This window comes from Halorubrum sp. AS12, assembly GCF_051122765.1.
Lineage (GTDB): Archaea > Halobacteriota > Halobacteria > Halobacteriales > Haloferacaceae > Halorubrum > Halorubrum trapanicum.
This window is the reverse complement of sequence record NZ_CP185385.1, coordinates 2,763,998-2,877,582: the sequence shown is the minus strand read 5'-3', so window position 1 is coordinate 2,877,582 and position 113,585 is coordinate 2,763,998. Positions and strand designations below refer to the sequence as shown.

91 protein-coding genes, 4 tRNA genes and 21 pseudogenes (2 of these 116 running past the window's edge) are annotated in these 113,585 nt (G+C 69.1%); 59 read left to right on the top strand and 57 right to left on the bottom strand.

The genetic code is table 11. The features are described from left to right. From ACODNG_RS14700 to ACODNG_RS14685, 4 genes are all read right to left on the bottom strand, one after another. On the bottom strand, positions 1-916 hold the 5' portion of the coding sequence (locus ACODNG_RS14700; protein ID WP_434521901.1) for a D-2-hydroxyacid dehydrogenase. The gene continues 32 nt to the left of window position 1, outside the view; only the first 916 of its 948 coding nucleotides appear in the window; it begins with the start codon at positions 914-916; its stop codon lies off the left edge, out of view. Between the two features lie 69 nt (positions 917-985). Continuing rightward, positions 986-2,179, bottom strand: coding sequence for a cystathionine gamma-synthase (locus ACODNG_RS14695; RefSeq protein ID WP_434521900.1), 1,194 nt, complete (start codon positions 2,177-2,179; stop codon positions 986-988). Positions 2,180-2,284: 105 nt separating this feature from the next. Beyond that, positions 2,285-2,394: transfer RNA gene (locus ACODNG_RS14690), tRNA-Glu, on the bottom strand. Positions 2,395-2,499: 105 nt separating this feature from the next. Beyond that, positions 2,500-3,066, bottom strand: coding sequence for a peptidylprolyl isomerase (locus ACODNG_RS14685; RefSeq protein ID WP_434521899.1), 567 nt, complete (start codon positions 3,064-3,066; stop codon positions 2,500-2,502). Positions 3,067-3,169: 103 nt separating this feature from the next. On the opposite strand from ACODNG_RS14685, the gene ACODNG_RS14680 reads away from it, so the two are divergent. The 3 genes and pseudogenes from ACODNG_RS14680 (at position 3,170) to truA (ending at position 4,899) form a co-directional block, all read left to right on the top strand. Continuing rightward, a complete protein-coding gene (locus ACODNG_RS14680) occupies positions 3,170-3,370 on the top strand; it encodes a XapX domain-containing protein (protein ID WP_424015123.1) in 201 nt (66 codons plus the stop codon). A 139-nt stretch (positions 3,371-3,509) separates the two neighbouring features. Continuing rightward, positions 3,510-3,986, top strand: coding sequence for a universal stress protein (locus tag ACODNG_RS14675; RefSeq protein WP_434521898.1), 477 nt, complete (start codon positions 3,510-3,512; stop codon positions 3,984-3,986). Continuing rightward, positions 3,983-4,899: pseudogene (truA, locus tag ACODNG_RS14670) on the top strand (tRNA pseudouridine(38-40) synthase TruA). The gene ACODNG_RS14675 and the pseudogene truA overlap by 4 nt, the downstream one beginning before the upstream one ends. A 27-nt stretch (positions 4,900-4,926) precedes the next feature. On the opposite strand, the gene ACODNG_RS14665 reads toward truA, so the two are convergent. Further along, positions 4,927-5,460 carry an Rrf2 family transcriptional regulator gene (locus tag ACODNG_RS14665; RefSeq protein ID WP_434521897.1) on the bottom strand — a complete coding sequence of 178 codons (534 nt, stop codon included), beginning with the start codon at positions 5,458-5,460 and terminating at the stop codon, positions 4,927-4,929. 505 nt (positions 5,461-5,965) lie between these two features. Between ACODNG_RS14665 and nadE the strand changes: the two genes are divergently transcribed. Beyond that, complete coding sequence (nadE, locus tag ACODNG_RS14660; protein WP_434521896.1) at positions 5,966-6,964, top strand: NAD(+) synthase; 999 nt, start codon at positions 5,966-5,968, stop codon at positions 6,962-6,964. 49 nt (positions 6,965-7,013) lie between these two features. Here the strand turns inward: nadE and ACODNG_RS14655 are convergent, their stop codons facing one another. Continuing rightward, complete coding sequence (locus ACODNG_RS14655; RefSeq protein WP_434521895.1) at positions 7,014-8,447, bottom strand: M28 family peptidase; 1,434 nt, start codon at positions 8,445-8,447, stop codon at positions 7,014-7,016. A 119-nt stretch (positions 8,448-8,566) separates the two neighbouring features. Here ACODNG_RS14655 and ACODNG_RS14650 point away from each other — a divergent pair. The 7 genes and pseudogenes from ACODNG_RS14650 (at position 8,567) to ACODNG_RS14620 (ending at position 13,943) form a co-directional block, all read left to right on the top strand. Continuing rightward, a tRNA-Gly gene (locus tag ACODNG_RS14650) sits at positions 8,567-8,637 on the top strand. A gap of 239 nt (positions 8,638-8,876) precedes the next feature. Next, positions 8,877-10,165: pseudogene (locus tag ACODNG_RS14645) on the top strand (TIGR00300 family protein). After that, positions 10,162-10,695, top strand: coding sequence for a GNAT family N-acetyltransferase (locus ACODNG_RS14640; RefSeq protein WP_434521894.1), 534 nt, complete (start codon positions 10,162-10,164; stop codon positions 10,693-10,695). Before ACODNG_RS14645 ends, ACODNG_RS14640 begins: the two are co-directional and overlap by 4 nt. Before the next feature lie 71 nt (positions 10,696-10,766). Next, a complete protein-coding gene (locus tag ACODNG_RS14635) occupies positions 10,767-11,756 on the top strand; it encodes a Gfo/Idh/MocA family protein (RefSeq protein WP_434521893.1) in 990 nt (329 codons plus the stop codon). Positions 11,757-11,852: 96 nt separating this feature from the next. Further along, entirely contained in the window at positions 11,853-12,278 is a 426-nt protein-coding gene (locus ACODNG_RS14630) for a universal stress protein (protein WP_434521892.1), read from the top strand. A 171-nt stretch (positions 12,279-12,449) separates the two neighbouring features. Beyond that, the gene (locus tag ACODNG_RS14625; protein WP_434521891.1) at positions 12,450-13,322 is read left to right on the top strand and encodes a sulfurtransferase; all 873 of its coding nucleotides are present in this window, start codon (positions 12,450-12,452) and stop codon (positions 13,320-13,322) included. A 210-nt stretch (positions 13,323-13,532) separates the two neighbouring features. After that, entirely contained in the window at positions 13,533-13,943 is a 411-nt protein-coding gene (locus ACODNG_RS14620; RefSeq protein ID WP_434521890.1) for a MaoC family dehydratase, read from the top strand. A 364-nt stretch (positions 13,944-14,307) separates the two neighbouring features. Here ACODNG_RS14620 and ACODNG_RS14615 read toward each other — a convergent pair whose 3' ends face one another. The 9 genes and pseudogenes from ACODNG_RS14615 to ACODNG_RS14575 form a co-directional block, all read right to left on the bottom strand. Continuing rightward, entirely contained in the window at positions 14,308-15,369 is a 1,062-nt protein-coding gene (locus ACODNG_RS14615) for a 3-oxoacyl-ACP synthase (RefSeq protein ID WP_434521889.1), read from the bottom strand. Between the two features lie 131 nt (positions 15,370-15,500). Further along, positions 15,501-16,683 (bottom strand): annotated as a pseudogene (locus tag ACODNG_RS14610) (branched-chain amino acid ABC transporter permease). Between the two features lie 175 nt (positions 16,684-16,858). Next, positions 16,859-17,944, bottom strand: a complete 1,086-nt coding sequence (locus ACODNG_RS14605; protein ID WP_434521888.1) for a branched-chain amino acid ABC transporter permease — start codon at positions 17,942-17,944, stop codon at positions 16,859-16,861. Next, positions 17,941-18,639, bottom strand: a complete 699-nt coding sequence (locus tag ACODNG_RS14600; protein ID WP_434521887.1) for an ABC transporter ATP-binding protein — start codon at positions 18,637-18,639, stop codon at positions 17,941-17,943. Before ACODNG_RS14600 ends, ACODNG_RS14605 begins: the two co-directional genes overlap by 4 nt. Further along, a pseudogene (locus ACODNG_RS14595) lies at positions 18,636-19,548 on the bottom strand (ABC transporter ATP-binding protein). The gene ACODNG_RS14600 and the pseudogene ACODNG_RS14595 overlap by 4 nt, the downstream one beginning before the upstream one ends. Then, entirely contained in the window at positions 19,548-20,969 is a 1,422-nt protein-coding gene (locus ACODNG_RS14590; protein WP_434521886.1) for an ABC transporter substrate-binding protein, read from the bottom strand. Before ACODNG_RS14590 ends, ACODNG_RS14595 begins: the two are co-directional and overlap by 1 nt. A 169-nt stretch (positions 20,970-21,138) precedes the next feature. Continuing rightward, positions 21,139-21,841, bottom strand: a pseudogene (locus tag ACODNG_RS14585) (helix-turn-helix domain-containing protein). Between the two features lie 55 nt (positions 21,842-21,896). Then, positions 21,897-23,507, bottom strand: coding sequence for a class I adenylate-forming enzyme family protein (locus tag ACODNG_RS14580; protein WP_434521885.1), 1,611 nt, complete (start codon positions 23,505-23,507; stop codon positions 21,897-21,899). 1 nt (position 23,508) lies between these two features. Then, a complete protein-coding gene (locus tag ACODNG_RS14575; protein ID WP_434521884.1) occupies positions 23,509-24,315 on the bottom strand; it encodes an alpha/beta fold hydrolase in 807 nt (268 codons plus the stop codon). 118 nt (positions 24,316-24,433) lie between these two features. Here ACODNG_RS14575 and ACODNG_RS14570 point away from each other — a divergent pair. From ACODNG_RS14570 to ACODNG_RS14560, 3 genes and pseudogenes are all read left to right on the top strand, one after another. Next, positions 24,434-25,796 (top strand): annotated as a pseudogene (locus ACODNG_RS14570) (phosphoribosylamine--glycine ligase). A 157-nt stretch (positions 25,797-25,953) separates the two neighbouring features. After that, positions 25,954-26,520 (top strand): helix-turn-helix domain-containing protein, encoded by a 567-nt coding sequence (locus ACODNG_RS14565; RefSeq protein WP_434521883.1) that lies wholly within the window; start codon positions 25,954-25,956, stop codon positions 26,518-26,520. Between the two features lie 64 nt (positions 26,521-26,584). Then, a pseudogene (locus tag ACODNG_RS14560) lies at positions 26,585-27,786 on the top strand (HD domain-containing protein). A gap of 46 nt (positions 27,787-27,832) precedes the next feature. Here the strand turns inward: ACODNG_RS14560 and ACODNG_RS14555 are convergent. Further along, positions 27,833-28,237 (bottom strand): universal stress protein, encoded by a 405-nt coding sequence (locus ACODNG_RS14555; RefSeq protein WP_434521882.1) that lies wholly within the window; start codon positions 28,235-28,237, stop codon positions 27,833-27,835. A 150-nt stretch (positions 28,238-28,387) separates the two neighbouring features. Here ACODNG_RS14555 and ACODNG_RS14550 point away from each other — a divergent pair, with 150 nt between their 5' ends. The 3 genes from ACODNG_RS14550 (at position 28,388) to ACODNG_RS14540 (ending at position 31,515) form a co-directional block, all read left to right on the top strand. Further along, the gene (locus ACODNG_RS14550; protein WP_434521881.1) at positions 28,388-29,650 is read left to right on the top strand and encodes an HD domain-containing protein; all 1,263 of its coding nucleotides are present in this window, start codon (positions 28,388-28,390) and stop codon (positions 29,648-29,650) included. Positions 29,651-29,714: 64 nt separating this feature from the next. Beyond that, the gene (locus ACODNG_RS14545) at positions 29,715-30,782 is read left to right on the top strand and encodes an amidohydrolase family protein (RefSeq protein ID WP_434523111.1); all 1,068 of its coding nucleotides are present in this window, start codon (positions 29,715-29,717) and stop codon (positions 30,780-30,782) included. A gap of 100 nt (positions 30,783-30,882) precedes the next feature. After that, positions 30,883-31,515: a thymidine kinase gene (locus tag ACODNG_RS14540; RefSeq protein WP_434523110.1), complete on the top strand. Its 633-nt coding sequence runs from the start codon at positions 30,883-30,885 to the stop codon at positions 31,513-31,515. Positions 31,516-31,560: 45 nt separating this feature from the next. Here the strand turns inward: ACODNG_RS14540 and ACODNG_RS14535 are convergent, their stop codons facing one another. From ACODNG_RS14535 to ACODNG_RS14520, 4 genes are all read right to left on the bottom strand, one after another. Beyond that, positions 31,561-32,655 carry a PAS domain S-box protein gene (locus ACODNG_RS14535; RefSeq protein WP_434523109.1) on the bottom strand — a complete coding sequence of 365 codons (1,095 nt, stop codon included), beginning with the start codon at positions 32,653-32,655 and terminating at the stop codon, positions 31,561-31,563. A gap of 193 nt (positions 32,656-32,848) precedes the next feature. Continuing rightward, on the bottom strand, positions 32,849-33,094 hold the full coding sequence (locus ACODNG_RS14530) for a hypothetical protein (protein ID WP_434521880.1): 246 nt from the start codon (positions 33,092-33,094) through the stop codon (positions 32,849-32,851). Positions 33,095-33,159: 65 nt separating this feature from the next. Next, the gene (locus ACODNG_RS14525; RefSeq protein WP_434521879.1) at positions 33,160-33,789 is read right to left on the bottom strand and encodes a hypothetical protein; all 630 of its coding nucleotides are present in this window, start codon (positions 33,787-33,789) and stop codon (positions 33,160-33,162) included. Then, on the bottom strand, positions 33,786-34,457 hold the full coding sequence (locus ACODNG_RS14520; RefSeq protein WP_434521878.1) for a class I SAM-dependent methyltransferase: 672 nt from the start codon (positions 34,455-34,457) through the stop codon (positions 33,786-33,788). Before ACODNG_RS14520 ends, ACODNG_RS14525 begins: the two co-directional genes overlap by 4 nt. Before the next feature lie 60 nt (positions 34,458-34,517). Between ACODNG_RS14520 and ACODNG_RS14515 the strand changes: the two genes are divergently transcribed. Further along, positions 34,518-35,057, top strand: a complete 540-nt coding sequence (locus ACODNG_RS14515; protein WP_434521877.1) for a CinA family protein — start codon at positions 34,518-34,520, stop codon at positions 35,055-35,057. Between the two features lie 85 nt (positions 35,058-35,142). Beyond that, the gene (locus ACODNG_RS14510; RefSeq protein WP_434521876.1) at positions 35,143-35,562 is read left to right on the top strand and encodes a universal stress protein; all 420 of its coding nucleotides are present in this window, start codon (positions 35,143-35,145) and stop codon (positions 35,560-35,562) included. A gap of 37 nt (positions 35,563-35,599) precedes the next feature. Here ACODNG_RS14510 and ACODNG_RS14505 read toward each other — a convergent pair whose 3' ends face one another. The 4 genes and pseudogenes from ACODNG_RS14505 to ACODNG_RS14490 form a co-directional block, all read right to left on the bottom strand. Continuing rightward, on the bottom strand, positions 35,600-35,803 hold the full coding sequence (locus ACODNG_RS14505) for a hypothetical protein (protein WP_434521875.1): 204 nt from the start codon (positions 35,801-35,803) through the stop codon (positions 35,600-35,602). A 63-nt stretch (positions 35,804-35,866) separates the two neighbouring features. Further along, positions 35,867-35,941 (bottom strand) — tRNA-Thr (locus tag ACODNG_RS14500). Positions 35,942-36,002: 61 nt separating this feature from the next. Beyond that, positions 36,003-36,581: a GNAT family N-acetyltransferase gene (locus tag ACODNG_RS14495; protein ID WP_434521874.1), complete on the bottom strand. Its 579-nt coding sequence runs from the start codon at positions 36,579-36,581 to the stop codon at positions 36,003-36,005. Positions 36,582-36,635: 54 nt separating this feature from the next. After that, positions 36,636-37,410: pseudogene (locus tag ACODNG_RS14490) on the bottom strand (CBS domain-containing protein). A gap of 157 nt (positions 37,411-37,567) precedes the next feature. Between ACODNG_RS14490 and udk the strand changes: the two are divergent. Further along, positions 37,568-38,265, top strand: a pseudogene (udk, locus tag ACODNG_RS14485) (uridine kinase). Positions 38,266-39,053: 788 nt separating this feature from the next. Then, positions 39,054-40,052, top strand: a complete 999-nt coding sequence (locus ACODNG_RS14480; RefSeq protein ID WP_434521873.1) for a zinc-binding dehydrogenase — start codon at positions 39,054-39,056, stop codon at positions 40,050-40,052. Positions 40,053-40,092: 40 nt separating this feature from the next. Here ACODNG_RS14480 and ACODNG_RS14475 read toward each other — a convergent pair. Both ACODNG_RS14475 and ACODNG_RS14470 read right to left on the bottom strand, forming a co-directional pair. Then, positions 40,093-40,492, bottom strand: a pseudogene (locus ACODNG_RS14475) (transposase); the annotation flags it as partial. Positions 40,493-40,686: 194 nt separating this feature from the next. Continuing rightward, entirely contained in the window at positions 40,687-42,069 is a 1,383-nt protein-coding gene (locus tag ACODNG_RS14470; RefSeq protein ID WP_434521872.1) for a DEAD/DEAH box helicase family protein, read from the bottom strand. A gap of 49 nt (positions 42,070-42,118) precedes the next feature. Between ACODNG_RS14470 and ACODNG_RS14465 the strand changes: the two genes are divergently transcribed. Then, the gene (locus ACODNG_RS14465) at positions 42,119-43,075 is read left to right on the top strand and encodes an alpha/beta hydrolase (RefSeq protein WP_434521871.1); all 957 of its coding nucleotides are present in this window, start codon (positions 42,119-42,121) and stop codon (positions 43,073-43,075) included. Positions 43,076-43,089: 14 nt separating this feature from the next. On the opposite strand, the gene ACODNG_RS14460 is transcribed toward ACODNG_RS14465, so the two are convergent. Beyond that, on the bottom strand, positions 43,090-43,539 hold the full coding sequence (locus ACODNG_RS14460; protein ID WP_434521870.1) for a universal stress protein: 450 nt from the start codon (positions 43,537-43,539) through the stop codon (positions 43,090-43,092). 81 nt (positions 43,540-43,620) lie between these two features. Between ACODNG_RS14460 and ACODNG_RS14455 the strand changes: the two are divergent. Next, positions 43,621-45,230, top strand: a pseudogene (locus ACODNG_RS14455) (amidohydrolase). A gap of 98 nt (positions 45,231-45,328) precedes the next feature. Next, the gene (locus tag ACODNG_RS14450; RefSeq protein WP_209544147.1) at positions 45,329-45,580 is read left to right on the top strand and encodes a hypothetical protein; all 252 of its coding nucleotides are present in this window, start codon (positions 45,329-45,331) and stop codon (positions 45,578-45,580) included. Between the two features lie 42 nt (positions 45,581-45,622). On the opposite strand, the gene ACODNG_RS14445 is transcribed toward ACODNG_RS14450, so the two are convergent. Further along, positions 45,623-46,504 (bottom strand): agmatinase family protein, encoded by an 882-nt coding sequence (locus tag ACODNG_RS14445; protein WP_434521869.1) that lies wholly within the window; start codon positions 46,502-46,504, stop codon positions 45,623-45,625. A 5-nt stretch (positions 46,505-46,509) separates the two neighbouring features. Further along, on the bottom strand, positions 46,510-46,887 hold the full coding sequence (locus tag ACODNG_RS14440; protein WP_434521868.1) for a translation initiation factor IF-5A: 378 nt from the start codon (positions 46,885-46,887) through the stop codon (positions 46,510-46,512). 168 nt (positions 46,888-47,055) lie between these two features. Between ACODNG_RS14440 and ACODNG_RS14435 the strand changes: the two genes are divergently transcribed. Then, positions 47,056-47,697, top strand: a complete 642-nt coding sequence (locus tag ACODNG_RS14435; protein ID WP_434521867.1) for a hypothetical protein — start codon at positions 47,056-47,058, stop codon at positions 47,695-47,697. Between the two features lie 92 nt (positions 47,698-47,789). Here the strand turns inward: ACODNG_RS14435 and ACODNG_RS14430 are convergent, their stop codons facing one another. Both ACODNG_RS14430 and ACODNG_RS14425 read right to left on the bottom strand, forming a co-directional pair. Beyond that, on the bottom strand, positions 47,790-48,074 hold the full coding sequence (locus tag ACODNG_RS14430; RefSeq protein WP_434521866.1) for a hypothetical protein: 285 nt from the start codon (positions 48,072-48,074) through the stop codon (positions 47,790-47,792). Further along, positions 48,074-49,228: an aminotransferase class I/II-fold pyridoxal phosphate-dependent enzyme gene (locus ACODNG_RS14425; RefSeq protein WP_434521865.1), complete on the bottom strand. Its 1,155-nt coding sequence runs from the start codon at positions 49,226-49,228 to the stop codon at positions 48,074-48,076. The genes ACODNG_RS14430 and ACODNG_RS14425 overlap by 1 nt, the downstream gene beginning before the upstream one ends. A gap of 582 nt (positions 49,229-49,810) precedes the next feature. On the opposite strand from ACODNG_RS14425, the gene ACODNG_RS14420 reads away from it, so the two are divergent. Continuing rightward, positions 49,811-50,827, top strand: coding sequence for an AI-2E family transporter (locus tag ACODNG_RS14420; RefSeq protein ID WP_434521864.1), 1,017 nt, complete (start codon positions 49,811-49,813; stop codon positions 50,825-50,827). 293 nt (positions 50,828-51,120) lie between these two features. Here ACODNG_RS14420 and ACODNG_RS14415 read toward each other — a convergent pair. Then, positions 51,121-51,712, bottom strand: a pseudogene (locus ACODNG_RS14415) (FAD-dependent oxidoreductase). Between the two features lie 192 nt (positions 51,713-51,904). On the opposite strand from ACODNG_RS14415, the gene ACODNG_RS14410 reads away from it, so the two are divergent. Then, positions 51,905-53,680: a S8 family serine peptidase gene (locus ACODNG_RS14410; RefSeq protein ID WP_434521863.1), complete on the top strand. Its 1,776-nt coding sequence runs from the start codon at positions 51,905-51,907 to the stop codon at positions 53,678-53,680. Between the two features lie 43 nt (positions 53,681-53,723). Here the strand turns inward: ACODNG_RS14410 and ACODNG_RS14405 are convergent, their stop codons facing one another. Next, the gene (locus ACODNG_RS14405; RefSeq protein ID WP_434521862.1) at positions 53,724-54,623 is read right to left on the bottom strand and encodes a hypothetical protein; all 900 of its coding nucleotides are present in this window, start codon (positions 54,621-54,623) and stop codon (positions 53,724-53,726) included. A gap of 163 nt (positions 54,624-54,786) precedes the next feature. Here ACODNG_RS14405 and ACODNG_RS14400 point away from each other — a divergent pair. Continuing rightward, positions 54,787-54,860: transfer RNA gene (locus ACODNG_RS14400), tRNA-Tyr, on the top strand. A gap of 241 nt (positions 54,861-55,101) precedes the next feature. Here ACODNG_RS14400 and ACODNG_RS14395 read toward each other — a convergent pair. The 3 genes from ACODNG_RS14395 to ACODNG_RS14385 are packed head-to-tail and all read right to left on the bottom strand — an operon-like array spanning position 55,102 to position 57,840. After that, the gene (locus tag ACODNG_RS14395) at positions 55,102-56,247 is read right to left on the bottom strand and encodes a hypothetical protein (protein WP_434521861.1); all 1,146 of its coding nucleotides are present in this window, start codon (positions 56,245-56,247) and stop codon (positions 55,102-55,104) included. Between the two features lie 2 nt (positions 56,248-56,249). Beyond that, on the bottom strand, positions 56,250-57,140 hold the full coding sequence (locus ACODNG_RS14390; RefSeq protein WP_434521860.1) for a hypothetical protein: 891 nt from the start codon (positions 57,138-57,140) through the stop codon (positions 56,250-56,252). Beyond that, on the bottom strand, positions 57,133-57,840 hold the full coding sequence (locus ACODNG_RS14385) for a hypothetical protein (RefSeq protein ID WP_434521859.1): 708 nt from the start codon (positions 57,838-57,840) through the stop codon (positions 57,133-57,135). The genes ACODNG_RS14390 and ACODNG_RS14385 overlap by 8 nt, the downstream gene beginning before the upstream one ends. 171 nt (positions 57,841-58,011) lie before the next feature. On the opposite strand from ACODNG_RS14385, the gene ACODNG_RS14380 reads away from it, so the two are divergent. The 3 genes from ACODNG_RS14380 to ACODNG_RS14370 all read left to right on the top strand — a co-directional run bounded on the left by ACODNG_RS14380 (position 58,012) and on the right by ACODNG_RS14370 (position 63,285). Beyond that, complete coding sequence (locus tag ACODNG_RS14380) at positions 58,012-58,818, top strand: thermonuclease family protein (RefSeq protein ID WP_434521858.1); 807 nt, start codon at positions 58,012-58,014, stop codon at positions 58,816-58,818. Between the two features lie 33 nt (positions 58,819-58,851). Beyond that, complete coding sequence (locus ACODNG_RS14375; protein ID WP_434521857.1) at positions 58,852-59,601, top strand: hypothetical protein; 750 nt, start codon at positions 58,852-58,854, stop codon at positions 59,599-59,601. A 330-nt stretch (positions 59,602-59,931) separates the two neighbouring features. Further along, positions 59,932-63,285, top strand: coding sequence for an LAGLIDADG family homing endonuclease (locus ACODNG_RS14370; protein WP_434521856.1), 3,354 nt, complete (start codon positions 59,932-59,934; stop codon positions 63,283-63,285). Positions 63,286-63,325: 40 nt separating this feature from the next. Here ACODNG_RS14370 and ACODNG_RS14365 read toward each other — a convergent pair whose 3' ends face one another. Next, entirely contained in the window at positions 63,326-64,066 is a 741-nt protein-coding gene (locus ACODNG_RS14365) for a sugar phosphate isomerase/epimerase family protein (protein WP_434521855.1), read from the bottom strand. A 76-nt stretch (positions 64,067-64,142) separates the two neighbouring features. On the opposite strand from ACODNG_RS14365, the gene ACODNG_RS14360 reads away from it, so the two are divergent. From ACODNG_RS14360 to ACODNG_RS14340, 5 genes are all read left to right on the top strand, one after another. Next, the gene (locus ACODNG_RS14360) at positions 64,143-65,957 is read left to right on the top strand and encodes a thiamine pyrophosphate-binding protein (RefSeq protein WP_434521854.1); all 1,815 of its coding nucleotides are present in this window, start codon (positions 64,143-64,145) and stop codon (positions 65,955-65,957) included. Between the two features lie 73 nt (positions 65,958-66,030). After that, entirely contained in the window at positions 66,031-66,537 is a 507-nt protein-coding gene (locus ACODNG_RS14355; RefSeq protein WP_434521853.1) for a hypothetical protein, read from the top strand. An 83-nt stretch (positions 66,538-66,620) separates the two neighbouring features. Beyond that, on the top strand, positions 66,621-67,685 hold the full coding sequence (locus ACODNG_RS14350; RefSeq protein ID WP_434521852.1) for a Gfo/Idh/MocA family protein: 1,065 nt from the start codon (positions 66,621-66,623) through the stop codon (positions 67,683-67,685). Between the two features lie 87 nt (positions 67,686-67,772). Next, positions 67,773-68,975: a DUF418 domain-containing protein gene (locus ACODNG_RS14345; protein ID WP_434521851.1), complete on the top strand. Its 1,203-nt coding sequence runs from the start codon at positions 67,773-67,775 to the stop codon at positions 68,973-68,975. A 65-nt stretch (positions 68,976-69,040) separates the two neighbouring features. After that, positions 69,041-69,268, top strand: a complete 228-nt coding sequence (locus ACODNG_RS14340; protein WP_434521850.1) for a DUF7385 family protein — start codon at positions 69,041-69,043, stop codon at positions 69,266-69,268. 29 nt (positions 69,269-69,297) lie between these two features. Here ACODNG_RS14340 and ACODNG_RS14335 read toward each other — a convergent pair whose 3' ends face one another. Further along, the gene (locus ACODNG_RS14335; protein WP_434521849.1) at positions 69,298-70,929 is read right to left on the bottom strand and encodes an MATE family efflux transporter; all 1,632 of its coding nucleotides are present in this window, start codon (positions 70,927-70,929) and stop codon (positions 69,298-69,300) included. A 44-nt stretch (positions 70,930-70,973) separates the two neighbouring features. Then, entirely contained in the window at positions 70,974-72,038 is a 1,065-nt protein-coding gene (locus ACODNG_RS14330; RefSeq protein WP_434521848.1) for a mechanosensitive ion channel family protein, read from the bottom strand. 121 nt (positions 72,039-72,159) lie between these two features. Here ACODNG_RS14330 and ACODNG_RS14325 point away from each other — a divergent pair, with 121 nt between their 5' ends. The 3 genes and pseudogenes from ACODNG_RS14325 to ACODNG_RS14315 all read left to right on the top strand — a co-directional run bounded on the left by ACODNG_RS14325 (position 72,160) and on the right by ACODNG_RS14315 (position 74,614). Continuing rightward, the gene (locus ACODNG_RS14325; RefSeq protein ID WP_434521847.1) at positions 72,160-72,909 is read left to right on the top strand and encodes a proteasome assembly chaperone family protein; all 750 of its coding nucleotides are present in this window, start codon (positions 72,160-72,162) and stop codon (positions 72,907-72,909) included. 97 nt (positions 72,910-73,006) lie between these two features. Next, entirely contained in the window at positions 73,007-74,059 is a 1,053-nt protein-coding gene (gene trmB / locus ACODNG_RS14320) for an HTH-type sugar sensing transcriptional regulator TrmB (RefSeq protein WP_434521846.1), read from the top strand. Between the two features lie 82 nt (positions 74,060-74,141). Continuing rightward, positions 74,142-74,614: pseudogene (locus ACODNG_RS14315) on the top strand (universal stress protein). 44 nt (positions 74,615-74,658) lie between these two features. Here the strand turns inward: ACODNG_RS14315 and ACODNG_RS14310 are convergent. Continuing rightward, a complete protein-coding gene (locus ACODNG_RS14310) occupies positions 74,659-75,309 on the bottom strand; it encodes a DJ-1/PfpI family protein (RefSeq protein WP_434521845.1) in 651 nt (216 codons plus the stop codon). Between the two features lie 67 nt (positions 75,310-75,376). Then, positions 75,377-78,605: pseudogene (gene carB / locus ACODNG_RS14305) on the bottom strand (carbamoyl-phosphate synthase large subunit). A gap of 243 nt (positions 78,606-78,848) precedes the next feature. On the opposite strand from carB, the gene ACODNG_RS14300 reads away from it, so the two are divergent. After that, entirely contained in the window at positions 78,849-79,859 is a 1,011-nt protein-coding gene (locus ACODNG_RS14300) for a hypothetical protein (protein WP_434521844.1), read from the top strand. Positions 79,860-79,933: 74 nt separating this feature from the next. Here ACODNG_RS14300 and ACODNG_RS14295 read toward each other — a convergent pair whose 3' ends face one another. From ACODNG_RS14295 to ACODNG_RS14280, 4 genes are all read right to left on the bottom strand, one after another. Continuing rightward, a complete protein-coding gene (locus ACODNG_RS14295; protein WP_209544246.1) occupies positions 79,934-80,158 on the bottom strand; it encodes a hypothetical protein in 225 nt (74 codons plus the stop codon). 139 nt (positions 80,159-80,297) lie between these two features. Further along, the gene (locus ACODNG_RS14290; protein WP_434521843.1) at positions 80,298-80,831 is read right to left on the bottom strand and encodes a DUF5815 family protein; all 534 of its coding nucleotides are present in this window, start codon (positions 80,829-80,831) and stop codon (positions 80,298-80,300) included. A gap of 150 nt (positions 80,832-80,981) precedes the next feature. Beyond that, entirely contained in the window at positions 80,982-83,204 is a 2,223-nt protein-coding gene (locus tag ACODNG_RS14285; RefSeq protein ID WP_209544252.1) for a CDC48 family AAA ATPase, read from the bottom strand. Between the two features lie 247 nt (positions 83,205-83,451). Then, complete coding sequence (locus ACODNG_RS14280) at positions 83,452-84,135, bottom strand: histidine kinase N-terminal 7TM domain-containing protein (protein WP_434521842.1); 684 nt, start codon at positions 84,133-84,135, stop codon at positions 83,452-83,454. A gap of 139 nt (positions 84,136-84,274) precedes the next feature. Here ACODNG_RS14280 and larC point away from each other — a divergent pair. Further along, positions 84,275-85,700 (top strand): annotated as a pseudogene (larC, locus tag ACODNG_RS14275) (nickel pincer cofactor biosynthesis protein LarC). Positions 85,701-85,722: 22 nt separating this feature from the next. Here the strand turns inward: larC and ACODNG_RS14270 are convergent. Then, complete coding sequence (locus ACODNG_RS14270; RefSeq protein ID WP_434521841.1) at positions 85,723-86,055, bottom strand: hypothetical protein; 333 nt, start codon at positions 86,053-86,055, stop codon at positions 85,723-85,725. Between the two features lie 584 nt (positions 86,056-86,639). Between ACODNG_RS14270 and aspS the strand changes: the two genes are divergently transcribed. From aspS to ACODNG_RS14255, 3 genes are all read left to right on the top strand, one after another. Beyond that, positions 86,640-87,944, top strand: coding sequence for an aspartate--tRNA(Asn) ligase (aspS, locus tag ACODNG_RS14265; RefSeq protein ID WP_434521840.1), 1,305 nt, complete (start codon positions 86,640-86,642; stop codon positions 87,942-87,944). 227 nt (positions 87,945-88,171) lie between these two features. Continuing rightward, a complete protein-coding gene (locus tag ACODNG_RS14260) occupies positions 88,172-88,480 on the top strand; it encodes a hypothetical protein (protein ID WP_434521839.1) in 309 nt (102 codons plus the stop codon). 1 nt (position 88,481) lies between these two features. After that, positions 88,482-89,228 (top strand): DUF4382 domain-containing protein, encoded by a 747-nt coding sequence (locus ACODNG_RS14255; RefSeq protein ID WP_434521838.1) that lies wholly within the window; start codon positions 88,482-88,484, stop codon positions 89,226-89,228. Between the two features lie 284 nt (positions 89,229-89,512). Here the strand turns inward: ACODNG_RS14255 and ACODNG_RS14250 are convergent, their stop codons facing one another. The 3 genes from ACODNG_RS14250 to ACODNG_RS14240 all read right to left on the bottom strand — a co-directional run bounded on the left by ACODNG_RS14250 (position 89,513) and on the right by ACODNG_RS14240 (position 91,660). Then, complete coding sequence (locus tag ACODNG_RS14250; RefSeq protein WP_434521837.1) at positions 89,513-90,208, bottom strand: VTT domain-containing protein; 696 nt, start codon at positions 90,206-90,208, stop codon at positions 89,513-89,515. Positions 90,209-90,257: 49 nt separating this feature from the next. Further along, positions 90,258-90,533 carry a hypothetical protein gene (locus tag ACODNG_RS14245; RefSeq protein ID WP_434521836.1) on the bottom strand — a complete coding sequence of 92 codons (276 nt, stop codon included), beginning with the start codon at positions 90,531-90,533 and terminating at the stop codon, positions 90,258-90,260. Between the two features lie 299 nt (positions 90,534-90,832). Next, positions 90,833-91,660, bottom strand: a complete 828-nt coding sequence (locus ACODNG_RS14240) for an NAD(+)/NADH kinase (protein ID WP_434521835.1) — start codon at positions 91,658-91,660, stop codon at positions 90,833-90,835. 173 nt (positions 91,661-91,833) lie between these two features. On the opposite strand from ACODNG_RS14240, the gene ACODNG_RS14235 reads away from it, so the two are divergent. Continuing rightward, positions 91,834-93,222, top strand: coding sequence for a KaiC domain-containing protein (locus ACODNG_RS14235; protein WP_434521834.1), 1,389 nt, complete (start codon positions 91,834-91,836; stop codon positions 93,220-93,222). Positions 93,223-93,287: 65 nt separating this feature from the next. Further along, complete coding sequence (locus ACODNG_RS14230) at positions 93,288-93,410, top strand: hypothetical protein (protein ID WP_434521833.1); 123 nt, start codon at positions 93,288-93,290, stop codon at positions 93,408-93,410. On the opposite strand, the gene ACODNG_RS14225 is transcribed toward ACODNG_RS14230, so the two are convergent. Further along, on the bottom strand, positions 93,388-95,289 hold the full coding sequence (locus ACODNG_RS14225; protein ID WP_434521832.1) for a site-2 protease family protein: 1,902 nt from the start codon (positions 95,287-95,289) through the stop codon (positions 93,388-93,390). The genes ACODNG_RS14230 and ACODNG_RS14225 overlap by 23 nt on opposite strands. 111 nt (positions 95,290-95,400) lie before the next feature. On the opposite strand from ACODNG_RS14225, the gene ACODNG_RS14220 reads away from it, so the two are divergent. Both ACODNG_RS14220 and ACODNG_RS14215 read left to right on the top strand, forming a co-directional pair. After that, entirely contained in the window at positions 95,401-95,889 is a 489-nt protein-coding gene (locus tag ACODNG_RS14220; protein ID WP_434521831.1) for a DoxX family protein, read from the top strand. An 87-nt stretch (positions 95,890-95,976) separates the two neighbouring features. Continuing rightward, positions 95,977-96,216: a hypothetical protein gene (locus ACODNG_RS14215; RefSeq protein ID WP_434521830.1), complete on the top strand. Its 240-nt coding sequence runs from the start codon at positions 95,977-95,979 to the stop codon at positions 96,214-96,216. A gap of 34 nt (positions 96,217-96,250) precedes the next feature. Here the strand turns inward: ACODNG_RS14215 and ACODNG_RS14210 are convergent, their stop codons facing one another. From ACODNG_RS14210 to ACODNG_RS14200, 3 genes and pseudogenes are all read right to left on the bottom strand, one after another. After that, on the bottom strand, positions 96,251-97,948 hold the full coding sequence (locus tag ACODNG_RS14210) for a methyl-accepting chemotaxis protein (RefSeq protein ID WP_434523108.1): 1,698 nt from the start codon (positions 97,946-97,948) through the stop codon (positions 96,251-96,253). A 192-nt stretch (positions 97,949-98,140) separates the two neighbouring features. Next, entirely contained in the window at positions 98,141-99,124 is a 984-nt protein-coding gene (locus tag ACODNG_RS14205; protein WP_434521829.1) for a 5,10-methylenetetrahydromethanopterin reductase, read from the bottom strand. A gap of 2 nt (positions 99,125-99,126) precedes the next feature. Continuing rightward, positions 99,127-99,881: pseudogene (locus tag ACODNG_RS14200) on the bottom strand (coenzyme F420-0:L-glutamate ligase). A 468-nt stretch (positions 99,882-100,349) separates the two neighbouring features. Here ACODNG_RS14200 and ACODNG_RS14195 point away from each other — a divergent pair. From ACODNG_RS14195 to ACODNG_RS14185, 3 genes and pseudogenes are all read left to right on the top strand, one after another. Next, positions 100,350-100,715 carry a hypothetical protein gene (locus tag ACODNG_RS14195; RefSeq protein ID WP_434521828.1) on the top strand — a complete coding sequence of 122 codons (366 nt, stop codon included), beginning with the start codon at positions 100,350-100,352 and terminating at the stop codon, positions 100,713-100,715. A 264-nt stretch (positions 100,716-100,979) separates the two neighbouring features. After that, positions 100,980-101,484: pseudogene (locus ACODNG_RS14190) on the top strand (DUF367 family protein). 104 nt (positions 101,485-101,588) lie between these two features. After that, the gene (locus ACODNG_RS14185) at positions 101,589-102,062 is read left to right on the top strand and encodes a redoxin domain-containing protein (RefSeq protein ID WP_434521827.1); all 474 of its coding nucleotides are present in this window, start codon (positions 101,589-101,591) and stop codon (positions 102,060-102,062) included. Between the two features lie 450 nt (positions 102,063-102,512). On the opposite strand, the gene ACODNG_RS14180 is transcribed toward ACODNG_RS14185, so the two are convergent. Further along, positions 102,513-102,875: a DUF5518 domain-containing protein gene (locus ACODNG_RS14180; RefSeq protein ID WP_434521826.1), complete on the bottom strand. Its 363-nt coding sequence runs from the start codon at positions 102,873-102,875 to the stop codon at positions 102,513-102,515. A gap of 137 nt (positions 102,876-103,012) precedes the next feature. Between ACODNG_RS14180 and ACODNG_RS14175 the strand changes: the two are divergent. From ACODNG_RS14175 to ACODNG_RS14160, 4 genes and pseudogenes are all read left to right on the top strand, one after another. Next, positions 103,013-105,453: pseudogene (locus ACODNG_RS14175) on the top strand (heavy metal translocating P-type ATPase). A gap of 84 nt (positions 105,454-105,537) precedes the next feature. Then, entirely contained in the window at positions 105,538-106,497 is a 960-nt protein-coding gene (locus ACODNG_RS14170; protein ID WP_434521825.1) for a hypothetical protein, read from the top strand. A 94-nt stretch (positions 106,498-106,591) separates the two neighbouring features. Further along, a complete protein-coding gene (locus ACODNG_RS14165; RefSeq protein ID WP_434521824.1) occupies positions 106,592-106,891 on the top strand; it encodes a hypothetical protein in 300 nt (99 codons plus the stop codon). 126 nt (positions 106,892-107,017) lie between these two features. After that, positions 107,018-107,194: a hypothetical protein gene (locus tag ACODNG_RS14160; protein ID WP_209544329.1), complete on the top strand. Its 177-nt coding sequence runs from the start codon at positions 107,018-107,020 to the stop codon at positions 107,192-107,194. A gap of 46 nt (positions 107,195-107,240) precedes the next feature. On the opposite strand, the pseudogene ACODNG_RS14155 reads toward ACODNG_RS14160, so the two are convergent. Then, a pseudogene (locus tag ACODNG_RS14155) lies at positions 107,241-108,309 on the bottom strand (type II glyceraldehyde-3-phosphate dehydrogenase). A 184-nt stretch (positions 108,310-108,493) separates the two neighbouring features. On the opposite strand from ACODNG_RS14155, the gene ACODNG_RS14150 reads away from it, so the two are divergent. Beyond that, complete coding sequence (locus ACODNG_RS14150) at positions 108,494-109,444, top strand: aminopeptidase (RefSeq protein ID WP_434521823.1); 951 nt, start codon at positions 108,494-108,496, stop codon at positions 109,442-109,444. Positions 109,445-109,878: 434 nt separating this feature from the next. Here the strand turns inward: ACODNG_RS14150 and ACODNG_RS14145 are convergent. Next, positions 109,879-110,767, bottom strand: a pseudogene (locus ACODNG_RS14145) (HVO_0234 family beta-propeller protein). A gap of 118 nt (positions 110,768-110,885) precedes the next feature. On the opposite strand from ACODNG_RS14145, the gene ACODNG_RS14140 reads away from it, so the two are divergent. Beyond that, complete coding sequence (locus tag ACODNG_RS14140) at positions 110,886-111,869, top strand: nucleoside recognition protein (protein WP_434521822.1); 984 nt, start codon at positions 110,886-110,888, stop codon at positions 111,867-111,869. A gap of 58 nt (positions 111,870-111,927) precedes the next feature. After that, positions 111,928-112,092, top strand: a complete 165-nt coding sequence (locus ACODNG_RS14135; RefSeq protein WP_434521821.1) for a hypothetical protein — start codon at positions 111,928-111,930, stop codon at positions 112,090-112,092. A 54-nt stretch (positions 112,093-112,146) separates the two neighbouring features. On the opposite strand, the gene ACODNG_RS14130 is transcribed toward ACODNG_RS14135, so the two are convergent. Further along, positions 112,147-113,070, bottom strand: a complete 924-nt coding sequence (locus tag ACODNG_RS14130; RefSeq protein ID WP_434521820.1) for an AEC family transporter — start codon at positions 113,068-113,070, stop codon at positions 112,147-112,149. A 319-nt stretch (positions 113,071-113,389) separates the two neighbouring features. On the opposite strand from ACODNG_RS14130, the pseudogene ACODNG_RS14125 reads away from it, so the two are divergent. After that, positions 113,390-113,585, top strand: a pseudogene (locus ACODNG_RS14125) (CaiB/BaiF CoA transferase family protein); it runs 1,065 nt beyond the window's last position.

Here is a 113,585-nt window from a genome sequence, read left to right as displayed (position 1 = left end):
CGTCCAGCCGCGCGACGTTGTCCGCGAGGATGTCCGCGACGCGCTCGTAGTACTCGGGCGTGTGGCCGGCGTTGTGCGGCGTGATCGTCGCGTTCGACAGTCCCCACAGCGGGTGGTCCTCCGGAAGCGGCTCGGGGTCGGTGACGTCGAGCGCCGCGCCGCGGATGCGGTTGTTTCGGAGCTCCGTCACCAAGGCGTCGGTGTCGACGACCGGGCCGCGCGCGATGTTGACCAGAACCGCGTCGGGCCGCATCGTCCGGAGCGCGTCCGCGTCGACCAGCCCCCGCGTCGCGTCCGTGAGCGGGCACGCCAACACGACGTACTCCGCGTCGGAGACGGCCTCGTGGAACTCGTCGAACCCGTACACCTCGTCGGTCGGCCCGCCCTTCCCGGGGGAGTAGCGGACGCCGACCGTCTCGACGTCGAACGACTCCAGCCGGTCGACGACCGCCCGCCCGATGGCCCCGAGTCCGACCACGGCGACCGTCGAGCCGTACACCTCCGTCGTCTCGTAGGTGCGCCACTCGCGGCGGGACTGCTGGCGGTACGCCCGGTGGAACTGTCGCGCGTGCGCGATCATCGACCCGACGACGTGCTCGGCGATGTTCGGCCCGTGGACGCCCGACGCGTTCGTCACGGCAACCTCGTGGTCGGCGAGCAGTTCCCGCGGCAGGTGTCCCGTTCCCGCGAACACGCAGGCGAACAGTTCCAGCTCCTCGGCGACGGCGAGTAGCTCCTCGTCGATGTTGAGACCGACGGCGACCCGGGCGCCCCGGATCAGGTCGCGCTCTTCCGCCGGCGTCCGCGCCCGCACCACCTCGGCCCCGGGGAGTCGCTCGCGGATCGCGTTCGCCAGTTCGTCGGGACCGAGTCCGTGGATCGTCTGTCGAAGCACCAAGACGTCTGGATCGCTCATACGGGCAGTCTCGCCGGAATCGGTAAAAATGGTGTCAGTCGGGCGCCCGCGCGACCGGTGATTCCTCGCTTACGACAGAGCCGCGTCGAACGCCGCCCGGAGGTCGGCCTTCATGTCGTCGACGTGTTCGATCCCCACGGAGACCCGAATGAGACCGTCGGTGAGTCCGGCCGCGAGCCGCTCCTCGCGCGGGATGGCAGCGTGGGTCATCGCCGCGGGCTGCTCGATCAGGCTCTCGACGCCGCCGAGCGACTCCGCGAGGGTGAACACCTCGGTCTCGCTCACGACCGTCGACGCCTCTTCGAGGGTGCCGTCCAGCTCGAACGAGAGCATGCCGCCGAAGTCGTCCATCTGCTCGGCCGCCAGCTCGTGGTCCGGGTGCGACTCCAGCCCGGGGTAGTAGACGCGCTCGACCGCGTCGTGCCCCTCTAGCCACTCCGCGAGTTCCATGGCGTTCTCGCAGTGGCGGTCCATCCGGACGGGGAGCGTCTTCGTCCCGCGGAGCACGAGGAACGCGTCGAACGGGCCGGGCGTCGCGCCGACCGAATTCTGGTAGAAGCCGAGCCGCTCGTCCAGCTCCTCGTCGTCGACAATGAGGGCGCCGCCGATGGTGTCCGAGTGGCCGCCGAGGTACTTCGTCAGCGACTGAGAGACGATGTCCGCGCCGTGTTCGAGCGGGCGCTGGAGGTACGGCGTCGCGAAGGTGTTGTCGACCGCACAGAGCGCGTCGCCCTCGTGGGCGATATCGGCGAGCGCGCCGATGTCGTTGACGTTCATGAGGGGGTTCGTCGGCGTCTCGACCCACACCAGTTCCGTCTCCTCGCGCATCGCCGCCCGGACCGCGTCGTGGTCGGTGGTGTCGACGAAGCTGGTCTCGATGTCGTACTCGTCGTACACCTGCGTCAAGATCCGGTGGGTGCCGCCGTACACGTCGTCGCCGGCGACGACGTGGTCGCCCGCGGACAGCAGGTTGAGGACGGTGTTGATCGCGCCCATGCCCGAGGAGAAACAGCGGGCGTGGCTGCCCGACTCCAGCGAGGCGAGGTTCGCTTCGAGGTCGGTTCGCGTCGGGTTTCCGGTCCGGCTGTACTCGTAGCCGCGGTGGTCGCCCGGCGCGTCCTGCTCGTACGTGGAGTTCGCGTGGATCGGCGTCATCAGCGCGCCCGTCTCCGGGTCCGGCTCCTGTCCGGCGTGGATCGCGCGGGTCTCGAAGCGGCGGTCGTCAGCGCTCTCGCCGTCGCTGGCGTCAGATCGGTCGCTCATAAGTGGGTCTCGTCGCCGAGGCTGGTGATTCTTCCCCTTTGGACCGCTTACAGGAAGGCTGCGCGCCCGCGAGACGAGAACCGTCGCTCGCGGAGTGAGAGTGGATGCTCGGTCAGGGATTTGAACCCTGGTCGTCGGCTGACTTCCGAACCGGCGCCGAGGGCGCCGCGTCCGCCGAAAGGCCAACATGATTGGCCGGACTACACCAACCGAGCGTAAACGACGCTTACGCCGGGGACAATTTAACTCTTCTCAACTCCCCGCAGCGTGGGAGGGTAGCGCACGCAAATGATTCCGCACTCCGTCGCGGAATCCCAGAGTTACTCGTCGATGTCGACCTTCTCGATCTCGACGGCCTCGCGGGGGTCGTCGTTGCGCCCGGTCGGCACGCCGCCGATCTCCTCGACGACATCCATCCCGTCGATGACCTGACCGAAGACGGCGTGTTTGCCGTCGAGGTGCGGCGTGGCGTCGAGCGTGATGAAGAACTGCGAGCCGTTCGTGTTCGGGCCGGAGTTCGCCATCGAGAGGATTCCGGGGCCGTCGTGGGTGAGGTCGTCGTGGAACTCGTCGTCGAACTGGTAGCCGGGTCCGCCGCGGCCGTTCTCCATCGGGTCGCCGCCCTGGATCATGAAGTCGTCGATGACGCGGTGGAAGACGATGCCCTCGTACAGCGAGTCGCCGCGGACCTCGCCGGTCTTGGGGTCCTCCCACGTGTTCGTGTCGCGCGCCGGCTCCGCGTCGGCGGCGGGGTCGTGACGGGCCAGGCCGAGGAAGTTCTCGACCGTCTTCGGGGCGCGGTCGGCGAACAGCTCGACGACGATGTCGCCGTGGTTGGTCTGGAGCGTCACCTGCGGGTTGTCGGGGTCGGAAACCTCTCGTGCCATGTTCCCGGAGTGGGACGCGCGTCGGAAAACCCTGCCCATCCGCGAGAGCGGGTCGCCGGGGGCGAACACCGCGTTTATAAACGAACGCCGCGGACGCGTCGACATGAGTTCGACTCCCGTTTTGACCGTCGCCGCGCTCCTCGTCGGGGTGACGGTCGGCGCGCTGTTCGCGTTCCTCCGCGTCCCGATCCCCGCGCCCCCGGAGCTTCCGGGCGTGGTGGCAATCGTCGGGATCTACCTCGGGTTCAAGCTCGTCGGCTACGCCGGCGTCGGCTTCGACCTGCTCGACGCGCTCGGGCTGTAACGCTCGCCGGCCCGACGCTTCCAGACCCAGCCCGACGCTCCCAGATCCAGCCCGACGCTCCCAGACCCGGCCCGACGCTCCCAGACCCGTCCGCTCCCCGGTCGGTATCGTTTTCCACCAGGCGCGAGCAGTGTCGCGTATGTACAACGACATCCTCCTGCCCGTCGCGCCCGGCGGCGAGGCGAACGACGCGATCCCGCACGCGATCAGCCTCGCCGAGCGGTACGACGCCACCGTCCACGTCGTCTCGGCCGCCGACACCGCGGCCGACACGCTCGCGGGACCGCAGACCGGGGCGTTCTCCGACCGACTCGCGGACGCGGCCGAAGAGCGCGTGGAGGAGGTGACCGCGGAGCTGGAGGCCGCCGGCGTGGAGGCGGTCGGAAACGTCGTCCGCGGCGAGCCGCTGGACGTCATCGAGAACGCGGTCGACGACGGCGCCGACATCGTCGTCATGCCAAGCCACACCCGCCGGGGGATCCGTCGACTCCTCCTCGGTAGCGTGACGGAGAAAGTCATTCGCGTCGCGTCCGTGCCCGTGGTGACGGTTCCGATGGCCGACTCCGAAGAGACGACGGAGGAAAGCGACGCGGACGGCGCGTCCGAGGTCCGGTGACGAGCGACTCAACCGCGCGGGAGACGGTCACCCGCGCGTTCCGGGTCGCGTACGACGGCCGGGAGTACGCCGGATTTCAGCGCCAGCCGCACGCCCGCACAGTCGCGGACGCGCTCCTCGACGCGCTCGCCGAACACGGCGTCGTCGAGCCGGGAGACGGCCCGACCCACGCCACGCCCCCGGGCTACGCCGCCGCGGGTCGGACCGACGCGGGGGTCTCGGCGGTGGCCCAGACCGTCGCGTTCGAGGCGCCGACGTGGCTCACGCCGCGCGCGTTCAACGGCCACCTGCCGGGATCGGTCCGCGTGTGGGCCGCGGCCGACGTCGAGGACGGGTTCCACGCGACCCACGACGCGGTCCGACGGACGTACCGATACCACCTCTACGCGCCCGAATCCGACGAAGGCAATCCCTCTGGCGCCGCGCACCGCGACCCGGAACACGCGGTCGACGACGACCGGTTCCGCGCCGCACTCGCGCGGTTCGACGGCGAACGCGACTTCCACAACCTGACGACCGACGACGCGGGGACGGTCCGCGACCTCGACGCGCGGGCGACCCGAGAGGGGGACACGCTCGTCGTCGAACTCGCCGCGGACGGCTTCCCGCGGGCGCTCGTGCGTCGGGTCGTCGCCGCGGCCCGCGCCGTCGGTCGGGGGACCGCCGACCTCGCGTGGATCGAGCGACTGCTCTCGGCCGAGCCGGTCTCGGGGGAACGCGGCGTCGGTCCGGCGCCCCGGAGCCGCTCGTGCTGTGGGACGTGACCTACCCCGACGCGGCGTTCGCGGTCGACCCCGAGGCCGCGGAGAGCGCCCGCGTCGCCTTCGGCGAGCGACACCGGGACGCCCGCCACGCCGCGGCCGCCACCGGCGTGGTGCGCGACAGGCTGTCCTCGGCTATCGACGGGGAATGACTCGATCCCGACGGAGAGCCGCGGAGCTTACGCCGCCGATCCGCCCGCGGGCGTCTCCATCCCGTCGACGCGGACCAGCAGGCTGTTGCCGTCGACGTTCGTCGCGTCGACCACGCCCGAGAGCCGCAGGCCGGTGGCGGGCGTCGGGCCGACGGTCACGTGGTCGCCGGTGTCGAACGGAGCGACCGGCCCGCGGATCACGAGCTCGGCGCGACACAGCTCGGGATTCGCGACGCTCGACAGGTCGATCTCCGCGACGGTGACGTCCTCGACGGGGGCGCCCTCGCGCTCGACCGGAGTCGTCGCTGCGTCCTCGAGCCGCTCGATGCCGAGAGTGTCGTACGCGCCGTCGGTGGGGACGTAGCCGCCGTCCGGGCCGGCGACTCCCTCGACGAGACCGAGCGTTCGGAGGCTCCCCATCCGGTTCCGAACCGTCCCCGGGTTGCGGTCGATGGCGTCGGCTATCTCGCGTCCCTGTACCGGAGCGTCTCGGCCCTCGGAAAGGTTCACGAGCGCGGTGAGCACCCGGCCCTGACTCGAACTCAACTGAATGTCGGACATAGACAAACGGACACGAATCTGTTTGATAAATGTTCGTGTATAACGACATTATATGCTTAGAACTCTTCTCTTACGGAGTTCTACTTTAGATTCACAACTAAAATGGAGTAGGTCTGTCCAACATACTGAATCAGCGTTTTCTAATCAACAATTTACCTGACTATGTAGTGTTCTTGCTAGTATATCAAAATGAATATCGAGTTCTGTCGTCGTTTATGGATAAGACAGGCAGTACTGTACCAATTCCTTATACGATCTACACCGCAAGTATTTACCAACACGACCGGAAGCGGCGAGCGACAGATGACGATCCAACGTGACGATCGGGACCGTCCGCCGAGACGTACCGGCGCTCCGCGGCGAATCGACGGCGACCCGCCGAGACGGCGAGTGCGACGAACGGGCCGGACTAAGGGGACGAAATGCCAGACGGAGGGGACGAAATACCGGACTAAGGGGATGGAATGCCGGACTGAGAGGGTAGATCGTCGGACTGGGGGAGCGGATGGCTGACCGCGACTCGGCGTTCGATCTCGGCGGGGACGCGGCAGCCGGGCGTTCGACGGGAGATCCCGCGTCGAACGAGAGCCGCTCAACCGCCGCCGACCGGAATCGACCCCGTCTCGGCTCGCTCCTCCCGGATCGGGACCCCGCGATCGAGCGGGATCGGGCCGGCTCGTTCATCGCCGAGCGAGTGGGCGCCGCGGGCGCCGACGGCGTGGTGGTGAACATGAGCGGCGGACTCGACTCGACGGTGACGGCCGCGCTCGCGGTCGAAGCGCTCGGCGCCGATCGCGTCTACGGGCTGATACTCCCGTGTAACAAGATCGGCGCGCCGCACGCCCGCGACGCCGAGGCGCTCGCGGAGGCGCTCGACATCGAACACGACACGGTCCACCTCCAGCCGCTGTTCGCGCAGTTCGGCGCGGTCGTTCCCGACCGGTTCGACCTCCACGACGAGCCGGTTCGGTCCGGCAACGCGGTCGCGCGCCTCCGGATGGCCGTCGCGTACCTCGCCGCCAACGCGACGAACCGCCTGGTCTGTGGCACAGCGAACCGCAGCGAACTCCTCTTGGGGTACCTGACGAAACACGGCGACGGCGCGGCCGACCTGTTCCCGCTGGGTCACCTCTACAAGACCGACGTCCGGGCGCTCGCCGCCGACCTCGACGTACCGGAGTTCGTCGTCGAGAAGGCGCCCACGGCCGGGTTCCTCCCGGGACAGCGCGACGCCGACGACCTGGGCGCTCCCTACGAGGTCGTCGACCCCGTCCTCCACCTCGGCGTCGACCGCGGACTCGACCCCGAGTCGGTCGTCGAGCGGATCGCGGCGGCCGTCGCCGAAACCGACGCGGACGCGGGCGACGACAGCGGTGGCGACGGGACGCCCGCCGGCGAACTCGCCGCCGTCGACCGCGAACTCGTCGCGGACCTCCTCGGCCGCCACCGCGCGACGGCGCACAAGCGGCTGCCGCCGCCGACGCCGGACGCGGACCTAAACTGACGGGCGGGCGGCGACGCGTCGGCGCCGGTCCCGCCGCGACGACGGCGCGTCAGTCCCAGTCGGCGGGCCAGAGGTCGGCGGCGCGCATCCCCGTCTCGAAGTCGGCCTCGCGGAACGCGGCCGCGAGTTCGTCCCGGTCGAGCCGCGGCAGGTCGCGCTCCGCGGAAGCGAACTCGGCGACGAGTAGGGCGATCAGCATCGCGTGTTCGCGAACGTTCCGGTCGTCGACCTTGTCGCGGGTGTCCGCGTGGGTGTGGCCCCACCCCCGGCCGCGGTCGCCCGAGTCGCTGTGGAGCTGGAGCGCCGGCACGCCGCGGCGCACGAACGGCCACTGGTCGGAGAACGGGTGCGGCTGCGCGTCGATCTCGATCGGCTGCCGAGTCGCGGTCGACACCGCCTCCGCGACCGACGCGGCCGCCGTGGAGGCGTGCGCGAGCGCGATCAGGTTACGAAATCGCCCCGCGCCGTCGACGTTGACCACGCCCTTCACCCGGTCGAGGTCCAGGCGTTCCGCGAGGTGCTCCGCGCCGAGCAGTCCCACCTCCTCGGCGCCGACCGCGACGACGTCGACCCCGACCGGAAGGTCGGCGTCCGCGAGGATCCCGGCCGCGGTCGCGACCGTCGCGATGCCGCAGCCGTTGTCGAGCGCGCCCTCGGCGATGTCGTGGGCGTCGTAGTGGGCAAGCAGGAGGACGCGCTCGTCGGTGTCGGGTCCGGCGCTCCCGATCACGTTGCGGCTCTCGCCCGGCGTCGTCGACGCCTCGACGGAGAGTTCAGCCTGCGCGACGGAGGGATTCCCACTCTCGTCCCCACCGCCGACCGCGTACTCGCGGAGCCACGCGCCGGTCTCCTTCGAGACGCCGACGGCGACCGCCTCGGCCTCCTCGCCGAACGTGAGCGAACCGGTGGGGGGCAGCTGGCCGTCGAGGTGGTTGACGAACACGAAGCCGACCGCGCCCGAATCGATCGCGTAGCCGAACTTCTCCATCCGGTGGACGAACCGACCGCCGGAGGGCGTCGTCGTCGAGGCGACCGCGATCCGCCCCTCGACGTCGCGCTCGTCGATCTCCGCCGGGGTGCCGTAGCCGACGTCGACGAGTTCGCCGGCGACGCTCCCTGCCGGAGAGTACGGGAGCGCCAACGCTTCGAACGAGCGCGTCGACGGCTCGCCGTCCCGGTCCGAGACGGTCAGGTCGAGCGACGCCGACCCGCGCTCCCAGGCCGGGAGGTCGAACGGCTCCGTGCGCACGTCCGCGAGTCCGGCGCGCTCGAAGGCGTTCGCGACGAGTCCGGCGGCCCGGCGCTCGCCCTCGCTGCCGGCCATGCGGCTCCCGATCGCGGTGAGGTCGGTGAGGAAGCGCCACGGGTCGTCGTCGGTCCACGTCGCGCCGAGCGCGGGAGCGAGTTCGGCCGCTCGCTCGCGCACGCGGTCGACCGCGGCGGCCGCGTCCGATCGCGTCGCGTCTGCTGTGTCGTCGGTCATGGGCGTGCCTCCGTCGGTGACGGCTTAAGCGTGTGGCTCGCGGCACTCGGGCGTTCGAGTCCGGGCCGCGCCCGCCGAAACGCTACGTTGAAGTGGGACGGTCGGGTACGTCAGTTCGCGCACCGTTGGTCCAGTGGTAGGACATTAGCTTCCCAAGCTAATAGCCCGGGTTCAATTCCCGGACGGTGCATTTCTCGAACGTAGTGAGAGAAATCATCAGACGGAATTGAACCCTATCAGTCGCGCGCAGCGAGTGAAACGAGCGAGCACGTCTGATTCCGGTTCAATTCCCGGACGGTCCGATTTCTCGCGGCGAGCAATTCCGCGAGTCACAGGTGTGTTAAGGGCCACGCCGGAACGTGTTCCGCGATTGGTAGTTCCCGACAGGGCCAGGGAAACGCGTTTCCCCGGCGGGCGCGACGCCCCCGTATGACCCACTCGCGGACGGTCGAACTGGAGGGCCACATCATCGACAGCGGGACGATGCGAGCGCTGCTTCGGCGCGGTGATGGACCTCGGCGGCTCGTTCGATGTCGAGCGGTTCGACGTCGGGAAACACGAAACCGAGGAGTCGTACTGCCGACTGACCGTCTCCGCGGACGACCCCGAGACGCTGCGGGCCATCCTCCACGAACTCCACCAGAACGGCGCGGTGTTAGAGGACCCCTCGGAGGTGGAGCTCGTCGCGGCGCCCGCGGACAAGGTTGTCCCGCCGGACTTCTACTCGACGACGAACCACCCGACCGAGGTCCTGTACGACGGCGAGTGGATCGGCGTCGAGCGAATCGAGATGGACTGCGCGCTGGTGGTGGAACCCGAGCCGGCAGCGGACGCCGGCGAGGGGAACCGAGCGGATGCCTCGGGCGGTACGGACGGCTCGCCTCGCGCGTACACCAAGACGCTCAACGCGGTCGAGGAGGGCGACCTCGTCGCGACCGACGAGTCCGGGATCCGGGTGAATCCGCCCGAGCGCCCCCGGAGCGGTGGCGGCGCGTTCGGCTTCATCGCAGGGCGGCGTCTCGGCCGAGCGCCCCTCGGAGTCGACGATCCGCGAAGTCGCCGAGGAACTCCGCGCGGTGAAAGAGGCGGGCGGCAACGTGATGGTCGTCGCCGGCCCGGCGGTGATCCACTCGGGGGCGGGCGATGCGCTCGCCGATCTGGTCGCGGCGGGGTACGTCGACGCGCTCTCGGCGGGCAACGGCTTCGCCACCCACGACCTGGAGCGCTCCATTTACGGCACCTCGCTCGGGATGGACGTCGAGACGCTCGAACACCCGCGGAAGGGGCACAAACACCACATCTGGACTATCTCAGAGATCATCCGCGCCGGCGGGATCGAGTCCGCCGTCGAGGACGGGATCGTCACGGAGGGCGTGATGTACGAGTGCGTGGAACACGGCGTCGACACGGTCCTCGCGGGGTCGATCCGCGACGACGGGCCGCTCCCCGACACGATCACCGACGCGGTGGAAGCGCAGGACGCGATCCGCGAGCAGGCCCACGACGCCGACCTCGTGATCATGCTCGCCACACTGCTCCACTCCGTCGCGGTCGGGAACTGCCTCCCGTCGACCACCAAGACCGTCTGCGTCGACATCAACCCGGCCACCGTCACCCAGCTGCTCGACCGCGGCTCCGCGCAGGCGATCGGGATGGTCACCGACATCGGGACCTTCGTCCCGACGCTCGCGGAGTTCGTGCTGGAGGAGGAGAAATGACGCTCGAAATCCGACCCTACGACCGCAAGCGGGACGCGGACGGCCTGTACGAGTCGAAGGTCGCCTTCGAGCGAGGCCTCGGCGAAAAGACAGGGGGAGACGAGAAGGCGGCCGCGTACGAGGGCAAGCTCACCGACGCCTACCGCGAGCGGTGGCTCGACTGGGTCGACCGCTGCGTCGACGACGATCCCCGGTGCGTGACCGTCGCGGTCAACGGGGTCGCCGCCGAGGACGACCCCGCGGAGGAAGCGGTGGTCGGCTACGTCTTCGTCCTCCCCGAGCGCATGGCGATGGTATGGGACGCGGCGGTCCTGAACGAACTGTACGTCGCGCCCGAGCACCGCGGGACCGGCGTCGCCGACGACCTGATGGACGCCGCCCTCGCGCTCGCGGCCGATCAGGACCTCCCGCTCGACCGGCTGGTCCTCGACGTCGACCCCGCGAACGAGCGCGCGAGGGGGTTCTACGAGCGCCGCGGCTTCGAGTCGTGGGGCGAGATGGTCGCGCGGCCGCTGGACGAGGACGCCTGACGAGGCCCGACGTCGCGCCCGTCCGTTCCGACTCCCGAAGCTACAAGCGCGCTCGAGCGTTCTCGACGGCCGTGATACAGATCGGTATCGTCGGCTGCGGCGTGATCGGGAACCGCCTCGCCGCGGCGATAGACGGCCACGAACGGTTCGAACTGGCGGCCGCCTGCGACCTCGACGCGGACCGCGCCGCGTCGCTCGCGGCCGACCACGGCACCGACCGCACCGCGACGACGACCGACCACGAGGCGCTCGTCGAGCGCGACGACATCGACGCCGTCTACGTCGGCGTGCCCCCGCTCGCCCACCGCGAGGTGGTCGCCGACGCGCTCGCGGCCGACAAGCACGTGATCTGCGAGAAGCCCATCGCGGCCGACGCGGGGACCGGGCGCGAACTCGTCGCGCTCGCCGAGGAGACCGACCGCGTGACGGCCGTGAACCTCCCCTTCCGCTACACGCCGGGATTCGTCCAGCTTCGCGAGGCGGTCGCCGCGGGCGAGGTCGGCGACCCGCGACGGGTCGAACTCCAGTTCCGGTTCCCGGAGTGGCCCCGCGAGTGGCAGGACGTGGCGTGGCTGGAGTCGCGCGAGCAGGGCGGCCCGCTCCGCGAGGTCGGGACCCATTTCCTCTTCGGCGTTCAGGAGCTGTTCGGTCCCGTCGAGACCGTCTCCGCCGATGTCGGCTACTCGGGACCGGAGGCCTACGAGGACGACGTCGTCGGGACCTTCCGGGCCGACGGCGTCCGCGGGACGATCGACCTGCTCTGCGACCACGAGGGCGACGAGGAGAACGTCATCACCGTCGTCGGTGACGAGGCGTCGCTGTCGCTGACGGAGTGGTACCGACTCGTTCGGAACCGCGGCCGCGAGGACGAGGCGACGCTCGTCGACGAGCGCGGCGACACCGTGAGCGCGCTCCTGACGGAGTTCGCGAGCGCGGTCGACGGCGACGGCGGCGACCTCGTCTCCTTCGCGGCGGCGACGCGCGTTCAGGAGGTGCTCGACGCGATCCACCTCTCTGAGGGCGACCGCGTTCGGCCGGGAGCGGACGACAGCGAAGCGTAATCGGCCACGGACGGCAACGAGGCGTAAGTCGGCCGCGGCGTCGCGGGACGGGAACGCCCGGCAGGAATTATGTGTCTCTCGGACCCATCTCCGTACATGAGCTACCTCGTTGCGACCGACGGGTCGACGGAGAGCGACGAAGCCGTCCGGTACGCGGCGCGGCAGGCGGTCGCGTTCTACGAGACGCTCGAGATCGCCCACGTGTTGACGCCGGACTCGGAGCTCGTCGACGGGACGATCATTCTCCCCGGCGAGGAGGCCGCCGTCGAGGCCGGCCAGGGCGTTTTAGAGAGCGCCCGCAGCGTCGCGGAGGAGGCGGTCGGCGACGAGTCGATCGACGTGGAGACCCAACTGCTCACGGGGCGTCCCGCCGACGCGCTCACCGAGTACGCGGCCGACGAGGCCGTCGACGCCATCTACGTCGGCCACCGCGGACTCTCGGAGGAGCGCGAGCAGGTCGTCGGCAGCGTCGCGAAGAGCGTCGTCGACAAGGCCGACGTGCCCGTGACGGTGATCCGATAGGCGTCGGGCGCTCTGCGACGGATGTCCCGAGCAGTCGAGGTCACCGACGCGACCCCGAGCGATCGGGGTCACCGACGCGACCGTCCCCGGGAGCGACGGGTGCGTCAGAGACGCTGGCAAGGACCACCGTTATCGGGCCTTCAAAACCGGTTGGGGACCTAACGGGTACTGATGCCAGAAGACGTACTCGTCACGGCGGATTGGGTGGAATCGAACCTCGACGCGTTCCAGGACGACGACTCCGACCTCCGGCTCGTCGAGATCAATAACCCGACCGTCACCGACGAGTCGGAGTACACGCCCTACGAGGAGGGCCACATCCCCGGCGCGCTCAACTTCGAGTGGGACGCCGTGTTCACCGACGAGACGGAGCGCGACATCGTCTCGAAGGAGAACTTCTCGGCCCGAAACGGCGAGGGCGGGATCGACGCCGACACGACGGTCGTCGTCTACGGCGGCGGCCGCGTCCCGAACTGGTTCGCGCTGTTCGGCTACTGGATCTACAAGTACTACGGTCACGACGACATCCGCGTGATCGACGGCGGGAAGGGCTACTGGGTCGCGAACGACTACCCGCTCTCCACCGAGGAGCCGGACTTCACGCCCCGCGAGTACGAGGCTCGCGGTCCCTTCGAGAGCGTCCGCGCGTACAAAGACGACATCGACAACGCCATCGAAGAGGGGCTCCCGATGGTCGACGTGCGCTCCCCCGAGGAGTTCTCCGGCGAGGTCATCGCGCCCGAGGGACTCAACGAGACGGCCCAGCGCGGCGGCCACATCCCCGGCGCGAGCAACGTCCCGATCGGGACCACCCTGAACGAGGACGGCACGTTCAAGAGCGCGGACGAGCTCCGCGAACTGTACTCGGACGCCGGCGTCGACGGCGACGAGTCGACGATCGCCTACTGCCGCGTCGGCGAGCGCTCGTCGATCGAGTGGTTCCTCCTGTACGAGCTGCTCGGTTACGACGACGTCCGCAACTACGACGGCTCGTGGACCGAGTGGGGGAACCTCGTCGGCGCGCCGATCGAGACGGGCGAGTAACGCGCGGTCGCGGTCGCTGACCGCTGTGTTGTCTTTTAAGTAACCGACTCCGTTGAGATTCGATTCGCCGGACAGATCTTCGTCCGAAATCGCTACTCGCTGAACCGAACGTCGGGTTCGGCTCCGTCTCGTCTCCGTCGAACCACCTCCAAGGCCACGGGTTCGAGGCTGAACCACGGGGTTGAGGCCCCGGCGGCGCGACCAATCGGTATGCCAGTCGCGACGGTCGGCGAGACGGCCACGCACGAGGTACCGATCACCGAGGAGACGATCGAGACGTTCGCGGCGCTCTCGGGCGACGAGAACCCGATCCACCTCGACGACGAGTACGCCGCCGAGACGATGTTCGGCGGCCGCGTCGCGCACGGGATCCTCTCGGCCGCGGTTGTCTCCGGCGCGCTCGCGCGGCTCTCCGGCGACATCGTCTACCTCTCGCAGGAGCTGTCGTTCGAGAAGCCGGTGTTCCCCGGTGAGACGGTCGAGGCGACGGTCCGCGTCACCGACGACCTCGGCGACGACCGGCTCGCGGTCGAGACGACCGCGACAGTCCCCGAGCGCGATGAGCGCGTCCTCTCCGGCGAGGCGACGGTGCTGTCGGTGCCGCACGGAAACCCTGAGTGACCGACGGCGGTAGATGTCCGACAGATACGGTTTATAAATAAGCGACGGGTCGAGGCGGTGGCGCGCGCCGACGAACGCCCGAAGGGCGTGAGTCGCACGCGCGAGGGAGTCGGCCGACCGCAGGGAGGCCGACGAGGCTGGGGAGGCGTGAGGTGCGGTTGTTGTGCGGGGCGGGACTCAAAGGGGCAGCCGGGAGGCGGGGGCTTTGGAGGTGTTCGTCGTCGATCCGCGGTCAACTATTTATAAGCGAGCGGCTGGGGCTTTGGCGGTGTTCGCCGTCGATCCGCTATCGGTTATTTATAAGCGAGTGGCGGAGTTTTTGGCGGTGTCTGCCATCGATCCACGGGTAACTATTTATAAGTTGTCAGCCGCGCCACCGAACTACGGTCGCGGACCAGGTGTAGCCGGTGCCGGCCGCGAGCAGGCAGACGAGGTCGCCCGGTTCGAGCCGACCCGTCTCGACGCCCCGTTCCAGCGCGAGCGCCTGGTCGACGCTCTGGACGTGGCCGTACTCGTCGAGGTAGTAGCCGTCGCTCGCGGGGTCGAGACCGAGTTCGTCGAGGACGCGCCCGTGGAACGAGCGCTTCATATGCGTGAGCGCGACGAAATCGAGGTCGTCGCGGTCGAACCCCGACCGCTCTAAGGCGGTGTCGGCGACGGAGAGGTACGCGGGCAGCGACACCGGTCCCAAGCGTTCCTTCATCCCCTCGGGGTCGGGGACGTCGAGCGCGTGGAGCCCCTCGCGGACCGTCTCCTCGCTCGGCGGGCGCTTCGACCCGCCCGCGGGCATCACCACGTCGTCGGCGAACGACCCGTCGGTCTCGGCCGCGCTGGCGCGGACGGTCGCCCGGGCGCGGCCGTCGAAGGGCGCGGCGTCGGCGCTTTCCCCGCCGTCCGACTCCTCTCCCGCCGCCTCGACGACGAACGCGCTCGCGCCGCTGCCGAAGTTGAACATGAAGGAGCTGTCCTCGTTGCCGTAGTCGACGAGGTCCTCCTCGCGGCTGGCGGCGACGAGCAGCGCCGCCTCGATCGGTTCAGTCTCCAGTTGGGCGGTGATCTGCCGCAACGCGATCGGCGCGCCGGCGCACAGTGTGTAGCTCTCGGTCGCGTACGCGTTGGTCGCGCCCAGCCGGTCGGTGATCGCGGCCGCCGCCGACCAGACGACGTGGTCCTTGTACTCGGAGCCGTGGTAGACGACGACATCGAGGTCGGCGGGGTCCACGTCGGCGTCCGCCAGGGCGGCCTCGGCCGCTTTCACCGACATGTCGGTGGCGTGGTCGCCGTCCGGCGGGCAGACGCGCTTCTCGCGGACGCCCATCTTCTCGACGACGACCTCCTCGGGGATCCCGCTCTCGGCCGCGATGGTCTCCCCCGAGATGGTCTCGTCCGGGACGTACGTCCCGATGCCGGTGATCGAGACGGTCATGCTGCTCCTCCGCGTCGCGTTCGGTCCGTTCCGTCGTGTCGCGTGGTTTCGGTCATGGTTCGTGTGTCAGATCTCCGGTTCGCCGCGGCGAAAGCGCGCGTCGAGAGCCGCTGAGCCGCGGGCCCGCGACGCTACCGGAGGTAGCGCCGCAGGTGGTCCGGGAGCCGCTTCCCGACGGTGCCGCCGAGCCGGTCGCGCAGCGTCCCGAGGATGCCGTTCGGGACGAACAGCACGAACAGCACGAAGACGATCCCGAGGTACAGCGGGGCGCGGCCGTCGACCGCGGTGTTGACGAACAGTTCGAGGCTGACCCCGAAGAGGTCGGCCTCGAGGACGCTCGCCGGGAGCCCCTCGCGCAGCAGCGTCGCGATCCCGCCGCTCTCGGTCGAGAGGACGTCCTCTAACCCCTGATTGAACAGGGTCCCGTAGATCGGTCCCGCGAGGGTGCCGAACCCGCCGACGATCGTCGTGATCAGCGCGTCGGCGGTGACGAGGAAGTAGAACGTTCCGTCGGGCGCGACCGACCGCGAGTAGGCGGCGAAGATGCCGCCCGCGATAGCTCCGAAGAAGCCGCTGACGGCGAACGCGGCCAGCTTGAACCGGTAGGTCGCGTAGCCGACGGCGCGGGCGCGCTCCTCGTTCTCGCGGATCGCGATCATCACGCGCCCGAACGGCGAGTGAACGATCCGCTGCGATCGCGAAGTAGCAAACGACGACGACGATCCCGAGCGCGTAGTAGGAGACCACCGTCGCCGAGAGGTCGATCCCCAGCCCGAGCAGGTTCTCGACGCTCTCGCCCGTGAGCCGCCCGACGTCGAGACTGAGCGCGTCGACGTAGGGGACGCCGATCGCCAGCGCGTCGCCGCTCACCGTCGCGCCCTCGGTCGGGTTGCTCGAGATGTACCCCCACGAGCGGATCAGCTCGTAGATCACCTGCGCGAACCCGAGCGTGATCATCGCGAAGTAGACGCCCGTGAGCCGGAACGACACCGACCCGATGACGAGCGCGAGCAGGCCGGCCAGCACCGCGCCCAACACGAGCGTGATCATGAACGGCGTCCCCCCGGGGATCCCCGGCACCTGCCCGTTCGCGGCGAGGACGACGAAGTACGCGCCGGTGCCGTAGAAGGCTGCGTGGCCGAAGGAGAGGTAGCCGGTGTAGCCGCTGACGAAGTCGAAGCTCATCGCGAACAGCCCCATGTACAGCACCACGACCATGAACGTGACCGCGGGCAGGAACGCCTCCGCGAACGGGGCGACCGGCGTCGCCAGCAGCGCCTCGTAGACGAGCGGGTACAGGAGGAAGCCGAAGATTACGGCCGCGTGGACGGCGTGGTCCCGAAGGTACTCGCGGAGGCCGCCGGTCGCGGTCGACGGGGCGATCGGTGAGTCCGCGTCGACCGGGACGTCCTCGTCAACCGATTCCTCCTCGTCGACCGATTCCTCCTCGTCGACCGGGCCGTCTCCGTCGACGGTGGAGTCGGGGTCGCTAATGGCCCCCCACCTCCTCGACGCCGTAGAGCCCCTGCGGGCGGATGATCAGCATCACCACGAGCAGGAGGAAGATGGTCACCTCGGAGAGACCGGGGAAGGTGACGATGCCGGTCGTGAACAGCCACGTCGTCACCGAGTCGGCGATCCCGACGATGCCCGCCGCGACGAGCGTCCCGGTGAAGCTCCCGAGTCCGCCGATGATGACGACGACGAACGCGTACAGCAGCACGTCGATGCTCAGGAGGACGCTCGGTCCCCAGATCGGGTCCCACATCAGCAGGACGCCGCCGACCGCGGCGAGGCCGGTGCCGACGCCGAACACGACGGTGAACGCCTGCCGCACGTCGACGCCGAGCGCCTGAACCATCTCGGTGTCCTCGCTGCCGGCGCGGATGTACAGCCCGTACAGCGTCTTCGTCAGGAACGCCCACACCGCGACCGCGACGACCGCGCCGATCGCGATCTCGAAGAGGTACAGCCGCCTGACGCCGACGCCGAACAGCTGGGTCCGACCCAGCAGCACGTCCGGGGCGGTGGCCATCGGCGCCTGCCACTGCGGGTCCGGCTGGATCCCACGCAGCGTCAAGACGATCCGGGCGACCTCCTCGATGATGAGCGAGACGCCGAACGTCAACAGGATCTGGTAGGTGGGCGTGCGGTCGTAGATCGGTCGGATGAGCGCCACCTCCATCGCGCTGCCGGCGGCGGTGGTGACCGCGAACACGAGCGCCAACGCGACGAAGAAGACGAGTATCGTCGCCAGCGTCCCGGTGTTTGCGCCGACAACGAGGACGAGTACCAGCCCGCCGAGGTACGCGCCGACCATCGCGACCGCGCCGTGCGCGAAGTTGAGCACGCCCATCAGCCCGAAGACGAGCGTCAGGCCGACCGCGATGGTGAAGTACACCGCGCCCTTGCCGATCCCCTCGGCGAGCACGCGGGTCGCAGTCTGAAGTCCGTCGACCGCGCCACCGGTCGCGAGCAGCGCGGTCGGGTCGACGGCGGACGCGAGGGCTGCGGCGTCGACGGCCGCGGCGAGGGCCGCGGCGTCACCGACGGCGGCGAGCGTTCCGAGGCTCATGCCGTCAGGTACCTCCGGATTCGTTCGTCCTCGCTCGTGACGCCGGCCGTCTCGCCCTCCTCGACGACGACGCCGTGGTCGACGAGGTAGAAGCGGTCGGCCAGGTCCATCGCCAGCCGGAAGTTCTGTTCGACGAGGACCATCGTCGTGTCCGCGGAGGCCGCGCGCAGCGCCTCGACCACGTCCTCGACGATCTGGGGCGCCAGCCCCTCGCTCGGCTCGTCGACGAGCAGTAGGTCGTTGTCGCCGACCATCCCGCGGGCGATGGCGAGCATCTGCTGTTGCCCGCCGCTTAAGTCGCCCGCCTCCTTGTCCGCGAAGCGGTCGAGCGCCGGGAACAGCTCGTACGCCTCCGCGATCCGAGCGTCCGGATCGGCGGCCGAGTGCGCGGCGACGCGGAGGTTCTCCGCGACCGTGAGATGTGAGAACACGCGCCGCTCCTCGGGCACCCACCCCATCCCGCGGGTGGCGATCTCGTGTGGTTCCATCCCTGTCACGTCCGTCCCGTCGAACCGGACTGTCCCCTCGCGGGGCGGCGTCAGCCCGAGCGCGGTGCGGAGCGTCGTCGTCTTCCCGACGCCGTTCCGACCGACCAGAGCGACGATCTCGCCCGCTTCGACCGACAGCGACAGCCCCTGGAGGATGTGGCTCTCGCCGTAGTAGGTGTGGACGCCGTCGAGTTCGAGGGCCGTCACAGCGACTCACCTCCGGCGCTCGCGCGGCGCCCGCCGTCGGCGGCGGCGTCCTCGTCGCGGTCGGCGGCGTCGCCTTCGGAATCAGCTCCCGCCGCTTCGGACCCCTCGCGGCCGTACCCGCCGAGGTACGCCTCCTGAACGGCCTCGTCGCCGCGCACGTCCTCGGGCGGCCCGTCGGCGATCAACTCGCCGCGGTGGAGGACCGCGATCCGGTCGGAGATGTCCATCACCACCTCCATGTTGTGCTCGATGAGCATCACCGAGTGGTCCGCGGCCACGTCCTCGATCAGTGCGACGACGTCGTCGACGCCCTCGCTCGACACGCCGGCGGTCGGCTCGTCGAGCAGGAGGAGGTCGGGGTCGCCGGCGAGCGCGACGCCGATCTCGAGGCTGCGCTTCTCGCCGTGGCTGAGGTTCTCGGTGACGGTCTCGGCCTCCCCCGCCAGCCCGATCCGTTCGAGGATCGCGGTCGCCTCCGCGTAGTGGTCCTCGAAGTCGGCCACGTTGCGCCACAGCTTCCAAGAGTCGTTCCCGCGCCCGGCCTGCGCGGCCACCCGGACGTTCTCCAGCACCGACAGCGTCGGGAAGAGGTTCGTGATCTGGTACGAGCGGTGGATACCAGCCAGCGCCGTCTCGTCCGGGGAGGCCGCGGTGATGTCGAGGGCCGAGTCGGTCCCGGCCGTCCCGGCGGAGCCCGCCCCCGCGCCGCCCTCGCCCGGCGGAATCGAACCGGATGCGTCCGTCAGAAGGCTCCAACACGCCCGTGAGCAGGTTGAAGAACGTCGTCTTCCCCGCGCCGTTCGGGCCGATGATCGAGCAGAGCTCGCCGGTCTCCAACGCGAAGTCGACGCCGTCGACGGCGGTGATGCCGCCGAAGCGCTTCGTGAGCCCCTCGGTCTCCAGCAGCATTACAGCGAGCAGCTCGCGTCCTCTTCGGGCACCATCACGTCCTCGGCGTCGAGCCGCTGCTCCGGCTCGCCGGGCATGATCGGCGCGTCCCAGGTCTCGGCGTACTCGTCGCTCGTCGGCACCGGCCACGCGACCGTCATCTGCGAGGCCGCCTGGTTGTTGTGTTCCTGGAACGTGTACGCGTCCGCGCCCTTCGGCGTGTCCGCGACGGTCATGCCGCGCAGCGCGTCGGCGATGTCGGCGCCGTCGGTCGAGCCGGACTCGCTCACCGCCTGCGAGAGCGCGGAGGCCATCGTGAACGTCCCCGAACTGAACAGGTCGGGCACGATGCCGTACGCCTCCGTGTCCATGTCGATGAACGCGTCGTTGATCTCGTTGTCGTACTGGTTCCAGTGGTAGCGCGTGGTGAACGGGCCGAGTCCGGCGTCTCGGACGTCCTGCGCGGTGAAGTCCTCGCCGAGCGCCGACTCGATCGTCCCGCCGATGAGCTGGGTGGTCAGCAGCGCCGCGAAGCCGCCGAACACCTGGATGTCGTACGACACCGCGGCCGAGAGGAACTGCGGCAGGGTCGACGCCGTGAAGCCGCCGACGACGCCGGTCGCGCCGTCGGAGATTGCCTGCTCGAAGAGCCCGTCGAACTCGGAGTACCCCTGCTCGACGAACCGCGGTTCGAGGACGTCGACGCCCTCGGCCTCCAGCACCTCGGTGTAGTTGTTCGCGACCCCTTGCCCGAACGCGTTGTCCGACGCGAAGATAGCGACGGTGTCGATGTCGAAGTTCTCGGCGACGTACGTCCCCCCGGCGCGCGCGTCCATCGCCGTGTGTTCGCTCGCGCGGAACGCCAGCGGGTGACAGAACTCCTCGCTGACGGTGATGTCGGCGTCGGCGGCGGGACCGATGAGGAACGGCACGTCGGTCTCGTCGACGACCGTGTCGATCACGCGGCGCGCGCTGTCCGACGACGACGCCCCGAACAGCACGTCGACGTCCTCGTCGACCACGAGGTCGGTCGCGACGCTCTGGGCCGTGTCCGGGCTGAACCCGGTGTCCTCGACGATGATCTCGTAGGTCGGTCCGCCGTCGGGTTCGACCGTGTACGTCCCCGGCGTGGCCTCCTCGATCGGGTCGAGGTCGTGTTTGTACGCCAGCCCGGAGTAGAACCCGCGGAGACTGATCTGCCCGTAGTACTGGAGGTCCCCGGAGGTCGGCTGGATCGCGCCGATCCGAATCGTCTCGCCGGAGAGGTCGCCGCTCCCGCCGTCCGATCCGTCGCCGCCGCTGCCGTCGGAGCCGTCACCACCGTCCGATCCGTCGCCGCCGTCTCCGCCGCCGGAACAGCCGGCAAGTCCGGTGAGTCCGGCCGCGCCGACCGCGGCCCCGGTTCCTCGCAGATACGCTCGCCGTGTGTGTTCGTCTCGCATACACTATCCGAGGATGGACACCACCATGAAGGGCCGAGTTAAGATGTTAACTGCCGACGCGAAATCGGTAGACAGCGGCGCAACGGCGCGTCTCGGCGTCGTTTTCGCGCGTTCGATGCCGTCACCGCGGCATCAGTGACTTCCCGTTCCGGCGATTTTCGCCCGGCGCCTACTCCAGTCCGTCGAGCGCGGCGACGACGCTGCGGAGCAGCTTCTTCTCGCCGCGGCGCATATTCTTCGAGACGGCCGCGGTCGAGACGTCGAACTCGTCGGCGAGCGTCGACAGCGTCGCCTCGCGCGGCGACTCGAAGTAGCCCGCGTCGGCCGCGGACTCGATGGTGTCGCGCTCGACGTCGGTCAGGTCGCGGCACGCGTCCAGCATCGTCGAGGCCGCGTTCGCGTTCCGCATGGTGTCGAACAGCGCCTCCATCGAGAGTTCCGACCGGTCCTCGACGACGAACTCGTTGCCTTTCTCCAAGTCGTGAAGCGCCGCCTCCGTCGTCGCCTCGTCGTCGAACCCGACCTGCCAGCGCTCGGAGCCGTCCTCGATCAGGAACGGGCCCGTGATGTAGCCGCCGTGGTCCGTGATCGTCGACATCGCGTTCGTCTCCTCGATGACGGTCCGGATGATCGCGGTCCCGTCCTCCTTCGAGAACTGGCTGTACTCGGCCATGTTCTCGTGGTCGCGGAGCGCGGCGAGCCCCTCGCCGAGTTCGTACCGGTCCGGCGACTCGACGAGCAGCCGCGTCTCCAGCTGTTCCGCCGCGGTGTCCAACTGCCAGTCGCATGGCGGAGAAGGAGACGTCGTGGTCGGCGGAGGTGTCGATGAACGGGCAGTCGAACTGCTCCATATCCATCGTGACGTCGAGCATGCCACCTCCTTATCCCCCGCGTATATAATGGTTGTTCCTGTAGAATACGCGGCGTCTACTCGCCGAACCGCTCTTTCAGCGCCGTCCGGTCGATCTTCGAGGGACCCGAGGTCGGCATCTCGTCGACGAACGCCAGCTCCTTCGGGACCGCGTACCGGGCGACGCGCGAGGCGAGGTGCGACTCCACGTCGTCGAGCGCGAGCGACTCGTCGCCGACGAGTATCGCCTTCCCGACCGTCCCCCACCGCTCGCTCGGGACGCCGATCACGACCGCCTCCTCGATCCCGGGGTGGTCGGTGAGCGCGTCCTCGACGCGGGGCGGGTAGACGTTCTCGCCGCCGGAGACGAACATGTTCTTCTTGCGCCCCTCGATGTGGTAGTACCCGTCCTCGTCGACGCGCGCGAGGTCGCCGGTCGACACCCAGTCGCCGAAGGTCGCCGCCGTCTCCTGCGGTTCGTCCCAGTAGCGGTCAGCCGCGGCCGGTCCCGCGAGTTCGAGCTCGCCGACCGTGCCGTCCGGCACCGGTCCGTCCTCGTCGACGATGCGCGCGTCGACCGCGAGCGCCGGGACGCCGACGCTCCCGGTCTTCTCCGGCGGGAAGCCGTCGGGCATCGCGAAGTTGTTCGGCCCGCACTCGGTGAGTCCGTACCCCTGCGATATCTCGACGCCGCGGTCGCGCCAGGCCGCGATGACTCCCTCGCGGCAGGGACCGCCGCCGCTCTTCACGAACCGGAGCGAGGAGAGGTCGGTGTCGCCCCACTCGTCGTGGCGGGCCATCATCCGCAACACCGCTGGGACCGCGACGAGCGTCGTCGCCGACTCGCGCTCGACGTCGCGTAGGACGCGGCCGGGGTCGACCTCCGGACTCAGCAGGATCCGTCCGCCCATCTGGAAGAAGGGGACCGTGAGGACGTTCCAGCCGCCGGTGTGGAACATCGGGAACACCATCGGGGTCACGTCGTCCTCGCGGAGCCCCCACGCGGTGATCGTGTTGAACGCGTTCCAGCGGATCGCGCCGTGGCTGATCACGGTCTCCTTCGGGGTCCCGGTCGACCCCCCGGTGTGTAAGAAGAGGTGCGGGTCCGCGAGCGAGACCTCGGCGGTCTCGACGGGCGAGCCGTCGACGGGCAGGTCCCGCGTGTACGGCCGCCACGCGTCGTCGCCGTCGGTCGGGATCGAACGGACCGCCGGCTCGACGTCGGCCCGCTCTAAGGCGTCGATCACGTCGCCCTCGAACGGCGTCTCGACGAGGAGCAGTTCGGGGTCGACGGTGCCCAACACGGCCGCGAGGTCGCGCTCTGCGAGGCGATGCGAGAGCGGCGCCAGCACCGCCCCGGTCTTCCCGGTCGCGAAGAACAGGTCGACCAGCTCGACGCGGTTGCGCGAGACGACGGCGACGCGGTCCCCCGTCTCGACGCCGGCGTCGCGGAGGAAGCGCGCGGTGCGGTTGGCGCGCTCCTCTAACTCCGCGTAGGTGTACTCGGCGTTCGCGGCCGTATCGGTGACGGCGACGCGGTCCGGCGAGAGGCGAGCGCGGCGGGCGGACAGCGAGCCGACCCATTCGTAGCCGCGGTCGCCGTGCGGGTGCGGCCGGGGGTCGGCGTCGGACTCGGCTCCGGTGCCCTCCGTACGGTCGTCGCTCCGCGGGTCGTCTTCGGTCGCCATCTCAGGCGACCCCGCCAAGGAAGGTCCGGATCCGGTCGTTGACGCGCTCGCGCTCCTCGATGAAGAAGAGGTGCGGTCCCCCCTCGAACAGCTCGACCTCGGCGTGCGGGAGGCGCTCCGCGAGCAGGTCGGCGTTCTCGACCGGAAGCACGCGGTCCGCCGTCCCGTGGAGGACGAGCGTCGGTACGGACAGGTCGCCGAGCCGGTCGCTCGCGTCGAACGCCGCCACCGCCGCCGCCTGCGCCTCGCGACCGGCCGGCGTCGCGTCGCCCGCCAGCCGCCAGTCGACGATCCGGTCGACCAGTTCCGGCTCCCGTTCGTAGAAGCCGTCGGAGACCGCCGGCTCCATCAGGTAACGGACCCGCTCGCGCGGGTCGGCGTCCTCGGGCGCGGAGAAGATGTGTTCCTGGACCTCCGGCGGCGTCTGTGCCGCGTCCTCGCCGCCGGGGGAGGTACAGAGCAGCGTCAGGGAGGCGACGCGGTCGTCGGCGAGCGCCAGCTCCTGGGCGATCATCCCCCCCATCGACGCGCCGCAGACGTGGACCGCGTCGACGCCGCGATCGTCGAGGACCGCGGCCGCGTCGGCCGCCATCTCGCTTATCGTGTACGGACCCTCTGGGGCGTCGGAGTTCCCCGTTCCGCGGTTGTCCGGGCGGAGGACCTCGTAGTCGTCGGCCAACGCCTCGGCCAGCCACCGCCACATCCACCGCCCGTACCCGAGGCCTTCGAGCAGCAGCACGGTCGGTTCCGTCGGGTCCCCGTCGACGGCGTAGTCGATCGCCACGCCGTCCCGTGTCACGCTTGGCATACCCGGATCGACCACGCGGTCCTCCATCAACCCGAGCGTTAACGTTTCAACCTCTCCCGAGACGACCGGAACGCGCACGCCGGAACACACTCAAGTTCCTCCCCGACGACGCCCCCGCATGGACACCGCCAACTTCCTCTTCGTCTCGGCCGACGCGGCGCTGATAACGGACCTGGCGTGGCAGGTCAGCCGCGAGGGCCACGCCGTGAAGTACTACATCGAGTCGGAAAGCGACCGAGAGATCGGCGACGGGTTCGTCCCGAAGACGGACGACTGGCGCGCCGAGGTCGACTGGGCCGACGTGATAATATTCGACGACATCTGGGTCGGCTCCGACATCGGGACCGGCGCGCTCGCTGAGGAACTCCGCGAGGAGGGCAAGGCCGTCGTCGGCGGGACGCCGAACACCGACCGCCTCGAGGAGGACCGCGGCTACGCGATGGAGGTACTCGAAGACCACGGCGTCAACACCGTCGAACACCACGTCTTCGACAGTTTCGACGCGGGGATCAAACACGTTCAGGAGAACCCCGCGCCGTACGTGATCAAACCGCTCGGCGAGGTCCAGAACGTCAAGCGCCTGCTGTACGTCGGCAACGAGGACGACGGCGGCGACGTGGTCGACGTGCTTCGGGCGTACAAGAAGGCGTGGGGCCACCGGATGAAGGGGTTCCAGCTCCAGCGGAAGGTCGAGGGCGTCGAAGTCGCGATCTGCGGCTTCTTCGACGGGGACGAGTTCGTCGACCGAGTCAACTTCAACTTCGAGCACAAGAAGCTGTTTCCAGGGAATATCGGCCCCTCGACCGGTGAGATGGGGACCTCGATGTTCTGGGCCGGACGGAACAGGCTGTTCCAAGAGACGTTCGGGAAACTCGAAGGCTGGCTCGCCGACGAGGGGTACGTCGGGAGCATCGACATCAACTGTATCGTCAACGAGACCGGGATCTATCCGCTGGAGTTCACGCCCCGGTTCGGCTACCCCACCATCGCGCTTCAGGAAGAGTCGATCGAGTCGTCCACGGCGGAGTTCTTCTACGACCTCGCGCACGGCAACGGTCCCGACCCGGAGGTCCACGGCGGCTACCAGAATCGCCGTCAGGGTCGTTCTCCCGCCGTTCCCGTTCGACGACGAGCAGACGTACGACGAGAACTCGCGGAACGCCGCGGTCGTCTTCGAGACCGAGGACCGGGAGGGGAGTCACGCGAGCGGAGCGAGCGTGACGTCGTCAGGGGACGCCCCTGACGGAATCCACCTGGAGGACACGAAGCGGGTCGACGGCCAGTGGCGCGTCGCCGGCGAGAGCGGGATACCCCTCGTCGTCACCGGAAAAGGCGAGACGATGCAGGCCGCACGCGAGCAGGCGTACGACCGCGTCGACGACGTCGTGATGCCGAACATGTACTACCGCGACGACATCGGCGAACGGTGGGTCGGGGGCGACGGCGACCGGCTCCAGGCGTGGGGATACCTCGGCCCGTGACGCCGTAGCGAACCAGACACACCGGCGACACCGACGACTCCCGACTTGCGTCGACGACCCCGGCGACACCGACGACTCCCGACTTGCGTCGACGACCCCGGCGACGCCGAGCGCTTCCCTCCACGACTTTTTAACGGCCCGGCCCTCTACTCGGGGTATGCCGAAGTACTCGACGGGCGGCGGCGGCGGCGGTGACGACGGCGACGCGTGCGAGCTCTGCGGCCGCGAGACTACGGACCTCCGGAAGGCAACGGTCGCCGGCGCGAAGCTGCTCGTGTGTTCGAACTGCCGTCCCCACGACGACGCCGGGAACGCCCCCAGTGACCGGGGCGGACCGAGCGGCGGGTCCCGCGGCGGGAGTTCGGGCGGAAGCTCGGGCGACACCGGCTCCGGCTCCGGGGCGACCGAGAGCCGGAACAAGGAGCTCGCGCGGAAGCAGGCGAAGATGTACGACTCCGCCACCGGTGACTCGAAGCGCTGGGAGGAGGAGGGGACGAGCTACGAGTCCGACCGTCTCCCGTACCTCGTCTCCGGCTACGGCGACCTCGTGACCGAGGCGCGGCAGGACGCCGGGCTGACGGTCGAGGAGGTCGCGGCCGAGCTGGAACTCGACGAGGACGACATCCTCGCGGTCGAGGACGGGCGGGCCGCGACCGCCAACGTGGGCGGCTCCGTCGTGCGCGCGCTCGAAGAGCGGTTCGGGATCGACGTCGTCGACGAGTGACTCGCCTCGCCCGTCCGCCCGTCGAGTCGAAACGACCAACTCGGACCGGGGCGACCACCCGCCAATGAAGGCGATCAAGGACAGCGTCCACGGCCACGTCCGGCTCGGCGACGTCGCCGCCGAGCTGGTCGACACGCCGGCGTTCCAGCGGCTGCGACACATCAAACAGCTGTCCACGGTCCGGCTCGTCTACCCCTCCGCGAACCACACCCGGTTCGAACACAGCCTTGGCGTCTACCACCTCGCGGGCCGCGCGGTCGAGGGACTCGACGTTGACGAGGACACGGCGGCGCACGTCCGCGCCGCGGCGATGCTCCACGACGTGGGGCACGGCCCGTACGGCCACCAGACCGAGGGGATCATCCGGCGCGCGACCGGGCGCGACCACGACGACGTGGGGTGGCTGCTCACCGACGCGGACCGCGGGGTCTGTCAGGTCCTCGAACGCAACGGACTCGACCCCGAGCGCGTCGCCGCCCTGATCGACGGCGAGGGCGCGCTCGGACCGCTCGTCTCGGGGAACTGGACGTCGACCGCATGGACTACCTCGTGCGCGACGCCCACCACACCGGCGTCCCGTACGGCACCGTCGACACCGGCCGGCTCGTCACCGAACTCCGGCTCGTCGGCGGCGACGGCGCGGGCGACTCCGCCGACCTCGTCTTAGACGAGGGGAACGTCGCCACCGCCGAGAGCCTGCTCGTCGCGCGCTCGCTGATGAACGCCGTCGTCTACCGGCACCACGTCTCCCGGGTCGCGGGCGCGATGCTGGAGCGCGCCTGCGAGCGGTACCTCGACCGCACGGAGACCGACGTCGAGGCGTTCCGCCGAATGGCCGACCACGACCTCCTCGTCGAGCTGCGCGACCGCGTCCCGGCGCTCGGCGAGCGCATCGAGCGCCGCGACCTCTACAAGCGGGCGGTCTGGGCCGAGCTCGACGAGGTGCCGACCGGGACAGTCGACGCCGGGCGCGCGGAGGAGCGTGCCGCCGAACGCGAGATCGCGGAGACCGTCGGTATCGACCGCGACGCGGTCCTCGTCGACATTCCCTCGCGCCCGGCGCTGAAGGAGTCCGGCTCCGCCGTCGTCGTCGACGGCGTCCCCCAGCGACTGGAGGACGCCTCAGAGCTTGTGGCCGGACTCCGCGCCGCCGAGCGCCGCCGCTGGACGCTCGGCGTCTACTGTCCCGCCGAGCACGTCGACGCCGTCGCGACCGCCGCGCGGGACGTCCTCGGACTGCGCGCGACGGGGCGGCCGTCGGCCTGAGCGACCTGGTCGGCTTCGCGACCGAACGCCGCGCGTCGACGCCGCCTCACTCCCCGTCCGGTCCCGGAACCGCCAACACCGGCCGGTCCGCGTTCAACACGAGCGCCTGCGTGGTGCTGCCGAAGACGACCTTCCCGGCCGGACTCCGCTTGCGGCCCGACACGCAGATCGCGTCGGCGCCGACGTCGTCCGCGGCCGCGAGCAGCTCCTCGCCGGGGTCGCCGCTCGCCTCGTAGTGGGCGCAGTCGACGCCGGCGTCTTCCAGTACCTCGCGGGCGCGCCGCACCGTTCCGATCTGGTGGACCGACGCCCCCTCCGGATTGTCTCGGAAGACGTGACAGAGGTGCGCGGTCACCTCGTCGGAGGCTCTCGGCAGGTCCACGACGGCTTCGGCCTGTGCGATCGCCCGCGGCTCGTCGTCGAGACCGATCCCGAGGAGCACGTTGTACATACGCGGCGGTTCGCGCGGTCGGCACATAAATCGTGCCGCGGATTCGCGGGCGGTGGCAGCGGATCCGGAATCGACGCCCGCTCTCCCCCGGCCCGTCGCGTCCCGCTCGACACTCACAGTCTTTTATCCGGTGCCGCCGAAAGCCGACGCATGATCACGGTCAAGGACACCGTCCACGACCACATCGAGATCGACGGCGTCGCCGCGGACCTCGTCGACACGCCCGCCGTCCAGCGGCTCCGCCACGTGAAACAGCTCGGGACGGTCCAGCTGGTCTACCCCTCCGCGAACCACACCCGGTTCGAGCACAGCCTCGGCGTCTACCACCTCGCGAGCCGCGCGCTCGACCACCTCGGCATCGAGGGGAGACGCGCCGACCGCATCGAGGCGGCCGCCATGCTCCACGACGTCGGGCACGGCCCGTTCAGCCACAACCTCGAGTCGCTCACCCACCGCCGGACAGGGAAGTACCACGACGACGTCGGCGAGCTGCTGGAGACCGGCGCGGTCGGCGAGGTGTTACGGGACCACGACCTCGACCCGGACCGGATCGCCGAGATCGTCGCCGGCGAGGGACCGTACGCCGGGCTCGTCTCGGGGGAGCTGGATGTCGACCGCATGGACTACCTCGTCCGCGACGCCTACCACACGGGCGTCCCGTACGGCACCATCGACACCGAGCGGTTCGTCCGCGAGCTGACGTTCGTCGAGCGCGGCGAGGTCGCGGACGGCGACGGGCCGGCCGGCGACGGCCCGGAACTCGTCCTCGACGAAGGGAACGTCCAGACCGCGGAGAGCCTGCTCCTCGCCCGAGCGCTGATGAACCCGGTCGTCTACACCCACCACGTCGCGCGCATCTCGAAGGCGATGCTGCGCCGGGCCGCGGGCGACCTGCTTGAGGCGACCGCAACGACCGCGGCCGAACTGCGTCGGATGGACGACCACGACTTCCTCGCCGCGGTCCGCGACTGCCGCGAGACGGCCGAGCTCTCCCGCCGGTACGACGAACGCGACCTCTACAAGCTGGCGGTGTGGGCCGAGTACGACGACGTCCCCGACCGGGTCCACGAGGCCGACCACGCCGCGGAGACGGCGCTCGAACGCGAGATAGCCGCGGAGGCTGGCGTCGCGCGCGACCACGTGATCCTCGACGTGCCGGCCGAGCCGACGATGCGCGAGTCGACCGCGCGCGTCACCGTCAACGGAGATATCCGACGCCTGGAGCGACAGTCGCCGCTCGTCTCGGCGCTCCGGACCGCCCAGCGGGACCAGTGGCGCCTCGGCGTGTACGCCCCGGCTCCCGCCACCGACCGCGTCGGGCGGGCGGCCGCGGACGTGCTCGGTCTCGACTCCGACGGCCTCGTGACCGAGGTGCGCGGCGCGATGCCGACGACGCTCGACGAGTTCGAGTAGGCGAGCGGCGCGGCCCCCGCCGACCCGTTCCCGTGACGTTTTAACCTCGGCTGGCGAGGCTCGGATATCGCATCTCGAAGGGACCATCCTGGTCGGTCCCGACTTCGAGCCGGTCGAGGGCCGGGTCGTCGTCGCGGACGGCGAGATCGTCCGGGTGGAAGCGGAATCGGTCGAGAGCGACGACGTGATCCTCCCGGCGTTCGTCAACGCCCACACCCACATCGGCGACTCCATCGCCAAGGAGGCGGGCGAGGGACTCTCGCTCGACGAACTGGTCGCCCCGCCGGACGGGCTGAAACACCGGCTCCTGCGGTCGGCCAGCCACGAGGAGAAGGTGGCCGCGATGGCCCGCACCCTGCGCTACATGGAGTCGACGGGGACGGGGACGTTCCTGGAGTTCCGCGAGGGCGGCGTCGACGGCGTCGCCGCGCTCCGCGACGCGCTCGCGGGAGAGGGGGTCGACTTCGGCGAGCGCGCGCTCGAGTCGGTCGTGTTCGGCCGCGACGACCCGGACGTGCTCTCCGTCGCCGACGGGTACGGCGCATCCGGCGCGCGCGACGCCGACTTCGACGCGGTCCGGTCGGAGACGCGCGAGGCCGGCAAGCTGTTCGGGATCCACGCGGGCGAGCGCGACGCCGACGATATCAACCCCGCGATGGACCTCGACCCGGACTTCCTCGTCCACATGGTCCACGCCGAGTCGATCCACCTCGAACGCGTCGAGGACCGCGGGACGCCGGTCGTCGTCTGCCCGCGGTCGAACCTCGTGACGAACGTCGGCGTCCCGCCGATCCGCGAGCTGACCGAGCGGACGACCGTCGCGCTCGGCACCGACAACGTGATGACCGACTCGCCGTCGATGTTCCGCGAGATGGAGTTCGCTGCGAAGCTCTCCGATCTCCCCGCACGGGAGATCCTGCGGATGGCGACCCTCAACGGCGCCGAGATAGCCGGGGCGAACCGCGGCGTCGTGCGGAAGGGGGCCGACGCCGACCTGCTCGTCCTCGACGGCGACTCCGACAACCTCGCCGGCGCGCGAGACATCGTCCGCGCGGTCGTCAGGCGCGCCGGCCACGCCGACGTCTCGCGGGTCGTGATCGGCGGCGAGCCGGTCGTGCCCCGCGACGACTGAGTCGCGAACCGCCCGGTGATCCCGGCGTCGCGCGTCGACCGGCGCGCCGGGAGAGAAACGGTTTAGTCGCTGGCTCCGGCCCGATCGGGTATCGCACGCCATCACTCGATCCGGCTGGATCGAGGTCATCTCCGGGTCGATGTTTTCGGGCAAGACGGAGGAGCTGCTCCGCCGGCTCCGGCGGTCCGAGATCGCCGGGCAGTCGGTCGCCGTCTACACGCCCGCGGTCGACGACCGCTACGGAGAGACGACGATAGGCAGCCACACGGGGCGACAGTGGGAGGCGACCGTCGTCGACAACGAGGGCGACGGCCCGCTCGACATCCTCGACGACGACCCCGCGGAAGTCGTCGCGGTCGACGAGGCGAACTTCTTCTCGAACGCGCTCATCGAGACCTGTAACGCCCTCGCCGACCGCGGCAGCCGGGTGATCGTCTCGGGCACTGACCAGACGTTCCGCGGCGAGCCGTTCGAGCCGCTCCCGCAGCTGATGGCGACCGCCGAGTACGTCGACAAGCTTCAGGCCATCTGCTCGGTGTGCGGGGAGCCGGCCTCGCGAAACCAGCGCCTCATCGAGGGGGAACCGGCTCACGTCGACGACCCGACGATCCTCGTCGGCGCTGAGGAGTCCTACGAGGCGCGGTGTCGCGACTGCCACGTCCTGTTGACGGGTGACCGACCCGACGAGGAGCGGCCGTTCGAGGGCACCGAGGCGGACCCCGCGAACGACTGATCCGGCCTCGTGGTCGGCCGCGGCCGCCCGCCGCGGAGCATCGGCTCAGTCGGACCGACCCGCCGTCCTGTAGGCCCACAGGTGGCCGTTGCCGTCTGGCAGGTCGATCGGCCGGTACGTCAGAATCAGCGTGTCCCCGTCCGCGAGCGCGAGCCGCTCGTCGTCGACCGGGCGTCGGTCCTCGACGAGCGTCTCGACACGCTCGACGAACCCCTCGGAGTCGGCGAACCGCTCGCTCAGTTCGACGGCGAGTTCCCTGCAGTCGCGGCCGGCGGCGGTCGCCGGATCGCCGTCGAGTTCGAACTGGTCGTACAGCCGCTCGTTCACCTGGATCACCCGTCGGTCGCTGTCCTCGATGAGCATCCCCACCGGAAGCGTGTCGAGCGCGGTCGACAACACGGCGTTCGTCCGCTCGATCTCGCGTTTCCGTGCCTCCGCCTCAGTGACGTCCTCGAACTGCGAGAAGACGCCGATCACCTCCCCGTCGGCGCCGGTCACCACCTGGTTGTGCCACGCGCAGCGGATCCGCTCGCCGTCGCTGCGGACGTTCTCGTTGACGCTCTGGTAGCCGCCCTTATCGGAGAGCAGGTCGCGTTCGAGCGCCGCCACGTGGCGGCGGTCCGACCCGGGCACGAACGGGGCCCACGTCCCGCCGATCAGTTCCGACTCGTCGTAGCCGAGGATCTCCTCGGCGGCGGGGTTCACCCGGACGATCCGGAACGCGTCGTCGAACTCGATCGTCCCCAGCGGCGACTGGTCGATGAACCGCGAGAGCCGCTCCTGGCTGGCCGCGAGCGCGATCCGCGACCGGTGTTGGTCGACGGCGTTGCGAATCCGGTTGGCCAACACCTCGTACCGGTCGTTCCCGCCACGCTTCTGGATGTAATCGGTCGCGCCCGCCGAGATGGCCTCGCTCGCGATCTCCTCGCTCCCCTTCCCGGTGAACAGCACGAAGGGGACCTCGATCCCTCGGTCGCGGACGCGCTGGAGGAGCGAGAGTCCGTCTGCTCCGGGCATCTCGTAGTCGGAGACGACACAGTCGATCGGCTCCGTCGCCAGGGCGTCGAGCGCGGCGTCGACATCCGTCTCGGACCTGACCTCGAACGCGTCCTCGATCCGTTCGAGGTACGTCGCCGTCAGATCGAGGAAGGCGTCGTCGTCGTCGACGTGAAGGACGCGAACCGTCGATTCGTCGTCCGATCTCGGGGTCCGCGAGAGGCCCCGACATGTGAATCGGTACCGAGACCCGACGGATATACGTTCGGGTCCGGTCGGTCGGTGCGACGGGTGATTCGTCGGATTACTCGGCGTCGCCGGCCGGGTCGTCGTCGCGTCAGTCGTCGGTCGCCGCTTCGTCGACCGTTTCGCCGTCCGCGGTCGCGAGTCGGAACAGTCCGACCAGCGCGCCCGCGGCGACCAGCGCCCCCTCGGCCTTCGCGGCCGCGTACACCCACTCTCGCGGCTCCGCCTCGCCGGTGTTCCGGTAGAGCGCGCGCGTCCAGACCGCGACGGCGCGCCGCGGCGCGACGGCTTCCAGCAGTCCGCCGATTCCGGCCACTAACAGCAGTAGCGCTTTCATACGCGCCCTTCGACGGCGACCCTCAAAAGCGGACCGGGGACCGTCGCCGTCCGGAGGAGACCCGCTCAGTCGTCTGTCACCGACTCGGCGGCGGCGAGGTAGCGCCGACAGGTCACGGCCGCCCATTCGCGAACGGCGGGCGCGTCGGTCCGTAACAGGGCCGAGATTCCGTCGCCGTCTATCAGTCCGACGGCGGCGCGGTCGTCGGCGAGGACCACCGCCACCGGCGACTCGCCGTCGTGACGGTACGCGTCGACGCCGCGGTCGGCGAGCGCGCGCCGGACGAGCGGGCCGGTCGCTCCGGAGAGGCGGTCGCTCGCGGCATCCGTGAACACGACCCGGACGTCGCTCGGGACGGTCGCGTCCCTCTCGAGGCCGTTCGAGTCGCCCGCGTCCCCCTCGGTGCCGTTCGAATCGCCCGCATCCTCGTCTCCGGCGGTCGCCGCCAGCGACGCGTTCAGCCGACGGGCGAGATCGGCGTCGAACCGCGGGACGACGGCGACGACGCTGTCGGCCGAACCGACGAGTTCGGCGAGTCGTTTCGCGGGGTCCGCCCCGTCGTCCCCGTCCGTCGCTCCGCCTCTCCGTTCGACGACCTCGATCCGACCGTCGAGACCAGCGAGGTCGGCGTCGACCGCGTTCGCGACGAGCGCGCGGAGGACCGCCGCGGGCGACGACGAGTTGTCGTCGCTCACGCGTCGCTCTCGTCTGGATCGGTCGAGCCGACCTCCTCGGTCGACCACCGCTCCGACGCGTCCGGGCGCAAGGGGTACGACTGTCGCCCGCCCGTCGACTTCTGCGCGAGCAGTCGGGCCGTGGCGCGCTCGCGGCCGCCCGGGCGCTCCGTCGTCGTCTCGTCGTAGTAGCGCACGCTCAGCCCCAGACCCGCGCGGAGCAGTTCGTTCGCCGCGTAGCGGTAGCGGTCGCCGCTCGGTCCCGCCTGCGTGGGCGACGCCGACCGGAGATGCCCCTCCACGAAGAGGTACCCGTCCGGCGCGAGCGACTCGGCGAGGTCGGCGAACCGGTCGAGCGCGTGGAAGTAGCTCATCGTGATCACGTCGTACGTCTCCGTCGGAAAGCCGTACGTCGAGGCGTCGGCCTGAATCGTCTCGATCCGGTCGCCGATCCCGCGTTCCGCGGCGCGCTCGCGGACGACACGGAGGCCCTCCGCCGAGGCGTCGAGCGCGTCGACGTCGCGGCCGCGCTCCGCGAGGAACACCGCGTTGCGGCCGGTTCCGGCGGCGACATCGAGCGCGCGGCCCCCCGGGAACGACGGCTCGTAGGCGCGAAGCACGGGGGACGGCTCCGGCGCGCGCGGGTACTCGCCCGACGCGAACCGCTCGTCCCAGTCGGTATCGGTCACGGTCGCCCTTCGACACGCCGGGGCGTAAACCTCAGGGGCGCCTCGCTCGGAGTGAGGGGTATGGAAGACGCGACGGACCCCGCGGAGCGGCTGAACGAACTTCTCGCAGGCGGCGACGAGACGCTCGCGACCGCGGAGTCGCTCACGGGCGGACTCGTCGGGTCGCGGGTGACGGATGTGCCGGGCGCGAGCGCCTACTTCGACCGTGGGTTCGTGACCTACACCTACGACGCCAAACGCGAGCTGCTCGGGGTCTCCCGCGAGTCGCTCGACGCTCACGGCGCCGTGAGCGACCCGGTGGTCCGCGAGATGGCGGCGGGCGCGCGCGACCGAGCGGACGCGGACTGGGCGGTCGCGACGACCGGAATCGCCGGACCGACGGGCGGCACCGACGAGAAACCCGTCGGACTGGTGTACTTCGGGGTCGCGCACGCCGCGCCGTGGGGCACCGAGGAGTCGTTCGTCCGGACCGAGCGGGCCGTCCTCGACGGCGACCGCGACGCGGTGAAGCGGGGCGCGGCCGAACGGGCGCTCGACGCCCTCGTCCGGGCGATCGAAGACGTTAGCGACGCCGAAGACCCTGAGAACGCCGACGGCTGAGAGCGGCAGCTGAGAGCGGCGGACGACGGTCGATCCGAACCCACCCACCACGTGCGTTTATCCGGTGTCGGCGCGTATTGCCGGTATGATAGAGCGCGTACTCGTGGCGATGGACGGCTCAGACCTCTCCGAGCGCGCGCTCCGATACGCGCTCGACGGCCACCACGACGCCGATATCACCGTCTTAACCGTCGTCGGCGGGGCGTCGCCGATGATGGGGCAGGCGGTGGGGATCGCGCTGTCGGACGACAGCGAGGAGGGGATCCGCGAGGCCGCAGAGCCGGTGTTCGAGCGGGCCCGCGAGATCGCCGCCGAGTACGACGCGACGATCGAGACGATCGTGGAGGCGGGTCGGCCCGCCCGCCAGATCATCGATCACGCCGAGGAGTTCGACGTCGTCGTGCTGGGCACCCACAGCGGGTCGCTCGCCGACCGCCTGCTCGTCGGTAACGTCGCGAAGACGGTGTTCCAGCGGTCGCCGGTGCCGGTCACGGTCGTGCGGTGAGCCGGGGTCCCGTCAGGCGGCGCGCGCGTCCCCGCCGCTACTCGATGTAGGCGTTCCCGACGACCGCGACGAGTAGCGCGGCGATCACGATCCAGGTGAGCGGTTCGACCGCGAGGAGGCGGATCGGCCGCGCGGCCGACTCGTCGAAGCCGAAGAGGGCGCCGCCGGCGAACGCGACCGCCAGCACGAGCGCGCCGACGATTCCGGCCACGCCGAGCAGTGCGCGGTCGGACGAGTCCATACCCGACGTGGGCGTCGAGAGTACTTAAGAAATGTCCGCGGGAGCGGCCGTAAAGCGATGCCAAGCCAGGGCAGGGATTTGAACCCCGGAAGTCTCGATTACAAGTCGAGTCGCATGAACCACCCATGCTCCCCTGGCGCGTGCGGCCGTACTCGGTCCTCCTATGTGTGCGTGTCGCTTTCCGCGAACCCGGCCGGCGTCAGCCGCTTTCGTCCGGCGCGTCGGAGTTCTCGCCGTCCGGGGTACCGGGGTCCCCGTCGTCGCGCCCGTCGGCGTCCTCGTCGTTCAACGACTTCGTCAGCTCGACGCGGTGGGGGTCGTAGCCGTGCTCCGCGTAGAACGCCCGGGCGCGGTCGTTGTCGGCGAGCGCCTCCAGCGCCACGCGTTCGGCGCCCGCCTCGTCGAGGGCGCGCTCGGCCGCGTCGAGCAGCGCCGCGCCGACCCCCTCCCCGCGACGCTCCGGGACCACGAAGAGGTTGCTGACGGTGCCGCGGGCGGCGTCACGCTCGTAGTCGCCGCGTTCGAGCGAGAAGCCGACGAAGCCGACGAGACCGATCTCCCCGTCCGACTCCGCAGCGGTCTCGGCATCGCGGGCGACGAACAGGTCGCCCGTGACGACTGACTGCGCGACCCACTCGCGGACCGTCGCGCGGTTCGCCTCGGCGCGGAGCGTGGCCCCGTGCTCGCGCTGGCCCGCCGCGAGCGCCACCCACATGTCGGTGACGGCGTCGACGTCGTCGGCGGTCGCCGGCTCGACGCGGGGGTCCGTCTCGGCCATACGGCCGACTTCGGCTCGCGGCGTGTTGAGGCTGCCGGCCGTCGGATCGACCGCTCAGAAGCCGACTCGAATCTCGCGGCAGTTCGGGCAGACGGCCTGCCCGTTGGCGGTGACGAGGTCGGGGACGAGCGCGCCGCAGTTCTCGCAGACGCCCTGCGTCGAGGCCCCGCTCGGCGCTCCCGAAATCGGGTCGGTGCCGCCGTCCGTCCCCGCGGTTTCGTCCCGGGACGCGGCCGCTGTGCGGTCCGCCGTCGACCCCGGACCGATCGTGGTCCCGGCGCCGCGTTCGGCGTCGGAGTCCGCGGTGGCGGCCGAGAGAACCGTCCCGTCCGGCCGCGCCTCGCCGGTCGCGGTCTCGTCGCCGAACTCGTCGGTCCCCGTGCCCGTCCGCGGAGCGCCGGCGGCGAGCACGTCGCCGTCCGTGACGACGCCGACCGCCTCACCGTCGTCGACGGCGACGACCCGGTCGGTCCCTTCCGCGATGAGCCGCTCTTCGACCGCCGACAGGGAGTCGTCCGGAGACACCGTCGGTAGCGGCGGACCCATCGCGTCGCCGACGGTGCGTTCGTCGGCGGTGTGTTCGTCGGCGGTGCGTTCATCGCCGTCCTCCTCCGGTCCCGATTCGTCGGCGTCTCCGGTCGCGTCCAACAGCGCGTCGAGCGCGTCGCGGGACTCCAAACGGCCGACCGGTTCGCCGCCGCGCACGACGACGAGGCAGTTCGTCTCCTCTTCGACCAACAGCGCGGCCGCGCCCGGAAGCGAGTCCGACTCGCTGACGCCGAGGAACTCGCGGTCCGATCACGTCTCGAACCGTGGTGTCTGTTCGCATACCTCTCGAATTTGCTCCGATCGGCTAAAAGGTGCCCCCGACACCGTTATATCGGCACCGTACGTAGCCCTGCGATCGGTTCGCACAGAGGGCGGCACGGGGTCGCCAGCGACGACGAAAAGGGAGCGTTCAAACCCTCCGGCGTTCGAACGGCGGTATGGCCATTCCCTCGTTCGTGATCGGAATCGCGGGGGGACGGGCGCCGGGAAGACGACAGTCTCCCGGCTCGTCACCCGTGACCTCGGCGACAGCGTCACGCGGATCCCCTTGGACAACTACTACGAGGACCTCTCGCACCTCGACTTCGAGGAGCGCCAGGAGGTCAACTACGACCACCCCTCGGCGTTCGAGTGGGAACTGCTCCGCGAGCACCTCGAAGCCCTCCTCCAGGGACAGTCCGTCGAGATGCCCCAGTACGACTTCGAGATCCACAACCGCAAAGACGAGCGCATCACCGTCGAGCCGACCGACGTCATCGTGCTGGAGGGAATCTTGGCGCTATACGACGAGGAGATAAACGACATGATGGACCTCCGGCTGTTCGTCGAGACCGACGCGGACGTGCGGATCCTCCGGCGGATCCGGCGGGACGTGATCGACCGCGGCCGCGACCTGGAGGGCGTCATCGACCAGTACCTCTCGACCGTGAAGCCGATGCACGAGCAGTTCATCGAGCCGTCGAAGAAGCACGCCGACGTGATCATCCCGGAGGGCGCCAACAGCGTCGCGGTGAACCTCTTAGAGGAGAAGCTGCGCGCCGAGGTTGAGGGCGACGCGGTGCGGAGCTGGGAGCGCGGCAGCCTCGAACAGGAGCTCGGCGAGAAGCGCTCGCTCGACATCGACGGCGACGATTAATCTCGGTGAATCGTCGGGGTTAGCGGAACTGACGGGAGATAGATGGAGACCGCTTCCGAAGCACCGGCCGTTCTTTTATAAATAGCTGGCTTTGTTGGACCCTGCTTTCAGACGTATTCTCGTCTGAAACGACTGGTCGTTAGAACGTGTGAACTGAACGCAACTCCTCTACCGGGGGCCGAGAATACTGTCAGGGGCGAGGATAGTGAGACCGAGTAGACCCACCAACAGGAGGATCTCGGTGACACGCAACCCACCTGCGATCTGTCGATGCTCCGTCGGAAGGGACTCAGCGAATCCGGACAGAGCGAATCCAACCGCCATAATGAGCGAACTGATCGAGGCACCGTCGTGTAGGATATTGAAATAGAAGTAGATACTCGCCATAGCGAACGAGCCAGCAAACATTACGAACGCATTGACTCTTCCAGAGGGTTCACTAAAGATAGCGTCTCTGATTTTGGAGGGCATGGGATGGGCTATTCTCTCGGCAACGTAGATAGATGTGGTGAAACGAAGATCGCCCAACCGTGATTTCACCACAGTTCCAACCATACGTACAGATCCCGTACTGATCGGAATTCGGTTGGAACGTGTCTCTTAGTGAGGATTCCAACAGAGGGCCGTGGTGAATCGCTCGCCGTAGCGTGATTTCACGAGTTCAGAGATCTCTTGGTGTTGTGAACCACACACATCAAGGCAAGCTCACGAAATTCACCGGAGACTGAGAGGGTGCGCTCGGTTCGACGACCGACGACATTTCCCCTCCAGCGGCCCGCCGTTACGACATGGCGACCGAGATGACCGCGTTCGTGATCGAATCGTACGGCGACCCCGACGTCTTCGAACGAACGACCCGCGAGGTCCCCGAGCCGGCTGCCGACGAACTCCGGGTCGACGTCGCCGCCTTCAGCCTCAATCCCGTCGACTACAAGATCCGTCAGGGCGAGATCCCCGACTTCACGCCCGAGTTTCCCGCGACGCTCCACTGCGACGTCTCCGGCGTCGTCGACGCCGTCGGTGAGGACGTCGAACAGTTCGAGCCGGGCGACGAGGTGTACGGGATGCCCGGCGGTGCGGGGCGGCAGGGCGCGCTTGCCGACTACGTCGTCGGACACGCCGGCACGTTCGCTCGCGCGCCGGAGTCGATCCCGCTTGAGGACGCCGCGTCGCTCCCAGTCGTCGCACTCACCGCGTGGGAACTGCTCACCGACAAATCGACGGTCGGCATCGACGACGACCTGCTCGTCTACGGCGCCAGCGGCGGCGTCGGCCACATCGGCGTCCAGCTCGGCAGATGGTTCGGCGCGGACGTGACCGCGACGGGCTCGACCGAGGAGAAGCGCGACTTCGCCGAGAAACTCGGCGCGGACCACACCGTCGACTACACGGCGACCGACGTCGAGGCGTACGTCGAAGAGTACGCCGACGGCGACGGCTTCGACGTGGTGTTCGACCCGGTCGGCGACGACCACCTTCAGACGGCGTTCGAGGCGGTCCGACCGTTCGGTGCCGTCGTCACGACGGAGTCGAGTTCGACCCAGGACATCTCGGCGCTACACGCCAACTCGCTCGAACTTGGCGTCGTGCTCGTCATCCTGCCGGTGCTGCTCGGCGATCGACAGGCGCGCATCGGTGAGGAACTCGCCGACATCGCGTCGCTCGTCGACGACGGCGTCGTCGAGCCCCACGTCGACGAGCGGTTCGCCTTCGAAGACGTCGCGGACGCACACCGACTCGGCGAAGCGGGCGACTTCCGCGGGAAGATCCTGCTCGTCAACGAATAAGCGTCGTCGGCTCTGGTGAATCGCCAGACGGCGTTTGATTTCATTGTTTTACGTCTCGCTTGATGTTGTAGACCGCACACATCAAAACGATCTCACGAAATTCGCGGTCCCACGCTCGGGCACGCACCGCGTGGCCGAGCGTTCGCTTGATCGTCGAGAAGCCGGCCTCTGACAGTACTCTTTGGCTGTATAGAGACCCAGCGATGCGCGCGTTATACGCGCAGTCGATGCCAGTCGATCTGCGTATCGTGGCGCTTCTCGGTCGTACAGTGAACGTCGAGCACAGCTTGCGTTTTTGTATCGACGAGCGCGGTCGTTTTCAGCGTTTGAACGCGGTAGTTCGTCCGGCGACAGTAGTGCTTGCTAGCGGTTTTACGGTCGAAGAATGTCGCGTCCATCGCGGCGTGATCGGCGGTGTTGTGCAGCTGCGCCGCGAGGCGCGACGCGCCACGGGCAGCCGGCGGCAAAGCCGCCGGCGACTGCCCCTTTGAGTCCCACCCCCACAGCACAGCCCCGCACCTCACGCCTCCCCAGCCTCGTCGGTGGTACTCCGCTTCGCTCCGGACCACCGACTCCCTCGCGCGTGCGGTTCGCGGCCTGTCGGCCGCTCACCGGCACGCGCCACCGCCTTCGGTCAGTGTCGTCGACTCGCCACCCGCTCCTCGGCGGTCTCGGAGCTGACGAGTTCGTACAGCGTCGCCCGGCCGCCGTCCTCCTTCGGCCGAAGGACGCGGCCGAGCCGCTGGGTGAACTCGCGCTCGCTGCCCGAGCCGGAGAGCAGGACCGCGACGTTGGCGTCGGGCACGTCGACCCCCTCGTCTAAGACGTTCGCGGCGACGACCCGGCCGTAGGTGCCGTCGCGGAAGCGTTCGAGGATCTCGCGGCGCTCCTTCGCGCCCGTCTCGGCGGTGATCGCGGGGAGCAGGAAGCGCTCCGAGAGTCGGTAGACGAGGTCGGTGTGGGCCGTGAACACGATCACACGGTCGTCGCGGTGGCGGTCGAGGATCTCCGCGAGCCGGTCGACCTTCCGCTCGGCGTTCATCATGATCTTGCGGGCGTCCTGCTTCGCGAGGAGCGCCTCGCGGGCGGCCGGGTCGTTGCCCGAGCGCTTGACCAGCTCCTGATAGTCGCTCCCGCTCGTGAACGTGATCCCCGCGTCGCGGACGTACTCGACGAAGGTGCCCTGTTTTGCGTCGTAGCGCTCGCGCTCCGCGTCGGTCAGCTCCACCTCGATCCGCCGGATGTCGTACCGGGCGAGGTGGTCGCCCGCGAGGTCGTCCACGTCGAGCGCGTAGACGCGGTCGCCGACCAGCTCCGAGACGACCTCGTGCGCGCCGTCGGGGCGCTCGAAGGTGGCCGTGAGTCCGAGTCGCGCGGGCGCGGCGAGGAGGCGCGCGGCGTCGCGGTACCCCTCGCCGCCGAGGTGGTGGACCTCGTCGAAGACGGCGAACTCGAACGCGTCGCCGACGCCGTCGGCCTTCAGGTACGCGGAGTCGTACGTGGACACCGTGACCGCCTCGCGGCGCTGCTCGCCCCCGCCGAAGCGCCCGATCGGGAGGTCGAACTCCCGTTCCAGTTCGCGCTGCCACTGGTCGAGCAGGTCGACCGTGGGGACGACGACGAGCGTCGGCACGCCCAGCTCGACCATCGCGCGGATCGCGATCACGGTCTTGCCGGCGCCGGTCGGGAGCTCGATCACGCCGCGGTCGCCCGCGTCGCGCCACGCGTCGAGCGCCTCACGCTGGTACTCGCGGAGGTCGTAGTCGGTGGCGAGCGCGTCCGGCAGCCCGGTCGCCTCGGCGGCGCGGTCGCTCGCCGCGAGGACCCGGTCGTCGACGGAGACGCCGGCGACCCGGAGCGCCCGCCGGAGTTCGGCGTAGCGGTGCGCGGGCGCCCTGCCGGTCCCGGTGCGGGGGTCGGTCTCGACGCCGGGCAGCGGCGGCAGCGCGTCGGGCGCGAGGTCGGCGTCCGCGTCGACCCGGATCGTCCCGTCCTCGTAGGTCAACCGGACGTCCATCGGCCGGAGTTGCCGACCGACTTACAAAGTCCCACCGTCTCGGTCCGCCATGCGCGCGGACGAACTCGACCCGGACCTCGCCGCGGCGATCGACGAGATCGAGTCGCTGGGACCCCCCGCGTGGAGCGACCTCTCGGTCGAGACCGCCCGCCGCCTCGAAGACGAACTGTTCTCCGGGCCGCCCGAACCCTCCGTGGCCGACGTGCGCGACCTCGCGTTCGACGGTCCCCACGGCGAGGTTCCAGTGCGGGTGTATCGCCCGGAGGGCGCGGTCGAGGCGCCGGGCGACGACTCTCACGCCCGCGCCCTCGTCCACTTCCACGGCGGCGGGTGGACGCTCGGCACCCTCGACTCGGTCGACGGGATCTGCCGCGAGCTCGCGGTCCGCGCCGACGCGGTCGTCGTCTCGGTCGACTACCGCCTCGCCCCGGAACACCCGTTCCCGGTCGCGGTCGACGAGGCGGCCGCGGCGGTCGAGTGGGTCGCAGAGACGGCGGGCACGCTCGGCGTCGACCCCGACCGGATCGGCGTGTCGGGCACCAGCGCCGGCGGCGCGCTCGCGGTCGCGGCGTCGCTCCGCGCCCGGGAGTTCGACGACCCCCCGAAGCCCCGCGGACAGTTCCTGCTGTACCCGATCGCGGGATACGACTTCGAGACGGACGCCTACCGGGAGAACGCCGACGGCCCGCTGCTCACCCGCGAGGACATGCGGTGGTTCTACGAGCAGTACCTCCGGAGTCCGGTCGACGCCGCGAACCCCTACGCGGTCCCGCTTAGCGCAGACCACCTCGGCGACCTGCCGCCCGCGACGGTCGTCACCGCCGGGTTCGACCCCCTGCGCGACGACGGTGTCGCGCTCGCGGACCGGTTCGAGCGCGAGGGGACCCCCGTCGAACACCGCCACTACCCGGCGATGGCGCACGGCTTCTGTAGCCTCGCGGACCGCGTCGACGCCGCGGAGGCGGCGCTGTCGGCGGTCGCGGGAGACGTGCGGGACTGTTTATAAGAGACGCCGGAGGCTCAGGCGTCGACCGTCGTCTTCACGATGCTCACGGGCGCGGTCGACTGCCTGGAGACGCGCTCGGTGACGGAGCCGAGCATGCGGCGGTAGTCGCCGGAGCGCGTCTTCGACCCCATCACCGTCAGATCGACGTCCGCCTCGTCGACGTACCGGAGGATCTCCTCGTGGGGGACGCCGTAGCGCAGCGCGGTGGCCGTCTCCACGCCGGCCTCGCGGGCGCGCTCGGCCACGGTGTCGAGCGCCTCGCGCCCGGTCTCTTCGAGCGTCTCCTCGGCGCCCTCGGCGCCGTCGACGAACTCGTCGCCGGAGTAGGCGTTCACCACGTCGCTGTCGACGACGTAGAGGACGTGGAGCGTCGCGTCGTAGCGGTCGGCGGCGTCGATCGCGTGGTCGATCGCGCGGTCGACGCCGACGCTTCCGTCGGTGGGCAGGAGGACGTTGTCGTACATACGCGGCGGTTCGCCGGCCGGGCGAATAAATCGGTCGCCGTTTCCCGAACGGTTAACACGCTGTGTACCCCCCGAGTTCCCATGACTGAGGCCGCGGACCGGATCTTCGTGAACGGGGAGGTACACACGCTCGCGGACCCGGACTCGGGCGGCGACGCGGTCCGCGAGGCCGTCGCCGTGCGCGACGGCGAGATCGTCCGGACCGGGCGGACCCACGACGTGGAGCTGCTCGCGGGCGTCGACACCGACGTGGTCGACCTCGACGGCCGCGTCCTCCTCCCCGGCTTCGTCGACGCGCACACCCACCTGACCACCGTCGGTCGGTACCTCGTCCACGCGGACCTCTCCGCGGCGGACTCCCCGGGTGAGGCCGTCGACCTGCTCTCCGAGCGCGCGGCGGAAGTGAAAAACGGGGAGAGCGGCGGCGACGCGGCGGATAGCGAGGACGAGACGGACGACTGGGTGCTCGGCTACGGCTACGACGAGTCGACGTGGGACGAGTCGCGCTACCTGACGCGCGACGACCTCGACCGCGTCTCGACCGAGCGCCCGGTCGCGGCGTTCCGCGAGGACATCGACGTCGCCGCCGTCAACGGCGTCGCGCTCGACCGCTTCGCGGACGCGCTCGCCGACGCCCCCGACGAGACGGTGCCGACCGACGCCGACGGCGAGCCGACCGGAGTCCTCCTCGAAGCCGCTATCGACCCGATCTACCGGGCGGTCGAGCCGGGTCCGGCCGAGACGCGCGCGGTCGTCGAGGCCGCGCTGGAGCACTGCGCCGCCCGCGGGATCACCGGCTTCCACGACATGGTCCGGGACTCGCACGCCCCGCGCGTCTACCGCGACCTCGACGCGGCGGAAAACTCACCGCCCGCGTCCGGATCAACTACTGGAGCGACCACCTCGACGCGGCGAGCGAAGTCGGTCTCGCGACGAACGCCGGGGGCGACCGCGTCGAGACCGGCGCGATCAAGTCGTACACGGACGGGAGCCTCGGCGGCCGGACCGCCCGGCTCTCGGAGCCGTACGCGGACGCCCCCGACGAGACGGGGCAGTGGGTCGTCGACCCGGAGGAACTGCGCGAGACGGTGGCGGACGCGACCGACGCCGGCTTCCAGTTCACCGCCCACGCGATCGGCGACGAGGCCGTCGCGGCCGTGCTGGACGCCTACGAGGACGCTGCGCGGACCGATCCCGGGGAGGCGCGCCACCGGATCGAACACGTCGAACTGGCCGACGACGACGCGATCGAGCGCCTCGCGGCGACGGGCGTCGTGGCCAGCGTCCAGCCGAACTTCCTGAAGTGGGCCGGGGAGGGCGGTCTCTACGAGGACCGACTGGGTCCCGAGCGCACCGCGGAGACGAACCGCTACCGCGAGATGCTCGACGCGGGGGTCGAACTCGCCTTCGGCTCCGACGGGATGCCGATGGACCCGCTCGTCGGCGTCCACCACGCGGTCAACGCCCCGGCTGAGTCCCAGCGACTCACCGTCACCGAGGCGCTGCGCGCGTACACGAGCGGCGCCGCCTACGCGGGCTTCGACGAGGATCGACTCGGGACGGTCGAACCCGGAAAGCGGGCCGACCTCGTCGTGCTCGACTCCTCGCCGTGGGAGAACGCCGACGCAGTCGACGAGATCGACGTCGCGCTGACGGTCGTCGACGGCGAGGTTGTCTTCGACGGCCGGTAGGTGGCGGCGGCGGGCCGACTCGGGACGAACCGACCGCGAAACACGCAATCGCTGCCAGAAAACAGTAGTTATTAATCGTGTAGTTCCAACCGGAGCGTATGGCAGAGATAGCCATCGAGTACGCCGCGGGGGACCGCCTCCGCTCCGAGGCGGAGACCGCGCGACGACTCATCGACGCGTACCTCGGCGACCGCCCCGACGTCGACCGCGTCACGCTGTCGCCCTCCGGCGAGTCCGTCTTCTGCGTCAGCGTCGAGGGGGACCGCATCTGGTGTACCGACCCCCGCGAGTGGATCGACGCGATGGAGGCGGTGACCGCCGCGCGGCGGCGGCTCTCCGAGGTGTCGTAGGAGCCGAGACCGTCGAGCGCGTCGCGTTGCCCGCGTCGCGCTTTACTCCGAGCCACCGGTCCGTCCCTCGGCGACCGCGCTCGCGTGCGAGTGCGCGAACTCCCGCAGCAGCTTTCCCGTGAGCGCTGCCGCCTGTCCGTCGTCGCGGTCGTTCACCTCGACGACGTCGAACCCGTCGGCGCGGGGCGCGACCGCCCGGACGAGGTCGCGGACCTCCCGGGGTTCCAGCCCGAACGGTTCCATCGTTCCGGTTCCGGGCGCGTACGCGGGGTCGACCGCGTCGACGTCGACGGAGCAGTAGACGGAGTTGCCGGCGTCGAACGGTCCGGCCGCTCCGTCGTCGAAAGCGGCGTCTCCGTCGAGCGCGTCGAGCCACTCGCGGGCGTCCTCGGGGGCGACGACCTCCACGTCGGCGTCGGCCGCACGGTCCCACTCCGCCTCGGAGCCGGTCCGCGCCCCGACGATCACCGCTCGGTCGACGCCGAGGTCGTCGAGACACCGGCGCGTGACGCAGGCGTGGTTCCACGGGTTCCCGTCGTACTCCTCGCGGAGGTCGAGGTGCGCGTCGCAGACGACGAGCACGTCGGGATCGACTGCCTCGACGCCCGCGTACGTGACCGTGTGCTCGCCGCCGACGAGCAGCGGGACGGCGTCGTCGTAGGCGACGCTCCGCAGTTCGGCGGCGAGGTGGTCGAGGTACGCCGGCACGTCGTCCCACGGGCGCACGTCGCCCGCGTCGTGGACGTTCAGCGCGGAGAAGCGGCTCTCGGTGTTGCGGTCGTAGTCGTCGTAGCTCTCGGAAAAGCGCCGGACCCGGTCCGGTCCGAACCGGGTGCCCGGCTGAAAAGTGGTCGTGGCGTCGAGCGGAGCGCCGACGACCACGTAGGAAGCAGCTTCGCGGTCGGTCGTCGCCCCGGGGAACATGCCGATTACCCGATGATCTTCCGTTGGCCCTCGTAATCGAGGTACTCGATGTTGTCGTCCGAGGAGAAGTCCTCGCCCTCGGGAATTCGCATCGTGAAGGTGTCGTAGGTGTCCAGGTCCATCACCTGGACCTCGTCGCCGCTGACGTTGACGACCTGTCCCTGCTTCCGCTGGATGATCGGGACCCACACCTTCGCGTCGACCGGCTGCGAGAGCGAGCGCTTCTTGTCGTCGAAGACGCCCTTCCCTTCGACGCGGGCCTTGGCGCTGCCGTGTTTACCGGGTTTGGCGGTGCTGTAATGGTTGATCTTACAGGGCGCGCTGTCCATCATCACGTAGCTGCCCTCCTGGAGTTCGCGAACCTGCTTCTGCTCTCGCGGCATAGCCGCTAATTCCGCCGGGGCGGGTATAAACGGTTTGGAACGCCGTCGGGAGGCGGGCCGAGGCGGCGTCCACGCGCCCTCACAGGGCGGAGACGCGAGGCCGGTCGCCAGGCCTGACGAACTCCTCGGCGGGGAAACACTAAACACAGATCCCGGCGATCGCCGGATGTGTCCCCTATTATCTACCCTCCGCTCGACGCCTCGCTTTCGATCGTCGCGTTCGCCGCCGTCTCGCCTGCCGACCCCGTCGCGCTCCCGCTGACCGCCGGCGGACTCGTTGTGGCCGGCGTGGTCGGCGGCGGCACGCTCGCGTTTCTCGGCGCTGTCGTCGCCTACGTCCTCCAGTCGGGCGACGACCGGGTTGACCGCGTCGCGGAGGCGCTCGACGACGACCTCCCCGCCCCCACCGACGCACCGGTCCGCGAGGGCGCCGACGTGCCGTCGGCGGCCGACCTCCACGAGGTCGCCGAACACGAGGACGGCGACCCGGTGTACGTCCCGGTGATCCGGGTCCCGCTCGGAACCGCCGACCCCGGCACCGACGGCGTGTACCGCCACGCCGCCCGCGCGGCCGCGGCGCTCCACGACGAGTTCGAGGACGCCCACGTTCGCGGGTACGACGTGGAGTTCGGACTCGACGACGGCTCGCTCGGCGGCGTCGGGCGAACGGTGAAACGCGTCGCGGTCACCCCGGAGATCGCGGAGCGACTCCGCGACCGCGACTACGACCACCGCGACCTCCGGAGCGACGTGGCGGACGCCGACGACGGCGACCCCGGCGTCCCGCCGGTCGACTGGGGGACGCGGTGAACTACGCGAACGGCGACGGCTCGACGGCGGCGGCCGGCGCGGCGGCGACCGCGGCGACGTAGCGACGACGGAGTTCCCTCCGAAAAAGGGGTCTACGGGTCCAGCTCGTCGACGTACTCCTCGCGTTCGCTCTCGTCGTCGACGTTCCCGTCCGGCGGGACGAGCTGTCCCGTGTACAAGTAGCTGACGACGAACATGACGATGAAGCCGACGCCGACCGCGGCCGTCGTCCGGACGACGAACGGGATGTCGTTGAAGTAGAGGTACCGGTCCGCGACCGCAATGGCGATGAACGTCACCAACAGCACCTTCTGTTCGTCGGTGGGGTCGCGAACGAACCCGACCACGTCGTCCTTGAGGTCGCCCAGCAGGCCCATCAGGCGTCACCCCCGGTCGTCGCGGGTGAGTCGGTTCCCGGCGCGTGCCCCTCGATCACGCGACCCACCCGGTCGAGACCGTCTTCCAGCTCCTCGCTCGGGAGACCGAACCCGATCCGGAACCTGTTCGGGAAGCCGAACAGATTCCCGGGCGCGAGGACGACGCTCGCCTCCTCGACGACCGTCCGGCAGAACTCCTCCGCGTCGTCGAAGCCGTCGGGCACCGTCACGAAGGCGTTGACGCCGACGGGGTCGAGCCAGTCGAGGTCGTGGTCGTCGACCCACGCCGCGACGCGCTCGCGGTGGTCGGCCGCCAGCTCGCGGTTCTCAGACAGGATCCGGTCCTCGCGCCGGCCGAGCGCCTGCTTCGCGACGTGTTGGCCGAAGAGGCTCGGCGAGATGGTCGTGTAATCCTTCCAGCGCCACGCGCGCTCGACAACCGGTTCCGGGCCGGCGATCCAGCCGAACCGGAGACCGGCCAGCCCGTACGCCTTCGTGAGGCTGGTCGTCGAGATCCCGTGCGCGCCGTAGCTCGCGACCGGCGGCTGCGGCTCCTCGGCGAGCAGGCGGTACACCTCGTCGCAGAGCAGGTAGGCGTCGTGATCGACCGCCACGTCGTAGGCCGCCCGCATCGCGGCCTCGTCGTGGTACTGTCCAGTGGGGTTGTTCGGGTTGTTGACGACGATCACGGCGGTGTCGTCGCAGGCCGCGTCGGCGACCGCCTCGGGATCGAGTTCCCACTCGGGCGGCTCCAGTTCGACGCGGGTCACGTCGCCGAACGCGTCGGGCACGGCGTGGAGCGCCTGATACGTCGGCGTGACGACGACCGCGTGGGTGCCCGAGCCGACGCCAGCTGTCTCGCCGTTTCCGCCGACGGCGTCCTCGTCGCCGAGCAGCGAGAGGAACGTCAGGAAGTTCGCCTCTTGGGTGCCGCAGGTGAACAGCACCTCGTCGGCGGACCGGTCGTAGCGGTCGCCGACGGACGCCCGGAACTCGGGGTCGCCGTTGGTCGGGATGACGTAGCCGAGCTTCCCCGGGTCGAGGTCGAACCGACTTGCGTCGAGCGACCGGATGCCGCTTTCGGCCAGCATGATGTCGGCCTCGTGTTCGTGCTCCGCGAACCAGCGTTCGAGGCCGAACGGGTCGATGCGCATACCCGCTCTCGGGCGGGCGCGAGGTTAGGTGCTGTGGTTGCTGATGGTAATCGAGGAGCGGGTGTGTTCCGTGTTAGGACTTCGACGATTCGACGGCGAACACCGCCGAAGTCCCAGCCGCTCCCTTATAAATGGCTGATCGCGGATCGACGGCGAACGCCTCCGAAACCCCAATCGGTTACTTATAAATAGCTGATAGCGGATCGGCGGTGAACACCTCCAAAGCCCCAGCCGCGAGGCGGGCGCACGCTCGCTGCGCGCTTCGGTCGCTCGCGTTGCTCGCTCCCTCCAGTGCTTGCGTCGCCTGCGCCCGCCTCGCGACTGCCCCTTTGAGTCCCACCCGACCGCCACCGCACAGCACCTCACACCTCCCCAGCCTCGTCAGTCGCCTCCGCTTCGCTCCGGCGACTGACTCCCTCGCGTGTGCTCCTCGCGGCCGCCTTCGGCGGCCACTCGGAGGCACGCGCCGACCGCATTGTTCTTTATAAATAATCGCCGCTGTCGGTCGCGGATATTTAAATACCGGCTCGCGGTCACCGCCGCCACCGCAACGACTTTCCTCGCCGATTGTGACACGCCAACATGGTTCTCAACCGGCAACGGCTGCTGGGCGTGCTGCTCCTCGCCCTGGCGACGCTCGCGGCGGCCGTGCTGGCGGAGGTGTTGCGGACGGTCGTGTTCGCGGTGACCGTCGCGTACGTTCTTTATCCCCTCCGTCGGCAGCTCGTCGGCCGCGGCCTCTCGCGGCGGATCGCGTGCGCCGTCGCTACCGCCGTCGCATTCGTCGGCGCCACGCTCCTCGTGGCGCCGCTTATGTACGCGCTGTACCGCCGGCGGTCGCAGCTGATCGCGATCCTCGAAGGAATTCCGGCCGTCGTCCCGATCAGCGTCGGCGGGTTCGAGACGGTCGTCGAGATAGCGCCGTTCGTCGCGGCCGCCGAGACGTGGATCCGGGGCGTCGCGATCGCGGTCGCGGGCGCGGCGCCGGTGCTCGTCTTGGAGCTCGTCGTGTTCACGTTCCTCGTGTACGGGATCCTCTACCGGCCGAGAGCGGTCGGAACGGCCGTCTTCGGCGTCCTGCCGGCCGAGTACCACGACATCCCGACCCGGCTCCACGAGCGCACGCGGCAGACGCTGTACTCGATCTACGTGCTTCAGGCCGCGACCGCGGCGGGCACGTTCGTCCTCGCGCTCGGCGTGTTCTGGGCGCTGGGATACGGTTCACCCGTCCTATTGGCCGTCATCGCGGGGGTTCTCCAGTTCATCCCCGTCGTCGGTCCGAGCGTGCTGATCGTCGCGCTCGGGGCCGGGGACCTCCTCGTCGGCGAGACTGCGCGGGCGGTCGCCGTACTGGTGATCGGGCTGGTCGTCGTCGCGTTCGTCCCTGACGCGGTGATCCGAACCCGACTCGCGGGCTGGACCGGGAAGATCTCGCCGGGACTGTACTTCGTCGGGTTCGTCGGCGGCATCCTCACGCTGGGCGCGGTCGGGGTCATTGTCGGCCCGCTCGTCGTGTCGCTGCTGCTCGAAGCGATCGACATGCTCTCCGAACACGGCGCCTCATCCGCGACCGAGGAGATCCCTGATTCCGCGGAGTGACTCGGGGTCCGCGCTCCGAACGCGTTTTCCCTTCCGACCGCCGGTACGGCTTTCCCCCCGCCGACCGTCCGTTCGGCATCCGATGTCCTCGACGGAACCCCTACCGCGGTCGGCGACGCGCCGGCCCCCACGGCGCGACGGCTCGACGGTCTGGGCGGCCGCGTGGCGCGTTCGGTGCGATGCGGGTCGGTCGGGAGGTTCGGCGCGCGGCGGAAGCGGTGCGGCGGCGCCTGACGCGTCGCTGAACGGAACGCGTCGAGTCGACGGCGCGAAACTGAGCGCCGGAAAAGTGGTTACTCCTCGTCGTCGGCCAGGCCGCCGAACACGGACGCCGCGGTGTCGGGCACGTCGAAGTCGTGGTAGTGCTCACCCTTCTCGTTCGAGAGGATGTTGAGCGCGGCGGCGGCGCCGTCGCCCGCGGAGATGACCGCCTGCCACTCCTCGGCGCGGGCCATCGCCCCGGTCGCGTAGACGCCGTCGACGCTGGTCTCCATCGAGACGCCGACGCTGACGGTGTCGTCGTCGTCGAACTCGCAGCCGAGCGACTCCGCGAGGTCGCGGTTCGCGCCCGTCGCGAGGACGACGTAGTCGGCGTCGTACTCGCCCTCCTCGGTCGTCACGGCGAAGCCGTCTCCGGCCGCCTCGACGCCGGTCACCTTCTCGCCCTGGTGGCGGTCGACGCCGAAGTCGTCGACCTGCTGGCGGGCGGTCGCCATGAACTCGCTGCCGCCGACGGAGCCGACCCCGAGGTAGTTGAACAGGTGCGCCTTGTGCGATCCACGTCCCGTCCGTGTCGAAGAGGGTCGTGTCGAGTCCGTTCTTGCTCGCGAACAGTCCGGCGCTCAGCCCCGCCGGTCCACCGCCGACGATTACGACGTTTGTCATGGTCGGAATAACGCGCCCCGGCCCATAAGGGTTGACGGAAGCGGGGATCGACGACCGACCGAACGGGGAGACGACGGCGATCGACCGAACGGAGAGACGGCGACGGGGTGGGTTGCGCCGATCGGTCGACCGCGGCCGCCAGCGACTCCCCGAGCAGAAGCTATTTGCGCCGACCCGAGGAGGATCTGATCTATGATTGACGGCCGGCCGTGGGACGAGTCGGTACGGGGGTCGTCCGAGACCGAGAGGTCGCGCGCCCCCGATCGGCGGATCCGTGCCGCCGTCGCGGTCGCCGTCGTCCTCGTCGCGCTCGCAGCGGGAGCCGGCGGCGTCGCGGGCGCCACTTCCGCGGCCGCCAGCCCCGGCGCCGCGACCCCCGGACCGGTCGACGGCGGACCCAGTTCGGCGGCGGTCGCGCAAACCGGGTCTCCGCTCGACGGAACGAACGAGACGGTCGAACTCGTGGTGCGGTTCGACCCGGTCGACGACCCCGCGGTGCTCGGCGCGGCGGACGACATCCCGGACGCGGGCGCGAACGCGAGCGCGACGGTCGCGGACCTCCGAGAGCACGCCGCCGCCGAGCGGGACGCCTTCGAGTCGTTCGCGGCCTCGCGGCCCGGAATCACGGTCGAGCGGAAGTTCTGGCTGGCGAACGCGCTGCTCGTCTCCGTCGACGCGGAGACCGTGGCAGCGAGCGATCTGCGCGCGGTCGAGAACGTCACCCGGATCCACGAGAACGTCGCCGTCGAGCCGATCGAGACGGCCGCCGAGGATCCGGCCGCGCCGACCGCCAGCCCGCAGATCGACGCCGATCCGAGCGGGCGGGCCGTGGCCGGGGTGCGGCAGATCGGCGCGCCGACCGCGTGGGAGCGGTTCGACACGCGGGGCGCGGGCGCCACCGTCGCGGTCGTCGACACCGGCGTCGACCCCGCGCATCAGGACATCGACCTCGCGGGGTGGGCGTCGTTCGACGCGAACGGGACGCTCGTGAGCGACGACGTCGCGGACGCGAGCGACCCCGACGGCCACGGGACTCACGTCGCGGGGACGGTGGCGGGCGGGAACGCCTCGGGGACGTACATCGGCGTCGCGCCCGAGGCGAGCCTCTACGGCATCGACGCGTTCGAGGAGAACGGGACGGCGACGTTCGCGGGGGTCGTCGCCTCGATGGAGCACGCGACGACGGCGGCCGACGCCGACGTGCTCCAGCTGAGCCTCGGCGCCAACGGCACCTTCCGCGGGTTCATCACCCCGGTCAGGAACGCCCGGGCGACCGGGACCGTCGTCGTCGCCGCGGTCGGCAACGAGGGCGCGAACGCCTCCTCGTCGCCCGCCAACGTCTACGACGCGGTCGCCGTCGGCGCTGTCGACGCGGAGGGGCAGGTCCCGCCGTTCTCGGGCGGGCAGCGGATAAATTCGAGCGACGCCTTCCGCGAGCATCCGGACGACTGGCCGGCGACGTACGTCGTCCCCGATGTGACCGCACCGGGCGTTCGGATTCCGAGCGCCGCCGCGGGCACGCGAAGCAGCTACGTCTTCCAGCAGGGGTCAAGCATGGCGGCGCCGCACGCCAGCGGCGTCGCGGCGCTCTCGGTCGCCGCGACCGACGGCCGGGTCGCGGCCCCGGCGATCGGGTCGGCGCTCGTCGACAGCGCGGTCCACCCCGAGAACACGACGGCGCCCGACGCCCGGTACGGACACGGCGTCGTCGACGCGCCGGCCGCCGTGGAGGCCGCTGTCGAGGCGGCGCCGCCGGAGGCGGTCGCGAGCGATTCGAACGGGACCGAGACTGCCGGGACCGACTCAAACGACTCCGAGACGAACGCGACCGACGTGGCGAGCGGAGGCGGTTCGGACGGGGAACGCGACGACACCGGTGACGGGGCGCCCGGGTTCGGCGCCGTCGCCGCGGTCGTCGCGGTCGCGCTCGCGAGCCTGACCGCGGTCGCCCGCGCCGGGAAGGAGTGAGGGCGGCGGTCGTTGTCGACGGCGCCGCAGACCCCGTTCGCGGTCACTCCGCGAAGTCGCTGAGCGAACCGTCGTCGTCGCCGCGGTTGTCGCTCGTATCCCCGTCGTCGTCATCGTCATCGCCGTCGCTCGCACCCGATCCGGTCGCGTCGCTCGCGCTCGACCCGTCGGTGTCCGAGCCCAAATCCGTCCACGGGTCGTCGGGGTCGACCGGCTCGACCGCGCGGTCGAGTTCGTCGGCGTCGTACTCGACGTCCTCGTCGAGCAGCATCGCGAGCCGCTGCCAGCGCGCGCTCTGCTCGTCTTCGCCCTCGGGGCCGACGCGCGCGCCGTGCGTCTTGAAGAATCGGGTGCCGCGCCCGCGCTTCGACCCCTCGCCGGTGTGGCCGTCGAAGACGGCGTCGAACTCGCCCTCCGGTTCGAGGTCGCCGACGGGGAAGTCGTGGGCCGGCTCCTCGCCGCGCTCGCGGGCGTCGGCTCTGATCTCGGCGACGGCGCCGAAGTAGGCGTCCGCGTTCGACGCCTCGCGGGTCGAGCGGGCGCGGGCGGCCGCGAGCGCGGCGTGGATCGCACAGAGGCGCCCCTTCCACGCGTCCGGCTCCCAGCGCTCGGTGGCGAGTGCCTCGTAGCGCTCGATAGTGAGCGCCACCTCGTCGCCCGCGCGGAGGTCCTCGACGACGTAGAGGTTCAGGCGGTCCCAGAGGTTCCAGGCGTAGCCGGAGCGCGCCAGCTCCCAGGCGGCCCACGCGGCGACCTCCTCGTCGGAGCGCCGCACCGCCTTCTGGAGGAGGCTGGAGACGACGTATCGGCTGTAGCCGCCGTCGGTCTCGTTCGGCTCCTTCTCCTCGCCGAAGTCGTTCTCGCCCGTCGCGTCCGGCGTCGTCTCGGTTTCGAGGCTCCCGTCCGACCCGAACGTCGCCTGTCTGTCGTCGCCGTCGGCCATGTCCTCGCTCCCGCCGCGAGCGACTTAACAGCCCCGCGGCGAGCGCGGTCGGGACGCGACGTGAGGGGGTCTCCGAGCCGGTCGATCCGCGCCGCGGTACGACGGATCACACCTGTTCTGAAAGGGAACCCTTAAGTCGAATCCGGAGGGTAGGATACTGTAACCGCCCTTAGCTCAGCCTGGTAGAGCAGTCGACTGTAGATCGACTTGTCCCCCGTTCAATTCGGGGAGGGCGGACTGAATTTTTACACTTGTGAGCGACAGCGAGCGGTTGGCGACTTTACTCTCGGCGAGAGATTAGCTCGGATGGGCTAGCGCCGCTGATTACCTGGAGATGACGTCGCCGCGGCGAGGAATGAACCTCTCGCTGTAAATTGAGGCCGAGTTGGAGCGACAGCGGCTAGAATCAGATATTGGACAACTGGAACAAGCAATCGAAGGAATCAGATACGATCTGATAGAGGAGGCTTAGACTATATCATAACTCGAAGTCAGAATCATCCTGCTGGTGTTCATCAAATTTTTCTAGTACAACCTGCCTAAACTCTTCGCGAATCTCCCTGCGGTCAGTCATACTAAAATCATCCGTAACCCAACCGGAATCGCTATTTATCAATGTCTTGTTTACACTAACCTCAAAGGTTTCTCTTCTTTCTTCTTTGAAATCAATTTCAATTACTGCTCTACGGGCTACACTCTTGTGTTCATACCGAATCTCAAGTTTTGACAGGTAGTATCCGTTTTCCTCGCACTTTTGTACAAAATCATTTGTGTCAAGTCTCTGTCCCGATAAGACAGCGTTTCGAATTCCTTCCAATTCAGTATCCAGCTCCTCCGTTTCATCTTCCCCACCGACCGTTTCATCGCGCAGAACTTGGACACCTTCCACATTTTTTCTGGTCCAGTTGTCCGTTTCAACCTTCATTAGATCGCGGAGGAGTTCTACCTTTTTTCGGTGAGATAGTTGAGTAAGCGCGATCGGTTCTCGCGTCACGCCCTCTTTATCATCTTCCATCCGGTCTTGATTCCACCCATCAATGAACTCACGTATTGCCGTTTCCTTGTTCACTTTGTCGTACTCGTGAATAGCAATCGATTTTTTATCCGAGTTGAAGTCTTGAATCGTAATTGAGGTTGATTTTCTATGTCGTGCTAGCCCCTGTAACTTCCCCCTCTTTTCAATCGTAAACTCAAGTTGTAATTCCAGATCGTCGCCATTTTCGCTTAGATCCCGGACGTGGACTTCTTTTTCCCCATACGCCGTCTGAGTGCGCTTTTTTTCTTTTAGGTCTGCAAGGAGTTCTTTTGCGTCGGCCTCACTACTCCACCGAAATGCCGACGACTTGGTTGTTGTATCTGAATCAAGGGCCTCTTTCTGTAGATATTTAAATGAGTCATACCCAAAGAGGACTCTTCTAGAGAATTCTCGAATAGTCTCTCGACTCCTACTACATGTCAAAAGACCCCGCTGAGTCTTGTGATGATCGAGTATCGCATCCATCGATAGGTAATCATCTATTATTTTTTCAAACTCTCTGTCCGCCGGGTACTGGAGTTTCTCCATCTTATCTTTCTTCGAAACTACCGCATCGTCGTCCAACGTGGGCTGTGTTTGTTCTGACATTGTTATCTACTATCGAGGTGCTGAAGATTAGCCATTGCTCGCATCGACTTGAACTCTATTTCTGTCTTTCCTCCTGAAAATTCTCTGATGAATTCTTCCTCAACGGGTTCTGTCTGGTAACCACGATTTGGTACAAAAATATCGATCTGTTCATGATTAGACAATAGCTGGTAATGACGAAGTGATTTATACATAAATAGTAACGAGTCGAAGTCCATCTCGTCAAAATAAAAGATAAAGCCCTGCTCGGAGGAGTCTCCACCTGTAGCAAAGAAGAAGTCCGACAACAGATACTCAAGCGTTATTAAATCGTATCGCCCTCCATCTTCATCAGTCAAGTCAGGATAGTATATTTTAACCTCTTCGTAGTCGCCCTTCAGATCGTTGTAGGTATCCTCAATCTGTGCTATTCGCTTTAGATAGTCATTTCCCCACAAACAGATCTTCGCCAGCTCCCACTTACGGGGGACATCTATTGCTCGTACAAACTCGCGGAAATCAGTGGAATCGAATCCATCTGTCGCCCATAGTGCCACAATCCCGGTATTCGTGAGAGAAGCCTCGTTTCCAAGATTATGCGTTGACTCAAATTGCTCCGAATTGGGCCCCTTCTCTACTTTTTCTAGTAGAGTCTCAAAGAATGATTCCACCTGGCCCTCATTTATGCTACCCCACTGCCATGATTTTGATTCCAAAATGTTACCGTATGTATGTCTTCCATATGGATCCTCATATGTTAGATATGCATCTATCCCATATCCGTGCTTCCGGCCCTCCTCATCGGTTTTAACGTCCACATCTGTTCTACTCTTCAAGTTCCAGCCGAGATTTTTGAATAGTGTAACAATCCTCTCTGTCGCTCTATCTCCTTTCCTGTTAGCATCTTCAGGCATGTTGATTCACCCCGGAGATGGCCGCTCGAACAATCGAGAATAGTTTCTCATCCTCATTCACATTAGAAAATATCCGCACAGAACCGCTCCTATAGAACCCAATTGTGGCCTCTTCACTATCAAGTGAAATCTCTATACAAAGGTACGTGACATCGTCCTCATACTCCGATATCAGTTTCTCAGCAACTGAGTCTGTATGTGTGTTAAGATAGCAATTCCCGTTTGTGTTGGGTTCTGGACTAATATTATTGATACGGAGTGCGCTAATCTCAAAATCAACCTCATGTGATTTGAGCTGCTCCACGATATCTTCTAAGTAGATGTTTAAATCACTGATCGTTACCCGATCAATAGTCTGACCGAGACGATTGATCACCTCTCCATTATCATCTTTGTTAGAATAGACTTCCAATAATTCGGAATTCTGATTAATTCTAAAGCTTATTTCTTCCGTGCTTGTGATCGTCTCTTCTACAATATCCTCTCGTTCAGGATCGTACCTTGTAATTCGGGTATTCGTACTTGTAATCAGTTCAGCAGATATTATCTCATTTTCCTTATCGACCGACCGGAATCCGAATGAACTGCTCTGAGAGAACGACTGTTGTTCAAGATCCGTTGGTACAGAGTTCCAATCCTCCGTTCCTATCTTGCTGATATTGATTGTCGCTGGTGATTCAATTTGCTCAGAGGTGGCCATAATTGATATAAATTCACGTCAAACACAAAAGTGTTATTTATTATATGTTAGATGGGGTGGTAGTTTGTTACCCGAAGCCAGCCGCCCGTAGCAAGGGATAGACCTCTCGCTGCATATTGGTCGCCTCCGTCACCACCCGTACTTTTCGCCGTTGCCGACAATGACCCTCGTATGAGAGTCCGCTGGGGTACACTCATCGTCCTCCTCATCGTCGCCCTAGCGGGCTGCGCCGGCGCACCCGCCGCGGATCTCGACTCACCGCCCGACAACCCCGACGGCGTCGACCCGAACGACCCGGACGACACTGCCTGGACGGGAACCGTCGTGCGCGTCGTCGACGGCGACACGATGGAGGTCGAGTTCCCGAACGGCGAGGTCGACACCGTCAGGCTCCTCGGCGTCGACACGCCCGAGACGAGCGCGGAGTCGACGTCGCCCGGCGAGTTCGAGGGGGTTCCGGAGACGGACGCCGGTCGGGCGCACCTCCGGGCGTGGGGCGGCGAGGCGTCGACGTTCGCGGAGTCGGAGCTCGCCGGCGAGGAGGTCACGGTCGTGACCGGCGGCGACCGCCGGGGGAGCTACGGGCGCCTCCTCGCGGTGCTGTACGTCGACGGCGAGGACTTCAACGAGCGCCTGCTGACCGAGGGGTACGCGCGGCTGTACGACACCGAGTTCGCGCTGCGGGACGCGTACGCCGCGGCCAAGGCGGACGCGCGGGAGCGCGGCGTCGGGCTCTGGGCGTTCGACGAGTCGGACTACCCCACCGAGGCGAGCGAGGTCGACGACGAGGACCTCCCGCCGCTCCCGGCCGACGGTGACTACGACTGCGACGACTTCGACACGCGGGCGGAGGCGAACGCGGTCCTCGACCGGTCGCCGGACGACCCGCACGACCTCGACGCGGACGGCGACGGCGAGGCGTGCGAGTCGCTTCCCCCGTTCGGGGTCGACGCCGCCGCTCTCCCTGTGCCGCCGTAACACACTTAAGAGCGCGCTCGATACGGTGTCGTAGTGGCATCCCGACAGGGCGGGTCGGGGGACGCGGAACCCCTCGCGCCCGGATCGACGGAGCGTCGGACCGCTTCCACGACCGCCGCCGCGAGCCGGCAGGCCGACGCGCGGTCCCGGTCGCCGCCGGAGTCGCCCGCGCGCCGCCGCGAGCGGGCCGGCCGAACCGACCGATCCGCGGAGTATCGATCGGTCGATTCGCGCCACGGCGGGGAGTCCGCCGCCCGAACGCCGGAGGACCCGCCGGTACGCGACCCCTCCCTCTACGCGCTCACCGACCACTTCCGCGAGCGACTGGAACAGCCCGGTCGGTACGTCTCGACGCGGACCGTGAGCGACGCGATCCGGGAGGGACAGCTCCGCTGGAACAGCACCGACGGCTGGCGGTTCGCCCTGGTCGAGGGCGGCGTCCGGTTCGTCGTGGTCGTGAGCGACACGGAGACGAACTCGCCGGTCGTCGTCACCGGGTGGACGGAGGTCGCGGACCGCGAGGCCGCGCTGGCGGCCTCACGGTGGGACGGGGTCGATGTCGACACCATCGCCGTGCGCGCCGCGCTGAGCGAGTCGGCGTCGACCGCGATTCCCGACCGGATCCGGCCCCGGACCGTGACCCGTCCGTTCGAAGTGGGCGAACATCGCCTCGAAACCGAACCGGGCGAGCCGTTCGTGCGCTGTACCGACTGCGGCTGCCGGTTCCGCTCGAAGGAGGGGATCACCTCGCGGCGGTGTCGGCAGCGGTCGCCGGGCCGGTAGTCGGCGGACTCTTTTATAAGCGACGTTCGAGTTCGCACGCTACTCGTGAGTGCTCACGCGGTACGGTGGCGCGTGCCTGCGAGCGGCCGCTAGGCCGCGAGCCAGCACGCGCGAGGGAGTCGCGAACGGAGTGAGCGACGAGGCTGGGGAGGAGTGAGGTGCGGCCGCGGTGCTGTCGGGTGGGACTCAAAGGGGCAGTCGCGAGTCCTCGCGGCTGGGGCTTTGGAGGTGTTCCCTTGTGGTACCGACCCCTCATGTCTTCCAAGATGTCATTGATCCCTCTCGCCCGGTGACGCTATTCATTTCCGCGTTGCGACCGAAGCGGCGGTGATGACCGACGATACCGGCGACGACGACGCCGGAAACGATCCCGAAGACAATCTCTCCTTAGATCGCTTCCACGAGGCGCTCGAAGCCGAGGAGCGCCCCGTGGCGACCGCAAGCGAGGTCGCCCGCCGACTCGGAACCACGCAGGCCGCGGCCCGCGACGCGCTCGCGGCGCTGGTCGACCGCGGCGACGTGGACCGGCTCGACGTGGAGGCGGACCCCGTCGTCTTCTACCCGCGCGACTGGGGCGCGTTAGCGAGCCGCGAGCGCGTCGTCGTCTTCCCGAAGCGCCGCGAGATCGTCGTCGACCGCCCCACGCAGTACACCCGGGCGCGGCTCTCGCAGTTCGCGAACCTCGTCGACACCACCGGCACCGAGCCGGGGACCCGCGGCTACCTCTACCGGATCCGACAGGAGGACGTGTGGGCCGCGCCGTTCGACGACGCCGACGCGCTCGTCGACGCGCTTCGCTCGGTGCTCCCCCGGCGGTTCGACCACCTCGAAGAGTGGGTCCGCGACCAGTGGCGGCGCGCGCATCGCTTCCGGCTGTACACCCACGCCGACGGCTACGTGGTCCTCGAGGCCGCCTCGGAGAACCTGATGGGGAACGTCGCCGACCAGCACCTCGACGACGACCACCTCCGCGCGCCCATCTCGGACACCGAGGCGTGGGTCAACGAGGCGGCAGTCGCCGCGGTGAAGCGCGCGCTCTACGACGCCGGCTACCCCGTCGAGGACGACCGCGACCTCGAAACGGGCGACCCCGTCGAGATCGAACTCACGACCGACCTCCGTGACTACCAGGCGACGTGGGTCGAGACGTTCCTCGACCGCAAGTCGGGCGTGTACGTCGGCCCGCCCGGCTCCGGCAAGACGGTCGCCGCCATCGCGACGATCGCGGCCGTCGGCGGCGAGACGCTCATCCTGGTCCCCTCCCGCGAGCTCGCCGAACAGTGGCGCGAGGAGCTGCTCGACCACTCCACTATCGACCCCGCCGACGTCGGGCTGTACCACGGGGGTACCAAAGACGTGCGCCCCGTCACGATCGCGACCTACCAGATCGCCGGGATGGACCGCCACCGGCGCCTCTTCGACTCCCGCGAGTGGGGGCTGATCTGCTTCGACGAGTGTTTGACCGGGGATACTATCGTTGAAACGCCCTCCGGAAGGACGACATTCTACGAGCTTGATGAGATATACGAGTTGGAGGACGGGTGGACGACGGATATCGATCTCTCGGTTCGCACGTTCGACCGTAAGCGGGGAACGTACCGATTCACTCCCGTCACAGGTATATACAAATCCACGGCATCGGTCAAACAGATCGAAACACGTCAGGGATATCCGATAACGGCGACCGAGGGACACACTCACTTCGTCTTCGATCCCGAGACCGGGCGTATCTCGGAACAAAAAGGCGTCTCGGAGGGTGAATTCGTCGTTAGACCGCAAACGGAGTCAGGGGGGTATACCGATACGGACGCGTCCGACATCGCATCTGCTGAACTGCTCGGTTGGTTTCTCGGAGACGGGCACCGAGATCGCCACGGGCACGTGAAATTCTCGTTCGCACGGAACAAACGGGAACAGATAGATATTCTTGAAAAGCTGTGTAACCGGGCCGAGATCGACTATTCGGTCTTTGAGAACAGCAGGGGCGACCTCACGTTATGGTCGAAACGATTTGCGGACCGACTGCCGTGGGATCTCCCGTCCGGGAGTAAGGCACGGAGAGTGACCGTCCCTCCAGCGGCATACGGATGGCATCCGAATCGAGCCGGTGCGTTGTTGAGAGGGCTCTTTGATGCCGAGGGATCCGTCGATAAGAAGGGTCGGATACAGTTTAACACAGTCTCAGAGGGCCTCGCAAAGGACGTTATCCTGCTTCTACAGCATCTCGGCATTCCATCAAGTTATCTTCAGATAGACAGAGAGGGCTCCCACAGCGATCAGCACCGAGTACTGATAGCATCCCGGTACGGTGTGCTGTTCGCTGAGAAAGTCGGATTCAGGCTACAACACAAATCGGAGCGAATCTCTCTCGGCGAGACTCCTGTGGCGGGGGTACCCGTTGGAACATACCTCGAACGGATCAAAGAGGACGTGGAGCTTTCGAACGAACAGATTGCGGATATGATTGGTGTCGCTCGACAGACGATCGGAGATATCATCCGTGGAGACAACCGTCTGGGCCAACGACATCTAAGTTCTCTCGCCGAAGGGCTTCGAAGGTACGCACAGACGGATCCGATCTCGGTTAATGCGATGCGTGAGGATGACGGAGTCACGTACGCAGAGATCGGCGACGAACTAAACGTCTCGACCAGTCACGCGTATACCTTGGTTTCCCGAGCGGATGAGAGAACAGAGAAAGTGATCGACGAACGTGAACAACGCTGTCGTATGAAGGCGGCACAGCACGCAGATCGGTTGGAGAAGCTCGAAGGTTTACAGATTACCGAGGTCACCTCGGTCACGCAAAAAGGTGTTGAGACAGTTTATGACTTCGAGACTCAGGATCATACGTTCGTCGCCGACGGGTATCTGACACACAATTGTCACCACATCACGGCGCCGGTCTTCTCTCGGTCGGCGGAGCTACAGGCGAAACACCGGCTCGGACTCTCTGCGACGCCCGTCAGCGAGACCGGCAGCGAAGAGGAGATCTACACCCTGATCGGCCAGCCCATCGGCGCCGACTGGGACGCCCTCTTCGAGGCCGGCTTCGTCCAGGAGCCGGAGGTCGAGATCCGGTACGTCCCGTGGCGCGACGAGACGGCCCGCAACGAGTACGCCGCCGCGGACGGCCGGGAGCGCAGACGGTTCGCGGCCGAGAACCCCGCGAAGATCGAGGAGATCCGCTACCTGCTCGCGGCCCACCGCGAGAAGAAGGCGCTCGTCTTCGTCGAGTACCTCGATCAGGGCGACGCGATCGCCGACGCGCTCGGCGCTCCCTTCATCAGCGGCGAGACGCCGCACCACGAGCGCGCGGAGCTGTTCCGGCGATTCCGAGCGGAGAGCGGCGGTGACGGCGACGCGAAAGGTTCCCGCGACGGCGACGCAGGAGGTTCTCCCGACGCGGCCCGCGGCGACGACCTCGACGTCCTCATCGTCTCGCGGGTCGGCGACGAGGGGATCGACCTCCCGAACGCCGAACTCGCGGTCGTCGCGAGCGGTCTCGGCGGCTCCCGGCGACAGGGCTCGCAGCGCGCCGGGCGGACGATGCGCCCGACCGGCTCCGCGCTCGTCTACGTCCTCGCGACGCGCGGGTCGAGCGAGGAGGAGTTCGCCCAGCGGCAGATGCGCCACCTCGGTCGGAAGGGCGTCCGCGTCCGCGAGACGAACGTCGCGGAGTGACGCAGCAGGGAGATACCGCAGATCCTCCGGTAGCGGCGCTCTATCGCAGAGCGTCCCGCAGCGCCCGCTCCCCTTGTTCGATCGACGCGACCGGATCGTCGGGATCGTCGTGTTCGTGGACGAGCCACTCCGCGTCGGCGTTGCGCGCGCTCGCGACGACCGCGTCGAGGTCGAGGTCGCCGTCGCCGAGCGCGACCGATTCGCCGCGGTCGAGGTCGACATCGGCGGCGTGGACGTGCGTGATCCGGTCGGCGTGTTCGTCGATCAGCGTGGCGGGGTTCGCGCCGCCGGCCATCGCCCAGCCGACGTCGACCTCGAAGCCGAGTCGGTCGTCGGTCCGCGCGAGTAGTCGCTCGATCGCGGGCGCGCCGTCGACGGTCGCGAACTCCTGATCGTGGTTGTGGTACGCGAGCCGGAGGCCCTCGCCCGCGACTTGCGCAGCGGGCGAGTCGAGTCGCGCTGCCGCCGCGTCGACTGCGGCCTCGGTCTCGAAGTGTTCCGGGTCGAGCCACGGGACGACGAGCGTGTCGGCGCCGAGCCGGTCGTACAGCTCGACGGTTTCGTCGGCGTCGTCCTCCAGCGTATCGATCGGGACGTGCGCCGAGGCGACCGCGAGGTCGTTCCGATCGAGCGCGGCGAGCACGTCGTCGATCGACGCCTCGCGCACGCGGTAGGCGAACTCGACCCCATCGTACCCGGCCGCGCCGACCCGGTCGAGGACCTCCGGGAGCGGTGCGTCGAGCGAGCGCAGCGTGTACAGCTGGACCGCGATATCGACCATGGCCGTCCTTCCCGCGCCACCGACCTATCCGTTCCGACGCCGAAGCTTTCAACACCCGCTCCGTCGATTCCGCGGTATGGACACCGACGAGTCGCAGGACGGTTCCGGCGACGGCGAGTCGAAGCGGGGACCGCAAGGCGGCGATCCCCCCGGGCCGACCGTCGCCGAGGCGGTCGTCGACGCCATGCTCGACCGCGGCGTCGAGACCGTCTTCGGCATCCCCGGGAAGCAGACCCTCCCGCTGAACCGGGCGCTCGCCGACCGCGACGCGCGGTTCGTCGTCGCCCGCCACGAGACCGCGGTTCCCCATCAGGCGTGGGGGTACGCCGAGACGAGCGATCCGGGCGAGATGGCGGCCACCTGCGTTGTCCCCGGCCCGGGCGACACGAACGCGATGAACGGGCTGAAGAACGCCCTGAACGACTGCGTCCCGATGCTCCACCTCGCCGTCGAGACGGAGCGATCGGTCCGCGGCGGCGACGGGATCCACGAGACGCCCCCCGAGACGTACGACACGGTCGTCAAGGAGAACGTCCTCGTCGACTCCCCCGCGGGCGCGGTCCCGGCCGTCGTCGAGGCGATCCGGACCGCCCGCGAACACTCGCAGGGACCGGTCCGCGTCGGGATCCCGAAGGACGTCCTCGCGGGCCGCACGCCCCAGCCCGCGGTCGGCGGCCGCGACCCCTCCCCGCCGACGACCGCACCCGCGGACGCGGTTCGCGAGGCCGCCGACCTCCTCGCCGACGCGAACTCCCCCGTCCTCCTCGCGGGCGGCGGCGTCAGGCGGTCGGGCGCGAGCGACGCGCTCCGCGCGGTCGCCGAGGGGCTGGACGCGCCGGTCGTGACGACGTACAAGGGGAAGGGGACGCTCCCCGAGACGCACCCGCTGTCGGCCGGGGTCCTCTGTGGCGGCGCCAGCGCGGAGCTCCGCGACCTCCTCGCGGACGCGGACGTGGGTCTCGTCGTCGGTTCCGACCTCGACGCCGTCGCAACTGCCTCGTGGTCCGTCTCGATGCCCGAGTCCCTGGTCCACGTCACGCTCGACGGCGACGACGTGGGGTTCGGCTACGAGACCGACCTCGGCGTCGTCGCCGACGCCGACCGCTTCCTGCGCGCGCTTGCCGACCGCCTCGACGACGGTTCGGCCGACGACGAACGGGCGGCGTCTCGCAACCGCACCGGGACCGAGCGCGCCGAGTCGGTCCGTGCCGCCGACCGCGAGCGGTTCGCGGCGCTGTCGGAACCGGCCGACGGCGACGACCGCGACGGCAGCGACGGCAGCGACGGCAACGACGGCAACGACGACCGTCCCCTCCGCTCCGTCGAGGTCCTCTCCGCGGTGCGCGACGCGATCCCCGAGGAGGCGGTCGTCACCGCCGACGCGGGCGGGTTCCGGCTGTGGACGCTCGTCTCGTTCCCCGCCTCGGGACCGCGGTCGTACGTCAACCCCGGCTCGTGGGCGACGATGGGCACCGGTCTCCCCTCAGCGATCGGCGCCAAGCTGGCGAATCCCGACCGTGATGTCGTCGCGCTCACCGGCGACGGGGGACTCATGATGTGCGTTCACGAGCTACACACGCTGGCGAGCGAGGGGATAGACGTCACCGTCGTCGCGCTCAACAACGACGACTACGCGATCATCAGCGAGGAGGCGTCGCGCTCGTACGAGTTCCCCGAGAGCGCCTACGGCTGGGCGGAGACCGGACTCGACCTCGTCGCGGTCGCGTCGGGGATGGGCCTGCCGGCGGAGCGCGTCCGCGAGGGCGACGCGGTCGGCGACGCCGTCGAGCGCGCCCGGAACCGAGACGGGCCGGCGCTCGTCGAGGTCGTCACCGACCCGAACGAGCCGCAGGCGAGCGAGTGGATGACTGGAGCGCGGCCCGGGGAGTGACCGCTCCGTTTCACGCCTCGCGTTTCCGAGATTTGAAGCGATTCTATATGCGCGCCCGCCCCCGAGTACGAGTATGCGAAACCCGTGGGTCCACGACGACGTCCCGGACGGCGCCGGGAACGGCTACGACGGTCCGGTGCGGCTGTTGGCGGCGTTCATGTGGGGGACGCTGGCACTTTTCGTCGGGGGGTTCGTCCTGCTCTCCGGCGCGGGCGTCGTCGACCTGGCCGACGGGGGGTCGTTCGGGGAGGTCATCACGGGGGTCGTCGCCGCGGTCGCGCTCGCCCTGGCGATCCCGATCCTGTTGAAGCTGCTCTCGATCTCGCGGGCGCTCGCCCTCCTCGCGTTCCTCGCGACGGGCGCCTCCGTCGGTCGGTTCGTGATCGTCCGCGAACCGGAGCGGTTCCGTGCGCTGCTCGACGCGCGCGACGAGCTCGCCGGGAACGCCGGCGCGCTCGGCGACCTCCTCGACGTCGTCGACTCGATGTCGCCCGCAGTGGTCGACGGAGCGATGGCGACGGCCAACGCCGCGATAGTCGACGGCGCGACCGCGGCGGTCGTCGCCGTCCCGGTCGCCTAACGCCGCAAACCTCCGGGTGTACCGCGTTCCCTCCGCGTTCGGTGAGACGTGAGCCTTAACAGCACTCGTTGTGACTCCCATCCATGACGCATCCGAACGACGTCGCCGTCGGCATCGTCGGTCTCGGCGGCATCGGGTCCCACCACGCGACGAAGCTGACCGAGCGCGGCGCGAACCTCGTCGGCGGAATGGACGTCGACGCGGCCGCCCGCGAGCGGTTTTACGAGGAGTTCGACGTTCCCGCCTACGAGGACGAGGAGGCACTCTACGACGACTGCGACGCCGTGTTGGTCACCACGCCGAACCGCTTCCACGAAGAGTACGCCGTCTCGGCGCTCTCGGCCGGACTCGACGTGCTCATCGAGAAGCCGCTCGCGCACACGCTCGAAAGCGCCGAGCGCATCGCGGACGCCGCCCGCGACGCCGAGGGGTTCTGTACCGTCGGGTTCAACAACCGGTTCGCGGAGCCGGTCCGAGTGATCAAACACTACCAAGACGAGGGGCGGTTCGGCGAGACCACCCACGTCGAGGCGAACTACGTCCGCCGGCGCGGCGTCCCCGGCCGCGGCTCGTGGTTCACGTCGGCGGAGGTCGCCGGCGGCGGCGCGCTCATCGACATCGGCGTCCACGCGATCGATCTGGCCCTCTACTTTCTCGATCACCCCGAGGTCGTCGAGGTCTCCGGGGAGACGCGCTCGGAGTTCGGCGGCCGCGACGACTACGCGTACGTCAATATGTGGGGCGACGACGACGGTCCCGAGGGGTTCGACGTCGACGACTCCGCGTCGGCGTTCCTCCGCGCCGCCGACGGCACCACTGTCTCGCTGGAGGTCGCGTGGGCGACGAACCGCCCGGCGACCGACGAGTTCGTGGTCCGGGGCACCGAGGCGGGCGCGACGTTCGACCGCGGCGGCGACGACCTCACGATCCACGAGGCGTCGGTCGGCGGCGGCCACCACCTCTCGGACGCGACGGTCGAAACCCGAGAGGGGGACAGCCACGCCGCCGAACAGGCCGCGTTCCTCGAAGGGGTCGCCGCAGGCGAGGCGCCCGCGATCAACACCGTCGAAGAGGGACTGCGAGTTCAGCGCGTCATCGACGCTATCTACCGGTCCGCCGAGACCGGCGCGGCGGTGCGGCTGGACTGAGCTGACACCCAACAGCTCCGGCCGACGGTAACGCCCGTCCGCGATGGGAACCTATTCGGTCCTGGGGACCGTTCCCGCGGACAACTCGTGACCCGCGACTCAGGCCCGACGCCGCCCTCCGAACGGATCACCAGCCTCGACGCGCTCCGGGGGTTCGCGCTGCTCGGCATCCTCGTCATCAACATCCGCGTCTTCTCGATGCCGGAGCAGACCCTGCTCAACCCCAACGTGTACGGCGACTTCACCGGTCTCAACTACTGGACGTGGTTCGTCGGCCACGTGTTCGCGCAGTCGAAGTTCATCACGATCTTCTCGGCGCTGTTCGGCGCGGGCGTCCTCATGTTCATCGAGAGCAAAGCGGAGAAGGGACAGGACGCCGTTCGCCTCCACCTCCGTCGGACCGCGGTGCTGATCGCGGTCGGTCTCCTCCACGCGTACCTGCTGTGGTACGGGGACATCCTCGTCACGTACGGTCTCACCGGGATCTTTCTGCTTTTCGTCCGCGACCACGACGCGCGCCAGCTCGCCGGGCTGAGCGCGATTCTCCTGCTTTTCGTTCCCGTGCTCGAACTGTTCGCGGCGGTGTCGATGGGCGGCGAGGCGATCGCCGGCCAGTGGATGCCCGCGGCGGACGCCATCCAGCAGCAGGTGGCCGCCTACCGCGGCGGGTGGCTCGACCAGATGAGCCACCGCGTCTCCTCGTCGTTCCAGCGACAGACCAGCGGCTTCATCGGGTCGAGCTTCTGGCGGGTCGGCGGCGTCATGCTGCTCGGCATGGCGCTGTACAAGCGGGGCGTGCTGACCGGCGAGCGCTCGACGGCGTTCTACCGCCGGCTCGTCGCTGGTGGCGTCGTCGGCGTCGGTATCGTCGTCGCGGGCGTCGCGTACATCGAGGCGAACGACTGGAGCGCGGGCGCCGCGCTGTACTGGCGGCAGTTCAACTACGTCGGGAGCCTCCTCGTCGCCGGCGGCTACGTCGGACTCGTCACCCTGTTCGTCCGGTGGCGCGGCGGGGGGGTCGTGACCCGCGCTCTCGCCGCGGTCGGCCGGACCGCGTTCACGAACTACCTGCTCCAGACCGTCGTCGCGACGACGATATTCTACGGCCACGGGCTGGGGCTGTTCGGCTCCGTCAGCCGCTTCGAGGCGATGGGGATCGTCGTCGGGATCTGGGTCGTCCAGATCGTCCTCTCCGTGCTCTGGCTGCGCTACTTCCGGTTCGGTCCCGTCGAGTGGGTGTGGCGGACGCTCACCTACGGGGAAGCGCAGCCGATGCGGCTGAAGAGCTGAGGTCGCGTTCTCCGAACTGAGACTCGCGTGGACACGTTCAACACCCCGCGGGCGAACCTCTGCTCATGACCGAGTTCGACGTTCACGACCACCGCCACGAGCTGAAACAGCTCCGCGACGCCGGACAGACGAGCCTCTGGGAGAACCGAGAGGAGATGGCGTGTCCGGTGTGCGACGACGTCTTCTCGCGGCTGTTCGTCACGCGTCAGGCGGGGACGACGTTCCCCGAGAACGACGGTGCGCGGTTCTGTCTGCTGCGCGACGACGACGCGGTGTACCTGTTCCGGCACTGAGTTCGCCGGCGAACACCCTCGAACCCTCGTCAGTCGTCCCCGGCCGGGTCCACCCCGGGATCAGCGTCGTCGATGTACCGCTCGGTCCACGTGCCGCGCGAGAACCAGGCGACGCCGACGATCGCACCCAGGATGTTCCCGAGCGCCATGCCGACCCAGACGCCGGTCTCGCCCCACCCGGCCACGAACACGAGGTACGCCACGCTCGCGACCCGACCCACCCAGAGGGTGAGAATCGAGATGACCATTGCGGTCTTCGTGTTGCCGGCGCCGCGGAAGGCGCCTAAGATTACCTGCGAGACGCCGATGAAGGCGAACTCGACCGAGCGGATCCGGACGTACTCGACCGCGTGCGAGATCGTCGCGGGCGCGTCCGGCACGTCGCCGAGGAACGCCCCCACGATCGGCTCGGTGAACGCGACGGCGACGACCGCGACGAGGAACATCACGCCCGCGCCGGTCGTGGCGGCGAACTTCACCGCCTTGGCGGCGCGGTCGGCGCGGTCGGCGCCGAGATTCTGCCCGACCATCGTGTCGATGGCGCGGCCGAGTCCCATCGCGGGCAGGAAGACGAGGGAGATGAGCCGGTTCCCGAGACCGTAGGCGGCGACGACGGGCGGCGAGAACGTGACGATCATCGCCGTGAGCGTGATCATCGCGAGCGCGCTCGTCGTCTGCTCGACGCTGGAGGGGAGTCCGAGCCGGAAGATGTCCCGGATGAAATCGAGGTCGGGCGCGAGGTGCGAGACCGTCACGTTCGGACCGTATCCGGTCCCGAACAGGATCCAGAGTCCGACGGCGGTCGCGACGCCGCGCGAGAGAATCGTCGCGAGCGCGGCGCCCCTGATTCCGAGTCCGGTGATCCCCGTCGCCGAGAGCAGGGTCGTCTCCAGCGCGACCGGGTCGAGCGCGGCGAGACCGGGTACCGCGGCGAGCCACTCGAACAGCGGGTTCCCGTCGAACCCGAAGATGAAGAACGGGTCCAGCAGGACGTTCACGAGGACGGAGACGAACATGACTGCCATCGGCGTCCGGGTGTCGCCGTAGCCGCGCATCAGCGCCGAGAAGACGAAGAAGCCGAACATCAGCGGGATCCCGGCGAAGATGACTTCCATGTAGTCGGCCGCGAGCGGTATCACGGTCGCCGCGGTGTCCGCGTCGCTCGGGAGGATCTCGAGGGCGGGGCGGGTGTAGAAGTAGCCGGCGATCCCGATCAACACGGACAGCACCGAGACGGTGAATATCGTCTGTCCCGCGACGAGACCCGCGGACCCGTCGCCGTCGGCGCCGGTGTACTGCGCGACGAGGATCGCGCCCGCGGTCGTGAAGCCGCCGGCGACCGCGATAAGCAGGAAGATGAGGGGAAACGCAAGGCTGATCGCGCCGACGGCCTCCGCCGAGAGCCGGCCGAGGTAGAGGGTGTCGACGATGTTGTACGTCACCTGCAACAGCTGGATGACGACGATCGGCCACGCGAGGCGGAACAGGGGACGGAGGAGGCTCCCCTCGGTGATCGACTCGTCGTCGAGGGGACCGTCGTCGTCGGAGCCGTCGCCGCGCTCGTCGGACGGACCGCCAGCGAAAGGCTCGGCCGGGCCGTTAGAGGGTTCTTCCGGGCCGTTGGAGGGTTCGTCCGGGTCGGTAGCGGGGTCGTCGCTCACTGGCGTAGAAACGCCGGGCGCGCTCTATCAGGCTTCCGATCCGATCACCGCTCCGGACCGTCGTCATCGGCGGAATCCGAGGCGGCGGGAGCGTCGTCGTCGAGACGCTCCGAGTCCGTCGGCGCGTCGTCGCTGAGATCCGGGGTGGCGGCCGCGGGCGCGTCGCGTCCGCCGACCGCCGACGAGTCGGAATCGGCGTCGACGCGCGCGACGCCGGAGGTGTCGTCGAAGACGAGATGGCGGTGGGGGTACGCCATCGTGACGTTCGCGTCCGGGTCCCCGAGCCGCTCGCGGATCTTCGTGTTCACGTCCGACTGGACCTTCGCCAGCTTGTAGGGCTTTTTCACCCAGTACCGGAGCCGGAGCAGGATCCCGTTGTCGCCGAACTCGTGGAGCCGGCAGTCGGGTCCCGCCATGTACCGCGCCACGCCGATGCGGATGTCGGGACCGCCGTCGATGACGGTCTCACAGTCGCGCGCCGCGCGCTCGATGCGGCGGCGCGCCTCGGGAATGTCGCTCTCGTAGGTGACGAGGACGTCGATCGACCGCCGCGTGCGCTCGTCCTCCGCGGAGAAGTTCGTCACGTCGCGCTCGCGCATCGTCCCGTTCGGCACGACGAGGAAGGAGTTATCGAGGGTGAATATCTTCGTGTACCGGATCGTGATGTCCTCGACGAACCCGGTCGTCCCGTCCTCCAACTGGATCATGTCGCCGATCTCGAACGGCTGGTCCGCGAGGATGAACACGCCGTTGATGAAGTTCCCAACGAGCGGCGCGAGGATGATACCGATCGCGGCGGTGAACACCGCTGTCCCCAGGAGAAGGTTCTCGAACTGGAACCCGACGGCGTCGAGTCCCACGAACAGCGCGGCCGCGATCGTTCCCACCCGCACGCCGCGGACGATCGTCTGCGCGACGCTCTGTCGCGACACGCGGCGCGCCACGGGGCGACCGATCAGTCGGACGACGAAGTTGGCGACGGCGACGCCGATCGCGACCGACGCGAGGACGGTCAGCAGGCTCGCTCCCGGGAGGTCACCGAGTCGAGAAGCGATCTCGGTGAGCCGCGAGACGACCCCCGATATCGGCGTCCCCTCCGGAAAGACCATAGCGGACCGCCGTCGGCCATCCGAAAAAGCGTTTCTCCCCGCGGACGCTCGGCGACGGACGCGGGCCCCGGACGGGGCGGACGGGGACAACCACTATGGCGCGGCTGAGCGAACGGGGAGTATGTCACGCCAGCCCGCGGATCCGACGGGACCGAGATTCACCGTCGAACACGACTCGCAGCCGGGAGACGCGGTGATCGCCGGGTTCTCATCGTTCGGACTCGCCGGCCTGACCGCCGTCGACTACCTGGTCGACGACCTCGACCTCGAGGAGACGGGACACGTCCGGATCGACGGACTCCCGTCGATCACGCCGTTCACCAAGGGGACGCCGCGACACCCGATCCGACTGTACTCCGCGCCGGACCTCGATCTCACCGTCTTGGTCGCCGAGCAGTTCGTGCCGCCGATGCCCGGCGAACTGCTCGCCGACGCCCTCCTCGACTGGACGGAGGCGAACGGGACCGAGGAGATCGCGGTGTTGGCGGGCGTCCCCGTGGCACACGGTCCCGACGCCCATCGGACGTTCCACGTCGCCACCGAGGACTACCGTGCCGCGCGCTTGACCGACGGGACCGACGTTCCCCCGATGGAGTCCGGCTTCCTCGACGGGGCGAACGCCGGGCTGCTCGAACGCGGGCTGGAATCGCCGCTCGGCGTCGGGGTGTTCGTCACCCCGGTCCACGCGCAGGCGCCCGACGTCGACGCCGCGGTGCGGCTCGTCGACACCGCGAACGCGATATACGAACTCGGTGTCGACGCGGCCCCGCTGGAGGCGTTTGCGGAGGAGATCCGCCGCCGCTACGAGGACCTCGCCGAGCGGATCGAAGAGCGAGAGCCGGAGGGGAGCTACGACCGAATGTACATGTGATCGGTCGGCGTCGCCGGCAAGGAGGACCGGACTCTGAAAACGCGTACAACTCGGCTCATAGTAAAAAGCTATAATCCCCGCCCCCGTTTCTCGCCACATGACAGACGATCTCCGGGACACGCTCGACCGTGTCGGGGACCGATTCAACCTCGGCGAGTACGAGATCGACGCGTACCTCGCGGTGTTGGAACACGGAGAACTGACGGCGAGCGACATCGCCGACCGGACAGATATCCCGCAGCCGCGCGTGTACGACACCGTCCGGAGCCTCTCGGACCGCGGCCTCGTCGAGCTCCGCGAGTCGCGGCCGATGAAGATCGTCGCCGTCGACCCCGACGACGCCTTCGGCGACCTGCGCTCGTCGTTCGCGGAGATGGTCGACGAGCTGGAGGCCCGCTACACCGCGCCGACCCGCGAGACCGAGGCGGTGTCGCTCGTGAAGTCGCGCTCGACGATTCTCCGGTACCTCGAAGAGGTGATCGAGAACGCGGAGTACGAGCTGGCGGTGTCGCTCACCCCCGGACTCCTCCGGCGGTTCCGCGACAAGCTCGCCGCGAAGGTCGCCGCGGGCGTCAGCGTCGAGCTGCTCGTCACACCCGCGTCGAACGCGCCGGACCCGTCGACGTTCGACTACCTGGAGGTCGCGACCATCGCCCGCGCCCGCCGCGGGATCACCACGCCGGTCCTCGCGGTCGGCGACGGCGAGTACTCCGTGTACGCCACCCAGGACGCTCTGCGAGACGACCGCGAGCGCTACGGCGTCATCTTCAACCGCTCCGCGCTCGGCTTCCTCGTCTCCGGCTTCTTCGGGACGGTGCTGTGGACGACCGCGGAGACGCTCGCCGCCGACGGAGCGGAACGCCCCTTCCCGCGCCGCTACGCCTCGATCCGGCGCGCCGTGAAGGACGTCCGCGAGTTCGACGACGAGGAGTTCTACGCGGCCGTCGAGGGGCGCGACATCGAGACGGGCGCCGACGTGACCGTCCGCGGGAAGGTCGTCGACTTCGCGATCGTCGACACCGAGGAGGTGGCGTCGCTGGTCGTCGACACCGAGGAGGGCCGCGTCGAGATCGGCGGCCGCGTCGCCGCCTTGGAGGACGTCGAGGGGCAGGAGATCGTGCTCGGCCGCGGCGAACCGCCGGCGTTGTGAGGCTATCCGGTGACGCGGTGACGCGCGACCGCCGCCGACCGCACCGACAGCGTATTTACGCCCGGGGACCCACCGGTTCGACATGACCCTCGTCGTGGTCCCGGTCCGGTTTCCCCCTCGTCGCACTCGGCGGCGACGCTCCGAGAGGCGGCCCGCGTCGCCGAGGAGCGCGGCGCCGACCTCACGGTCCTTCACGTCGATTTATATCAGCGGTCTGGCGGCGTCTCGCGAAGTGATCTCAAACGGGCGGTCGAAGAGCGGATCGGCCGGATCGACCGCGCGCGGTACGTCGTCCGCCGCGGCTTCCTCGTCGAGGAGACGATCCTCGAGGAGGTCGTCGCCGAGGGCGCCGACATCGTCGTCATCGGCTCGAAGCAGGCCGGACGGTGGCGGCGGATGGTCCAGAAGCTGCTCTCCGACCCCGACATCGACTCGTTCCTCCGCGGCGAACTCGACTGTACCGTGGTCACCGTCGACGCCGACGGCGAGACCACGACCGACGAGGCGGGGAACGGCGACGCCGTGCCCCTCCCGGACGAGGCCGACGACGACTGAGCGGCGCCGGCTCGCCGAGCGAGCGAGACTGTCGGCGCGGCGCCCTACGCCGCGACCTCGTACCGCCGCTCGTACTCGATGACCGTCGCCACCCGGTCGGCTATCTCCTCCCCGAACTCCCGCTCGACGACGTACAGCGCCAGGTCGATGCCGGAGGTGACCCCGCCCGCGGAGAGCAGGTCGCCGTCGTCGACGACGCGCGCGTCGACGACCTCGGCGCCCGACTCGCGGAGCTCCTCGATCGCCGAGGCGTGCGTGACGGCGCGGCGCCCGTCGGTGACGCCCGCCTCCGCGAGCAGCATCGAGCCGGTACACACCGAGGCGATCCGCGTGCCCGCCGCGTGGTGCGCCGCGAGCGCGCGCGGCACGTCGCCCTTCCGGGCTTCCGCCCAGGCGCTCGCCGCCTCGTCGCGCGCGCTCCACCCGCCCCCGGGGACGACAAGCAGGTCGGGGGCGTTGTCGGTCTCCGGGTCGGGGAGGACACCGTCGACGCCGACGCGAGTCCCGTGGCTCGCGGTCACCCATTCGCGTTCGTCAAGCGCGACGTACCGGACGCGGCCGGCATCGCCGCTCGACTCGCCCTCGGTCGCACCGCTCCCCTCGGTGGCGTAGCCGAGCGCGTAGTCGAACACCTCGTACGGGCCGATCGCGTCCAGCTCGTCGAACCCGTCGTACAGCAGAATATCCACGTTCATACCGGTCCGGAGGGGGGCGGACGGCTTGTGCGTTCCCCCTCCGGACCGCCCTCTTCGCCCCTTTCGGCTACTCGCCCGCGCCCCAGTTCGCAACGCGCTTCGGGCGGTCCGAGACGGCCATCACGTCGAGGTCGTCGCCCGCGTGGTCGAGCGCTTCGAGCGCCGCCTTCGCGGAGGCGTGCGTCGAGAAGTAGGTGATCTCCTCCTCGACGGCGACCTCAAGCAGGTCGCGCTGGCGCGAGACGATGAGGTCGAGCTCGCCGCGCTTCGCCGCTTCGATCAGGTCCGTCGCCTCGCTCAGCTCGAAGTGCTCGGCGTACCCCGCGACGAGCGCCTCGCCCGCCTCGGTGCCCGGGTCCGGGAACTCCTCGGCTGAGAGGTCGACGACGGCGGTGCCGGACTCCGGGATCGGCTTCCCGGTCGAGTCCTGCGCCTTGTCGTACGCCTTGCCGAAGGAGGTCGCCGTGCCCATCACCTCACCGGTGGACTTCATCTCCGGGCCGAGCCGCGGGTCAGACCCCGGCAGCCGGTCGAACGGGAGGACGACCTCCTTCACCGAGCGGTGTTCGGGGATCTGCTCGTCGACGTCGAGGTCGGCGAGCGTCAGGTCGTCGGTCATCACCTTCGCCGCCAGCTTGGCGATTGGGACGCCCGTCGCCTTCGAAACGAACGGGACGGTCCGCGAGGAGCGCGGATTCGCCTCCAGCACGTACACCTCGCTTTCCGCCTCGCCCTCGACGCCCGTCACCGCGAGCTGGACGTTGAGCAGGCCGACCGTGTCGAGCGCGCGGGCGATGTCTTCGGTGACCTCGCGGACCCGGCCTAGCGTCTCGTCGTCGAGCGAGCGCGGCGGGATCATGCGACGCGGAGTCGCCGGAGTGGACGCCCGCGCTCTCGACGTGCTCCATCACGCCGCCGAGGAGGACGTCGTCACCGTCGGCGACGGCGTCGACGTCCAGTTCGACGGCGTCGTCGAGGAACTGATCGACGAGGATCGGCTTGTCGGGCGAGACGCGGACCGCCTCCTCGATGTACTCCTCCAGCTCCGCGTCGTCCTCGACGACCCGCATCGCGCGCCCGCCGAGCACGTAGGAGGGGCGCACGAGGACGGGGTAGCCGATCTCGTGGGCGAGTTCGAGCGCCTCGGCCTCGCTGGTCGCGGTGCCGCCCTCGGGCTGGGCGACGCCGAGCTCGTCCATCAGGACGTTGAAGCGGTCGCGGTCCTCCGCCAGGTCCATCGCCTCGACGCTCGTGCCCAGAATCTCGCAGTCGAGTCCGCGGCGGTCGATCTCATCCTTGAGCGGTTCGCCCACGTTGACGGAGGTCTGCCCGCCGAATTGGACCATCACGCCGTCGGCGCCGGTGGTCTCGATCACGTCGGCGACCTCCTCGGCGGAGATGGGTTCGAAGAAGAGTCCGTCCGAGGTGTCGTAGTCCGTCGACACCGTCTCGGGATTGTTGTTGATCACGTGCGCGTCGATGCCGAGCTCGCGGAGCGCGCGCACCGCGTGGACCGCACAGTAGTCGAACTCGACGCCCTGCCCGATGCGGATCGGGCCGCCGCCGACGACCACGACGCTCTCGACGTCGGGGTCGACGCGGACCTCGTTCGCCGCGCCCGCGGTGTCGGCCCCCTGGAGGAACTCCGGCAGCCGCGCCGAGTAGTAGTACGGCGTGGAGGCTTCGAACTCGCCCGCGCAGGTGTCGACCTGCTTGTAGGTGCGGTCCGGAACCGCGCTCTCGACCTGTCCCACGTCGGCGTCGACGCCGCCGGCGGACGCGGTCGCCGCGATCTCGGCGTCGGTGCGGCCGACCATCGCGGCCTCGGTGAAGTCGCCCTCGGCGGCCGCGGCGGTGCCGTCGGCGATCTTCTCGAACCGCTCGACGTACCAGCGGTGGATGCCGGTCAGCTCGATCACCTCGTCGACGGTGTACCCCCGGTCGAACGCCTCGAACATCGCGTACGGGCGGTCCGGACTGGGGCGTTCGAGATACTCCGACTCCAGCTCGTCGTCGTCCACCTCGTCGAAGTCGACGGCGGGGTCGTACTCGGAGGAGCGCAGCGCCTTCACCATGCTCTCCTCGAACGTCCGGCCGATGGACATCGCCTCGCCGGTCGACTTCATCGCCGTGCCCAGCTCGAAGTCCACGTCGTCGAACTTGTCGATGGGCCAGCGCGGCACCTTCGTCACCACGTAGTCGATCGCCGGCTCGAAGGCGGCAGTCGTCTCTCCGGTGATCTCGTTTTCGATCTCGTGGAGCCGCTTGCCGAGCGCGACCTTCGCCGTGACGCGGGCGATGGGGTACCCGGTCGCCTTCGAGGCGAGCGCGGAGGAGCGGGAGACGCGGGGGTTCACCTCGACGACGCGGTACTCGCCGCCGGGGGTTCCGTCGTCGTGCCACGCGAACTGGATGTTACAGCCGCCCTGGATGCCGAGGTCGCGGATCACTTCGAGCGCCGCGTCCCGCATCTCCTGGTGGCCGTCGTCGGGGATCACCTGCGAGGGGGTGACGACCGTCGACTCCCCGGTGTGGATCCCCATCGGGTCGATGTTCTCCATGTTACAGATGATGATACAGGAGTCGTCGGCGTCCCGCATCACCTCGTACTCAAGCTCGACCCAGCCCGCGATGGACTCCGTGATCAGCACCTCGCTGTTACGGGAGAGGCGGAGCCCCTTGCGGACGCGCTCGACCAGCTCCTCGAACTCGTCAACGACGCCGGAGCCGGAGCCGCCGAGGGTGTACGTCGTCCGGGCGATGACGGGGAGGCCGCCGACCTCGTCGACCGCCTCCTGTACGTGCCTGCGGAAGGCTTCCTCGTCGAAGTCGGTGACCGATTCGTCCTCGTCCAGCGAGATGGTCGTCGACTTCGGCACCGGCTGACCCAGCCCCTCCATCCGCTGGCGGAACAGGTCGCGGTCCTCCGTCGCGTAGATGGTGTCGAGCGGCGTTCCCATCACCTCGACGTCGTGTTCTTCCAGAATTCCCTCCTCGGCGAGTTCGGCGGTGACGTTGAGTCCGGTCTGGCCGCCCAGGCCCGCGATGACGCCGTCCGGCTCCTCGATCCGGATGACCTCCGCGATGGCCTCGGGCGTGATAGGCTCGATGTACACCCGGTCTGCCGTCTCGGGGTCGGTCATGATCGTCGCGGGGTTCGAGTTCACCAAGACGACGCGGGCGCCCTCCTCCTGGAGCGCGCGACACGCCTGCGCGCCGGAGTAGTCGAACTCGGCCGCCTGTCCGATCTGGATCGGTCCGCTGCCGATGAGTAGAATCGTCCGGTCCTCGCTCATTACGCGGACGGAATACGCTCATCGTAATAAGGCCGGCGGTAGAGTACGAATCTCGCAGCGAGTTTGCGATTTTCGCAAGTGAGGCCGTACCACGGTGGTCGGTACTACACGACACGACTCGCCAACCCCCGCCGCGAACGCGCTCGTCGACGCCCGACGTGTTCGACGCGCCACCGTCGAATGGGCCAGTTGAACCGTTCACCACAAGGAATTTATCGGGATGTCGAAAAATTCGAGACGGCTATGACCTGTTCCCGCCGCCGTGCCCTCCAACTGCTCGGCGCCGCCGGCGCGACCGCGGCGACCGCCGGCTGTCTAAGTCCCGGTAGCCTCGATTCGTACGCGCTCATCGCCGACGAACTGGATCTCTCGTCGATCGGTCGTCCCTACCTGTGGCCCGACCCGACCGAGATCGACGCCGTGACTCGTGTCGACTTCGCGACCGAGACGAAGACAGCGCATCTCTCGGAGCTGTTCGAAACCGGGAGCGTGACCGTACAACAGTGGCCGCTCGTCGGCCGCGACGCGTGGGGGACCGAGACGAGACCCAGCCCGACGTTCCTCGAACGCGACGGGACCTTCTACGAGGTTCGAATCGAATCGGAGCGTTCCCTCGAACGGGAGCGGTGGCACTTCGCGCTCGAACGGGTCGACGAGACGCCGCCCGACGACGCGACGGTCGCGCAGCCTCCGTTCGACCTCTCCGACCAAGACGAGCGCGTACTCGACGCGGCGCTCGACGCCGTCTACGCGGGCAACGACGGCTTCCTCGGCGACCCCGAGTTCGACGAGCTTCAGACGGTCGAGTTCCACCACGAACTCGACGCCGAGGCCAGCGACCTCGTCCCGTCGCCCGCGTTCGAGTTCGTCGAGTACGAAGACGAGTACTTCCGGGTGATCACCGAGCGGCGGACCGTCGAGGTCCCGGAGTGGACGTACGCGATCACCGAGATCAGCGACACGCGGAGCGAGTTCACCGCGCACGCACGGGAGAAGATCGTCGAACGCGACCTCGCCTCGAGTGAGCTCTCCGAGTCCGCCCGACAGGTGTTAGACGACGCGATCGCCGAGGACCCGCGCCGCTACGAGGAGGGCGCACCGCCGTCGGAGAAACTCGACGAGGCCCTCGGCGCGCTCGGCATCGCCGAGGACCTCGAACCGATAGCGAACTACGACGACCGCGTCGACTTCCGGAACGTCGTCGTCGAATATCGAGACGGCGTCTATCGGTTCGATCTGATCGTCACTCCGTAGAAACGCTCGCGGCTCCCGCTGAACGACCGCACACACGGCCGCGGACGGCCGCGTTCCGGACCGCTGGCCGCCTTTCAGGTATCGAGCCGGTACCGGTACGGCTGCCCCGCGATGACCTCGATCTCGCCGCGCTCGGCCCGGCGCCCGAGCACCGTCGCGACCCGGTGCGGGCTGTCGATCTCCTCGCACTCGTCACACTCGTCGACGAGGGCGAGGATCTCCCGCGCCGTCAGCGGCTCGTCGGCCTCGGCGAGCACGCCGCGGATCCGGTCGTACCGGTCGTATTCGCCGGCGCTCATGTGTCTTACGTACGGTCTCCGAACATATAGGGTTCAGTGAGACAGGAGTCGGACGATTGTCTGACACGAAGCGTGAGACGGACGTTAACCGGCGTTTGAGCGGGTCGCCGGGGCGCGATCGAACGGGACTCGATCCCGCTCAGGCGTACGGGTCCTCGGCCTCGAGGTCGCGTTCGTCGCGGTACTGCTCGACGAACTCGCTCACGTCGAACTCGACCATCTCCCGCTCGAACGCCGACAGCGCCTCGTCGTCGTCGGCGTGGCTCACGGCGTGTTCCATCAGTTCGACGACGAGTTCGACGACGACCTCGTGGAGGCGACGGGAGTCGAACTCCGTCACCCACGCCATCGCGTACCCGACATCGGCGTTCTCGCTGGCGTCGTGCGCGACGACGGCCTCCGGGAACTCCTCTAAGACGACGCCGAGCAGGTGCGGCGTGTCGAACTCCGGCATCTCCTCGCTCGTCGTCTCGATCGCCTCGCGGAGGACTTCGACGAGGAAGTCCGGGAGGAACCGCTCCGGGGGATGAACGTCCATCACGACCGCGTGCGCCTCGCCGCAGTCGCACTCGTACTCGCGCATCCCGAGGTCCAGTTCGCCGACACCGATCGCCTCCCCGCAGGGCAGCTCCAGCGCGTTCTCGTCGCCGCCGGGGATGCGGGGCTGAGACATACCTCCGTTTGGTCGCTGGCGAGGTTAAAAGGAGCGAAACGGGGCGGTGCGGCGGCGGGAGAGGTACCACCTTCACGTCGTCCGATACCTCTGGCTACGCGCGCGACCCAATAACGTCCCCGCAGGAGAGACCGCCGGTCGCCGGCCGCGCTACTGGAACCCGATTCGGCCGCCGGTGTCGCGAAGCGACTCGCCGCCCCCGCCCTTGAACTGCTCTTTGACATCCTCGTAGTACGCGAGGATGTCGTCGTTGATCGTCGGCCGCACCGACTCCATCGCGCGCCGGAAGTGCTTCATCTCGACCTCCTCGGCGTCGTCGTCGTCGCGAAGCGCCTCGATGGCGGCCTCGCGGGCGATCCCCTCGAGGTCGGAACCGACGTAGCCGTCGGTGATCTCGGCGACCTCGCGGAGGCTCACGTCGGGCGCGAGCGGCGTATCCTGCGTGTGGATGTCGAGGATCTGCTCGCGGCCCTCCTGATCGGGCTGGCCGATCATCACGAGGCGGTCGAACCGCCCCGAGCGCAGCAGCGCGGGGTCGATCATGTCGGGCCGGTTGGTCGCGCCGATGACCATCACGTCGCCCATGTCTTCGAGACCGTCAAGCTCCGTCAGCAGCTGGTTGACGACGCGCTCGGAGACGTTGTTCCCCATCTCCTGGCCGCGCGAGGGCGCGAGACTGTCCAGCTCGTCGAAGAAGATTATCGTCGGACTCACCTGCCGGGCCTTCCGGAAGGTCTGCCGGATCGCCTTCTCCGACTCGCCGACCCACTTCGAGAGCAGCTGCGGCCCGCGAACAGAGATGAAGTTAGCGTTGGTCTCGTTGGCGACCGCCTTCGCCATCAGCGTCTTCCCGGTGCCCGGCGGGCCGTACAACAGCACCCCCTTCGGGGCGTTGACGCCCATTCGGTCGAACTTCTCCGGCGAGGTGAGCGGCCACTCCACCGACTCCTGGACCTGCTGTTGGGCCTCGCTGAGTCCGCCGACGTCGTCCCACGATATCTTCGGCAGCTCGACGAGCACCTCGCGCATCGCCGACGGCTCCACCTCGTTCAACGCGCCGGAGAAGTCGTCGCGCTTGACGATCATCCTGTCGATGAGGCTCGGCGGGACCTCCTCCTCGTCGAGGTCGATCTCAGGGAGGTAGCGCCGGAGCGCCTTCATCGCGGCCTCCTTCGTGAGGCTCTCGATGTCGGCGCCGACGAACCCGTGCGTCTCGTCGGCGAGGTGATCTAAGCTTACGTCGTCGGAGAGCGGCATCCCGCGGGTGTGGATCTGGAGGATCTCCTTGCGGCCCACCTCGTCGGGGACGCCGATCTCGATCTCGCGGTCGAACCGGCCAGGGCGGCGGAGCGCGGGGTCGACGCTGTCGACGCGGTTCGTCGCGCCGATGACGATCACCTGCCCGCGCGTCTCCAAGCCGTCCATCATCGTCAGGAGCTGGGCGACGACGCGGCGCTCGACCTCGCCGGTGACGTCCTCGCGTTTCGGCGCGATGGAGTCCAGCTCGTCGATGAAGATGATCGAGGGGGACTCCTCTTTCGCGTCCTCGAAGATTTCCCTGAGCTGCTGTTCGGACTCGCCGTAGTACTTCGAGATGATCTCGGGACCGGCGATGGAGAAGAACGACGCCGACGTCTCGTTGGCGACCGCCTTCGCGAGCAGGGTCTTCCCCGTGCCCGGCGGGCCGTGGAGCAGGACGCCCTGCGGCGGCTCGATGCCGAGCTTCGAGAAGATCTGCGGGTGTTTCATCGGCAGCTCGACCATTTCGCGGACGCGCTGGATCTCCGACTGGAGGCCGCCGATGTCTTCGTACGTAATTCCGCCGCCGGTCTTCTCGAACCCGGAGATCGGCTCCTCGCGCAGCTCGACCTCGGTGTCCTCCGTGATGAGACAGACGCCGTCAGGCTCCGTCTCGACCGCGATCAGCGGGATCGCCTGCCCGGGCGACCGCATGAACGGGTGGTTCGTCGACGACATCACGGGGACGATGTCGCGCTCGACGACCGGCCGCTTGAGGATCTGGCGTTTTACCATGCCGGCGGCGTCGGAGCCGAACTGGACCGACGCCTCCTCGGGCGGGGCCAACACGAGCTTGTCGGCCTTCTCGGCCTCCGCCTTCCGGATCGTGACGCGCTCGCCGATGCCCACGTCCGCGTTCTGTCGGGTGAAGCCGTCCACCCGCACGGTGTCGGTGTTCCAGTCCTGGCGGTCCGCGCGCCAGACCTTCGCGGCGGTGGTCTCCGCGCCCTCGATCTCGATGATGTCGCCGGGCGAGAGCTTCAGGTGTAGCAGGGTGTCGGGGTCGAGTCGGGCGATGCCGCGCCCCGAGTCGTTCGGGTACGCCTTCGCCACTTCGAGTTGGACTTCGTTCATGGTTCCTCGCGGGGGTTGTTCCTATCTCCTCCCGGTTCGGGAATAAGCCTGTTGCCCCCGTCGGCGCCGCCGGCTCCGCCGCCGGAGCCGGCCGTCACACCGATCTGTGTCATCATATAGCACGGTACGGCGTCCGAAGTTAAAACCTCGTCGTATGCGTGCGTTTTCGCCGTCTTCCGTCCGTCGGTCGAAAGCGGGGGCGGAGCCGCGCTGCGCGCCACGCGGCGTACCCTCGCGGCGGTCGCGCTCACGACCGCCGGGCTTGGACGACGCCGACGACGAGGAGGCCGGACGCGAGGATGGGGGCCGCCGCTCCCGACCCGGGTGCCGCGACGTTGCTCGCGGCGACCGCGAGGGCCACGGCGGCGGCGTTGCCGGCGTACACCAGCGCGTATCGCCGGTCGCGACGGGGACCGTGCGACCTCGCGAACAGCCACACGCCGGCCGTGAACAGTCCGGCGACGAGCAGGGTGTGCGCCCAGTACCCGGCCGTGGCGACGACGGCGCTGGTGCCGAAGACGGTCGTGGTCTCGGCGAACCCGGCCCAGTACAGTCCGTGGACCGGCGTCGTGACGACCAGCCCCACGTCCACGCCGACGACGAGCGCGATGGCCGCGTACACCGGGGAGCGGCTGAGCGTCGACGGCGTGCTGTGCGCCGTGCTGGCGAACAGGAACCACCCCAGACCAGCCACCGACGCCCCGGCCAGCGACAGGAGGAAGAAGTACGCCTGCGTCATCGGTTCCAGGGCGAACGGCCGGAACGCCGCCGTTCCGCACCAGATCGCGATCCCGATGGCGAGGACGCCGAACGAGAGGCCGTTGTCGCTCTCGCGGTGCGCGATCGCGGTCCAGAGACCCGGGCCGACGGCGACGAGCGCGGCGAGCGCCCCGAAAGCGGCCGCGACCGATCCCATCGTGGAGGGAGACATACCGGCAGGTGTTAACCTGCGGTATTAGGGTTTTTCATCCGACTGAACTGTTTCGCTCGCTCGGCCGACGCCGGGTCCCACCGTCTCGGTGGAACCGCCCGATCAGGGGTATTTGTTCCCCGCTGGCCTCCGATGCGGCATGCGAACGCTCGTCTTCGACGGCCGGACCGGCGCCGCCGGCGACATGATCTGTGCCGCGCTGATCGCGGCCGGCGCCGACCCCGACGTCCTCGCGCCCGTGAGCGACGCGCTCCCGATCCGGTACGAGGTCGGCGAGACCGAGAAGAACGGGATCCGCGCGACGACCGTCGACGTGCTCGTTGACGACGGCGACGGAGGGGTCGAAACCGACAGGGACCACAGTCACGACCACGACCACGGCCACAGTCACGACCACGACCACAGTCACGACCACGACCACAGTCACGACCACGACCACGGCCACAGTCACGACACGGAACACTCCGGGGACGACGCACCGGCCGAGGGCGCCGGGATCCACCGAACCTACCGCGAGGTGGTCGATCTCGTCGAGTCGATGCGATCTCCCCGCTCCGGTCGAGTCGACCGCGCTCGACGCCTTCGAACTGCTCGGCCGCGCCGAGGCGTCGGTCCACGGCACCGACCTCGACGAGACGCACTTCCACGAGGTGGGCGCGGACGACGCGGTCGCCGACGTCGTCGGCGCGGCGCTGCTGCTCGCCGACCTCGATCCCGAGCGCGTGGTCACGACCCCCGTCGCCGCCGGCGGCGGCACGGTGGAGATGAGCCACGGGACGTACCCGGTCCCGGCCCCGGCGACGACCGAGATCGCGACCCGGTCCGAGTTTCGGATTGTCGGCGGGCCGATCGACCGCGAACTGCTGACTCCGACGGGCGCCGCGATCCTCGGCGCGGTCGCCGAGGGCGTCGACGCGGTCCCGGACCTCGCGGTCGAGCGCGCCGGCTACGGGGCCGGCGACGCCGACTTCGAGCGCCACCCGAACGTCTGCCGCGCGCTCGTCGGCGACGGAGGTCTGCCGGACTCCGAGGGGGAGGAACACGACACGCACGCGGACCACGCTCACGCAGACCACGCCCGCGACAGCGGACTCGTCCACGACGACATCGCCGTCTTAGAGACGAACCTCGACGACGCCGCGCCGGAGGTCCTCGGCGGACTCCAGGAGACCCTCGCGCGCGCCGGCGCGAGAGACGTGACGATCGTCCCGACGACGATGAAGAAGTCCCGGCCCGGCCACCTCGTGAAGGCCATCTGTAAGCCGGACGACGCGGAGGCGGTCGCGGAGCGCCTCGCCCGCGAGACGGGGACGCTCGGGGTGCGCCAGTCGGGCGCGAGCCACCGCTGGATCGCGGAGCGCGAGTTCGAGACGGCGACGCTCCGGGTCGACGGCGCGGACCACGAGGTGGTCGTGAAGGTCGCCTCGACGACCGAGGGGGAGACCTACGACATCAGCGGGGAGTACGACGACGCAGCCGCGGTCGCCGAGGCGACCGGCCTCCCGATCCGGGAGGTGCTCCGGCGCGCCGAGACCGACGTGCGGGAGCGACTCGCGGGTGAGTAGAGGAACGGTATACCGGTCCCCGTCAGTCGGGCGGGTCGATCCGCTCGACGCGCTCGGGGTCGACGCCGAAGCCGTCGGCGAGGCGCTCCCGGACCCGGTCGACGACGAACCCGTCGGTGGCGTCGCCGTCGGGACCGGGACCCGTCTCTTCGCCGACCGCGAGGGTCGCGACCGCCTCGACCGTGGTGTCGTTGAGACCGGGTCGGAGGCCGGCGATCTCGATTTCCTCGACGCGGACGCCGTCGATTCGTTCGATCTGTGCTCTGGCGCCGGCGACGAGGTCGCCGGCGGCCGCCTGCGAGACGCGGACGGTCACCGTCGCCTCGACCGACGGCGTGTGGATGGCTGCTGCCATACGCCCTCGCCGCGAGTCGAACGCGGGGCGGACGGTCGGGTCCCGGACGAAACCCGGGACGCGACCGGTCCGCCTCCTCGAACGCGCCGACGACGGGCCACCGACTGGGGTCACCAGCGGGGCCGCCGACGGCGACGCTCGCGAGGGATGCGGTCGTCCGACTCGACGCGCGCGACGGACAGCGGCGGCTGGAGAGAACGGGAGATGGTCCGTCCCGCGGGGAAACCTCCCCAGCCGACGCGCGTCACGCGGTCGGGCGGACGGACCGTGGGTTCGGAGTCCCGTAGCCGATCCCGATCCACCCGAGGAACGCGACGCTCGCGGACCGCGCGAGCTTCGAGCGGGTGGAACGGGTCATGATCGGGCTCCGAGGCGCAGGATGCGCCGGTATCTCCTCCGTGTGGCGGTTTCGTATTAAAATTATGTTAGTTATGCTACAACGTATCACGCTGTTTCCGCCTCGGGAGCGCCGCCGGAGTTCCCCGAGAATCCGCCGGAGCGGCCGCGGGCGCCGCGTTCCGTCGACGGCGAGACGACAGGCCTATGCCGAACGCCCGACCAGTTGCGCGTAAGCAGCCACCGTCATGATCGAGCGAATTCACACGTCGGACGTCGAACCGGACGCGGACGAGGTCGCCATCGCCGGCCACGTCCACGAGATCCGCGACCTGGGAGGCCTCGTCTTCCTCATCGTGCGCGACCGCGAGGGGCTCATCCAGATCGTCTTCAAGGAGGAGCGCGAGCCCGAGCTGTTCGAGGCCGTTCAGGACGTGGGCGCCGAGGACGTGGTCCGCGTCGTCGGCGAGCCGCTGGAGAGCGACCAGGCGCCCGGCGGCGTCGAGATCGCGCCCACGGAGTACGAGGTCATCGACGAGGCGGACTCCCCGCTGCCCTTGGAGATCTCGAAGGACATCGAGGTCGACCTCTCGACGCGGCTCGACAACCGCGCGCTCGACCTCCGCAAGCCGGAGACGCTGGCGGTGTTCACCCTGCGTTCGGAGCTGATCACCGCGATGGAGGAGTGGTTCGAAGACGAGGGGTTCGTCGACATCAAGACGCCGCTCATCTCGAAGGGCGGCGCGGAGGGCGGCGCGGAGCTGTTCCCGATCCTCTACTACAACCAGGACGCGTTCCTCTCGCAGAGCCCCCAGCTGTACAAGCAGATGCTGATGGCCTCGGGCTACGAGGCCGTCTACGAGACCGGCACCGCCTTCCGCGCCGAGGACTTCGCGACCTCCCGGCACGTCTCCGAGATCGCGATGTTCGACGTGGAGCTGGCGTACATCGACGACCACGACGACGTGATGGACGTCCAAGAGGAGTCGCTGCGCTACGCGCTCCGCGAGGTCGCCGAGAACGCCGAGCGCGAGCTGGACCTCCTCGACGTCGACCTCGACGTGCCCGAAGAGGACTTCCCGCGGATCACCTTCGACGAGGCGCTCGACATCCTCGAGACCGAGTACGGCCACTTCCCGGACGACCCGACCGACCTCGACACGAAAGGCGAGAAGCTGCTCGGCGAGCACTTCGAGGAGCAGGGCCATCCGGCGTTCTTCGTGGTCGGCTACCCCGACGAGAAGTTCTACTACATGCAGGACGTGCCCGAAGACGAGATCGCCTCCCGGAAGTTCGACCTCATCTACAAGGGCCAGGAGCTCTCTTCGGGCGGCCAGCGCGAGCATAACGTCGACCGCATGGTCGAAGTGATGGAGGAGGAGGGCGTCGAGACCGCGAACTTCGAGTTCTACATCGAGGCGCTGAGCTACGGCACGCCCCCGCACGGCGGCTACGGGCTCGGCATCGACCGCCTCGTCCAGAAGGTCGCCGGCCTCAGCAACATCAAGGAGGCGATCATGTTCCCGCGCGACCCGAACCGGCTGGAGCCGTAGGCGGCCCGATCCCCGCCCAGTTGCGCGCGTCGGAATCGGATTTCGATTCGCCCCGCGACCGCGCCGCCCGCTCGGCGGTCAGAGCTGTTCTTTTATAAGCAAACCCCGATCTTAGACGAATCCGCTCGTCAGACTCTCTTCCGGCGGTTAAACCGGGTTAAATCGGGCGAAAAACGGCTAAACGGCTTGCGCCATTAAAGGGCGTAGGGCACCGAGGGAGAGTTGCTATGAACGCACTCCGAACGACGCTGCTCGTGGCGCTGGCCACGGTGGTACTGATCGGGACCGGCGCGGCCGCCGGCGCCGTCGCGGCGACCCCCGGACCGGGCGACGCGCCCGGCGACGCGGGACTGCCGAGCGACCTCCCGGACCAGGTGCCGGACTTCGTCGGCGGCATCCTCGATAGCGTGAACGAGTTCCTCTCCGGCGGCGTCGATGATCTCGGCGAGACCGTGAGCGACATCGCCGGGAACGGCGCCGGCGAGGGCGGCGATTCGGGTGCGAACGACGGATCCGACGCGGACGAGGAGGCGTAACGTGACGGACCGCACACCCGACCTCGACGCGCTCGACCGCCGGACCTACCTCCAGGCGACCGGTGCCGCCGCGCTCGGCGCGGCCGGCCTCGCCGGCTGCGTCGGCCGCGCGACGGGGACGCTCGCGACGCAGGTGACGGACCAGCCCGCCGACATCGGCGACTTCGAGTCGCTCGTCGTCACCGTCGAGGGGTTCTGGCTCGGGCCGGAGGGCGCCCAACCGGAGGACAACGAGTCCGACGGCGACGGCAACGAGACCGACGCCGGCGGTGACGACGGAGCCGACGACACCGCAGACGGCGACAACGAGACCGCCGACGGCAACGAGACAGACGGGGACGAGGACGCCCCCGACGGCCGCGAGTACTTCGAGTTCGACGAGCCGCAGGAGGCGGACCTCGTGGAGCTTCAGAACGGCGAGACCCGGCTGATCGACGAGCGCGAGCTACAGACGGGGGAGTACCCGTACCTCCAGCTCGACGTGTCGGCGGCCGACGGGACCCTCACCGACGGGAGCGACGCGACCGTCGACCTCCCGGGCAACGCGCCCCTGAAGTTCAACGCGCCGTTCGAGATCCGCGAGAACGCGCGGACGACGTTCACCGCCGACTTCGCGCCGGTGCTGCGAGGAAACGGACGGTACCTCCTCCGGCCGGTGCCGAGCGGCATCGAGGTCGAGTACGAGGAGTCCGGCGGATCCGACGGCGACGATTCGACAGGCGGCGAGAACTCGACCGACGGCTCGTAGCGACGCCGCGCTCCCTCGGTCCCCCGTTGAAGCCGCGGTCGCGTCCGGTCGCTCGGTGCGACGCGAGCGCTGAACGCACCGCGCTTCGGGGTCAGGGCTGGGTTCGGTTCCCGGGATTCGGGGACCGGGGGAATGCGCGCACCGCTGCGGTCGGTTCCCGATCGAGGCAGCCGTTCGCCGTCAGAGGCACACGACCCGCACGATCGCCCGCGCGACGACGCGTCCGGGCGGTCTTCACTTTCTCCGATCCATCCGCTGTTCCGGTTTTTTCACGCCGCGATGAGTCACGCCGACGCCGTCGACTCCGGTCGCACGAACGTCCGATAGAGCGGCCCGGCGAGCACCAGCGCGCCGACTGCGGCCATGCCGAGGATGACGGTCGGGTCGACGAGCGACCCGCCGCTCGCCGCGAGGCGGTCGAGCGAGACGCCGACCGCGACCCCGCAGAGGACCCACGGCAGCTCGCCGAGCGCGGTGCCGGTCAGGAACGGCCGAATCTCGACCCCGGCGGCCGCAGCCCCGACCGTCACCGCGTCGGAGGGGAGCGGAAGCAGTCGGGTGCCCGCCACGGCGCGCACGCTCCCGGACGCCGCCGCGAAGCGCTCGCCGGCGCGACAGAACCGGTCGGCGACGCCCGGCTCCCCGTCGGTGCCGGAGTCGCCTCGGAGTCGGAGCCGCCCGGCCCGAGCGAGCGCGTACGGCGGGAGCGAGGTGCCGACCACGAGCGCGAGCGCGAACGGCGTCCCGACCCAGCCGAAGCCGAAGCCGACGGCGACGGCGAGCAGGGTCGTCGGCCACGCGAGAAGAGGTCTGACGGCCGCGAGCGCGACGACGGCGACCCCGAACCGCACCGGGTCACCCGCGAGCCAGCGGAGCCGCGAAAGCGCCGCCTCGGGGGAGACCGCGAGCGCGACCGCCGCCAGCGCGGCGACGACGACCCCGGCGACCGCGTACCGTCCGAGCGCCGACCGACGATTCACGCTCCCGCGTCGGCGGGCGTCCGGTAAACGCTTTGTGGGTCGCTCGCCGTCACTCCTCGACGAACGCCTCGCGGAACGGCTCCGAGAGGTGTTCGCGCTGCCACGCCCCCACGGCCTCCTCGCCGAGCAGGCTCGCCCACGCGGTCAGGATACCCGCACACAGGACGACGCCGGGGACGACGTGCGCGGCGGCGTCGACGAACAGCGCCGGACGGAGGAGGAAGAACCCGACCCGGTCGGCGAGCGCGTCCCACGCCGGCCCGAAGACGGTCCAGCGGAACGCGAAGGGGACCACCGTCACCGTCGCGAGGGGGTACGCGAGCACGTCCGTTACCGGGCCGCCCTTCCCGCGGACGAACGCCAGCGCGTAGAACCCCCAGCAGGCCAGCGAGGCGAAGATGCCGGCGATCCGCTGCGGGCCGACCGGCTCCCCGTGGCCCAGCGCGGCCAGTCCGAAGAACGCCGCGGCCGCCCCGGCGTAGCCGACGAGAGCACGCGAGCGCCCCGCCGAGGAGTACGAGCGCGTGCTCGGTCCGCGACTGCCCGGCGAACGGCGCCAACCCCAGCGGAACGTTCATGATCGGGGACTCCGGCCGGCCGCGGATTGAAGCTTGCGCGTCCGGCTCACGACAGCTTCCCGAGCGCCTCGAAGAAGTCGGAGGGCGGGCCAGCGACCCGTATCGGCGGCGCGGTCCGCTCGACGGTCACCTCCACCGGCCCGTCGAGCGCGGCGGTGTCGCGGCCGTCGCTGACGACGGTGGCACCCGACTCGCCCGCGACCGAGACGGTGACGGTCGCGTCGGCGTCGACGACGAGTGGCGGCATCCCCTCCTCGGCGACCATCTCGTTGACGATCAGGCCGTCCACGTCCGGGTGGACGAGGGGGCCGCGCTCGGAGAGGTTGTACGCGGTCGACCCCGTCGGCGTGGCGACGAGGACGCCGTCGGCGTGACCGGCGCCGTACCGAGATCCGTCGACGCGCACCTCGTACTCTATCCCGCCGCCCGGACCGCGGCGGTCGCCTTGGACGACCACCTCGTTCGCCGCCGGCGTCGAGGTCCAGTCGCCCGCGCTGGCGGTGAGACGGGGGGCCTCTCGGACGTCCAGTCCGCCGTCGCGGAACGACCGTATCTCGGCGCGGAGCGAGGCGGCGGCGTCGGTCGGCGGGACGGCGTTGAGGAAGCCGACCTCACCGAGGTTCACCCCGACGATCGGCGTGTCGCCGGCGTTGCGCGCGACGAACAGGAACGTCCCGTCGCCGCCGACGGCGACGACCAGGTCGCAGTCGTCGAACGCGTCGACCGGGCGGGCGTCGTCGCCGGCGTCGAGCGCCGCGGCGGTCTCCTCGTCGAGCCAGACGGCCTCGCCCGCGTCGACGACGACGTCCCTGAGCGTCGCCGCGAGCGACGCCGCCCGCTCGCTGCCCTTTCGCGCCACGATGCCCACTTCCATGCCGAACCCATCCCCGTCCCCGGGTAAAAGCGTGCGGACATCGGGCGACTGCGCCGGGTGTCAATGGAGGGCGGATCCGACCGGTTCTCGGAAACTGAAACCTCGCCGGAAAGTTTCAAGCCGCTCGGCCGCGTTGCTCGGCGCATGTCGACTCCCTACGGGCGGCGGAAACGATGAGCGAGGAGGACGACTGGTTCGAGCGCGCGCTGCGCGAGACCGACGAGGAGTCCGACGAGCGCCCGGCGGGTAGATCGGAGTCCGGCGACGACGAAGGGGACCCGGAGTCGGAGGGTGTGGAAATCAGTGACGACAGCGCTGAAGTCGATGCCGAAAACGCGGAGGCCGACGCAGCCGACGCGGAACGCGAGTCCGACGACACCGGGAGCGTTTCCGACGACCCGGCGCGGGAAATCGGTATCGGGAGCGACGACGCGGGCGGTGGCGACGACTCGGGGGGCGATCCGTTCGGCGGCGACAACGCGGACGGGACCGACATCTTCGGCGGCGACGACGTTGGAGCCGAGACGGACGCCGCTCCCGAGAACGACGGTCCGGCGAACGGCGGCGTACCGGCGGAGGCGTTCGGCGACGTCGACGACGACGCTGAGTTCGATTCTTTCGGCGAGGAGGACCCGTTCGGCGGAAGCCGGAGCGGTGGGTCCGGCGGCAAGTCGGGCGGCGCCGACGGCGGGTCGCCGAGCGGTGGCGGCGCCGGCGCAGACGCCGGCAGCGACCCCTTCGGCGGCTACCGCGGCTCCGCGGGCGGGGGCGACGACGACTTTGGATTCGGAGAGTTCGGTGGCGGCGACGCCGACGGTGGAGACGCGGCCGACTTCGACGTCGACCCCGACGAGTTCGAGTCGGCGATCGATCGGACCGACATCGGGATCGAAGGTCTCGACGACATGATCCTCGGCGGCGTTCCCAGCCGGTCGCTGCTGTCAGTCATCGGCGGCGCCGGGACCGGGAAGACGACGTTCGCGCTCCAGTTCCTCAACCACGCCCTCGAAGCGGGCGATAAGGGGATCTACATCACGCTCGAACAGACCCGCGAGTCCATCTTCGAGACGGCAACCGAGAAGGGGTGGTCGTTCCGCGAGCACGCCGACGAGGACCGCCTCGCGGTCGTCGCCATCGACCCCATCGAGATGGCGAACTCGCTGTCGTCGATCCGGAACGACCTCGTCCGGCTCATCGCCGAGTTCGACGCGGACCGGCTGGTGCTCGACTCCGTCTCCCTCTTGGAGATGATGTACGACCACCCCGCGAAGCGACGCTCCGAGGTGTTCGGGTTCACGCGCTCGCTGAAGGAGGCTGGCGTCACGACGCTGCTCACCTCCGAGGCGAGCGAGGAGACGCCGTACGCCTCCCGACACGGGATCGTCGAATACCTCACCGACGCGGTGTTCGTCCTCCAGTACGTCCGGGGATCGGACTTCCGCGAGACCCGGCTGGCCGTCGAGATCCAGAAGATCCGCGACGCGAACCACTCCCGCGAAACGAAGCCGTACGACATCACGGACGCCGGTATCTCCGTGTACGACCAGGCGAACATCTTCTGACGCGGCGCGCGCCGACGCCCGCGGGACACGGCAACCTTCATTCCGCGCCCGTCGGTGGGTCGAGGATGACTGCGTCACAGATCATCGCCGAACTGATCCCGAAGTACGTCGGCCTCCTCGCGCAGATCGCGGAGTTCCTCGTCGTCGCCGGCGCGCACCGCCGCCTCAGATCAGTCCGAGCGCGGTGAGGATCTGGTTCCCGAAGATCATCGCGATCAGCCCGGTCAACATTACCAGCCCGGACGAGACCGTGATCGTCCGCACCGCGGCGTGTCGGTCGCTGATCGGGACCCGGCTGATCACCGCCTCGGCGACCATCCGGAGGATGCGGCCGCCGTCGAGCGGGAACGCCGGCAGGCAGTTGAAAAGCGCCAGCTGGATGTTGATCCACCCCGACCAGAAGAGGAGGTTCGCGAGCAGGAACACGCCGCCGCCGAGCGCCGCGAGCGGTCCCTCGACGACGAAGAAGTTGGTCAACTCGCCGGTGAAGCCCGCGAAGTTGAACGGGAGTCCGAACAGGCTCCCGAGCGGGAGGATGAGCGCGACGAACACGAGACCGAGCGGCGACTCGGTGATCCCGCCGAGCGGAAGCCCGTCCGCGGCCTCCGCGCCGCCGTCGCCGCCGAGCAGTTCGAGGTACGCGCCCGCGGGGTACTCGGTGACGCCCACGTCGTCGAGCGCGAGTCCGCTCGTTCCCGGGAAGACGCTGACGCCGATGAAGCCGCCGTCGCGGTTCGGGTGCGGGTCGAGTTCCACGTCGTAGCTGTCGCGCTCGCCGTCGCCGTCGTAGACGGTGACGGGGACGGTCTCGCCCGGCTCGCGCTCGCCGAGGACGGCCGAGAGCGCCTCGTTGTCGACGACGCGCTCGCCGTCGACCGAGACGACCGTCAGCGGCTCGCCGAGCGCCGCGCCCGCGTCGTGGATCGGGCCGTCCTCTTGGACGCCGACGACGTACGCGCCGATCGGCGCGTCCGGGACGGTGACGGCGCCCTCGTCGTCGGCCGTTTCGACGCCCGTCGCGTTCTCCGCGCCGGGCGCGTCGCGGACCTGGTCGAGGACGCTCGCGTTGCCGGTCACCGTCAGCGTCGCGCGCTCGTCGTCGCCGACCGCGTCGAAGAAGTCGGACTCGGTCGCGACGGGGTCGCCGTTCACGGCCGCGATGGTCACGGGCTCTTCCTCGATCGTCACCCCGAGGGGGTTGCCGCCGGCGGAGCCGACCACCTGTAGCTCGCGGTCGACCGTCAGCGTCTCCCGCGTGTCACCGTCGTCGACCGTGAGTGCGACCGAGTCGCCGGCGTCTCCGATGGCGGACTCGAACTCGCCGCTCGTCTCGATCGGGGTCCCCGCGACCTCGACGATCCGGTCGCCCTGCGAGATGTCGGCCGCGACCGCCGGGGAGCCGGGGTTCACCTCGCCGACCGCGTAGCCCGCCGCGGGCGAGATGGCGCCGACCACGGGACCGAAGAGGAGCGCGAAGACGACGACCGTGAGTACCGTGTTCGCGGTGACGCCGGCCGCGAACATCCGGGCGCGGGCGCCGCGGGAGGGCTCCTGTGTCGCCTCCTCGTCGGGTTCGACGAACGCGCCGACCGGGAGCAGCGCGAAGAAGACGAGACCCATCGAGTCGATGTCGATGTCCTCGACCCGGCAGAGCAGGCCGTGCGCGCCCTCGTGGATCACCATCGCGCCGGCGAGTCCGGCGACGATCTCGGGCGCGACCGACAGCGGGAGGAAGTCGTTGACGCCGGGGATGATGAGGAAGTTCTGCGGCTGTTGGATCGCGGAGGGCTGCGCGTTCGTGAACGCCGACATCGCCGACGAGAGGATGAGCGCGAACGACGCCACCATCGCCACCAAGGCACCCCCCAGGCCGAGGTTGGCGACCGCGCGCCAGAACCGCTTCGGCGCCGCCAGCCGGCCGAGGAAGGCGCGTCCGCGGAGGGTCCGGAGGGTCAACACCGGTCCGGAGATCCTGACCGCGTCCGGGAGGATCCCCTCGTTCCGCAGCCACATCGCGACCGCGGAGTACGCGAGGATCCCCGTAAGCACCCAGAACAACGTGTTCATTAGCGGCGCCTTAGGTTCCGCCGTTCGTAAGGGGTTCGATTCCGGGAACCCGAGTCGGGTCGTCGCCCGGGGCGGCGAGGACTGATACGCGTCCCGTCCGTGCGACGACGTATGACCGACACAGACCGAACGCAGTCAGGAGCGTCGACGGCCGACGCGTCGAGCGGAGCGCGCGACGGGGAGCCTCGCGAACCCGGTCGCTCGCTCGCGCCGCTGATGGGCGCGGTGTACGTCGTCGCCGGAATCGCACACTTCCTGATCCCGAAGCGCTTCGCGGAAGCGGTCCCGCCGGCGTTTCCGCGGCCGGTCGGACTCGTGTACCTCTCCGGAATCGCCGAGATCCTCCTCGGGGTCGGCGTCGCGTTGCGACGGACGCGACGCCCGTCTGCGTGGGGGATCGTCGCCCTCCTCGTCGCCGTGTTCCCGGCGAACGTTCACCTCGCCCGGAGGGACGCCCTGAGCGATCTCGTCCCCGACCGACTCGTCGGCCCGGCACGGCTCGCGGCGGTGATCCGCCTCCCGCTTCAGGGCGTCCTGATCGGCTGGGCGCTGCGGTACGCGCGTGCCGACGAGGCACCGGCGTCGGGGTCGGAGGCGTAGCCGTCGCGCCGTTCGCGACGCGACCGGGCACGGCGAATCACCGCCGCGAACTCAACACCCAAGTACCCCCCGGTCCAACCGTGGCCCATGATCGCGCTCATCGACTTCGTCTCCCGGGTGGTCGGCGACATCGGGCGGTTCGTCGACATCTTCCTGAACGACCTGATTCTCGGCGCGGGCGACCCGCTGTCGGCGCTGCTCGTCGTCGTCGGGCAGGTCCTGCTCGTCGGCGCCGTCGCCGTGTTCGGTTACGCAGCGGTCGGCGCGCTGCTCAACGAGATCGGCGTGACCCTCCCCGCGCTCGGCGGTCGCGGGCGCTCGGAGTAGCCGACGCGGTAGCGCGGTTCGACCGCCCGCCTTCTCAGTCGTCGTCGCCCGTCGCCGACCGCGTTCCGGCGCCCGGTGTCGGATCCGGCTCCGCGGGACCGCTGACCGCGTCCGCGGTCCCTCCGTTCCCGTCCGGTACCTCGAACTCGTTGAGCCGCGCCAGTAGCTCGTCGGACTGATCCGAGAGGGTGTGAACCTGTCCCGTCACCTCGGAGACGGTCGCGGTCTGCTCCTCGGCCGCGGCCGCGACGGTCTCGGCCTCGGTGGCGGTCTGCTTGCTCACGGAGGCGACGCCGTCGACCATGTCGACGACCTCCTGGGTCGTGCGCGCCTGATCGTCGGTCGCGTCGCTGATCTCCTGGACAGTCTCGTCGACGGTGGTCACGTCCTCGACGACCCCCTCGAACTCCCGCAGTGTCGACTCGATTGTCTCGACGCCCTCCGCGACCTGCGTCTCCATCTCCTCGGCGTCGGCCGCGGTCTCCGCGGAGGCGGTCTGGACCTCCTCGATGCGCCCGGAGATCTCCGCGGCGGACTCCCGGGTCTCTTCGGCGAGCGACTTCACCTCGTCGGCGACGACCGCGAACCCGTCGCCGGAGCCGTCGGCCCGCGCCGCCTCGATGGAGGCGTTCAGGGCAAGCAGGTTGGTCTCCTCCGCGATCTCGTCGATCACGGCCGCGATCTCGTCGATCTCACCGACCCGTTCGGCGAGGTCGGTGACCGCGGCCGCCGTCTCGCCGATCCGCGTCTCCAGCGTCTCCAGCTCCGCGATCGCCTCGGCGGCCTCCTCGCGGCCGGAGCGACCGCGCTCGGCCGCGTCGCGGGCGGTCTCCGCCGCGTCGTCCGCGCTCGCCGCGATCTCCTCGACCGTCGCCGACAGCGTGTTCATCTCGCCGGCGATCGCCTCCAGTTCGTCGGTCTGTTCGGCCGCGCCGTCGGAGATCTCCTGGACCGAGCCGGCGACCTCACCACTCGCGTCGTCGACCTCGTCCATGCTGGCGCGCACGTCGTCCGCGGTGCCGGCCACGTCCGCGGTGAACGCGCCGACGTCGCCGAGCGTCTCGCCGAGCGTCGCGACGAGCCGGTTGTAGTTGTCGACGAGCTCGGCGTACCGCCGCTCGTCGGTCGCCAGCGCCTCCTCGTCGATGGTCGCGGTCAGGTCGCCGTCCTGCGCGCGCTCCGCGGCGTCGCCGAATGCGTCGACGAGCGCCTCAAGCTCGGCTGTGTAGGCGGCGAGGTTCTCGGCCATCTCGTCGAGCGACTCGCCGAAGGAGCCGGGGACCTCCTCGTCGAGCGCCGGGTCGTCGAACTCTTGGGCTGCGAGCGCCTCGGCCTGTGCGGAGACGGTGGTGAGGTAGCCGTGGACCTCGCCGAACGCGCCGACGAGGCTGCCCACCTCGTCGGGCTGGGTCGGATCGAGGGCGTCCGCGGAATCGCCGTCCGACGGACCGGCCGCGTCGACGTCGCTCACGCCGTCGATCTCGCCCGCGGCGATCGCCTCCGCCTCGCGCTCTAACGCCCGGATCGGGGCGACGAAATCGCGTCGGACGATAAGCAGCGTGTTGTAGATCGCGACGACCGCCCCGAGGAACAGGACGCCGGAGACCACGTACGCGGCGGTCCCGGAGATCAGAAACTGCGTGAGGAAGATGCCGACGGTGACGAGAAACTGGATGCCGACGGCCGTGACGACCTTCCGCTCTATCGACTCCGTGACGCCGAGCGCGTCCATCGTCCGCCACAGGAGGGCCTCGTACCGCCCGCGTATCCCCGGGCGGCGCTGTCGTGTCGTGGACATGTTCGGACCTCGATGAGAACGGGTAATGAACCTCCCGCCGAGGTTATCACGAGCGATTCTTGATTGTCAGGGGGTGAGAATCCGACCGGGGGAGGCGTCGGGTTCGGCGGGTGTCCGGGTGCGGCCTCAGAAGCGGTCGCCGACCGCCTCGGCCGCGAGGTCGACGGCGGCCTCCAGGTCCGGGCCGAGCGGCGAGCCGACGACGAGTCCGTCGGCGTGGTCGGCGACGGCGGCGGTGCGCTCGCGGACGGTCTCGGGGGTGCCCGCCATACAGAACGCGTCGATCATCTCCGGCGTCACGCGCTCGAAGGCGGCCGAGAACTCGCCGGCAGAGACGCGCTCGCCGATCGCGGTCGCCGCGTCCGGGTCGATCCCGTGACGCTTCAGGACGGGCTGCGCCGCGCCCGCGGCGATAAACGCGACCGGGGGACGGGCGGCCTCGCGGGCGGCCGCCTCGTCCTCGGCGACCGAGACGGCGGCGTAGGCGATGAGGTCGAACTCGCCGCGGCCGTCGGGCCTGTCGTCGAGCCCGTCGTCGACCTGCTCGCGGGCCCACGCGAGGTCCTTCGGGTGCGAGCCGTTGAACAGCAGGCCGTCCGCGTGTTTCGCGGCCATCCGGCACATGTGCGGTCCCTCGCCGCCGACGTGGACCGGAATATCGGCGCCCTGCGGCGGCTCGTAGTTGAGTCCCGCGTCCGTCGCGTCGAAGGTCCCCTCGTGGTCGACGCGCTCGCCGGCCCACAGCTTCTGGGCGGTCTTGAACGCCTCCAGCACGGGGCGGAGTCCGCGTTCGTCCGCGAGTCCGAGATTCGCCAGCGTCGAGGGGTCGCCCGGACCGACTCCGAAGACGGCGCGACCTTCCGACAGCTCGTCGAGGGTCGCGACCTTCGAGGCGAGCGTCGCGGGGTGGGTCTCGTAGGGGTTGGCGACGCCCGGGCCGAGCCGGACCGAGTCCGTGGCGGTCGCGAGCCGCGAGAGGAACGCCCACGGGTCGCGGTTGTTGTAGTGGCACGTCGAGTAGACGGCGTCGTAGCCGGCCGCCTCGGCGCGGACGCCGAGGTCGACGAGGCGGGACAACTCGTGTTCGGGGGTAAGTTCGATGCCGAGCATGGTTACTCCTGAAACTCCCACTCACGCAAGGCCTGCCGGACGAAGTCGCCCTCGACCTCGCGGAAGTGCTCGTCCGAGCCGTCATGGTCGCCGAATGCCCAGTCGCGGACGACGACGACCGGGGTGCCCCCGTCGCCCTCGCCGGCGACGAGGTTGGCGGCCGCGGCGAGTTCGTCGATCACGTTCTGGACGGTGACGCCCATCTCGCGGCCGTCGCGGTCGCGCTCGCCGCGCCAGTCGCGGCTGGCGGGCAGCCCGGCCCAGCCGATCGCGACCCCGCGCTGGCCGTGGCGGAACGGGCGCCCGCAGGTGTCGCTGACGACGACGCGGTCGGCGGCGACCCCGTCGCGAATTCGCTCCGCGCTCTCCGAGGGGCGCTCCGGGAGCAACAGCAGGTCGCCGTCGGGAACGTTCGACCGGTCGATCCCGGCGTTGACGCCGATGTGGCCGAAGCGGGTCGCGGTGAGGAGGAACGGGGCTTCCATGATCAGCTCCGTCGACTCCTCGATGACGGCCTGCGCGAAGCGCGGGTCCTTCTCCTCGTCGGCGATTTCGGCGAGGCGGTCCGCGACCTCCTTGCGCGCGGGCTCGCCGGGAAGTCGTCGAGGTCGAAGACGCGCCCCTCCGCCTTCGAGACGACCGTGCTGGCGACGACGACCACGTCGTCCTCGCGGAGGTCGACGCGCTCGCCGATCATGGCCGCGAGGTCCTCTCCCTCCCGGATCTCCGGGAGGTCCGGAACCGCGAACAGCTCCATACGAACGCCTGCGCGGCGACGAGGAAAAACCCCGCCGGTACCGGGCCGGTTTGACGGTATCGGGATTCAGTGGTGGGGCGGAGAGCGTGCGACTGAGACGGCGACGATTACTTAGAAAGAACCACTGTGCCGGCTGCCAGAGGGACCGAAGGTCCCTCGCTGGACGCGGTGACCGGAGCGAAGCGGAGGGAGCCGCGAGGCTGGGGCGGTGTGAGGCTGCGGTCCCGCGAGCGACCGACGGGAACACGGGAGCGCGGAGGTCGCGAAGTCGCAGCGCCGAGAGAGCGAGACCGTCGATCTCACAAGCAGTCGGCGGGAAGTACCGGAGACGAAGCGAGGCGACCGTCTTCCGGTGGTGCGGGGCGGATGGCTCTGTTGAAATCATTCGGGAGTGACACATTATGACCGGGTGTGGTCAGTACTGTCTAAATAGCCAAGACTAATGAGGACCTCCGGAAGATTCGTTCTATGGCGGATTCACAATGGAACCTGTGGGCTGATGAGAACGTTGTCTATCGAAAGTTCCCGGAGGGGATGCCAGCGGAGGAATCGGAATTCATCCGAATCAACGAGCGTTTCGAGGAACTCGCTGAGAAGGAGCGGGTAGACGCGCATGTCTCCATAATTCAGATGGAAAAGTCTCTTCCGAAGGAAGTGGTCGAAAAGGCAGCTGAAGCGGCCAAGGCGGGGAAACCGCATGGAATCACGAAATGGGCACTCGTGTCGAACGGAATCAAGGGGATGGCCTTCGCAAGTTCCGTTAAGCAGATAGATGGGGTTGACGCGAAATCGTTCAAGGACGTAGAAGAAGCCGAAGAGTGGGCTACTAACTGAAGGCATAGCCCCCAGTTCACACGCGACAGCGACCGGCTGTTTCAGACGACGATGTGTCTGAAGAACGGGATATCAACAGAGACGGACAGATGGGACCTTGGAGGTGGTTGCCGATGATCTGCTGGCCGTCACGTATCGCCGGACGGCTGGATTTGATGGCACTCGCTGTTGATCTGTAATCAACCGTTTTTAAGCGAACAGCTGGCCAGCGAGGCTCCCCGTCGCTCCGTACGGCTTATTACTCACTCATGCGACTTCGCACCTGTGGACCTTCACATCCGGTACGAGGGCGACGACGACCCGGATAAGTCGCACGGCCCGGAAGCTCGCGCGGTTCGACCTCGCGGAGCTTCACCGCTCGGACCGCGCCACGCCGTACGGGGTCGTGCTCAACCCCCACGCCGAGCGCGCGCTCTCGCCGGCGGACGCCGACCGCGCCCGCGAGAACGCCCTGGTCGCGCTCGACTGCTCGTGGGAGTCGGCCGGCGAGAAGATGTTCAGCCTCCCGGGCGAACACCGCGCGCTCCCGTACCTCGTCGCCGGCAACCCCGTGAACTTCGGGCGGCCGATGCGACTGACGACGGTCGAGGCGTTCGCGGCCGCGCTGATCGTCCTCGGCGAGCGCGACCACGCCGAGCGGATCCTCTCGAAGTTCACGTGGGGCGAGACGTTCCTCGAACTCAACGCGGAGCCGCTCCGGCGGTACGCCGACTGCGAGGACTCCTCGGAGATCGTCGCGATCCAGCAGGAGTACCTCGACCGAGAGTAGTCGCTACGGGTCCCCGAGATGCCCCCGGGACAACCCGGAGCCGAATCCGGCACCGAACGGGGTCGCGACAAGCCTTTTGCCTGAATCGACCGTACTGAGAAGCGATGGTATCCACAGGCGACGCCGCACCCACGTTCACCGCGACGGTCGGCACGAGCGACCACGAGCCGTTCGACCTCGACGAACAGATCGGCGACGGACCGGTCGTGCTCGCGTTCTTCCCCGGCGCGTTCACGCCGCCGTGTACGAACGAGATGATCGCGTTCCAGGAGCGCGCCGACGCGTTCGCGGACGCCGGTGCGACGCTGTTCGGGGTCAGCGCCGACTCGCCGTTCTCGCAGGGCGCGTTCCGGGAGGAGCACGGCATCGAGTTCGACCTCGTGAGCGACATGGCCGGCGACGCGATCCGGGCGTACGGTCTCGAGATCGACATCGCCGACCTCGGGCTTCACGGGATCGCGAACCGCGCCGTGTTCGTCATCGACGACGACGGCCAGATCGTCTACGACTGGGTCGCCGACGACCCGACGAACGAACCGGACTACGAGGCGGTCCTCGACGCCGTCGAGAGCGCTTAATAAGAGACTCGTCGCGGAGTAGTCGGTCTCGTTGCCGTTCCGGTTATCCTTTTATAAGATGTCCAGGCGCCCGTAGTGACGTATCTCTCCGAATCTCCAGCTGCTCACTTATAAATGGCTGACAGTAGATCGACGGTGACCTCCAAAGCCCCAGCCGTGAGGCGGGCGCACGCTCGCTGCGCTCCTCACTCGGTCGCTCACTTCGTTCGCTCCCGCGTTCCGGTGCTTACATCGCCTGCGCCCGCCTCACGGCTGCCCCTTTGAGTCCCGCCCCACAGCGACCGCAGCCTCACACCTCCCCAGCCTCGTCGGTGGTCCTCCGCGTCGCTCCGGACCACCGACTCCCTCGCGCGTGCGGTTCGCGCCGCGATGCGGCGCTCACCGGCACGCGCCACCGAACAAGATCCACCTTACGACTCTGGTAAATTGTACAGTCTCAAAAAGTCGGCTTCACTCCCCGACGACGCCGCCGATGGCCCCCGCGAGCGCCGAGTCGACCGCGAACAGCAGCGTCAGGAACAGCCCGACGACCAGCACGCCGGCGCCGCCGAGCAGGCTCCCGAGCGGGCCGCCGACAAGCCCGACGAGGCTCCCGAACGCGGCGAGCGCGAGGGTAATAATGATCCCGCTCACCGACCCCGCCAGCAGGCCGTGCCAGAACCCGGAGAGCAGGCCGCCGCCGGCGAGGTAGCCCGCGACGAACCCGCCGACCAGTCCGGCGGCCGCGTGCCCCACGACCGGAACGGCCATTGCCAACACGCCGGCGATCAGCATCACCACGAACCCATAGCCGACGGCGCGCCAGTCTGTCATGCGCCGAGGTAGCCGTCCTGCGGGTAAATACTCGCGGATTATTTGCTATTTCATGTCCTATTTTTAATAATCTCTTATAAACTGGACGGTGAGAATGGCAGTTGGATTAATAACGGTGCGGCCGATAGGGACTGATAATGAGCGACTCACGCGAATCGAACGGCCCCGACGACGGGGCAACGGATCCGCCCGCCTCCGGGGGACCTGACAACCCCGACGGCGTGGAACTCCGGCTCGCGGTGCCGGACATGGACTGCTCGTCGTGCGCGGGGAAAGTCGAGGGCGCGCTCGACCGCGAGGGCGTCCTCTCGGTCGACACGCGGCCGACCACGGGCGTCGTCGTCCTCACCTACGACCCCGACCGGACCGACGTCGAGGCGCTGACGGCGGCCGTCGAGGGCGCCGGCTACGCGGTCGCGGACGCGGAGTCCGACGGCGTCGCCGACGACCTGTTCACGAGTCCCCGCGCCGTCGCCACCGCGGTCGGCGGCGCCTTCCTCGCGGTCGGTCTCGTCCTGGAGTGGCTGCTCCCCGGACTCGACCCGACGTTCGCCACCCTCGGCGGCGTCGGCTTCCTTGGCCCGTGGGCCGTCACCGGCGCGTCGGTCGCGTACCTGCTGGCGGTCGCCGTCGCCGGCCCGCCGATCCTCCGGAACGGGTTCTACTCGCTTCGGGGCCTGAGCCTCGACATCGACCTGCTGATGAGCGTGGGCGTCGTCGCCGCGCTGCTCGTCGACCTCCCGTTCGAGGCGGCGACGCTCGCGGTGCTGTTCTCGGTCGCCGAGCTGCTCGAGCGCTACTCCATCGACCGGGCGCGCACCTCCCTCCGCGAGCTGATGGAGCTGTCGCCCGACGAGGCGGTCGTGATCCGCGACGGCGACGAGGAGACAGTGCCCGCCGAGAGCGTCGCGACCGGCGAGCGGCTGGCGGTGCGCCCCGGCGAGCGCGTCCCCCTCGACGGCGTCGTCCGGGAGGGGTCGGGCGCGGTCGACGAGTCGCCGATCACCGGCGAGTCCGTCCCCGCGGAGAAGGAACCCGGCGACGAGGTGTACGCCGGCTCGATCAACGAGGCCGGCTACCTCGAGATCGAGTCCACCGCGGCCGCGAGCGAGTCGACCATCGCGCGGGTCGTCGAACTCGTCGAGGCCGCCAACGGCGAGGAGACGCGCGCCGAGCGGTTCGTCGACCGCTTCGCGAGCGTCTACACCCCGGTCGTCGTCGCGGGGGCGATCGCCACCGCGACGCTCGGCCCGGTCCTCGTCGGCGGCGGCGCGGAGACGTGGTTCGTCCGCGGACTCACGCTGCTCGTCGTCGCGTGCCCGTGCGCGTTCGTCATCTCGACGCCCGTCAGCGTCGTCTCCGGCGTGACCGCGGCCGCGCGCAACGGCGTCCTGATCAAGGGCGGCGAACACCTGGAGGCCGCGGGCGACGTCGACGCCGTCGCGCTCGACAAGACCGGGACGCTCACCCGCGGCGAGCTGTCGGTGACCGACGTCGTCCCCCTCAGCGGCCGCGACGCGGACGACGTGCTCGCGTGCGCGACCGCCCTCGAACGTCGGAGCGAACACCCGGTCGCGGAAGCGATCGTCGAACGCGGCGTGGAGACCGGTGCCGATCCCGACGACGAGGGTGCCGATCCCGACGACGAGGCCGCGACCGAGGTCACCGGTTTCGAGGCGCTGACCGGCGAGGGCGTCCGGGCCGAACTCGACGGCGAGACCCACTACGCCGGCAAGCCCTCGCTGTTCGAGAACCTCGGCTTCGACCTGAGCCACGCCCACGTCCGCTCTGACGGCGGAGTGATCAGGAAGCGCGACGATACGGGTGAGAGCGAGGGAGACGAAGCGACCGCCGCGGAGCCCGAGCCCTGCGATCACGGCCAGTACCTCGATCTGGCGAGCGAGACGATCCCGCGGTTACAGGCCGAGGGGAAGACGGTCGTCCTCGTGGGGACCGAGACGGAGCTAGAGGGCGTCATCGCGGTCGCGGACACCGTCCGTCCGGAGGCGGCGTGGGTCGTCGACCGGCTCCACGAACTCGGCATCGACCGCGTCGCGATGCTCACCGGCGACAACGAGCGGACCGCCCGAGCGATCGGCGACCGCGTCGGCGTCGACGAGGTCCGCGCGGAACTGCTCCCGGACGAGAAGGTCGCGGCGGTGCGCGAACTCGCGGCCGAGACGGAGGGGGTGTGGCGATGGTCGGCGACGGGATCAACGACGCGCCGGCGCTGGCGGCCGCGGACGTCGGGATCGCGATGGGCGCCGCCGGCACCGACACCGCCATCGAGACCGCCGACGTGGCGCTGATGGCCGACGACCTGACGCGGCTCCCGTACGTGATCGACCTCGCCTCGCGCGCGAGCACGACGATCCGGACGAACATCGGCGCCTCGCTCGCCGTGAAGGCGGTGCTCGCCGCCGGCGCTCCGCTCGGCTACGTGAGCGTCGCGATGGCCGTGGTTGTCGGCGACATGGGGATGAGCCTCGGCGTCACCGGGAACGCGCTCCGCCTCGGCAACGTCGAACCCGCTGAGCCGCCGGAGGCGGGCGCGGAATCCGACGAGTCGAGCGCGTAGCGGGGGTGAGGCGGTTGACCTCGAGGGGCGATTGATTCTAATCGGCCTCACTCTTTTTACCGGACCGGCGGTAACTCGGCTCGTATGCCCTCCGAGAGCGGAACCGCTACCGCGACCGCGGACACCGTCGATCCCGCCGAGCGCGAGGCGAGCGACAGTGTCGACGAGCCCAGCGACCCCGAGCGTGACGCGATCGAGTGGGGACCGGTCCGTCACGACCGGCTTCGGTCGTTCGCCGCCGGTGCGACGGCCGGGATCGTCGGCGCGGTCCTCGTCGGATTCGTCGCCGTCGCCGCCGCGATGGTCTCGCGGGTCGCGGCCGGGGAGATCACGTTTCCGAGCGTCGGTCTCGGCGCGGGGATCGTCGCCGCGGGAGTCGCGGTTGCGCTCGCCGTGACCATCGCACCCGCCCTGTACCTCTGGTACCGCGAGACCTCCGTCGACGAGCTGACCACCGCTCGGTTGCGCGAGGCCGCCGGCGCGCTCACCCCCGGCTGGACGCTCGCCGGGTTCGGTGCCGTCCTCGCGGCGGCGTTGGCGTTACCGAGCGATTTGCTCCCCGCCTTCTGGCCGCTGTTCTGGCTCATCTGGTTCGTGCCGGCCGTCGTCCAGTCGAACGGTCGGGTCGTGCGGGTCGACCCGACCGAGTCGGCCGTCGAGCGGACGTATCCGAGTCAGGATCGGACCCGGAGCGACGACCTCGGGTCCGTGATCCGAACGCGACGGATTGACCTCCCGTGGACGACCCTGTTCCTGCTCGCGTACCGGGGGAACGCGTGGTACCGGTCGACGCCGTGGTTGTTCGTCCCCGTCGATCGGGCCGACGAGGTCGAGTCGGCGCTCGACGCGGTGCTGGCGGAAAGCGACGGGCCGGACCGCGCGAGCGTTCCCGAACGACTCACCCTCGCGACCGTAGGGTCGTTCTCGCTGGTCGTCGGTCTCCTGATGGCCGTCGCGGCCGGCGAGGGCGCGGGCGGACTGGCGCTGGCGCTACTTACGGCACCCTTCTCCCTGCTGTTCCTCGCGCTGGCCGCGCGGCTGTGAGCCGGCCGTTCCTCCGGGCCGCGGTCACTCCGCGGCACCGGATGTGACACCCCCTACCACGCGACTCAAATACCCGCGTCCCCTAAACACGGACATGGACAGACAGCGTCTGGAACGCGCGCTCGACGACGAGTTTGGCGGGACCGAGTCCGAGCGGCGCGCCGTCTCGCGGGCGGCCCGCGACCTCGTCGACTCCGGACGGCCCTCCGAGGACCGCGGCCACGGCCTGACCGTGACGGGGGTGATCGGGCACTTGGAGGACGCCCCGGACGGCTCCTCGCTGACCGAGCGGTGGAACTGGTGGATGGGCGCGCTCGACGCCGCCTACGGCGGCTACGACTACTTCACGGTGCGGTTCGTCGAGGACGACGAGGCGACCGGTCTGCGCCGATAGGGTCGGCCGACCGAATCTCGACCGCAGTCGGGTTCCGAACCCCCCTCAGCGACGTGGAGCCGTCTACTTTCACTTTCACTCCGCGGATGGCTCGATTATAGGGGCGTTCCGGACCAATCGAGAGGTATGAGCGCAGTCACCGCCGACCGACCGCGGTACGCGACGCCGACGCGCGTGGACGTCACAGAGTGCCGAACCGACCGCCTCCCGGACCGGGTCCGTGCGAACCGCGTCGACGGCAGCGAGGTCCACCTCGAACGCCGCGGCGGGCGGACGTTCCTCGTGACGCGACCGGCCGAGTAACCACCGGTTCCGGCCGGTAGCGGAACGAAAGGGCCGATCGCAAAAGTCAGTCGTCGGCCATCAGCCCCGTCTGTACCAGTTCGCCGTCCCCGAGTCGACTGTCGAGACCCACGCCGAGCGTCTCGTTCGTGCGTGCGACCGACTCGGCCGCGTCGGCGTCGGTCGCCATCGCGCGGATCGCGTCGACGTTCTCGGGGACGACGTCGGCCTCCTGGTGGACGTTCTGAAAGAGGTACAGGTCCTTCCCCGTGACGCTTATCGACTCCTCCCAGACGCAGTTCTCCCAGAGGTCGCCGCGGGGACGCCCCGCGTCGGCGGCGTACTCCTTTAACGCGCCGGCGCCGTCGATGCCCGCGGACTCGGGGACGAGGAAGATCCGGCCCTCGCCGGCGAGCAGGTCACGGACTGCCTCGGGGTCGGGGTCGGTCTCCAGCGTGACGTTGACGCTGTGGGTGTCGCATCCCCGTGACCGGCGCCTTCAGCGCCGCGGTGTCGACGGCCACGTCAGGGAGGATCTCGTTCACGTCCGGGCCGTGGTGCGAGGGGACCGTCGCCGGGTCGGGGACGATGTCGTTTATCGGACCGCGGTCGGTCTCGCTCGGGTCCCCGCCCCGGCGGACGAGCGTGACGCGCGCCTTCTCGACGCCGAACGTCTCGTCGAGCGGCGCGAGCAGCCGCGAGAGCGCGGTCGTGTTACAGGAGACGACCCGGACCGTCTCGGCGCCGCGGGCGGCTTCGAACCGACCGCGGGCGTTGAACGAGGCCTCGGCGACGGCGGCGTCCTCGCCGCCCTGAAAGACGGCCGGCGTGTCGTGGGCCTCGTAGACGGGCGCGTTGCGCTCGCCGACGCCGGAGGGGGCACAGTCGACGACGACGTCGACGGCGTCGAGCAGGTCGCCGAGGGTCCCGGCCAAGTCCACTCCGGCGGCCGCAAACTCGTCGGTGCGGTCCTCGACCGCCGCGTACAGGTCGTAGCCACGACGGGCCGCGGCCTCGACGCCGTAGTCCGGCGACGCCTTCGTCACGCCGACGAGTTCCATGTCCGGCTGGGCCGCGACGGCGTCCGCGACCCGTTTCCCGATCGTACCGTAGCCGTTGACGCCCACGCGTGTCATATCCGCCCGTCGCTGCGGAACCGACATAATGTTTTCGAGAGAAGCAAAATGAAATTAACTACCCCGCGAGTAAGCAGTCGGTTAATTCGACGGCGATCGACACCGGACGTAAATAATTCAATTACGGAATGGAGTAAAGGCGGCGATGACAAGCCCTAACGCCCGGCCGTTCGGAGACGCGGACATGGCAGCCGACCTCTCCAACGCCGCGGCGACCGCGATCGAACAGTGTCTGAACGTCTCCCCGGACGAGTCGGTCGTCGTGGTCACCGACGACGAGCGCGAGCCGATCGGTGAGGCGCTCTACGCGGCCGCGAGCGCCGTCACGGACGACGCAACGGTCCTGCGGTACCCGCCCGCCGAGCAGCACGGGACGGAGCCTCCCGCGCCGGTTGCGGCCGCGATGCGGGAATCGGACGTGTTCCTCGCGCCGACGACGAAAAGCCTGAGCCACACCCGCGCCCGGGGCGCGGCCTGCGACGCCGGCGCGCGCGGCGCGACGCTTCCGGGGATCACCGAGGACGTGTTCACGACCGGTCTCGACGCCGACTACGCCGCCATCGACGCGGCCTGCGACGACGTGCTCGACCAGGTCGCGGGGGCCGACGAGGTCCGCGTCACCGCGCCCGCCGGCACGGACATCACGTTCGGGATCGGCGACCGCGAGTGGCTCGCGGACACCGGCATGGTCCGCGAGCCGGGCGACTTCTCGAACCTCCCCGCGGGCGAGGTGTTCGTCGCGCCCGAGACCGCGACCGGGACGTTCGTCGTCGACGGGACGATGATGCCCCACGGACTCCTCGACGAGGGCCAAGAACTCGCCTTCGAGATCGAGGATGGATTCGTGACCGAAATCTCCGACGACGCGATCCGCGCCGACGTGGAGGCGGCCGCGGAGGAGGTCGGCGACGCGGCGTACAACCTCGCGGAGCTGGGAATTGGGACGAACGGCGGCGTCGAGGAACTGGACGGCTCGGTCCTCCTCGACGAGAAGGCGGGCGGCACCGTTCACATCGCCATCGGCGACAACGCCGGGATCGGCGGCGAGACCGACGCGCCGCTCCACCTCGACGGCATCATCCGAAACCCGACGGTCTACGCCGACGGCGAGCCGATCGACCTGCCGAGCGCGTGAGACGGCCCAGAGCGGGAATCTAACTTTTCATTTATAAATGAACGAGGCGGTGGCGCGTGCCGACGAGCGCCTGAAAGGCGCGAGTCGCACGCGCGAGGGGAGTCAGTCGGCCGGAGCGTAGCGGAGGCCGACTGACGAGGCTGGGGAGGTGTGAGGTGCGGTTGCGGTGCGGGGCGGGACTCAAAGGGGCGGCCGTGAGGCGGGGGCAGGCGACGCAAGCACCGCAACGAGGGAGCGGTAGCGACCGAGTGAGGAGCGCAGCGAGCGTGCCCCCGCCTCACGTCCGGGGCTTTGGAGGCGTTTGGCGCCGACCCGCAGTCAACTACTTATAAACGAACAGCCGGGGAGTTGGAGAAAGTCGTCGTCGATCCGCTAGCAATGATTTATAGGCGAACGATCGAGATTTCGGGAGCGCTCCACACACCGTCTCCGACTTATTCCACGACCGCGAGCGCCACGCCGTTCACGTCTCGGACGCCGACCACCTGGTGGCGCCAGCCGTCGCCCGCGTCCACGCAGAGCGTGCCCGCGTCCGTGACCGCGACCGAGATACCCGGCCCGTACCCGAGCGCCACGACCCTCTCGTCCACCGGAAGCGCAGCGATTTCCCACGTCTCGTCGTCCCACTCGCCGGTCCCGTCGGCGTGAACGACCAAGTCCCCATCGACGACCGCCATCGCGTGGCCGTCGCCGTCGGCCGCGACCGCGTCCGCGGCGCTCTCCCGAACACTCATCCAGCCGTTGCCGAGCCAGTAGAGTCCCGCGCCGGTCGCCGCGAGCGGCATCCCGGAGCCGGCCACGTCGCGCGCGTCGTCGAGACCGGCGTCCTCGATCCGATCGCCGACGACGCGGTACACCCCGTCCGCGGCCGCGACGAGCGCGCCGTCGACCGCCCGCGGGTCCGCGACGGATCCGAGCCGCGTCGTCGATGCCGACCGCCGCCCCGCCCGCCTCGAACTCGACGCGCTCGACAGCGCCGCTCTCGCGAGCGACGAGAAGGCCGCCGTCACGACCGCCGGCCGGTCCCACGGCGACCGCCGAGTCGTCGTCGACCGACTCGAACGCTGGGTTGTCGCCGACCGCGGCGACCGAGAGTCCGTCGGGCGCGGCCGCGACGACGAGGTCCGGCGCGTCGCCCCGCGCGAGGACGGCGACGTCGCGGGCCGCGTCGCGGGCGACCATGTCGAACGCGCCGATCTTGTCGGCCGACAGCGAGACGCGGACGATCCCGGTCCCCGTCGCGACGTAGGCGTCGGTGCGGCCGGCGCTGCCCGCGTACACGCGCTTTTCGTCGATCGAGATGTCGTCCTCGGCGGGAGCCATCGCCCGGGGATTCGCCGGCGGGAGGCATAAGCCCCGCGCGGGGCAGTCGCGACCTCTCGACCTCGGCGCGGCCGCACGTTCCGACGGCCATTTGAGCGCCCCTCGCGTACGCCGATCCGTGCAGTCTGTCGCCGCCGACCTCTCGGTCCTGCTCGCGGACGTGGTCCCCCGACTGGCCCGGATCACGGCGTTCATCGCGGGCGGCGTCTTCGCCGCCAACGTCGCCGTCGCGTTCGGCTTAGTCCGGTACGTCGCCGGGATCGCGGGGTGGCTCACGCGCCCGGCGAACCTCCCAGACGAGGTCGGCACGGCGATCCTCACGACCGCGGCGTCGACGACCGCGGGCTACGCGACGCTCGCGGAGTACCGCGAGTCGGGCCTGCTCGACGACCGGGCGACGCTCGTCGCGGTCGTGATAAACACGTTCTTCGGCTTCGTCCAGCACGTGTTCACTTACTACGTCCCGGTGTTGATCCCGATCCTCGGGGTCACCACCGGCGCCGTCTACGTCGGCGCGCGCGCTGGCATCGCGCTGCTGATCACCGTCACGGGCGTCCTCGCGGGCGGACTCCTCCTCTCGGAGGCGAACGTCGACCGCTCCGCGCTCGCCGACGTCGACGCGACCGGGCCCAAGGACGACGACCGCACCGACCGCGAGCGCGTCCGCGACGCCGCCGAGAAGTCGTTGAAGACCCTCCGCAGAATCGTCCCGCGGCTCGCGGTCGTGTACACGCTCGTCATCTGGCTCGTCACGACCTACGACGTGGCCGCGCTGACGAGCGTCGCGGAGCCGATCACGAGCGTGCTGGGACTGCCGGGCGAGGCGGTGCCCGTCATCGCCGTGTTCACGCTCGACACGACCGCGGGCGCGGCGACCCTCGCCGGGGCGGAGGCCGGCACGTTCACCACCCGCACCGCGGTCGCGTCGCTGCTCATCGGGAGCATCCTCTCCTTTGCCGTGTCGACGTTCCGGCGCTCGATCCCGTTCCAGTACGGGATCTGGGGCGCGTCGTTCGGCACGAAGGTGATCGTCGTCAACACCGCCCTGAAGCTCGTCTTCATCTCGGCGACGGTCGCGCTGCTGCTCGCGCCGGTGTGGTGAATAAGTCCGTTTCGCTCGAATCAGTAGGTTCAACACCGCCCCGGATCGATCGGCGCACATGGCGCTCGAAAAGGACGTGGACTGTCCCCCGTGCGGCGAGACCCGTTCGTTCTACCGGACCGCGGCGATGACGCTCCACTTAGGCGAGAAGACGAAGTGGCGCTGTCCCGACTGCGGCTACGGCTACGTCGAGATCAACGGTATCGACACGCTTCCGGCCTGATTCTCTCCCGACTGCCACTTAGCCGCAGCCCCCCGATCCGGCGTCGAACCCGTCTCAGACCGCGACGCTGACCAGTTCGATCAACAGGGTCAGCGACGCGACCGACGCGACCGTCGTGACGAACACGTTCAGCGAGGCGAACTCGGCGTCGCCGCCGAGCTCGGTCGCGAACACATACGTCGACACCGCGGTCGGCGTCCCGAGCATGACGATTCCGGCGGTGAACGTCGCTGCGTCGACGTCAAGGAGCGCGAGGACGGCCCACGCGACCGCGGGCATACACGCCACCTTGAGCGCGGTCACCGAGGCGGTCGCCCCGCGGTCGACCGTCGCAGCGTCGATCTGGAGGGTGGCGCCGACACACAGCAGCGCGAGCGGGAGCGCCAGCGACCCGACCGCGTCGAGGCCGGTCGCGGCCGCGGCCGGCACGCCAACCTCAAACCAGCCGAACGCCATGCCGGCGACGAGCGCGAGGAGGACGGGGTTGCCCGCGAGCGACCGGAGGTGACGCCCCAGGGCGCCCTCGGCATCCGCCCCGTTCATCGACACCAACAGGATCACGGTCAGCGGCACCTGTACCAGCGCGCCGATCCCCAAAATGACGCTCGCGATCGCGGTCACCTCGGCGCCGAACGTCGCCGCCACGAGCGGGACGCCGAGGTACCCCAGGTTCGAGTGGTACGACTGGACGACCGCGACGCTGCGGCGCGCTCCCGGCGAACGATTCCGATGGACGGCGGACGCGACGAGTGCCGTCCCGAGGATCGTCGCGACAACGACGACGAACAGCTCCCACGAGACGACGTCGGCGACCGCCTGGTCGTAGGTCGCGACGAACACCAGCGCCGGGAGCGCCCCGTAGTACGCGATCTGGTTGAGCAGCGCGGTGCGGTCCGCGTCGAGCACGCCGGCGTACCGGAGTCCCGTCCCCGCGAGCAGCAGGACGAGCAGCCCCGACAGCCGGACGAGGACCTCCATCTATGTGTGCCGAGTCGATCGCCTGTGTTGACGGTTGGGGTTGCGGACAATTGGGGAGAGTGCGGTTGGGGGCAGGTGCCGACGGGTGCGGATGGGTGTAGACGGGTGCGGTCGGGTGCGGATGGGTGCGGTCGGGTGCGGTCGAATGCGGACGGGCGCGGTTGCGAATGGGCAGTTACCGACGAGCGCGGTCACGGACGGAGGAGCCGGGCCGACGGCGACAGGCTCAAGGCTCATTACCCGTCCGCCCGACTCAGGGGTATGAACTCGACACGGCAACCGCGACGGCGGACAGCCCGGTTTCCGGAGGTGACCCCGCGTGGTCGGTGAGGCCCACGACCCCGAGAGCGACGTCGGCCCGCTCGACGGACTCACGGTGCTGGACCTCTCTCGCGTGCTCGTCGGCCCGTTCTGTACGATGCAGCTCGGGGACCTCGGCGCCGAGGTGATCAAGGTCGAACGCCCCGGACACGGGGACCAGACGCGGACGTGGGTCCCGCCGGCGTTCAGCAAGG

Excerpts from the sequence above, each read along its gene's own strand:
- ACODNG_RS14695 (WP_434521900.1), bottom strand. The coding sequence starts at position 2,179 with ATGAGCGACCGATCTGACGCCAGCGACGGCGAGAGCGCTGACGACCGC.
- ACODNG_RS14685 (WP_434521899.1), bottom strand. The coding sequence starts at position 3,066 with ATGGCACGAGAGGTTTCCGACCCCGACAACCCGCAGGTGACGCTCCAG.
- ACODNG_RS14680 (WP_424015123.1), top strand. The coding sequence starts at position 3,170 with ATGAGTTCGACTCCCGTTTTGACCGTCGCCGCGCTCCTCGTCGGGGTG.
- ACODNG_RS14675 (WP_434521898.1), top strand. The coding sequence starts at position 3,510 with ATGTACAACGACATCCTCCTGCCCGTCGCGCCCGGCGGCGAGGCGAAC.
- ACODNG_RS14665 (WP_434521897.1), bottom strand. The coding sequence starts at position 5,460 with ATGTCCGACATTCAGTTGAGTTCGAGTCAGGGCCGGGTGCTCACCGCG.
- nadE (WP_434521896.1), top strand. The coding sequence starts at position 5,966 with ATGGCTGACCGCGACTCGGCGTTCGATCTCGGCGGGGACGCGGCAGCC.
- ACODNG_RS14655 (WP_434521895.1), bottom strand. The coding sequence starts at position 8,447 with ATGACCGACGACACAGCAGACGCGACGCGATCGGACGCGGCCGCCGCG.
- ACODNG_RS14640 (WP_434521894.1), top strand. The coding sequence starts at position 10,162 with ATGACGCTCGAAATCCGACCCTACGACCGCAAGCGGGACGCGGACGGC.
- ACODNG_RS14630 (WP_434521892.1), top strand. The coding sequence starts at position 11,853 with ATGAGCTACCTCGTTGCGACCGACGGGTCGACGGAGAGCGACGAAGCC.
- ACODNG_RS14625 (WP_434521891.1), top strand. The coding sequence starts at position 12,450 with ATGCCAGAAGACGTACTCGTCACGGCGGATTGGGTGGAATCGAACCTC.
- ACODNG_RS14620 (WP_434521890.1), top strand. The coding sequence starts at position 13,533 with ATGCCAGTCGCGACGGTCGGCGAGACGGCCACGCACGAGGTACCGATC.
- ACODNG_RS14615 (WP_434521889.1), bottom strand. The coding sequence starts at position 15,369 with ATGACCGTCTCGATCACCGGCATCGGGACGTACGTCCCGGACGAGACC.
- ACODNG_RS14605 (WP_434521888.1), bottom strand. The coding sequence starts at position 17,944 with ATGAGCCTCGGAACGCTCGCCGCCGTCGGTGACGCCGCGGCCCTCGCC.
- ACODNG_RS14590 (WP_434521886.1), bottom strand. The coding sequence starts at position 20,969 with ATGCGAGACGAACACACACGGCGAGCGTATCTGCGAGGAACCGGGGCC.
- ACODNG_RS14580 (WP_434521885.1), bottom strand. The coding sequence starts at position 23,507 with ATGGCGACCGAAGACGACCCGCGGAGCGACGACCGTACGGAGGGCACC.
- ACODNG_RS14575 (WP_434521884.1), bottom strand. The coding sequence starts at position 24,315 with ATGCCAAGCGTGACACGGGACGGCGTGGCGATCGACTACGCCGTCGAC.
- ACODNG_RS14565 (WP_434521883.1), top strand. The coding sequence starts at position 25,954 with ATGCCGAAGTACTCGACGGGCGGCGGCGGCGGCGGTGACGACGGCGAC.
- ACODNG_RS14555 (WP_434521882.1), bottom strand. The coding sequence starts at position 28,237 with ATGTACAACGTGCTCCTCGGGATCGGTCTCGACGACGAGCCGCGGGCG.
- ACODNG_RS14550 (WP_434521881.1), top strand. The coding sequence starts at position 28,388 with ATGATCACGGTCAAGGACACCGTCCACGACCACATCGAGATCGACGGC.
- ACODNG_RS14530 (WP_434521880.1), bottom strand. The coding sequence starts at position 33,094 with ATGAAAGCGCTACTGCTGTTAGTGGCCGGAATCGGCGGACTGCTGGAA.
- ACODNG_RS14515 (WP_434521877.1), top strand. The coding sequence starts at position 34,518 with ATGGAAGACGCGACGGACCCCGCGGAGCGGCTGAACGAACTTCTCGCA.
- ACODNG_RS14510 (WP_434521876.1), top strand. The coding sequence starts at position 35,143 with ATGATAGAGCGCGTACTCGTGGCGATGGACGGCTCAGACCTCTCCGAG.
- ACODNG_RS14505 (WP_434521875.1), bottom strand. The coding sequence starts at position 35,803 with ATGGACTCGTCCGACCGCGCACTGCTCGGCGTGGCCGGAATCGTCGGC.
- ACODNG_RS14495 (WP_434521874.1), bottom strand. The coding sequence starts at position 36,581 with ATGGCCGAGACGGACCCCCGCGTCGAGCCGGCGACCGCCGACGACGTC.
- ACODNG_RS14480 (WP_434521873.1), top strand. The coding sequence starts at position 39,054 with ATGGCGACCGAGATGACCGCGTTCGTGATCGAATCGTACGGCGACCCC.
- ACODNG_RS14470 (WP_434521872.1), bottom strand. The coding sequence starts at position 42,069 with ATGGACGTCCGGTTGACCTACGAGGACGGGACGATCCGGGTCGACGCG.
- ACODNG_RS14465 (WP_434521871.1), top strand. The coding sequence starts at position 42,119 with ATGCGCGCGGACGAACTCGACCCGGACCTCGCCGCGGCGATCGACGAG.
- ACODNG_RS14460 (WP_434521870.1), bottom strand. The coding sequence starts at position 43,539 with ATGTACGACAACGTCCTCCTGCCCACCGACGGAAGCGTCGGCGTCGAC.
- ACODNG_RS14450 (WP_209544147.1), top strand. The coding sequence starts at position 45,329 with ATGGCAGAGATAGCCATCGAGTACGCCGCGGGGGACCGCCTCCGCTCC.
- ACODNG_RS14445 (WP_434521869.1), bottom strand. The coding sequence starts at position 46,504 with ATGTTCCCCGGGGCGACGACCGACCGCGAAGCTGCTTCCTACGTGGTC.
- ACODNG_RS14440 (WP_434521868.1), bottom strand. The coding sequence starts at position 46,887 with ATGCCGCGAGAGCAGAAGCAGGTTCGCGAACTCCAGGAGGGCAGCTAC.
- ACODNG_RS14430 (WP_434521866.1), bottom strand. The coding sequence starts at position 48,074 with ATGGGCCTGCTGGGCGACCTCAAGGACGACGTGGTCGGGTTCGTTCGC.
- ACODNG_RS14425 (WP_434521865.1), bottom strand. The coding sequence starts at position 49,228 with ATGCGCATCGACCCGTTCGGCCTCGAACGCTGGTTCGCGGAGCACGAA.
- ACODNG_RS14420 (WP_434521864.1), top strand. The coding sequence starts at position 49,811 with ATGGTTCTCAACCGGCAACGGCTGCTGGGCGTGCTGCTCCTCGCCCTG.
- ACODNG_RS14410 (WP_434521863.1), top strand. The coding sequence starts at position 51,905 with ATGATTGACGGCCGGCCGTGGGACGAGTCGGTACGGGGGTCGTCCGAG.
- ACODNG_RS14405 (WP_434521862.1), bottom strand. The coding sequence starts at position 54,623 with ATGGCCGACGGCGACGACAGACAGGCGACGTTCGGGTCGGACGGGAGC.
- ACODNG_RS14395 (WP_434521861.1), bottom strand. The coding sequence starts at position 56,247 with ATGTCAGAACAAACACAGCCCACGTTGGACGACGATGCGGTAGTTTCG.
- ACODNG_RS14390 (WP_434521860.1), bottom strand. The coding sequence starts at position 57,140 with ATGCCTGAAGATGCTAACAGGAAAGGAGATAGAGCGACAGAGAGGATT.
- ACODNG_RS14385 (WP_434521859.1), bottom strand. The coding sequence starts at position 57,840 with ATGGCCACCTCTGAGCAAATTGAATCACCAGCGACAATCAATATCAGC.
- ACODNG_RS14380 (WP_434521858.1), top strand. The coding sequence starts at position 58,012 with ATGAGAGTCCGCTGGGGTACACTCATCGTCCTCCTCATCGTCGCCCTA.
- ACODNG_RS14370 (WP_434521856.1), top strand. The coding sequence starts at position 59,932 with ATGACCGACGATACCGGCGACGACGACGCCGGAAACGATCCCGAAGAC.
- ACODNG_RS14365 (WP_434521855.1), bottom strand. The coding sequence starts at position 64,066 with ATGGTCGATATCGCGGTCCAGCTGTACACGCTGCGCTCGCTCGACGCA.
- ACODNG_RS14360 (WP_434521854.1), top strand. The coding sequence starts at position 64,143 with ATGGACACCGACGAGTCGCAGGACGGTTCCGGCGACGGCGAGTCGAAG.
- ACODNG_RS14355 (WP_434521853.1), top strand. The coding sequence starts at position 66,031 with ATGCGAAACCCGTGGGTCCACGACGACGTCCCGGACGGCGCCGGGAAC.
- ACODNG_RS14350 (WP_434521852.1), top strand. The coding sequence starts at position 66,621 with ATGACGCATCCGAACGACGTCGCCGTCGGCATCGTCGGTCTCGGCGGC.
- ACODNG_RS14340 (WP_434521850.1), top strand. The coding sequence starts at position 69,041 with ATGACCGAGTTCGACGTTCACGACCACCGCCACGAGCTGAAACAGCTC.
- ACODNG_RS14330 (WP_434521848.1), bottom strand. The coding sequence starts at position 72,038 with ATGGTCTTTCCGGAGGGGACGCCGATATCGGGGGTCGTCTCGCGGCTC.
- ACODNG_RS14325 (WP_434521847.1), top strand. The coding sequence starts at position 72,160 with ATGTCACGCCAGCCCGCGGATCCGACGGGACCGAGATTCACCGTCGAA.
- trmB (WP_434521846.1), top strand. The coding sequence starts at position 73,007 with ATGACAGACGATCTCCGGGACACGCTCGACCGTGTCGGGGACCGATTC.
- ACODNG_RS14310 (WP_434521845.1), bottom strand. The coding sequence starts at position 75,309 with ATGAACGTGGATATTCTGCTGTACGACGGGTTCGACGAGCTGGACGCG.
- ACODNG_RS14300 (WP_434521844.1), top strand. The coding sequence starts at position 78,849 with ATGACCTGTTCCCGCCGCCGTGCCCTCCAACTGCTCGGCGCCGCCGGC.
- ACODNG_RS14295 (WP_209544246.1), bottom strand. The coding sequence starts at position 80,158 with ATGAGCGCCGGCGAATACGACCGGTACGACCGGATCCGCGGCGTGCTC.
- ACODNG_RS14290 (WP_434521843.1), bottom strand. The coding sequence starts at position 80,831 with ATGTCTCAGCCCCGCATCCCCGGCGGCGACGAGAACGCGCTGGAGCTG.
- ACODNG_RS14285 (WP_209544252.1), bottom strand. The coding sequence starts at position 83,204 with ATGAACGAAGTCCAACTCGAAGTGGCGAAGGCGTACCCGAACGACTCG.
- ACODNG_RS14280 (WP_434521842.1), bottom strand. The coding sequence starts at position 84,135 with ATGTCTCCCTCCACGATGGGATCGGTCGCGGCCGCTTTCGGGGCGCTC.
- ACODNG_RS14270 (WP_434521841.1), bottom strand. The coding sequence starts at position 86,055 with ATGGCAGCAGCCATCCACACGCCGTCGGTCGAGGCGACGGTGACCGTC.
- aspS (WP_434521840.1), top strand. The coding sequence starts at position 86,640 with ATGATCGAGCGAATTCACACGTCGGACGTCGAACCGGACGCGGACGAG.
- ACODNG_RS14260 (WP_434521839.1), top strand. The coding sequence starts at position 88,172 with ATGAACGCACTCCGAACGACGCTGCTCGTGGCGCTGGCCACGGTGGTA.
- ACODNG_RS14240 (WP_434521835.1), bottom strand. The coding sequence starts at position 91,660 with ATGGAAGTGGGCATCGTGGCGCGAAAGGGCAGCGAGCGGGCGGCGTCG.
- ACODNG_RS14235 (WP_434521834.1), top strand. The coding sequence starts at position 91,834 with ATGAGCGAGGAGGACGACTGGTTCGAGCGCGCGCTGCGCGAGACCGAC.
- ACODNG_RS14230 (WP_434521833.1), top strand. The coding sequence starts at position 93,288 with ATGACTGCGTCACAGATCATCGCCGAACTGATCCCGAAGTACGTCGGC.
- ACODNG_RS14225 (WP_434521832.1), bottom strand. The coding sequence starts at position 95,289 with ATGAACACGTTGTTCTGGGTGCTTACGGGGATCCTCGCGTACTCCGCG.
- ACODNG_RS14220 (WP_434521831.1), top strand. The coding sequence starts at position 95,401 with ATGACCGACACAGACCGAACGCAGTCAGGAGCGTCGACGGCCGACGCG.
- ACODNG_RS14215 (WP_434521830.1), top strand. The coding sequence starts at position 95,977 with ATGATCGCGCTCATCGACTTCGTCTCCCGGGTGGTCGGCGACATCGGG.
- ACODNG_RS14210 (WP_434523108.1), bottom strand. The coding sequence starts at position 97,948 with ATGGACGCGCTCGGCGTCACGGAGTCGATAGAGCGGAAGGTCGTCACG.
- ACODNG_RS14205 (WP_434521829.1), bottom strand. The coding sequence starts at position 99,124 with ATGCTCGGCATCGAACTTACCCCCGAACACGAGTTGTCCCGCCTCGTC.
- ACODNG_RS14195 (WP_434521828.1), top strand. The coding sequence starts at position 100,350 with ATGGCGGATTCACAATGGAACCTGTGGGCTGATGAGAACGTTGTCTAT.
- ACODNG_RS14185 (WP_434521827.1), top strand. The coding sequence starts at position 101,589 with ATGGTATCCACAGGCGACGCCGCACCCACGTTCACCGCGACGGTCGGC.
- ACODNG_RS14180 (WP_434521826.1), bottom strand. The coding sequence starts at position 102,875 with ATGACAGACTGGCGCGCCGTCGGCTATGGGTTCGTGGTGATGCTGATC.
- ACODNG_RS14170 (WP_434521825.1), top strand. The coding sequence starts at position 105,538 with ATGCCCTCCGAGAGCGGAACCGCTACCGCGACCGCGGACACCGTCGAT.
- ACODNG_RS14165 (WP_434521824.1), top strand. The coding sequence starts at position 106,592 with ATGGACAGACAGCGTCTGGAACGCGCGCTCGACGACGAGTTTGGCGGG.
- ACODNG_RS14160 (WP_209544329.1), top strand. The coding sequence starts at position 107,018 with ATGAGCGCAGTCACCGCCGACCGACCGCGGTACGCGACGCCGACGCGC.
- ACODNG_RS14150 (WP_434521823.1), top strand. The coding sequence starts at position 108,494 with ATGGCAGCCGACCTCTCCAACGCCGCGGCGACCGCGATCGAACAGTGT.
- ACODNG_RS14135 (WP_434521821.1), top strand. The coding sequence starts at position 111,928 with ATGGCGCTCGAAAAGGACGTGGACTGTCCCCCGTGCGGCGAGACCCGT.
- ACODNG_RS14130 (WP_434521820.1), bottom strand. The coding sequence starts at position 113,070 with ATGGAGGTCCTCGTCCGGCTGTCGGGGCTGCTCGTCCTGCTGCTCGCG.